Annotated in this window: 109 protein-coding genes, 6 tRNA genes and 1 other RNA gene (1 of these 116 running past the window's edge); 62 read left to right on the top strand and 54 right to left on the bottom strand. The window is 71.7% G+C overall.

Annotation, left to right across the window (positions count from 1 at the left end):
* The 4 genes from wzt to ACFQRI_RS13460 all read right to left on the bottom strand — a co-directional run.
* Window positions 1-757 carry the 5' portion of a galactan export ABC transporter ATP-binding subunit Wzt/RfbE gene (wzt, locus tag ACFQRI_RS13475; protein WP_380668277.1) on the bottom strand. Its footprint begins 62 nt before the window's first position, so only the first 757 of its 819 coding nucleotides appear in the window; the start codon lies at window positions 755-757; its stop codon lies off the left edge, out of view.
* A 17-nt stretch (window positions 758-774) separates the two neighbouring features.
* Window positions 775-1,635: a galactan export ABC transporter permease subunit Wzm/RfbD gene (wzm, locus tag ACFQRI_RS13470; protein WP_380668276.1), complete on the bottom strand. Its 861-nt coding sequence runs from the start codon at window positions 1,633-1,635 to the stop codon at window positions 775-777.
* Window positions 1,636-1,727: 92 nt separating this feature from the next.
* On the bottom strand, window positions 1,728-2,270 hold the full coding sequence (locus ACFQRI_RS13465; protein WP_380668275.1) for a bacterial proteasome activator family protein: 543 nt from the start codon (window positions 2,268-2,270) through the stop codon (window positions 1,728-1,730).
* 121 nt (window positions 2,271-2,391) lie between these two features.
* Entirely contained in the window at window positions 2,392-3,369 is a 978-nt protein-coding gene (locus ACFQRI_RS13460; RefSeq protein WP_380668274.1) for an NAD(P)H-quinone oxidoreductase, read from the bottom strand.
* A 170-nt stretch (window positions 3,370-3,539) separates the two neighbouring features.
* On the opposite strand from ACFQRI_RS13460, the gene ACFQRI_RS13455 reads away from it, so the two are divergent.
* Window positions 3,540-5,042: a M28 family metallopeptidase gene (locus ACFQRI_RS13455; protein ID WP_380668272.1), complete on the top strand. Its 1,503-nt coding sequence runs from the start codon at window positions 3,540-3,542 to the stop codon at window positions 5,040-5,042.
* A gap of 63 nt (window positions 5,043-5,105) precedes the next feature.
* Here the strand turns inward: ACFQRI_RS13455 and ACFQRI_RS13450 are convergent, their stop codons facing one another.
* Window positions 5,106-5,291: a hypothetical protein gene (locus ACFQRI_RS13450; RefSeq protein WP_380668270.1), complete on the bottom strand. Its 186-nt coding sequence runs from the start codon at window positions 5,289-5,291 to the stop codon at window positions 5,106-5,108.
* A 146-nt stretch (window positions 5,292-5,437) separates the two neighbouring features.
* Between ACFQRI_RS13450 and ACFQRI_RS13445 the strand changes: the two genes are divergently transcribed.
* Complete coding sequence (locus ACFQRI_RS13445) at window positions 5,438-6,082, top strand: dihydrofolate reductase family protein (RefSeq protein ID WP_380668268.1); 645 nt, start codon at window positions 5,438-5,440, stop codon at window positions 6,080-6,082.
* 39 nt (window positions 6,083-6,121) lie between these two features.
* Here the strand turns inward: ACFQRI_RS13445 and ACFQRI_RS13440 are convergent, their stop codons facing one another.
* The 5 genes from ACFQRI_RS13440 to ACFQRI_RS13420 form a co-directional block, all read right to left on the bottom strand.
* Window positions 6,122-6,529, bottom strand: coding sequence for a VOC family protein (locus tag ACFQRI_RS13440; protein WP_380668266.1), 408 nt, complete (start codon window positions 6,527-6,529; stop codon window positions 6,122-6,124).
* Window positions 6,530-6,566: 37 nt separating this feature from the next.
* Entirely contained in the window at window positions 6,567-7,280 is a 714-nt protein-coding gene (locus tag ACFQRI_RS13435; protein ID WP_380668264.1) for a hypothetical protein, read from the bottom strand.
* On the bottom strand, window positions 7,277-7,537 hold the full coding sequence (locus ACFQRI_RS13430) for a hypothetical protein (RefSeq protein ID WP_380668262.1): 261 nt from the start codon (window positions 7,535-7,537) through the stop codon (window positions 7,277-7,279). The genes ACFQRI_RS13435 and ACFQRI_RS13430 overlap by 4 nt, the downstream gene beginning before the upstream one ends.
* Window positions 7,538-7,702: 165 nt before the next feature.
* A tRNA-Ser gene (locus ACFQRI_RS13425) sits at window positions 7,703-7,787 on the bottom strand.
* Between the two features lie 52 nt (window positions 7,788-7,839).
* The gene (locus ACFQRI_RS13420; RefSeq protein ID WP_380668260.1) at window positions 7,840-8,313 is read right to left on the bottom strand and encodes a MarR family winged helix-turn-helix transcriptional regulator; all 474 of its coding nucleotides are present in this window, start codon (window positions 8,311-8,313) and stop codon (window positions 7,840-7,842) included.
* A gap of 137 nt (window positions 8,314-8,450) precedes the next feature.
* Here ACFQRI_RS13420 and ACFQRI_RS13415 point away from each other — a divergent pair, with 137 nt between their 5' ends.
* The 4 genes from ACFQRI_RS13415 to ACFQRI_RS13400 all read left to right on the top strand — a co-directional run bounded on the left by ACFQRI_RS13415 (window position 8,451) and on the right by ACFQRI_RS13400 (window position 11,848).
* Complete coding sequence (locus ACFQRI_RS13415; RefSeq protein ID WP_380668258.1) at window positions 8,451-9,434, top strand: ABC transporter ATP-binding protein; 984 nt, start codon at window positions 8,451-8,453, stop codon at window positions 9,432-9,434.
* On the top strand, window positions 9,431-10,201 hold the full coding sequence (locus ACFQRI_RS13410; protein ID WP_380668256.1) for an ABC transporter permease: 771 nt from the start codon (window positions 9,431-9,433) through the stop codon (window positions 10,199-10,201). The genes ACFQRI_RS13415 and ACFQRI_RS13410 overlap by 4 nt, the downstream gene beginning before the upstream one ends.
* Before the next feature lie 364 nt (window positions 10,202-10,565).
* Complete coding sequence (locus ACFQRI_RS13405; RefSeq protein ID WP_380668254.1) at window positions 10,566-11,369, top strand: L,D-transpeptidase family protein; 804 nt, start codon at window positions 10,566-10,568, stop codon at window positions 11,367-11,369.
* A gap of 47 nt (window positions 11,370-11,416) precedes the next feature.
* Entirely contained in the window at window positions 11,417-11,848 is a 432-nt protein-coding gene (locus ACFQRI_RS13400; RefSeq protein WP_380668252.1) for a hypothetical protein, read from the top strand.
* Window positions 11,849-12,081: 233 nt separating this feature from the next.
* On the opposite strand, the gene hisC is transcribed toward ACFQRI_RS13400, so the two are convergent.
* Window positions 12,082-13,134 carry a histidinol-phosphate transaminase gene (gene hisC / locus ACFQRI_RS13395; RefSeq protein WP_380668250.1) on the bottom strand — a complete coding sequence of 351 codons (1,053 nt, stop codon included), beginning with the start codon at window positions 13,132-13,134 and terminating at the stop codon, window positions 12,082-12,084.
* 269 nt (window positions 13,135-13,403) lie between these two features.
* On the opposite strand from hisC, the gene ACFQRI_RS13390 reads away from it, so the two are divergent.
* From ACFQRI_RS13390 to ACFQRI_RS13375, 4 genes are all read left to right on the top strand, one after another.
* Complete coding sequence (locus tag ACFQRI_RS13390; RefSeq protein ID WP_380668248.1) at window positions 13,404-14,090, top strand: dienelactone hydrolase family protein; 687 nt, start codon at window positions 13,404-13,406, stop codon at window positions 14,088-14,090.
* Window positions 14,091-14,144: 54 nt separating this feature from the next.
* Window positions 14,145-16,109, top strand: coding sequence for an acetoacetate--CoA ligase (locus tag ACFQRI_RS13385; RefSeq protein WP_380668246.1), 1,965 nt, complete (start codon window positions 14,145-14,147; stop codon window positions 16,107-16,109).
* A 91-nt stretch (window positions 16,110-16,200) separates the two neighbouring features.
* Window positions 16,201-16,290 (top strand) — tRNA-Ser (locus ACFQRI_RS13380).
* Between the two features lie 41 nt (window positions 16,291-16,331).
* A tRNA-Arg gene (locus ACFQRI_RS13375) sits at window positions 16,332-16,404 on the top strand.
* A 273-nt stretch (window positions 16,405-16,677) separates the two neighbouring features.
* Here the strand turns inward: ACFQRI_RS13375 and ACFQRI_RS13370 are convergent.
* Window positions 16,678-17,616 carry an LCP family protein gene (locus tag ACFQRI_RS13370; RefSeq protein ID WP_380668244.1) on the bottom strand — a complete coding sequence of 313 codons (939 nt, stop codon included), beginning with the start codon at window positions 17,614-17,616 and terminating at the stop codon, window positions 16,678-16,680.
* A 402-nt stretch (window positions 17,617-18,018) separates the two neighbouring features.
* Between ACFQRI_RS13370 and ACFQRI_RS13365 the strand changes: the two genes are divergently transcribed.
* Entirely contained in the window at window positions 18,019-18,459 is a 441-nt protein-coding gene (locus tag ACFQRI_RS13365) for a hypothetical protein (RefSeq protein ID WP_380668242.1), read from the top strand.
* A gap of 303 nt (window positions 18,460-18,762) precedes the next feature.
* Window positions 18,763-19,143: a hypothetical protein gene (locus ACFQRI_RS13360; RefSeq protein ID WP_380668240.1), complete on the top strand. Its 381-nt coding sequence runs from the start codon at window positions 18,763-18,765 to the stop codon at window positions 19,141-19,143.
* Window positions 19,144-19,149: 6 nt separating this feature from the next.
* On the opposite strand, the gene ACFQRI_RS13355 is transcribed toward ACFQRI_RS13360, so the two are convergent.
* From ACFQRI_RS13355 to ACFQRI_RS13345, 3 genes are all read right to left on the bottom strand, one after another.
* A complete protein-coding gene (locus ACFQRI_RS13355) occupies window positions 19,150-20,661 on the bottom strand; it encodes a serine/threonine-protein kinase (protein ID WP_380668238.1) in 1,512 nt (503 codons plus the stop codon).
* A 75-nt stretch (window positions 20,662-20,736) separates the two neighbouring features.
* Complete coding sequence (locus ACFQRI_RS13350; RefSeq protein ID WP_380668236.1) at window positions 20,737-21,069, bottom strand: hypothetical protein; 333 nt, start codon at window positions 21,067-21,069, stop codon at window positions 20,737-20,739.
* A gap of 180 nt (window positions 21,070-21,249) precedes the next feature.
* Window positions 21,250-22,488: an MFS transporter gene (locus tag ACFQRI_RS13345; protein WP_380668729.1), complete on the bottom strand. Its 1,239-nt coding sequence runs from the start codon at window positions 22,486-22,488 to the stop codon at window positions 21,250-21,252.
* A 44-nt stretch (window positions 22,489-22,532) separates the two neighbouring features.
* On the opposite strand from ACFQRI_RS13345, the gene ACFQRI_RS13340 reads away from it, so the two are divergent.
* Window positions 22,533-23,516 carry a GlxA family transcriptional regulator gene (locus tag ACFQRI_RS13340; RefSeq protein WP_380668234.1) on the top strand — a complete coding sequence of 328 codons (984 nt, stop codon included), beginning with the start codon at window positions 22,533-22,535 and terminating at the stop codon, window positions 23,514-23,516.
* A 208-nt stretch (window positions 23,517-23,724) separates the two neighbouring features.
* Here ACFQRI_RS13340 and ACFQRI_RS13335 read toward each other — a convergent pair whose 3' ends face one another.
* From ACFQRI_RS13335 to ACFQRI_RS13320, 4 genes are all read right to left on the bottom strand, one after another.
* The gene (locus ACFQRI_RS13335; RefSeq protein ID WP_380668232.1) at window positions 23,725-23,925 is read right to left on the bottom strand and encodes a hypothetical protein; all 201 of its coding nucleotides are present in this window, start codon (window positions 23,923-23,925) and stop codon (window positions 23,725-23,727) included.
* Between the two features lie 325 nt (window positions 23,926-24,250).
* Window positions 24,251-24,718, bottom strand: a complete 468-nt coding sequence (locus ACFQRI_RS13330) for a YbaK/EbsC family protein (RefSeq protein WP_380668230.1) — start codon at window positions 24,716-24,718, stop codon at window positions 24,251-24,253.
* A 45-nt stretch (window positions 24,719-24,763) separates the two neighbouring features.
* Window positions 24,764-25,945 (bottom strand): cytochrome P450, encoded by a 1,182-nt coding sequence (locus ACFQRI_RS13325; RefSeq protein WP_380668228.1) that lies wholly within the window; start codon window positions 25,943-25,945, stop codon window positions 24,764-24,766.
* A gap of 9 nt (window positions 25,946-25,954) precedes the next feature.
* Entirely contained in the window at window positions 25,955-26,632 is a 678-nt protein-coding gene (locus ACFQRI_RS13320) for a TetR/AcrR family transcriptional regulator (protein ID WP_380668226.1), read from the bottom strand.
* A 225-nt stretch (window positions 26,633-26,857) separates the two neighbouring features.
* On the opposite strand from ACFQRI_RS13320, the gene ACFQRI_RS13315 reads away from it, so the two are divergent.
* On the top strand, window positions 26,858-27,049 hold the full coding sequence (locus ACFQRI_RS13315; protein ID WP_380668224.1) for an antitoxin: 192 nt from the start codon (window positions 26,858-26,860) through the stop codon (window positions 27,047-27,049).
* Between the two features lie 127 nt (window positions 27,050-27,176).
* Here the strand turns inward: ACFQRI_RS13315 and ACFQRI_RS13310 are convergent, their stop codons facing one another.
* Window positions 27,177-28,145: a prephenate dehydrogenase gene (locus ACFQRI_RS13310; protein ID WP_380668222.1), complete on the bottom strand. Its 969-nt coding sequence runs from the start codon at window positions 28,143-28,145 to the stop codon at window positions 27,177-27,179.
* Between the two features lie 123 nt (window positions 28,146-28,268).
* Here ACFQRI_RS13310 and ACFQRI_RS13305 point away from each other — a divergent pair, with 123 nt between their 5' ends.
* The 4 genes from ACFQRI_RS13305 (at window position 28,269) to ACFQRI_RS13290 (ending at window position 30,271) form a co-directional block, all read left to right on the top strand.
* Window positions 28,269-28,757: a tRNA adenosine deaminase-associated protein gene (locus tag ACFQRI_RS13305; protein WP_380668220.1), complete on the top strand. Its 489-nt coding sequence runs from the start codon at window positions 28,269-28,271 to the stop codon at window positions 28,755-28,757.
* A complete protein-coding gene (locus ACFQRI_RS13300) occupies window positions 28,754-29,236 on the top strand; it encodes a nucleoside deaminase (RefSeq protein ID WP_380668218.1) in 483 nt (160 codons plus the stop codon). The genes ACFQRI_RS13305 and ACFQRI_RS13300 overlap by 4 nt, the downstream gene beginning before the upstream one ends.
* A gap of 69 nt (window positions 29,237-29,305) precedes the next feature.
* Window positions 29,306-29,390 (top strand) — tRNA-Ser (locus tag ACFQRI_RS13295).
* A 191-nt stretch (window positions 29,391-29,581) separates the two neighbouring features.
* Window positions 29,582-30,271 carry a hypothetical protein gene (locus tag ACFQRI_RS13290; RefSeq protein WP_380668216.1) on the top strand — a complete coding sequence of 230 codons (690 nt, stop codon included), beginning with the start codon at window positions 29,582-29,584 and terminating at the stop codon, window positions 30,269-30,271.
* A gap of 49 nt (window positions 30,272-30,320) precedes the next feature.
* Here the strand turns inward: ACFQRI_RS13290 and ACFQRI_RS13285 are convergent.
* Both ACFQRI_RS13285 and ACFQRI_RS13280 read right to left on the bottom strand, forming a co-directional pair.
* Window positions 30,321-30,406 (bottom strand) — tRNA-Ser (locus ACFQRI_RS13285).
* 48 nt (window positions 30,407-30,454) lie between these two features.
* On the bottom strand, window positions 30,455-31,870 hold the full coding sequence (locus ACFQRI_RS13280; protein WP_380668214.1) for an APC family permease: 1,416 nt from the start codon (window positions 31,868-31,870) through the stop codon (window positions 30,455-30,457).
* A gap of 200 nt (window positions 31,871-32,070) precedes the next feature.
* Between ACFQRI_RS13280 and ffs the strand changes: the two genes are divergently transcribed.
* Together ffs and ACFQRI_RS13270 are read left to right on the top strand one after the other, a co-directional pair.
* Window positions 32,071-32,165, top strand: an RNA gene (ffs, locus tag ACFQRI_RS13275) — signal recognition particle sRNA small type.
* 60 nt (window positions 32,166-32,225) lie between these two features.
* On the top strand, window positions 32,226-34,529 hold the full coding sequence (locus ACFQRI_RS13270) for a DNA polymerase III subunit gamma and tau (RefSeq protein ID WP_380668212.1): 2,304 nt from the start codon (window positions 32,226-32,228) through the stop codon (window positions 34,527-34,529).
* A gap of 82 nt (window positions 34,530-34,611) precedes the next feature.
* Here the strand turns inward: ACFQRI_RS13270 and ACFQRI_RS13265 are convergent, their stop codons facing one another.
* Window positions 34,612-36,417 carry a S9 family peptidase gene (locus tag ACFQRI_RS13265; RefSeq protein WP_380668210.1) on the bottom strand — a complete coding sequence of 602 codons (1,806 nt, stop codon included), beginning with the start codon at window positions 36,415-36,417 and terminating at the stop codon, window positions 34,612-34,614.
* Window positions 36,418-36,569: 152 nt separating this feature from the next.
* Between ACFQRI_RS13265 and ACFQRI_RS13260 the strand changes: the two genes are divergently transcribed.
* The 7 genes from ACFQRI_RS13260 (at window position 36,570) to ACFQRI_RS13230 (ending at window position 43,619) form a co-directional block, all read left to right on the top strand.
* Window positions 36,570-36,890, top strand: coding sequence for a YbaB/EbfC family nucleoid-associated protein (locus ACFQRI_RS13260; protein ID WP_380668727.1), 321 nt, complete (start codon window positions 36,570-36,572; stop codon window positions 36,888-36,890).
* 7 nt (window positions 36,891-36,897) lie between these two features.
* Entirely contained in the window at window positions 36,898-37,494 is a 597-nt protein-coding gene (recR, locus tag ACFQRI_RS13255) for a recombination mediator RecR (RefSeq protein ID WP_380668208.1), read from the top strand.
* Window positions 37,495-37,841: 347 nt separating this feature from the next.
* Window positions 37,842-39,536, top strand: a complete 1,695-nt coding sequence (locus ACFQRI_RS13250; protein ID WP_380668206.1) for an ABC transporter substrate-binding protein — start codon at window positions 37,842-37,844, stop codon at window positions 39,534-39,536.
* Window positions 39,537-39,605: 69 nt separating this feature from the next.
* A complete protein-coding gene (locus tag ACFQRI_RS13245) occupies window positions 39,606-40,616 on the top strand; it encodes an ABC transporter permease (RefSeq protein ID WP_380668204.1) in 1,011 nt (336 codons plus the stop codon).
* A gap of 5 nt (window positions 40,617-40,621) precedes the next feature.
* Window positions 40,622-41,554: an ABC transporter permease gene (locus ACFQRI_RS13240; RefSeq protein WP_380668201.1), complete on the top strand. Its 933-nt coding sequence runs from the start codon at window positions 40,622-40,624 to the stop codon at window positions 41,552-41,554.
* A gap of 14 nt (window positions 41,555-41,568) precedes the next feature.
* The gene (locus ACFQRI_RS13235) at window positions 41,569-42,567 is read left to right on the top strand and encodes an ABC transporter ATP-binding protein (RefSeq protein ID WP_380668199.1); all 999 of its coding nucleotides are present in this window, start codon (window positions 41,569-41,571) and stop codon (window positions 42,565-42,567) included.
* On the top strand, window positions 42,564-43,619 hold the full coding sequence (locus ACFQRI_RS13230; protein WP_380668197.1) for an ABC transporter ATP-binding protein: 1,056 nt from the start codon (window positions 42,564-42,566) through the stop codon (window positions 43,617-43,619). Before ACFQRI_RS13235 ends, ACFQRI_RS13230 begins: the two co-directional genes overlap by 4 nt.
* A gap of 365 nt (window positions 43,620-43,984) precedes the next feature.
* Here the strand turns inward: ACFQRI_RS13230 and ACFQRI_RS13225 are convergent, their stop codons facing one another.
* Entirely contained in the window at window positions 43,985-44,896 is a 912-nt protein-coding gene (locus ACFQRI_RS13225; RefSeq protein WP_380668195.1) for an EamA family transporter, read from the bottom strand.
* Window positions 44,897-44,969: 73 nt separating this feature from the next.
* Here ACFQRI_RS13225 and ACFQRI_RS13220 point away from each other — a divergent pair, with 73 nt between their 5' ends.
* Window positions 44,970-45,875, top strand: a complete 906-nt coding sequence (locus tag ACFQRI_RS13220) for a LysR family transcriptional regulator (RefSeq protein ID WP_380668193.1) — start codon at window positions 44,970-44,972, stop codon at window positions 45,873-45,875.
* Here ACFQRI_RS13220 and ACFQRI_RS13215 read toward each other — a convergent pair.
* A complete protein-coding gene (locus tag ACFQRI_RS13215) occupies window positions 45,867-46,073 on the bottom strand; it encodes a hypothetical protein (RefSeq protein ID WP_380668190.1) in 207 nt (68 codons plus the stop codon). The genes ACFQRI_RS13220 and ACFQRI_RS13215 overlap by 9 nt on opposite strands.
* Before the next feature lie 537 nt (window positions 46,074-46,610).
* Between ACFQRI_RS13215 and ACFQRI_RS13210 the strand changes: the two genes are divergently transcribed.
* Window positions 46,611-47,246, top strand: a complete 636-nt coding sequence (locus ACFQRI_RS13210; RefSeq protein WP_380668188.1) for a DedA family protein — start codon at window positions 46,611-46,613, stop codon at window positions 47,244-47,246.
* A 229-nt stretch (window positions 47,247-47,475) separates the two neighbouring features.
* Here ACFQRI_RS13210 and leuA read toward each other — a convergent pair whose 3' ends face one another.
* Window positions 47,476-49,269, bottom strand: coding sequence for a 2-isopropylmalate synthase (leuA, locus tag ACFQRI_RS13205; protein ID WP_380668186.1), 1,794 nt, complete (start codon window positions 49,267-49,269; stop codon window positions 47,476-47,478).
* Window positions 49,270-49,516: 247 nt separating this feature from the next.
* Here leuA and ACFQRI_RS13200 point away from each other — a divergent pair, with 247 nt between their 5' ends.
* Both ACFQRI_RS13200 and ACFQRI_RS13195 read left to right on the top strand, forming a co-directional pair.
* On the top strand, window positions 49,517-49,867 hold the full coding sequence (locus tag ACFQRI_RS13200; protein ID WP_380668184.1) for a hypothetical protein: 351 nt from the start codon (window positions 49,517-49,519) through the stop codon (window positions 49,865-49,867).
* A gap of 144 nt (window positions 49,868-50,011) precedes the next feature.
* Entirely contained in the window at window positions 50,012-51,811 is a 1,800-nt protein-coding gene (locus tag ACFQRI_RS13195; RefSeq protein WP_380668182.1) for an FUSC family protein, read from the top strand.
* Window positions 51,812-51,818: 7 nt separating this feature from the next.
* On the opposite strand, the gene ACFQRI_RS13190 is transcribed toward ACFQRI_RS13195, so the two are convergent.
* The 4 genes from ACFQRI_RS13190 to ACFQRI_RS13175 form a co-directional block, all read right to left on the bottom strand.
* Window positions 51,819-52,955, bottom strand: coding sequence for an aminotransferase class V-fold PLP-dependent enzyme (locus tag ACFQRI_RS13190; RefSeq protein ID WP_380668180.1), 1,137 nt, complete (start codon window positions 52,953-52,955; stop codon window positions 51,819-51,821).
* Window positions 52,956-53,103: 148 nt separating this feature from the next.
* Complete coding sequence (locus ACFQRI_RS13185) at window positions 53,104-53,721, bottom strand: permease prefix domain 1-containing protein (protein ID WP_380668178.1); 618 nt, start codon at window positions 53,719-53,721, stop codon at window positions 53,104-53,106.
* Window positions 53,722-53,791: 70 nt separating this feature from the next.
* Window positions 53,792-54,409: a nitroreductase family protein gene (locus ACFQRI_RS13180; RefSeq protein WP_380668176.1), complete on the bottom strand. Its 618-nt coding sequence runs from the start codon at window positions 54,407-54,409 to the stop codon at window positions 53,792-53,794.
* 8 nt (window positions 54,410-54,417) lie between these two features.
* Entirely contained in the window at window positions 54,418-55,506 is a 1,089-nt protein-coding gene (locus ACFQRI_RS13175; protein WP_380668174.1) for a hypothetical protein, read from the bottom strand.
* Between the two features lie 434 nt (window positions 55,507-55,940).
* Here ACFQRI_RS13175 and ACFQRI_RS13170 point away from each other — a divergent pair, with 434 nt between their 5' ends.
* The 5 genes from ACFQRI_RS13170 (at window position 55,941) to ACFQRI_RS13150 (ending at window position 60,517) form a co-directional block, all read left to right on the top strand.
* Entirely contained in the window at window positions 55,941-57,206 is a 1,266-nt protein-coding gene (locus ACFQRI_RS13170) for an aspartate kinase (protein WP_380668172.1), read from the top strand.
* Window positions 57,206-58,258: an aspartate-semialdehyde dehydrogenase gene (locus ACFQRI_RS13165; protein WP_380668170.1), complete on the top strand. Its 1,053-nt coding sequence runs from the start codon at window positions 57,206-57,208 to the stop codon at window positions 58,256-58,258. Before ACFQRI_RS13170 ends, ACFQRI_RS13165 begins: the two co-directional genes overlap by 1 nt.
* Window positions 58,259-58,616: 358 nt before the next feature.
* On the top strand, window positions 58,617-58,817 hold the full coding sequence (locus ACFQRI_RS13160; RefSeq protein WP_380668168.1) for a Uma2 family endonuclease: 201 nt from the start codon (window positions 58,617-58,619) through the stop codon (window positions 58,815-58,817).
* A 42-nt stretch (window positions 58,818-58,859) separates the two neighbouring features.
* A complete protein-coding gene (locus tag ACFQRI_RS13155) occupies window positions 58,860-58,985 on the top strand; it encodes a hypothetical protein (RefSeq protein ID WP_380668166.1) in 126 nt (41 codons plus the stop codon).
* Between the two features lie 56 nt (window positions 58,986-59,041).
* Window positions 59,042-60,517 carry a gluconokinase gene (locus ACFQRI_RS13150; protein WP_380668164.1) on the top strand — a complete coding sequence of 492 codons (1,476 nt, stop codon included), beginning with the start codon at window positions 59,042-59,044 and terminating at the stop codon, window positions 60,515-60,517.
* Between the two features lie 167 nt (window positions 60,518-60,684).
* On the opposite strand, the gene ACFQRI_RS13145 is transcribed toward ACFQRI_RS13150, so the two are convergent.
* Both ACFQRI_RS13145 and ACFQRI_RS13140 read right to left on the bottom strand, forming a co-directional pair.
* Entirely contained in the window at window positions 60,685-63,144 is a 2,460-nt protein-coding gene (locus ACFQRI_RS13145) for a helix-turn-helix transcriptional regulator (protein ID WP_380668162.1), read from the bottom strand.
* Between the two features lie 93 nt (window positions 63,145-63,237).
* The gene (locus ACFQRI_RS13140) at window positions 63,238-64,626 is read right to left on the bottom strand and encodes an Hsp70 family protein (protein WP_380668160.1); all 1,389 of its coding nucleotides are present in this window, start codon (window positions 64,624-64,626) and stop codon (window positions 63,238-63,240) included.
* Window positions 64,627-64,912: 286 nt separating this feature from the next.
* Here ACFQRI_RS13140 and ACFQRI_RS13135 point away from each other — a divergent pair, with 286 nt between their 5' ends.
* The 3 genes from ACFQRI_RS13135 (at window position 64,913) to ACFQRI_RS13125 (ending at window position 70,849) form a co-directional block, all read left to right on the top strand.
* Entirely contained in the window at window positions 64,913-66,829 is a 1,917-nt protein-coding gene (locus ACFQRI_RS13135) for an IniB N-terminal domain-containing protein (protein ID WP_380668158.1), read from the top strand.
* Between the two features lie 184 nt (window positions 66,830-67,013).
* Window positions 67,014-68,822, top strand: a complete 1,809-nt coding sequence (locus tag ACFQRI_RS13130) for a dynamin family protein (protein WP_380668156.1) — start codon at window positions 67,014-67,016, stop codon at window positions 68,820-68,822.
* Complete coding sequence (locus ACFQRI_RS13125; protein ID WP_380668154.1) at window positions 68,819-70,849, top strand: dynamin family protein; 2,031 nt, start codon at window positions 68,819-68,821, stop codon at window positions 70,847-70,849. Before ACFQRI_RS13130 ends, ACFQRI_RS13125 begins: the two co-directional genes overlap by 4 nt.
* 46 nt (window positions 70,850-70,895) lie before the next feature.
* Here ACFQRI_RS13125 and ACFQRI_RS13120 read toward each other — a convergent pair whose 3' ends face one another.
* Window positions 70,896-71,951, bottom strand: coding sequence for an alpha/beta hydrolase (locus ACFQRI_RS13120; RefSeq protein WP_380668152.1), 1,056 nt, complete (start codon window positions 71,949-71,951; stop codon window positions 70,896-70,898).
* A 142-nt stretch (window positions 71,952-72,093) separates the two neighbouring features.
* Here ACFQRI_RS13120 and ACFQRI_RS13115 point away from each other — a divergent pair, with 142 nt between their 5' ends.
* Complete coding sequence (locus tag ACFQRI_RS13115; RefSeq protein ID WP_380668150.1) at window positions 72,094-72,648, top strand: NADPH-dependent FMN reductase; 555 nt, start codon at window positions 72,094-72,096, stop codon at window positions 72,646-72,648.
* A gap of 96 nt (window positions 72,649-72,744) precedes the next feature.
* A complete protein-coding gene (locus tag ACFQRI_RS13110) occupies window positions 72,745-73,299 on the top strand; it encodes a Dps family protein (RefSeq protein ID WP_380668148.1) in 555 nt (184 codons plus the stop codon).
* A 104-nt stretch (window positions 73,300-73,403) separates the two neighbouring features.
* On the opposite strand, the gene ACFQRI_RS13105 is transcribed toward ACFQRI_RS13110, so the two are convergent.
* From ACFQRI_RS13105 to ACFQRI_RS13095, 3 genes are all read right to left on the bottom strand, one after another.
* Window positions 73,404-74,465: an NADH:flavin oxidoreductase/NADH oxidase gene (locus ACFQRI_RS13105; protein ID WP_380668146.1), complete on the bottom strand. Its 1,062-nt coding sequence runs from the start codon at window positions 74,463-74,465 to the stop codon at window positions 73,404-73,406.
* A gap of 191 nt (window positions 74,466-74,656) precedes the next feature.
* Entirely contained in the window at window positions 74,657-76,489 is a 1,833-nt protein-coding gene (locus ACFQRI_RS13100; RefSeq protein WP_380668144.1) for a S9 family peptidase, read from the bottom strand.
* 64 nt (window positions 76,490-76,553) lie between these two features.
* The gene (locus ACFQRI_RS13095) at window positions 76,554-77,090 is read right to left on the bottom strand and encodes a CGNR zinc finger domain-containing protein (RefSeq protein ID WP_380668142.1); all 537 of its coding nucleotides are present in this window, start codon (window positions 77,088-77,090) and stop codon (window positions 76,554-76,556) included.
* Window positions 77,091-77,128: 38 nt separating this feature from the next.
* Between ACFQRI_RS13095 and ACFQRI_RS13090 the strand changes: the two genes are divergently transcribed.
* Complete coding sequence (locus ACFQRI_RS13090) at window positions 77,129-78,082, top strand: EamA family transporter (RefSeq protein ID WP_380668140.1); 954 nt, start codon at window positions 77,129-77,131, stop codon at window positions 78,080-78,082.
* Between the two features lie 59 nt (window positions 78,083-78,141).
* On the opposite strand, the gene ACFQRI_RS13085 is transcribed toward ACFQRI_RS13090, so the two are convergent.
* Window positions 78,142-78,747 carry a glycoside hydrolase family 25 protein gene (locus ACFQRI_RS13085; protein ID WP_380668138.1) on the bottom strand — a complete coding sequence of 202 codons (606 nt, stop codon included), beginning with the start codon at window positions 78,745-78,747 and terminating at the stop codon, window positions 78,142-78,144.
* 174 nt (window positions 78,748-78,921) lie between these two features.
* Here ACFQRI_RS13085 and ACFQRI_RS13080 point away from each other — a divergent pair, with 174 nt between their 5' ends.
* Window positions 78,922-79,497 (top strand): dihydrofolate reductase family protein, encoded by a 576-nt coding sequence (locus ACFQRI_RS13080; protein WP_380668136.1) that lies wholly within the window; start codon window positions 78,922-78,924, stop codon window positions 79,495-79,497.
* Window positions 79,498-79,516: 19 nt separating this feature from the next.
* On the opposite strand, the gene ACFQRI_RS13075 is transcribed toward ACFQRI_RS13080, so the two are convergent.
* Both ACFQRI_RS13075 and ACFQRI_RS13070 read right to left on the bottom strand, forming a co-directional pair.
* On the bottom strand, window positions 79,517-79,906 hold the full coding sequence (locus tag ACFQRI_RS13075; protein WP_380668134.1) for a DoxX family protein: 390 nt from the start codon (window positions 79,904-79,906) through the stop codon (window positions 79,517-79,519).
* Between the two features lie 97 nt (window positions 79,907-80,003).
* A complete protein-coding gene (locus ACFQRI_RS13070) occupies window positions 80,004-80,816 on the bottom strand; it encodes an esterase/lipase family protein (RefSeq protein WP_380668132.1) in 813 nt (270 codons plus the stop codon).
* A gap of 262 nt (window positions 80,817-81,078) precedes the next feature.
* Between ACFQRI_RS13070 and ACFQRI_RS13065 the strand changes: the two genes are divergently transcribed.
* The 3 genes from ACFQRI_RS13065 to ACFQRI_RS13055 are packed head-to-tail and all read left to right on the top strand — an operon-like array spanning window position 81,079 to window position 83,349.
* On the top strand, window positions 81,079-81,723 hold the full coding sequence (locus ACFQRI_RS13065) for a TetR/AcrR family transcriptional regulator (protein ID WP_380668130.1): 645 nt from the start codon (window positions 81,079-81,081) through the stop codon (window positions 81,721-81,723).
* A gap of 42 nt (window positions 81,724-81,765) precedes the next feature.
* Complete coding sequence (locus tag ACFQRI_RS13060) at window positions 81,766-82,440, top strand: enoyl-CoA hydratase-related protein (protein ID WP_380668128.1); 675 nt, start codon at window positions 81,766-81,768, stop codon at window positions 82,438-82,440.
* A 54-nt stretch (window positions 82,441-82,494) separates the two neighbouring features.
* Window positions 82,495-83,349 (top strand): GNAT family N-acetyltransferase, encoded by an 855-nt coding sequence (locus ACFQRI_RS13055; protein ID WP_380668126.1) that lies wholly within the window; start codon window positions 82,495-82,497, stop codon window positions 83,347-83,349.
* A 101-nt stretch (window positions 83,350-83,450) separates the two neighbouring features.
* On the opposite strand, the gene ACFQRI_RS13050 is transcribed toward ACFQRI_RS13055, so the two are convergent.
* The gene (locus tag ACFQRI_RS13050) at window positions 83,451-84,395 is read right to left on the bottom strand and encodes a DMT family transporter (RefSeq protein WP_380668124.1); all 945 of its coding nucleotides are present in this window, start codon (window positions 84,393-84,395) and stop codon (window positions 83,451-83,453) included.
* Window positions 84,392-84,862: a DUF2000 domain-containing protein gene (locus ACFQRI_RS13045; protein WP_380668122.1), complete on the bottom strand. Its 471-nt coding sequence runs from the start codon at window positions 84,860-84,862 to the stop codon at window positions 84,392-84,394. Before ACFQRI_RS13045 ends, ACFQRI_RS13050 begins: the two co-directional genes overlap by 4 nt.
* Window positions 84,863-84,970: 108 nt before the next feature.
* On the opposite strand from ACFQRI_RS13045, the gene ACFQRI_RS13040 reads away from it, so the two are divergent.
* Window positions 84,971-85,447 (top strand): Lrp/AsnC family transcriptional regulator, encoded by a 477-nt coding sequence (locus ACFQRI_RS13040; protein ID WP_380668120.1) that lies wholly within the window; start codon window positions 84,971-84,973, stop codon window positions 85,445-85,447.
* 204 nt (window positions 85,448-85,651) lie between these two features.
* Here ACFQRI_RS13040 and ACFQRI_RS13035 read toward each other — a convergent pair whose 3' ends face one another.
* Window positions 85,652-85,780: a hypothetical protein gene (locus tag ACFQRI_RS13035; protein ID WP_380668768.1), complete on the bottom strand. Its 129-nt coding sequence runs from the start codon at window positions 85,778-85,780 to the stop codon at window positions 85,652-85,654.
* Between ACFQRI_RS13035 and ACFQRI_RS13030 the strand changes: the two genes are divergently transcribed.
* From ACFQRI_RS13030 to ACFQRI_RS13020, 3 genes are all read left to right on the top strand, one after another.
* The gene (locus tag ACFQRI_RS13030; RefSeq protein WP_380668118.1) at window positions 85,748-86,578 is read left to right on the top strand and encodes a LacI family DNA-binding transcriptional regulator; all 831 of its coding nucleotides are present in this window, start codon (window positions 85,748-85,750) and stop codon (window positions 86,576-86,578) included. The two genes, ACFQRI_RS13035 and ACFQRI_RS13030, sit on opposite strands and share 33 nt — an antisense overlap.
* A 205-nt stretch (window positions 86,579-86,783) precedes the next feature.
* Window positions 86,784-88,166, top strand: a complete 1,383-nt coding sequence (locus ACFQRI_RS13025; protein WP_417750621.1) for a TrkH family potassium uptake protein — start codon at window positions 86,784-86,786, stop codon at window positions 88,164-88,166.
* Between the two features lie 43 nt (window positions 88,167-88,209).
* Window positions 88,210-88,845, top strand: coding sequence for a potassium channel family protein (locus ACFQRI_RS13020; RefSeq protein WP_380668116.1), 636 nt, complete (start codon window positions 88,210-88,212; stop codon window positions 88,843-88,845).
* A 199-nt stretch (window positions 88,846-89,044) separates the two neighbouring features.
* Here ACFQRI_RS13020 and ACFQRI_RS13015 read toward each other — a convergent pair.
* Together ACFQRI_RS13015 and ACFQRI_RS13010 are read right to left on the bottom strand one after the other, a co-directional pair.
* A tRNA-Pro gene (locus ACFQRI_RS13015) sits at window positions 89,045-89,118 on the bottom strand.
* A 49-nt stretch (window positions 89,119-89,167) separates the two neighbouring features.
* Complete coding sequence (locus ACFQRI_RS13010; RefSeq protein WP_380668114.1) at window positions 89,168-90,130, bottom strand: metallophosphoesterase; 963 nt, start codon at window positions 90,128-90,130, stop codon at window positions 89,168-89,170.
* A 69-nt stretch (window positions 90,131-90,199) separates the two neighbouring features.
* On the opposite strand from ACFQRI_RS13010, the gene ACFQRI_RS13005 reads away from it, so the two are divergent.
* A complete protein-coding gene (locus ACFQRI_RS13005) occupies window positions 90,200-90,670 on the top strand; it encodes a GatB/YqeY domain-containing protein (protein ID WP_380668112.1) in 471 nt (156 codons plus the stop codon).
* An 82-nt stretch (window positions 90,671-90,752) separates the two neighbouring features.
* Here ACFQRI_RS13005 and ACFQRI_RS13000 read toward each other — a convergent pair whose 3' ends face one another.
* Together ACFQRI_RS13000 and ACFQRI_RS12995 are read right to left on the bottom strand one after the other, a co-directional pair.
* Window positions 90,753-91,535: a siderophore-interacting protein gene (locus ACFQRI_RS13000; protein ID WP_380668110.1), complete on the bottom strand. Its 783-nt coding sequence runs from the start codon at window positions 91,533-91,535 to the stop codon at window positions 90,753-90,755.
* 35 nt (window positions 91,536-91,570) lie between these two features.
* Complete coding sequence (locus ACFQRI_RS12995; RefSeq protein ID WP_380668108.1) at window positions 91,571-93,976, bottom strand: penicillin-binding protein; 2,406 nt, start codon at window positions 93,974-93,976, stop codon at window positions 91,571-91,573.
* 325 nt (window positions 93,977-94,301) lie between these two features.
* Between ACFQRI_RS12995 and ACFQRI_RS12990 the strand changes: the two genes are divergently transcribed.
* Window positions 94,302-94,601 carry a WhiB family transcriptional regulator gene (locus ACFQRI_RS12990; RefSeq protein ID WP_380668106.1) on the top strand — a complete coding sequence of 100 codons (300 nt, stop codon included), beginning with the start codon at window positions 94,302-94,304 and terminating at the stop codon, window positions 94,599-94,601.
* Window positions 94,602-94,656: 55 nt separating this feature from the next.
* Here ACFQRI_RS12990 and bagB read toward each other — a convergent pair whose 3' ends face one another.
* Both bagB and bagA read right to left on the bottom strand, forming a co-directional pair.
* A complete protein-coding gene (gene bagB, locus ACFQRI_RS12985; protein WP_380668104.1) occupies window positions 94,657-95,796 on the bottom strand; it encodes an ATPase BagB in 1,140 nt (379 codons plus the stop codon).
* Window positions 95,793-96,794, bottom strand: coding sequence for an ATPase BagA (gene bagA, locus ACFQRI_RS12980; protein ID WP_380668102.1), 1,002 nt, complete (start codon window positions 96,792-96,794; stop codon window positions 95,793-95,795). Before bagA ends, bagB begins: the two co-directional genes overlap by 4 nt.
* Window positions 96,795-96,907: 113 nt before the next feature.
* Between bagA and ACFQRI_RS12975 the strand changes: the two genes are divergently transcribed.
* The 6 genes from ACFQRI_RS12975 to ACFQRI_RS12950 all read left to right on the top strand — a co-directional run bounded on the left by ACFQRI_RS12975 (window position 96,908) and on the right by ACFQRI_RS12950 (window position 101,320).
* Window positions 96,908-97,066, top strand: a complete 159-nt coding sequence (locus ACFQRI_RS12975; protein ID WP_380668100.1) for a DUF4177 domain-containing protein — start codon at window positions 96,908-96,910, stop codon at window positions 97,064-97,066.
* A 2-nt stretch (window positions 97,067-97,068) separates the two neighbouring features.
* On the top strand, window positions 97,069-97,527 hold the full coding sequence (locus ACFQRI_RS12970; protein ID WP_380668098.1) for a RidA family protein: 459 nt from the start codon (window positions 97,069-97,071) through the stop codon (window positions 97,525-97,527).
* Window positions 97,528-97,893: 366 nt separating this feature from the next.
* Window positions 97,894-98,508 carry a hypothetical protein gene (locus ACFQRI_RS12965; protein WP_380668096.1) on the top strand — a complete coding sequence of 205 codons (615 nt, stop codon included), beginning with the start codon at window positions 97,894-97,896 and terminating at the stop codon, window positions 98,506-98,508.
* A 25-nt stretch (window positions 98,509-98,533) separates the two neighbouring features.
* The gene (locus ACFQRI_RS12960) at window positions 98,534-99,634 is read left to right on the top strand and encodes a hypothetical protein (protein WP_380668095.1); all 1,101 of its coding nucleotides are present in this window, start codon (window positions 98,534-98,536) and stop codon (window positions 99,632-99,634) included.
* A gap of 67 nt (window positions 99,635-99,701) precedes the next feature.
* A complete protein-coding gene (locus ACFQRI_RS12955) occupies window positions 99,702-100,520 on the top strand; it encodes an NUDIX hydrolase (protein ID WP_380668723.1) in 819 nt (272 codons plus the stop codon).
* Window positions 100,517-101,320: an MBL fold metallo-hydrolase gene (locus ACFQRI_RS12950; RefSeq protein WP_380668093.1), complete on the top strand. Its 804-nt coding sequence runs from the start codon at window positions 100,517-100,519 to the stop codon at window positions 101,318-101,320. The genes ACFQRI_RS12955 and ACFQRI_RS12950 overlap by 4 nt, the downstream gene beginning before the upstream one ends.
* 6 nt (window positions 101,321-101,326) lie before the next feature.
* Here the strand turns inward: ACFQRI_RS12950 and ACFQRI_RS12945 are convergent, their stop codons facing one another.
* From ACFQRI_RS12945 to ACFQRI_RS12930, 4 genes are all read right to left on the bottom strand, one after another.
* The gene (locus ACFQRI_RS12945; protein ID WP_380668721.1) at window positions 101,327-102,550 is read right to left on the bottom strand and encodes an MFS transporter; all 1,224 of its coding nucleotides are present in this window, start codon (window positions 102,548-102,550) and stop codon (window positions 101,327-101,329) included.
* Window positions 102,551-102,926: 376 nt separating this feature from the next.
* Window positions 102,927-103,157, bottom strand: a complete 231-nt coding sequence (locus tag ACFQRI_RS12940) for a hypothetical protein (protein ID WP_380668091.1) — start codon at window positions 103,155-103,157, stop codon at window positions 102,927-102,929.
* Window positions 103,158-103,337: 180 nt separating this feature from the next.
* Window positions 103,338-104,012, bottom strand: a complete 675-nt coding sequence (locus ACFQRI_RS12935) for a Crp/Fnr family transcriptional regulator (RefSeq protein ID WP_010307868.1) — start codon at window positions 104,010-104,012, stop codon at window positions 103,338-103,340.
* Window positions 104,013-104,105: 93 nt separating this feature from the next.
* Complete coding sequence (locus ACFQRI_RS12930; RefSeq protein WP_380668719.1) at window positions 104,106-104,360, bottom strand: hypothetical protein; 255 nt, start codon at window positions 104,358-104,360, stop codon at window positions 104,106-104,108.
* A 278-nt stretch (window positions 104,361-104,638) separates the two neighbouring features.
* On the opposite strand from ACFQRI_RS12930, the gene nth reads away from it, so the two are divergent.
* From nth to ACFQRI_RS12910, 4 genes are all read left to right on the top strand, one after another.
* A complete protein-coding gene (gene nth, locus ACFQRI_RS12925; protein WP_380668088.1) occupies window positions 104,639-105,376 on the top strand; it encodes an endonuclease III in 738 nt (245 codons plus the stop codon).
* Window positions 105,373-106,008: a TlpA family protein disulfide reductase gene (locus ACFQRI_RS12920; RefSeq protein ID WP_380668086.1), complete on the top strand. Its 636-nt coding sequence runs from the start codon at window positions 105,373-105,375 to the stop codon at window positions 106,006-106,008. The genes nth and ACFQRI_RS12920 overlap by 4 nt, the downstream gene beginning before the upstream one ends.
* Window positions 106,005-106,709, top strand: a complete 705-nt coding sequence (locus tag ACFQRI_RS12915; protein ID WP_380668084.1) for an NUDIX hydrolase — start codon at window positions 106,005-106,007, stop codon at window positions 106,707-106,709. Before ACFQRI_RS12920 ends, ACFQRI_RS12915 begins: the two co-directional genes overlap by 4 nt.
* Before the next feature lie 83 nt (window positions 106,710-106,792).
* Entirely contained in the window at window positions 106,793-107,974 is a 1,182-nt protein-coding gene (locus tag ACFQRI_RS12910; RefSeq protein ID WP_380668082.1) for a MarP family serine protease, read from the top strand.
* A 60-nt stretch (window positions 107,975-108,034) separates the two neighbouring features.
* Here the strand turns inward: ACFQRI_RS12910 and ACFQRI_RS12905 are convergent, their stop codons facing one another.
* Both ACFQRI_RS12905 and nhaA read right to left on the bottom strand, forming a co-directional pair.
* On the bottom strand, window positions 108,035-108,544 hold the full coding sequence (locus ACFQRI_RS12905) for a phage holin family protein (RefSeq protein ID WP_380668080.1): 510 nt from the start codon (window positions 108,542-108,544) through the stop codon (window positions 108,035-108,037).
* A 60-nt stretch (window positions 108,545-108,604) separates the two neighbouring features.
* Window positions 108,605-109,852 (bottom strand): Na+/H+ antiporter NhaA, encoded by a 1,248-nt coding sequence (gene nhaA, locus ACFQRI_RS12900; RefSeq protein WP_380668078.1) that lies wholly within the window; start codon window positions 109,850-109,852, stop codon window positions 108,605-108,607.
* Between the last annotated feature and the right edge of the window lie 358 nt (window positions 109,853-110,210).

The following is a 110,210-nucleotide window of genomic DNA, read 5'->3' as shown; positions in this document are numbered from 1 at the left end:
CACTCAAGTTCTTGAACGGGTCGTAGCCCTTGTAGTTCGTCAGGACCTCGCGCAGCGAACCCCGCTCGCGGATTCCGCCCTTGTCCATCCAGATGGCGGTGCTGCACAGCTCGACGAGGAACTCGTCGGAGTGCGAGGCGAAGACCAGGATGCCCGACCGCTTCACGAGGCTGTTGAGCCGGTCCCGCGCCTTCTCCAGGAAGTCCGCGTCGACCGCGCCGATGCCCTCGTCCAGGATCAGGATCTCCGGGTCGATCGAGGTCACCACGCCCAGGGCCAGGCGCACGCGCATGCCGGTGGAGTAGGTGCGCAGGGGCATCGACAGGTAGTCGCCGAGCTCGGTGAACTCGGCGATCTCGTCGACCCGCTTCTCCATCTGCTTGCGGGTCATGCCGAGGAACAGGCCCCGGATGAGGATGTTCTCGTAGCCCGAGATCTCCGGGTCCATGCCGACGCCGAGGTCGAACACCGGCGCGACCTTGCCGACCACGCGCGCGCTGCCCCGCGTGGGTTCGTAGATCCCGGACAGCAGCCGCAGCAGCGTGGACTTGCCCGCGCCGTTGTGGCCGACCAGGGCGACCCGGTCGCCGTGCTGCAGCGACAGGTCGATGTCGTGCAGGGCCTCGATGATCGGCACGCGGCTCTCGCTGTCGATCTTGCCGCCGGCCTTGCCGAGCACGGCCTTCTTCAGCGAGCGGGACTTCGCGTCGAAGATCGGGAAGTCGACCGCGGCGTTCCAGACGTCGATGCTCACCATTAGTTATCCGCTCCCGATCAGACCCAGTACGTGACGCGAGCGCGGTAGTTGCGCATGACCACCAGCGCGAGCAGCCACCCCACGATCGTGCAGCCGAGGACGATTAGCCAGTGGTAGAGCTGCTGGTCCTGCCCGATGAGCGGATCGCGGATGATCTCGATGTAGTGGTACAGCGGGTTGATGTCGGCCAGGTTGGCCCGCCACCCCAGCTGCGGCGCCTTCTCCTTGAGGATGTCGGCGTTCCACACGATCGGAGTCATGAAGAACACCAGCGTCGTGAGGCTGTTGATCACCGGCGGGATGTCCCGGAACCGGGTCGCGACGATGCCGAACAGCAGCGCCACCCACACGCCGTTGACCATCAGCAGCCCGAATGCCGGGATCGCGTAGATGATCGTCCAGCTGATCGGCATCTGGAATATCGCCAGCACCGCGAAGTAGACGATCATGTTGTGGGCGAAGAACAGCGCCTGCCGCCAGACCAACCGCAGCACGTGCACGCTGATCGGCGCGGGCAGCTGCTTCATCAACCCCTCGTTGGAGATGAAGACCTCGGTGCCCTCGGTCAAGCAGTCCCGGATGAAGTTCCAGACGATGAAGCCGACCGTGAGGTACGGCAGGAACTCCTTGATGTCCTGGTCGAAGAGCTGCGAGTACAGCAGCCCCAGGGCCGTGGCGGTCATGCCCATGCCGATGGTGATCCACAACGGGCCGATGACCGAGCGGCGGTAGCGCTGCTTGATGTCCTGCCAGCCGAGATGGGCCCAAAGCTGCCGCTGCCGGATCCCGTCGCGGAAGTCCTGGTACGCCTTGCGCCAGGTGCGCGACGACAGTTCGGAGGGGTTCGGGTCCCTGTCTAGCGTGCTCGTAGCCTGCACAGTGCGAAAGAGTACCGACTATCCGTGGGCACACTCGGATTGGGCTTCACTCTAATGCGTAGTGCCTGCCTGCGGACTTCTAACACGCAGCGTTACAGGTATTGCCCGCTTCCGCTCGTGCCCGAACTGTCGGAATCGTTGTGCGCGGGGCCCGCGGGAAGGCCGCGTCGCATTTGCTCCAGTTGTGCGCGTGCGGCCATCTGCTGGGCGAAGATCGCGGTCTGCATTCCGTGGAAGAGGCCTTCCAGCCAGCCCACCAGCTGAGCCTGCGCGATCCGCAGCTCCGCGTCCGAGGGCGTGGACTCCTGGGTGAACGGCAGCGTCAGCCGCTCCAGCTCCTCGATGAGCTCCGGCGCCAGGCCCTGCTCCAGCTCCTTGATGGAGCTCTGGTGGATCTCCTTGAGCCTGCTCCGGCTGGCCTCGTCCAGCGGCGCGGTCCGGACCTCCTCGAGCAGCTGCTTGATCATGGTCCCGATCCGCATCACCTTCGCCGGCTGCTCGACCAGGCCGTTGACGTCCTCCTGCTCGTGCTCGCCGGCCTGGGCGCCCGCTTCGGCGCCCGCCGCGGCTCCGACCGGGTTGCCGTCCTCGCCCACGACGAACACCTGGGGTCGCTCCTCCTGCTCGCGCTCCATGCCCCCAGTATGCCCAGCGCCACCACCCCGGGCAGGTCCCGCTCGCCCCCGGTGAGTCGGGCGACTCCGCAGCGGGAGGCCCGGGGGAGCGCGGCGCGTCCCGGGCCTCCCGCGCCGATCCCTACCGGACCAGCAGGATCTTGCCCCGCACGTCGCCGCCCTCCAAGGTCGCGTGCGCGGTCGCGGCCTCGGCCATCGGCACCCGCGCGTGCACCGGCAACCGCACCCGGCCGGACTCGATCAGCGGCCACAGCCGCTCCCGCACGTCGGCCACGATCGCGGCCTTGCCGTTCGGCCCGTCCAGCGGGCGCCCGCGCAGCCCCAGCGCGGACAGGCGCAGCCGCTTCATCAGCATCTTGGCCATGTCCAGCTCGGCCTTCCGGCCGCCCTGCAGGCCGATCACCGCCAGGTGCCCGTCCATCGTCAGCGCGGAGAGGTTCCGGTCCAAGTAGGACGCGCCCATGTTGTCCAGCACGACGTCGGCGCCGCCGAGCTCCTTGACCACCGCGACGAAGTCCTCGTCCCGGTAGCTGATCACCGGGTCGGCCCCCAGCGAGGCGCACAGCTCGCGGCTCCGCTCCGAGCCCGCGGTGGCCGCGACCCTGGCGCCGAGCGCCTTGGCCACCTGGATCGCGCAGGTGCCGATGCCGCCCGCACCGCCGTGCACCAGCAGCAGCTGCCCCTCGCGGAGCCCGGCCTCCATCACCACGTTCGACCACACGGTGCAGCCGACCTCGGGAATCCCCGCGGCCTCGACCAGATCGACCCCGGCCGGCTTGGGCAGCACCTGCGCCGCGGGTACCGCGACCCGCTCGGCGTAGCCGCCGCCGGCCAGCAGGGCGCACACCTCGTCGCCGACCTGCCAACCGGTCACCTCGGCGCCGAGCTCGGCGATGGTGCCGGAGCACTCCAATCCGGGGATTTCGCTCGCGCCCTTCGGCGGCGGGTAGTTCCCTTGACGTTGGTTGAGGTCGGCGCGGTTGACCGCGCTCGCGGCCACGTCGATGACGACTTCACCCGGGCCCGGTCGCGGGTCGGGCTGCTCGACCCACTCCAGGACGTCGGGCTCGCCGGGCTCGCGGATTGAGATCGCATGCATGCCCGCGACGGTAGCCAGCCGCGCGCGGGCCGGAAACCGGTGGCGGCGGCGAACGGGGGAAATATGGGAAATATTCCTGCTTTTTAAAGATCGCCCGATTCGTCTTGACTGGAACGGGTGAAGTCCCAAGCCTGATCGAACGAACCAAATCCACCGATTCGGGGAGCATGATGAGTTCGCGAAGCACCTACAGACGCGCGGCCGCCGCGGTCGCGGTCACCTGCGCTTCGGCGCTGCTGGCGAGCGTTCCGGCGAACGCCGCCCCGCCGACGCTCGGCGACACGATCAACGGCAACGCGGTCCACCGGCACCTGCTGGCGCTGCAGCGCATCGCCGACCAGAACGACGGCAACCGCGCCTCCGGCCTGCCCGGCTACGAGGCCAGCGTCGACTACGTCGCGGGCAAGCTGCGCAACGCCGGGTTCGACGTCTCCACGCCCGAATTCACCTACGACGCCTACTACCTCGACTCCTTCTCGCTCGCGGTCGGCGGCGAGCCGACCGAGGGCGACGCGCTGGAGTACTCCCCGGCCACGCCGCAGGGTGGGCTCACCGCCCCGCTGTCGGTCATCCCGGTCGACGACACCCCCGGCTGCGAGGCCGCCGACTTCGAGGGCGCGGACGTCGCCGGAACGGTGGTGCTGATCTCCCGCGGTGCCTGCACCTTCGCCCAGAAGCAGCAGATCGCCGCCGATCACGGCGCCGCGGCCGCGATCATCTACAACAACGTCGACGGCCCGCTCAACGGCACGCTCGGAGACCCGGACGACGCGGCGATCCCCACCGCCGGCGTGACCAAGCAGGTCGGCGAGGGGCTGGCCGGGCAGGCCGGTGCCGAGGTGCACCTGGACGTCCAGTCCCGGCTGGAGTCGGTGACCACCCGCAACGTCGTCGCGCAGACCCGCACCGGGCGCGCGGACAACGTGGTGATGGCCGGCTCGCACCTGGACAGCGTTCCCGAGGGCGCGGGCATCAACGACAACGGCAGCGGCAGCGCCGCGCTGCTGGAGAGCGCGCTGCGGATGGGCGGCTCCCCGAACGTGCGCAACGCGGTGCGGTTCGCCTGGTGGGGCGCCGAGGAATCCGGCCTGATCGGCTCCACCGAGTACGTGCAGGGCCTGAGCTTCGAGCAGCAGCTCGACATCGCGCTCTACCTGAACTTCGACATGATCGGCTCGCCGAACGCGGGCTACTTCGCCTACGACGGCGACGACTCCGACGGCGTGGGCGCCGGCCCGGGACCGCAGGGATCGGCGCAGATCGAGCAGGACTTCGTCGACGCGATGGCCAAGCAGGGCGTCGAGATCGAGGGCAGCGACTTCACCGGCCGCTCGGACTACGGCGAGTTCATCAACGTCGGAATCCCGGCGGGCGGGCTGTTCACCGGCGCCGAGCAGATCAAGACCGAGGAGCAGGCCGCCAAGTGGGGCGGTCAGGCCGGCGTCGCCTACGACCCGAACTACCACACCGAGCGCGACGACCTGAGCAACATCGACCCGGTCGCGCTGGAGCGCAACGCCAAGGCGCTGGCCGACGTGATCGACGGCTACTCGCAGAGCACCGAGGGCGTCAACGGCATGACCCGCGCCGAGCGCGCGGAGCTGCGCAGCGCCCAGGCGTCCACCTTCGCCGACCGGGGCCGGGCGATCCCGCACGGCCACAACGCGAGCTGATCGACCGGCACGCGGATCGGCCGGGAACCGCACCGCGCGCGTTCCCGGCCGAACCGCCGGAGCTCAGGACCGGACGGTCTCGGGCTCGGCGCGCTCCTCGCCGAGCAGGGCGACGCGGTAGCTCGCCAGCGACTTGTTCAGCCGATCCCTGGCCAGCTTCGCCTGCTCGTCGTCGACCCCGATGCCCAGGTGCGCGCAGACCGCCCCGGCTGCTCGGGGCCGGGTCTGCGCCTCTCGCGTCTCGTCCACGACCCCATCCTCGCAGCCCCCGGGAAGCGCCCCGCCCGTAGCCCGCTTGCGGGCGAACGTCGAACGGGTGAAGTCCGCCGGAACCGATGAGTTCGGCGGCCTCCGCGGGTCAGCACGGGTGAGACCCCGCGACGAGAGGAGCTCCGATGAAGCTCACCGCCACCACGTTCCTGACCCTCGACGGCGTCATGCAGGCCCCCGGCGGGCCGGAGGAGGACACCACCGGCGGTTTCCAGCACGGCGGCTGGGTGGCCCCGCTCTTCGGCGAGGACGACGGCCGGTTCATCGACTCCTGGTTCGCCCGGGCCGGGGCGTTCCTGCTGGGCAGGCGCACCTTCGAGATCTTCGCGGGGTTCTGGCCCCAGGTCACCGACCCGGACAACGAGGTGGCCCGGCTGCTCAACGAGCTCCCCAAGTACGTCGTCTCGACCGGCAGCCCGGACCTGAGCTGGCACAACTCCGAGCAGATCAGCGGCGACGTCGCCGGGCGGGTGGCCGAGCTCAAGCGCGCCCAGGGCGACGAGCTGCAGGTCCACGGCAGCGGACGGCTGCTGGGCACGCTCCTGGAGCACGACCTGGTCGACGAGCTCCGCCTGATCACCTTCCCGGTCACCCTGGGCAGCGGCCGCCGCCTCTTCCCCGACGGCTTCACGAAGGCCTTCACGCTGGTCAGCGCGGACACCACCGCCGCGGGAGCCCTGGTCACCACCTACCGGCCGGCGGGCGAACCCCGGTACGGCACAGCAGGCCTCACCGAGGAGGAAGGCGTCGTCCGGGAAACCATGAGCTAGCAGTTCGGCCTAGAACTGCACGCCCGTCGGCGTGCAGTTCTAGGCCGAACTGCGACCGCCGGGCCCGAGGAGGTCCCACCGGTTCCCGGCCACGTCCACGAACACGGCGACCCGGCCGTACGGCTCGTCGCGGGGCTCGGTCGCGAACTCGACGCCCGCGGCCCGCATCCGCGCGTACTGCTCGTCGAAGTCGTCGACGCGGAGGAACAGGCCGACCCGCCCGGCGAACTGCGAGCCCACGGTGGCGGCTTGCCGGTCCCCGTCTGCCTGCGCGAGCAGCAGCCCGGTCGCGGCACCCGGCGGTCGCACCACGACCCACCGCTTCGGACGACCGTCGTTGGTCGTCGAGGGGGAGTCCTCCACCAGCTCGAACCCGAGCGCTCCGACGAAGAACTCGATCGCCCGGTCGTAGTCGTCGACCACGACCGCCACCTGCTCGATCCACATCACGCGACCGCACGGCGCGCGGGGACCGCGCGGCCGGTCACGCGAAACCGGGTTCTTCGGCGGCCGCGTCGAGCACGTGCGAAACCGCGGCGAGGAAGTCGGGCCGCTCGTCGGGACTGGTCGTGAGCGCCTGGTCGAGCACGGCGGCCAACGCGCTCGCGGTGATCGGGGAGCGCGCGCTCGCCTTCGCCGGCCGGTAGCTCTCCGCTGCGACGAGCTGCGCCGCGGAGCCTCCTCGCGGGCTCGCCTGCCCCCGTTCGACGGATCCGGTTCGCCCGGCCTCCCACTCGTTCAACGCGTGCTGGACGAACTGCGCCGCGACGGTGATCTGCGGGTGGGAGACCTCCACGCGCGGTCGCTCGGCCTCGGCGATCTGCGCGATCCGCTGGTGCGAGAGGTTCGTCGCGTCCGCGATCGCGCGCAGGCTCAAGCCCGCGGCCCGCATGTCGTCGATGGCGATCCGGCGCGCTTCGTCGCGCTTGGCGGTGGCGAACCTGCTCCACTTCTCCCATTCCAGGTAGTTCGCCAGGGCCTCGGTGAGATCGCGCCCACCGTGCTCGTACCGCCACTCCACCGCGAAGTCGGCGGGATCGCTGTCGGTCAGCGAGGCGATCAGGTCCGGTACGAACACCTCGAGGTCCGCGAAGTTCGGGGTGTCCGTCGCGCCACCCGGGAGCCCGTCGACGACCGCCACCCACATGTTGCCCTCGCGCGAGATGGCCGCGGTGTAGACGGGGCGCTCGTCGTTCATCTCTCCTCCATCCACCGATCGCCGAGCTGCGGGGCCAGCTGCGCTTCCACGCAGCGCAGCACCGTCCACGTCAGTTCCCTCCGGTGATCGGGCAGCGTGATCCGGCTCGCTTCCTCGCCGTCCGCGTCGACCAGCGCGTAGATGCGATGCGACCCCTTCCCGCGTCCCGGCAGCTCCGCGACGCCGAGATCGTGCTCGCGCGCCCGGCGCCGGAGGAGCGCGAGCAGGGCCCGCGTTCGCAGCCGCTCGTCGAGCACGAGGATGTCTACCGAACTAGACGCGCAGCCGTCAAACCGACTAGACGGCCAATCGCCCCGGCGGGCCAGCGGAGATGCGAGGGGGAAGATCCGAACCGCGTTCGTGAACAAGGAGGCCCGGCGGGAAGATTCCCTGCCGGGCCCTGTTTCTGCTGGTCGCAGGAGCGGAAGCGGGGGGATTCGAACCCCCGGAGCCTTTCGGCTCGCTCGCTTTCAAGGCGAGTGCATTCGGCCGCTCTGCCACGCTTCCCCGGAGCGCAGCCTAGCTAATCCGGCGAGATCGGTCTGCGGCCGGGCGGGGGTCAGTCCAGGCTGCGGAGGCGGCTGGTGAGGCGGGTGAAGATCCTGGCCATCGCCTCCTGCTCATCGGGTTCGAGCAGGTCGATCATGTGCTCGCGCACGCCCGCGACGTGGGTGGGGGCGGCGTCGCGGAGCTTGGCCATGCCCTGGTCGGTGAGCACGGCGAGGACGCCGCGGCCGTCCTCGGGGCACTCCCGCCGGTAGACCAGGCCTTCCTTCTCCAACCTGCGGATCTGGTGCGAGATGCGGCTCTTGGAGTGCGCGATCTCGCTGGCCAGCTCGCTCATCCGCAGCTGCTGGCCCTCGGCCTCGGAGAGCCGGACCATGATCTCGTAGTCGGCGATGGACAAGCCGTAGCTGAACTGCAGCTCGCGGTTGAGCCGGTGCTCCAGCAGCGCGCTGCCGACGATGTAGGCGCGCCACGCCGACATCTCCTTCTCATCCAGCCACTGGGCCTGATCCGTCGCCTTGTTCACCCGGTCAGGTTACCGAGCAGCGGGCTGACCTGGGGACTGGTTGTGCGGAAAAGCGCTGTCCGGATATCGGTGACGCTCGCTACCATCGGGCCCGCTGCGGGCCTGGGGGCCGCCGCGCCGACCGAGAGAAGGCTGATGTGACCGTCGCGGTGGAAGTGACCGACCTGGTCAAGCGCTACCCCAAGAGCGGGAGCAAGGCGGTCGACGGGATCAGCTTCGACGTCGCCGCCGGCGAGGTGTTCGGCCTGCTCGGGCCCAACGGTGCGGGCAAGACCACCACCGTCGGGATCCTCACCACGCGGGTGCTGCCCACCGGAGGCCGGGCGCTCGTGGGCGGGGTGGACGTGGCCGCCGATCCCGTCGCGACGCGGCGCAAGGTCGCCGTGGTGCCGCAGCGGGTGAACCTGGACCGCTCGCTCAACGCCCGGCAGAACCTGCTGTGGCACGCGGCCTACCACGGCGTTCCGCGCGCCGAGCGCAACCGGCTCGCCGACGAGCTGCTGGATCGGATGGGGCTGTCGGACAAGCGCAAGGCGCTCGTCGACGATCTCTCGGGCGGCCAGGCCCAGCGGCTGATGATCGCCCGCGCGCTGATCCACCGCCCCGAGGTGCTCTTCCTGGACGAGCCCTCCACCGGCCTGGACCCGCAGGCGCGGCTGTTCGTCCACGACCGGATCGACGACCTGCGCGCGCAGGGCGTCACGGTGGTGCTGACCACGCACGACATGGACGAGGCGGAGAAGCTCGCCGACCGGGTCGGGGTGGTCGACCACGGCAAGCTGCTGACCCTGGACACCCCGGAGGCGCTGATCAAGGCGCTGCCGGGCAGCGGCACCCTGGACGCCACATTGCGGCCGAACGGCTTCGCGCCCGCCGATCTCGTCCCGCTGCTGGCCTCGGTCGACGGCGTGGAGCGGGTCGAGCAGATCGGGGAGCGCGAGCCGGCCGGAGCGGAGCCAGAGCTGCGGTTGCGGCTCTACGTCGGCGGGGAACCGGCCGCGCTGCTCGGCCCGGTCGCGCAGACCCTGCACGAGCAGCGGGTCCCGGTCAGCGGCCTGGCGCTGGGCCAGGCGACGCTGGAGGACGTCTTCATCGAGCTGACCGGTAGGGAACTGCGTTGAGCCCGGTGCTGGTGTTCTTCTCGGTGCTGCGCCGCGACGTGTTCGTCACCGGTCGCGAGCTGCCCAGCTTCCTGGCGCAGGTGCTCGTGCAACCGGTGGCGCTGCTGTTCATCTTCGGCAAGGTGCTCGGCGAGCTCGGCTACGCCCAGCCGGGCTACGCGCAGATCCTGCTGCCCGGCATGATCGCGCTCAACGCGTTCCTGGTCTCGCTGCAGAACACGTCGTTCCCCCTGGTCCTGGACTTCTCCTACTCCCGCGAGATCGAGGACCGGTTGCTCGCGCCGATGCCGGTGGCCTGGGTGGCGGTGGAGAAGATGCTCTTCGGCGCGCTGCGCGGGATCTTCGCCGCGGTGCTGATGGTGCCGATGGGCGTGTGGATGCTCGGGCGCATCGAGTGGCACCTCCCCGGGCTGCCGTTCGCGCTGCTGTGCATGGTGCTGGGCGCGTTCGCGGGCGCCGCGGTGGGGATGACCGTCGGCGCGGCCGTCCCGCCGCGCCGGATCAACATCATGTTCTCGGTGATCCTGGCGCCGCTGATGTTCACCGGCGCGACCCAGTTCCCGTGGGCGGAGCTGGATCACCTGCGCTGGTTCCAGGTGATCTGCGCGGCGAACCCGCTGACCTACGTGAGCGAGGGGATGCGGGGTGCGCTGCTGCCGGGCATCCCGCACATGCCCGCCTGGGTGTGCCTGCTGGCCCTGCTCGCCGCCACCGGCGTGTTCGGGCTGCTGGGCGTCCGGTTCTTCCTGCGCCGCGCGCTGGACTGACATCGGGTCGTGGGTCACCTGACCGGCTGGCGGACCCGGATCATTGGTTCCGAATGTCCCGTTAGTCGAAGGGAACTCGTCGAATGGCTTGGATTTTTTAGCTCGTACGAGGGAATTAGAGCCACACGATCGTGTGGCGATCTTGGTTAACGGTCCGGGCCGCGCACCCCAGTGGATCACGTTTTTCCTGATCAGACCCGGTTCCGATGTCGATTCGCAGTTTCCGGTCTAAGTGGTCGGTGATCTGGGGTCGGGATAGCTTTCCGGTCGGCGCGTGATCTTCTGCAGGTCAGCGTCGTCGCGGGGGCCTTCCGTGGTGGTGCGAATCGGAACCCCTGCGAGTCGTACGACAGGGGAGCCGATCATGAGCAATCGCCGGAAGGGTAGCGCAGCGACCAGAAGAACCACGCGGTCGCTCTCGGCCGTCGTGCTGGCCTGCCTGGTCCTCTCCGGTTGCGGTGCGGCGGCCGAACCGGTCGCCCGGCCACCGCAGGTCATGGCCAAGGCCGATCTCGGGATGCAGCCGGACATCACCACGTTCGGCGACTTCCCCACAGCGCCGAAGGACCCCGCGCCCGACGCGGGCACCGACGGCGTGGTGCTGCACGTGCTCGAGGACTTGGCGGTGCACCAGAAGCCCGGAGGCCCGATCTTCGGCAAGTTGCCCGCCAAGCAGCTGGAAAACCCGACCTGGGTGCCGATCATCGCCGAACGCGGCAAGTGGGCGCAGGTGCTGTTGCCGTCCCGCCCGAACGGTGCCACCGGATGGGTGCGCACCGACGGGAAGGTCGAACGCGCCCGCACCCCCTACGTCGTGGACGTCGACGTCGATGCTCGGCACCTCGAGGTGCGCAAGGACGGGAAGGTGATCGGCCAGTGGGCGGCCGGCGTCGGTGCGGAGGCTTCGCCGACGCCGCGCGGCAGGACCTACATCATGGCCGCCATCGAGGAGACGGTGACCCGGTTCAGCCCGATCATCCTGCCGATGGGCATCCATTCCAACACCTACAGCACCTACGGCGGCGGTCCTGGAACGGTCGCGCTGCACACCTGGCCGGATCCCTCGGTTTTCGGCAAGGCCGCCAGCGACGGCTGCGTGCGGGTTCCCGCCGACGCCCTGCGGTTGTTGACCTCGTTGCCCCTCGGCACGTTGGTGCGCCTGCGGTGACCCCGCCGCGGGTTTGTCCCGGAAGAACTAGGAAAAGGATGCGATCTATGCGCAAGACTGCTTGCACCCTCGGTGCATTCATCGTCGGGGCCGGAGTCCTTACGGGCGGAACCGCGTTCGCCGACAGCACCGACAACGACGGCGTCAACATCGGCAACGACAACAACGCCAGCGTGCTGCCGATCCAGCTGTGCGGCAACAACATCGCGGTGCTCGGCGCGGTCGTCCCGATCGCCTCGCCGCAGAACGCGGTGTGCACCAACGCGCCGATCGTGGACCACCCGCAGCAGCCCCCGGCCGAGGAGCCTCCGACCGAGGAGCCGCCCACGGAGGAGCCGCCGACCGAGGAGCCCCCGGCCGAGGAGCCGCCCGCCGAAGAGCCGCCCGCCGAAGAGCCCCCGACGGACACCAGCCCGGAGGATCTGCCCGAGGCCCCGAGCCCGGTCGCCGTGGAAGGGCACCACGCGGTCACCGGTTGATTTCCGCGCCGCCCGGCGGCCCGGCCACCTGAACGAGTGGAACACCTCGGCATCGGTGGCGGGTCGCCGGGAACGGCACTACATTCCGGGGCTGCGTAGATCACTACGCGCTCAGTAGGAAGGTCGTTTCGGCTCAAACGACCGCCTCGCGACGGTGGCGGTCGGCGAAGTACTCCCCCTCTCTTCGCCGACCACCACCGTCGCTTCTTGCGTCCGGGCGGTTCGCCCGCCGGTCACCCGCGGAAGGACTCCGCAGCGGCCAGGAACCGGTCGTTCTCCTCGGCGGTGCCGATGGTCACCCGGGCGCCTTCCTCGCCGAAGGCGCGGACCACGACCTTGTTCTCCAGGCAATGCTCGTTGAACGCCGGAGTGCGCGAACCCAGCGGCAGCCAGACGAAGTTGGACTGCGTCTCCGGCACCCGGTAGCCCAGCTCGACCAGCTTCGCGCGCACCCGAGCGCGCTCGGAGATGACGTCGGCGCAGCGGCGGCGCAGCTCCTCGGGCGAGTGCAGGGAGGCGATCGCGGCGGTCTGGGCGAGCGCGTTGACGCTGAACGGGATCGAGACCTTGCGCAGCGCCTCGGCGACCTTCGGCGGCGCGATCGCGTAGCCGACGCGCAGCCCGGCCAGGCCGTAGGCCTTGGAGAAGGTGCGCATCGAGACCACGTTCTCCCGGGCCTTGGCGATCTCCACGCCGTCCGGGGCATCGGGGTCGTCCACGAACTCGAAGTAGGCCTCGTCGAGCACCACGAGCACCTCGGGCGGAACCCGGTCCAGGAAGGCGTTCAGCTCCGCGGCGCGCAGCAGCGTCCCGGTCGGGTTGTTCGGCGTGCACACGAACATCAGGCGGGTCGCCGGGGTGATCGCCGCGAGCATCGCCTCCAGGTCGAGCGCGTGCGCCTCGGTCAGCGGCACGCGGACCTGCTGCGCGCCGACGACCTGGGTGATGATCGGGTAGGCCTCGAACGAGCGCCACGGGAAGACGACCTCGTCGGAGGCGGAGCAGGTGGCCTGCACCAGCTGCTCGCACAGCGCGACCGAGCCGCAGCCGACGGCGATCCGCTCCGGCGCGACGCCGTAGTGCTCGGCGAGGGCGTCGGTCAGCGCCGAGACGCCCATGTCCGGGTAGCGGTGCACCTGCCCCGCGGCTTCGTTGATCGCCGCCACCGCGGTGGGCAGCGGTCCCTCGGAGACCTCGTTGCTGGCCAGCTTGATCGAACCCGGCACGGTCCGACCGGCCACGTAGGGCGGCAGCTGCTCCAGGTCGGCACGGGTACGCACGCTCATCGACGACTCCTACTCCCTCGAACGTCACCCAGGACGTTAACCCCAACCCGCGCCCGCTCACCCCGCACCTGCCGAGCTCGCCCGCGAACGAGCTGCCCGGAACCCCTCCCGCCGGACTTCGAGGTGGTTCGGCGGGGCCGGAGTTCGCGGGTTCGGTGGCGGGTGGGGGATGGGAGATTGGTCCGGTTCGGTGATCGTGCGACGGATCGTTGCCCCGTTCGGAGGAAGTGGTTGTCCCCGGTTCACCTGCCCATGGTTCGCTGCTGCGCATGACCCGAACCCGCACCGAGACGATCGCGCTCACCGACGGCACCGGCCTGCGGCTGACCGTGGCCGAACCCGACAACGTGGTCCGGGGCGGCCTGGTGTTCCTGCACGAGGCGCGGGGCGTGACGGCGCGGGTGCGCGCCATCGCGACCGCGCTGGCCGAGGAGGGCTGGCTGACCGCCGTGCCGCACCTCTACCACCGCGACGGCACCGACGAGATCGCCGCGAGCAGGCACGAGGGCGAGCTGCTGGGCAGGCTGTCCGGGGAATCGCTGCTGGCCGATTCCGACGCGACCTTCCTGTGGCTGTCCGACCGGGGCGTGCCCGCCGACCGGCAGGGCGTGATCGGCTTCGACGTCGGCGGTTCGGCGGCCCTGGTGGTCGCCGCCAGCCGAGCGCTCGGCGCCGCGGTCAGCGTCGGCGGCAGCGGCATCCTGGACCCGCTGTCGGCGGAGCTGCCGCCGCTGGTGGACGTCGCGGGCGAGCTCGCCTGCCCCTGGCTGGGGCTCTACGGCCACGACGTCGAGGCCGGCGAGGTCGACAAGCTCCGCGAGGTCACCGACGCCGCCGAGGTGGCCACCGACGTGGTCCGCTTCCCCGACGCCGGTCACCGCTTCGACCTGGACGTCGACGCCGCCCGCGAGGCCTGGCAGCGCGCCAGGAACTGGTTCGATCTCCACCTGCGCTGACCGCCGGGTTCCGATCTCTGGCCCAACCGCGGCGACGTGGGTTAGGAAGTTCACATGGAACCCGAGTTGCTGTGGCGTCCGAGCCCCGAGCGCGTGGCCGCCAGCCGGATGGCGGCCTTCCGCGACTGGCTGCGCAGCGAGCGCGATCTCGACCTGCCCGACTACCGATCCCTGTGGCAGTGGTCGGTCGACGACCTGCCCGCCTTCTGGCAGGCGATCGCGGACTTCTTCGACGTGCGCTTCCACGACCAGCCCGAGCAGGTGCTCACCGGCGAGGAGATGCCGGGCGCGCGCTGGTTCCCCGGAGCGACGCTGAACTACGCCGAGCACGCCCTGCGCGAGGGCGAGGGGCGCGCCGACGACGATCTCGCGGTGGTGTTCGCCCGGGAGGACGGGCGTAGCGAGGAGATCACCTTCGGCGAGCTGCGCGACCGGGTGGCGGCGGCGCGCGCCGCGCTGGCCGAGCTGGGCGTGGGGGCCGGCGATCGGGTCGCCGCCCTGGTGCCGAACTGCCCGGACGCGCTGGTGGCGTTCCTGGCCGCGGCGAGCCTCGGCGCGACCTGGTCGTCCTGCTCGCCGGACTTCGGCGCTCGCGCGGTCGCCGACCGCTTCGTGCAGATCGAGCCGAAGGTGCTGATCGCCGTCGACGGCTACTGCTACGGCGGCCGCCGCTTCGACGTCCGGTCCACGGTGGACGAGCTGCGGGCCGAGATGCCGGGCACCACCGCGGTCCTCGTCGACTACCTGGGCGAAGGGCCGCTGGAGGGCGCGCTGGACTGGCGGGAGCTGCTGGCGCGCAACCGCGGCGCGGCGCTGGAGTTCACCCCGGTGCCGTTCGAGCACCCGCTGTGGATCTTGTACTCCTCGGGCACCACGGGCCTGCCCAAGGGCATCGTGCACGGGCACGGAGGCATGGTCCTGGAACACCTCAAGGTCATCGGGCTGCACTGCGACCTGGGTCCCGGCGAGCGGTTCTTCTGGTTCACCACGACCGGCTGGATGATGTGGAACTTCCTGGTCGGCGGTCTGCTGACCGGGACGACGCTGGTGCTCTTCGACGGCAGTCCCGGGCACCCGTCGCTGTCGGCGCTGTGGGAGCTTGCCGCCCGCTACCGGGTGAGCTTCTTCGGGACCTCCGCGCCGTTCATCCAGAGCTGCCTCAAGCGGGAGCTGCGCCCGAAGGACGACGTCGACCTCTCCGCCCTGCGCGCCGTGGGGTCGACCGGGGCCCCGCTGACCACCGACGGCTTCCGCTGGGTGGCCGACGCGGTGGGGGAGGACGTGCAGATCGCCAGCGTCTCCGGCGGAACGGACCTGTGCACGGCGTTCGTCGGCGCCTCCCCGGACGTGCCGGTGTGGCTGGGCGAGATCTCCTGCCCGCTGCTGGGGGCGGCGGTCGCCTCCTTCGACGAGCGCGGTGAGCCGCTGCAGGAGGAGGTCGGCGAGCTGGTGCTGACCAAGCCGATGCCGACGATGCCGGTGCACTTCTGGAACGACCCGGACGGGCAGCGGCTGCGCGACGCCTACTTCGACACCTTCCCGGGGATCTGGCGGCACGGCGACTGGGTGCGGATCACCGACCGCGGCTCGCTGGTGATCTACGGGCGCAGCGACTCGACGCTCAACCGCGGCGGCGTCCGCATGGGCACGGCCGAGTTCTACCGGGTGGTGGAGCGCTTCGAGCAGATCGCCGACTCGCTGGTGATCGACACCTCGGGCGCGGGCGAAACCGACGGCGAGCTCCTCTGCTTCCTGGTCCTGGCCGAGGGTGCCGAGCTCGCCGATGTCGAGGGCGAGCTCAGGGCCGCGCTGCGCAGCGAGCTGTCCCCGCGGCACGTGCCGAACCGGTTCATCGTGGTCGACGAGGTGCCGCGGACGCTGAACGGCAAGAAGCTGGAGGTTCCGGTGAAGAAGATCCTCGCGGGCACCCCGCCGGAGCGGGCGGTCAGCCGGGACGCCCTGCAGAACCCGGCGGCCCTCGAACCGTTCGTGCAGCTCAGCGGCGACCGGCAGGCATGATCGAGGTCTCCCGGCGACCAAGGGGGACCCCCCTGTTTCAGGCCTCGGAGAGGGTGTGTAAAGTTCTCTCCGGTGGCCGCGAAGGACGCCGGGAGGCTTCGCCTAGTCTGGTCTATGGCGCCGCACTGCTAATGCGGTTGGGGGTTACGCCCCCTCCCGGGTTCAAATCCCGGAGCCTCCGCAGCGGTTCCCTCCGCGAGGTGGGAGCCGACAATTGAACAAGCGCCCGTAGCTCAACGGATAGAGCATCTGACTACGGATCAGAAGGTTTGGGGTTCGAATCCCTACGGGCGCGCGTCTGGTCGAGACAGCAGAGACCCCCTCTCCGGAGGGGGTCTCTTGCTGCTGGGAGGCGCGCGGCCGGGTCGATTCCGGTCGTCGAGCCGGTGCTGCCTGGGTGCGGCGCTCCCGTCGAGCCGGGGTGCCGACGCCCGCTGCCAGAGATGGGTGTGACCGCCATCCGCTGCGGGCGTCGGCCCGGCCGATCGTATGCGCCCCGATCCGATTCGTGAAGTTGGTTCGGGAGGGCGCTGCGTCACCGGCTCATCCGGTTGATCCGGTTCCGCGGTCAGCCGCCCGCGGATTCGGCCGTGGTGATGACCTCCGGCGGGACGGGCCGGTCCTCGGCCAGCGCGCCGAAGAGCACCTCGGCGTTCTCCTCGTCCCACTCGACCACCGAGGCGCCGGAATCGGACTCGCCGAAGCCGCCGAACGGGACCGTGGTGGTGACGCCGTTGCCGGACGCGATGCCCTTCATGGCGAACGCCAGGTGGGCGAGGTGCCACACGTGGTCGTCGCGGTCGACCAGGAACGTGCTGGAGGTGTTGAGGATCAGCGGGAACAGCCGCAGCGGGTTGAGGAAGACCTCGGGGCTGGAGGCCTTCTCCGAGAGCGCGGCCAGGAACTCCCGCTGGCGCTCGACGCGGTCGAGGTCGCCGCGGGCCGTGGCGCGGGTGCGCACGTAGCCCAGGGCCTGCGGCCCGGCGAGCGTCTGGCAGCCCGGCTGGAGGTCCAGGTTCGCCTTGGGGTCCTGCATCGGTTCCTTGACGCACAGGTCGACACCGCCGACGGCGTCGGTCATGTCCGCGAACCCGCCGAGGCCGACCTCGGCGTAGTGGTCGATGCGCAGCCCGGTGTTGGCCTCCACGGTCTGCACCAGCAGCTGCGAGCCGCCGTAGGCGAACGCGGAGTTGAGCTTGTCCTCGCCCTGGCCCGGGATCGACACGTACGAGTCGCGGGGCAGGCTCACCATCGTCGGCTTCCCGCCGCCTGCCGGGATGTGCACCAGCATCATCGTGTCGGTGCGGCGGCCCGCCGTGTCACCGGTGCCGAGCTCGGCCTGCCGCTCGGCGTCCAGGCCCTCGCGGGAGTCCGAGCCCACCAGCAGCCAGTTGGTGCCCGGCCCGTCCGCCGGGCGGTCGCCGCCGGCCGGGATGGCGTCCTCGCGCTTGAGCGAGAAGTCCACGTAGACCAGGAAGCCCACCAGAGCGAGCAGCAGAACGAGCAAAACCGACAGAACGGTGCGTCCCGGACGCCGACGTGGTCGGTAATTCCGCGGCGGCCCGTAGGGATGTCGCTGTGCGTAGGTCATATCGCCTTCCGAAACTCTCACCGGACACGGGTGCGCCCCCCGACGGCACGGCGCTCAACCATCCCAGAGCGGTACCCACGAAAGTAGGGTGTGGGGCACAAGAGTGACAAACATTGTGAACACAGAGTCATCACTTGTGGGTAAACAGCCATGCTCGCCGCAATTTAGTTGCATCAGATAAACCAATAAACTTCCTGCGCATGGCGATGAGGTGACGCTCGTTCACATTTCTCGCGAGCTCGGGTGATGCGCATCTCGCATCACCTTTTCGGGTGGCGGGTTGTTTCCGCCCGGTAGCGCTGGACACAATCCGCAACCATGAATTACGACCCGCGCCAAGGCCCCCCTCCCCAGCAGGGCTACCCCTACCCGCCTCAGCAGCCCGGCCCCTACCAGCAGCAGCCGGGACCGTACCCGCAGCAGCCCGGGCAGCCTCCTCACCAGGGCGGATACTACGACGAGCCGCCGCGCGGCAGGCGTCGCGAGGAGAGCGCCGAGACCATCGCCAGCATCATCCGCGTCGTCGTCGGCGTGGTCATCGCCGTTTTCGCGCTGCACGTGCTGTTCGTGGTCTTCGACGCCAACCAGGGAAACGGATTCGTGTCGTTCGTCTACACCCTGGCGCAGACGTTCGTGCTCGGGCTCGGCGACGTGTTCACCCCGGACGACGAACTCCTCGGCGTCGTCCTCAACTACGCCCTCGCCGCCCTCGTCTGGGCCGTCGGCGGGAATCTCATCATCAAGGCGCTCCGCCGCTGATCTGCCCCCGTCCGGGAGCTACGCCGAAAGTGGCAGAGCAATTTCCGCTTTCCGCGGCTCCTGGCGCTGAGAATCGCTCGAGGCGAATGCTCCGCACGGCGGGCCGGCCGGTTTCCCCCTCCGCCGGCCCGCCCGCTTCGACCAGAAAATCCCGAAATCGCAATTTGTCGCAGTTCCGGGTTTCGCCGGAAAAGCGGTGAGCGCGTTCTGCGGAATCGGCGAGTCCCGCTCCGATCCTCCCGTTGGTCCGGTCCCCGGCGGGTCGAGTTGTTGACCGTGGTGAGCCCCGACACAATCCGCGGCATGAGCTACCGCCCGCCCCAGGGACCCGACCCGTACGACGCGAACGACCCCCACATGCGCCGGGACGACTACTACGAGCCCCGGCGGCGCGAGCGCCGGCCTTCCGAGGGGCGGGAGACCGCGGCCCGCATCGTGCGGATGGTCGTGGCCCTGGTCGTGCTGATCTTCGCGCTGCACGTGCTGTTCGTGGTGCTGGACGCCAACCAGGGAAACGGGTTCGTCGCGCTGATCTACACCCTGGCGCAGACGTTCGTGCTCGGGCTCGGCGACGTGTTCACGCCGGACGACGCGCTGCTGGGCGTCGTCCTCAACTACGGGCTGGCCGCGCTGATCTGGTTCATCGTCGGCCAGTTCGTGATCAAGCTGCTGCGCCGCGAGTGACCCGGGCTAGCCGTTCTCGCCCTTCTTGTCCTCCTCGCCCTTGCGCTCGCTGTTGCCCTTGCCCTTCTCCTCGTCCTTCTTCTCCTCCGGCTCGTCGTCGCCCTCCCGCTGGGGCGGCGCGGGCGGGGGCGGAGGAGCGGTCGTCTCGCTGCTGAGGACGCCGTCGGTGTTGATCCGCGGGGTGCCGCGGCCGACCAGCATGCCCAGCCGGTGCAGCTCGCGGACGCGGGTTCCGTCCTGCAGGACCAGCTCGACGCCGACCTGGACGGTGTTGCGCCCGGTCGTGGTCGGCTCGCTGTAGATCGAGACGCTCCGGACGGGTTCCCAGGCGCTGTCGTAGCGGGCGCGGCCCTCGGCCTGCAGCTGCGGCCCGAGGTGGTTCCAGGCGTTGCCCGTGTGCTCGGGCAGCAGCGCGTAGTAGTCGGCGACCACGCGCTCCATCTCGGCGGGCGTGGCCGCGACCCGGTTCGGCCGCTGCTCCTGGCCGCCGGTCAGCAGCGAGACCAGCAGGATGCCCGCGATCAGCACGACCGCGGCCGCGACACCGGCGACGACGGCTGGTTTGCGGCGGCGCGCGGGCTGTTCGACGGGCTGGTTGTCCAGCCGGGTGCCCTGCGAGCCGGCTGCTGCGGTGGGCGCGGTCGTCTCGGGCGGGATGGCGGCCATCGGCTGGGTGAGGTCGTCGGCGGGCGGACGTCCGCTCGCGGCCGCCTGCAGCGCCTCCCGCGCCTGCGCCGGCGCGGGCCGCCTCGCCGGATCGGCTTCGAGCATCCGGTTGAGGACCGCGGTGAGGGGCCCGGCGGATCGCGGGCGCCGGATGGTGCCCGCGGCGACCTGGTGCAGCAGCGCGATCGAGTTCTCCGCGTCCGCGCCGAACGGCGGTTCGCCCTCGACCGCGGTGTAGAGGGTCGAGCCCAGCGAGTAGACGTCCGAGCTGGGCGTGGGCGCCTGGCCGCGGGCGATCTCGGGCGCGAGGAAGGCGGGGGTGCCGGAGAGCACGCCGGTCTTGGTCACGGAGATGTCGTCGGCGGCGTGCGAGATCCCGAAGTCGGTGATCTTGACGGTGCCGTCCTCGCCGATGAGCACGTTGGCCGGTTTGATGTCCCGGTGCACGACCCCGGCCTCGTGCGCTGCGGCGAGCGCGGCCGCGGCCTGCGCGCCGATGCGCGCGACCACCTCGGGCGCCATCGGGCCCTGCTCGTTGAGGACGTCGGCCAGGCTGCGGGAGGGCAGGTACTCCATGACCAGCACCGGCAGCCCGTCCTGCTCGGTGACGTCGTGCACCGCGATCGCGTTCGGGTGGTTGAGCCTGCCCGCGATGCGACCCTCGCGCATGGCGCGCTGCCGAGCCTCCTCGGCCGCGGCGGGGTCCGCGCCGAGCACCGCGTGCAGCTCCTTGACCGCGACCTGGCGCTGCAGGCGCTCGTCGGTGGCCAGCCACACCACGCCCATCCCGCCGCTGCCGAGCCGTCGTTCCAGCCGGTACCGGCCGGCCAGCAGGGTTCCTACTTCGCTCACGTGCACCCCTCCGCGCGGTCTGCGTTCCTCCCATCGTGCAGGAAGGCGGGACCGCGGAGACCGGGGCGTCCGGGCTCAGTCCTTGCGGGAGAGGCGTTCGCCGACCTCGACGAGGCGTTCGCTGAGGCTGTCGGCGCAGTGCACGGTCAGCCGTGAGATCTTGCCGGAGGCTTCGCGGGTGCACCGCCCGGCGCGCTCGGCGCCGTTCTCCCCGGCCTCGGCGGTCTTGGCCGCGGCCTGCTCGGCGAACTCGGCGGCCGCGGCGCCCGCCTGGTCCACCCAGCTCGCCGCCCGGCCGGAGAACCGCGCGATCTGGTCGGAGGCCTGGTCGCGAGCCTGACCGGCCAGCTCGCTGGTCTGCGTGACGGCAGTGCCCACCAACTTGGCGAACGCTTCCGGGACCGGCATGGCGGAACTCCCTCGACGCAAAGTATCTGTTACTCGACGTAACACCATAGCCCGCACCGAACTGCCCGGCAATGACCCGAGCGGCGGAAGCCCGAGCGCTCCGCGCGGGCCCGTTGCGCGGCATCGGCAGGGTCCCAGCGGGACCGCCGCAGCGCTCGCCGCGGGCGGTTCGACTCGCCGTCAGTCGACCTGCGCCGCCGAGCTCGGCGTTCGACCACCCGTTCGGGTCAGCGATCCGGAGCGGAGCAGGACGGCCGTGCCCGCTGCCGCGCCGCAGAGGACTGCCGCGGTGGGCCACAGCGCCGCGTAGTCACCGGTGAGCTCGCGCAGGGCGCCGCCGACCCAGGCGAGCCCGCCCGCGCCGAGCTGGTGGCCGGTGCTGATCCAGCCGAAGGCGATCGCGCCGTCCGCGCCCCACGCGCGCCGGCACAGGGCCATGGTCGGCGGCACCGTGGCGACGTCGAGCAGTCCGAAGACGACGGCGAACGCGATCACGCCCGGCCGCACCTCCGGTCCCAGCAGCTGCGGCAGCGCGAGCAGCGACAGGCCGCGCAGCAGGTAGTAGCTGGCGAGCAGCAGGTGCGGGCGAACGCGGTCGGTGAGCCAGCCGGATCCGACGGTTCCGGCGATGTTGACCACGCCGACGAGCGCCAGCAGGGACGCGGCGGCGCTCACCGGCATGCCGTGCTCGTGCGCCGCCGGGGTGAAGTGCGTCCACATGAGGCCGTTGGTCGTCGCGCCGCAGACCGCGAACGTGCTGGTCAACAGCCAGAACCGGGGCCGTCGCGCCGCGTCCCGCAGCACGCCGGCCGCGCGGGCGATCGAGGCCGGTGCTGGCGCGGGCCGGGTCGGGCCCGCGGCGGGCCGATCGCGCAGCACCGCCCACGCAGCCGGCAGCGCCGCCAGGGCCAGCGCGGCCAGCGTCGCGGTGGCCGCCCGCCATTGCACGTCGACCACCAGCCGGGAGAGCACCGGCAGCAGCGCGAACTGGCCGAACACGGACGCGGCGGTCAGCATCCCGGTGACCAGGCCGCGCCGGGCGGCGAACCAGCGCTCCGCGACCGCGGCCGCGAAGGGCGTGGTCAACGCCCCGGTCCCGGTGCCGACCAGCAGGCCCCAGCCGACCGCGAACTGCCAGGCGTGGCACATCGAGCTGGTCAAGCCGGCACCCGCCGCGATCAGCAGCAGCGCCGCGGCGACCACGCCGCGCACGCCGAACCGGTCCGTCGCGGCGGCGGCGAACGGAGCGGTCAGCCCGTAGAGCACCAGGTTCAGCGCGGCCGCCGCGCTGATCGTCGCGTGCGACCAGCCGAACTCCCGGTGCAGCGGGGCGACCAGCAGGCCCGCGATCGTGGCGCAGGCGCCTGCCGAGACGATCACCAGCGCGGCGACCGCGACGATCAACCAGCGGGAACGCATGGCTCTCACCGTGCGATCGTCCGCGGACGAGCGACAGTGGCCTGATGGACAACATGTGTCAGAATCGGGCCATGCGGATCGCGGTGCTCGTCCGGCACGGGGTCATGCCGATGGAGCTGGGCCTGGTGCACCAGCTGTTCTGGCGCGCGCGGAACGGGGACGGCGCGCTGTACGAGGTGGTGACCTGCGCTCCCGAGCCCGGCCTGCTGCGCACCAACGCCGATTTCCCGATCCAGGTCGAGCACGGCCCGGAGGCGCTGGAGACGGCGGGCACGGTGATCATCCCGGCCACCCACGAGCTCGACGAGACCGAGACCGAGGGGCGCCTGGGCCCGGAGCTGGCCGCGGCGCTGGACCGCATCCCGCCTGGCGTCCGGATCGCCTCGATCTGCACCGGGGCGTTCGTGCTGGCCGCGGCGGGCCTGCTCGACGGCAGGCGCGCGACCACGCACTGGAAGTCCTGCGACGAGTTCCGCCGGCTGTTCCCGCTGGTCGAGCTGGACCCGGACGTGCTCTACACCGACGAGGGGGATGTGCTGACCTCGGCGGGCGAGGCCAGCGGCATCGACCTGGTGCTGCACCTGATCCGCAGCGACCACGGGTCCGGGGTGGCCAACGAGGTCGCCAGGGCCAGCGTGGTGCCGCCGTTCCGCGACGGCGGGCAGGCGCAGTACATCCGTCGCCCGGTGCCCGAGCCCCGGGTCTCCTCGACCGCGCGGGCGCGGGCGTGGGCGCAGTCGAGGCTCGACCGGCCGCTGACGCTGCGCGAGCTCGCCGCGCGGGAGTCGATGAGCGTGCGGACCTTCACCCGGCGCTTCCGCGACGAGGTGGGCATGTCCCCGCTGCGGTGGTTGACCCGCCAGCGCCTGGAGCGCGCTCGCCACCTGCTGGAGGACACCGATCTGCCGGTCGACCGGGTCGCCGCCGACGCGGGTTTCGGCACCGCGGCTTCGTTGCGCCAGCACCTGCAGGCCGAGCTCGGTGTTTCGCCGAGCGCCTATCGGGCCACCTTCCGCGGTGCCGCCTGATAGCGCAGCGGAATTCGGGTTTCCGATTCTCCCGGGGGCGGGACGGAAAGGGGTGGTTCGGCGAGATCTGGATCCGCGGAATTCCGGAACGTCGCGGGTCCCGGGAGCTGTCGGCGCGCAAAAACCAGCGCGGAGTGCGATGCGGTCGCACTCCGCGCCGGTGCCCCCGGGGCCCGCCGCCCGTCAGGCCGGCGGACCGATGCGCCGGTCAGCCGTTGATGATGCCGGCGTTGATGACGTCCTGGTCGTTCACGCTGACGTTCTGCTGCCACCAGGAGTTGCAGGAGTAGTAGACGCAGTGCTCGTGGCCGCCGCCCTTCTCGCCGCCTGCGGATGCCAGCCCGGCACCGGCGAAGGCGAGGGGCAGGGCGAGAGCGCTGACAACGATGGCTCGCGAAATCGAACGCATGAGTTGGGTTCCCTTTCCAATTCGACTTCCATCGGTAAGCCGGATCTGGCTGACCCGGAACTTGTTGCGAGCCAAGATTTACCGGTCGCCGGGGCGCGTCGCACCGCGAGCCGGGGAGCGTTCATCACAAAGTGTTCTGATCGATTCGTCGGCAATTCTCGGCAGTGCGCGAGGTTTTGCCGATGAAGCAATTTCACGCAATGTGGTGCGCGTCCGGCTCCGGGCCGGAACGGGTGGTTTGAGGCCGCCATCCGGTGCGGGCGCCCCCGCGAGAACCCGCGCCGGAGCTACGAATCGTGCACGCCGAAAACGTCGTCCGGGGCATTCAGCCCGCGACGTCGACCGCCTCGCCGCCGGTCATGCGCACCAGCTCGGCGAAGCTCGTCGGGAACATCGCGTGCTTGCTGCCCGCGCCGGCCCAGACGACCTCGAAGCCGGCCAGCGAGCGGTCCACGGCCGTCCGGATCGGGTGCGGATGCCCCACCGGCCCGACTCCGCCGACCGGCTGGCCGGTCGCGGTCAGCACCAGCTCCGGGTCGGCGCGCCGGATCTTGCCGGTGCCGAGCCTGCGCGCCACCGCGCGGGTGTCCACCCGGTGCGCGCCGCTGGCGATGATCAGCAGCGGCGCGCCGTCGGCGGTGAAGACCAGGCTGTTGGCGATCGCGCCGACCGGGCAGCCCAGCTGCTCGGCGGCCGCGGCGGCGGTGGGGACCTCGGTGGTGAACTCGACGACCTCGCCGGGGACGCCGAGCTCCCGGAGCCGGGCGGTGAAGGTATCCGTGGCGTTGCCCATGCGGCGCAGGGTATGGCACCGCCCCGGTGCGACCGCCACGCGTTTTCACAGCAGCAGGGGGAGCCTGCGCACTCCGGTCATGCTCGGGTTCGGCATGAACTCCGGCGGGGAGTCGGGGTCGGTGCGCAGCTCCGGGAACCGGTCCATGATCAGGTTCAGCGCGATGCGGCCCTCCAGCCGCGCCAGCGGCGCGCCGACGCAGAAGTGGATGCCGCGCCCGAAGGCCAGGTGCGGGTTCGGGTCGCGGGTGACGTCGAAGACCTCCGGGCGGTCGAACTGCCGCGGATCTCGGTTGGCCGCGGCCACCCACAGAAGCACCAGCTGATCCGCGCCGATGGTCTCGCCGCCCAGCTCCACCTCGCGGGTGGTGGCGCGCGCGGTCGCCGCGAACGGGCTCAGGAAGCGCAGCGACTCCTCGATCGCCCGCGGGACGAGCGAGCGGTCGGCCCGCACCCGCGCGAACTGCTCGGGGTGCGCGTCCAGGCACAGCAGGGTGTTGCCGAGCAGCATCGTGGTGGTGATGTGGCCCGCGACCAGCAGCACCAGCCCGAAGTTGGCGACCTCGGCGTCGCTGAGCCGCTGCCCGTCCACCTCGGCGAGCACCAGCTTGGACAGCAGGTCCTCGCGGGGGTGCTCGCGGCGCTCCCGGACGTGCTGGTGCAGGTAGTCGGTGAGCTTGCCGACCTCGGCCATGGCCTTGGCGAGGTACTCCTCCTGCTCCGGGCTGGTCTCGGTCAGCGAGAAGCGGTTGTTGGTGGTGAACATCGAGTCCACCCACTGCTTGAACAGGTCGCGGTCGCCGGCCGGGACGCCCAGCAGCTCGGCGATCACGATCACCGGCAGCGGGTAGGCCAGCTCGTCGACCAGCTCGGCTCGGCCGGACATGCCGTCGAGCAGCTCGGTGGTCAGCTCGCTGATGCGCGGCTCCAGGTCGGCCACCACCTTGGGGGTGAACGCGTGGCTGACCAGCTTGCGCAGCTTCTGGTGCTCGGGCGGGTCGAGCTGGGTGAGCATCCCCTCCGTGGAGGTCTGGTCGGCGACCGGGCTCAGCCGGCGCGTGTCGGAGGAGAAGGCCTTCGGGTCGGTGATGGCCTGCTGGATCTCCGGGTACCCGAACACGTCCCAGGTCCCGGTGCTCTCCTCGTAGCGGACCTTGCGCTCCGGCAGGTCCTGGCGCAGCCAGAACTGCGCTTCGTTGATTCCCCAGTGGTCGGCGAGCGCGGTCATGCGTGCCCCCTATCGGTGCGGTGGGTAGATCCACTCCCGGAAACGCGCGGTGAGGTCGTCGTAGAGCTCGGCGAGGCGGTTCACCGCGGCGGTCAGCTCCTCGTGGTCCGGGTCCACGTCCGGTTCGAACGCCCGCCGGATCGTGTCGGCCAGGGCGTCGGCCTTGGCCTCGTCGTCGAGCCCGGCGTACTCCGGGTTGATCTGGTCGGCCAGGAAGAACCCGGTGGTGGTGGCGGTCAGCGCGGCGAACGCGTGCGGCACGTCGTCGCGGAGCAGGTCGTGGTCGAGCAGCAGGCGCTGGTAGGCCTCGGCCACGTGCGCGGTCTCGGTGGCGCGCGCCGAGCGCTTGATGTTGCCCAGCAGCTCGGTGTCGTCGGTGACCAGGGCGTGCAGCAGCGGACTGCGCCGGGTGGCCAGGAAGACCATCCGGTAGAACCGGTGCGGCCGGATGACCTGCGGGTCGGCGCGCAGCGCCGCGGTCAGCTCGGCGACCAGCTGCAGCGACTCGCGCAGCACCAGCGCCTCGAAGAGCTGTTCCTTGTTGGGCCAGTGCAGGTAGACGGTGCCCTTGCCGACCTCGGCCCGGCGGGCCACGTCCTCGATGGTGACCTTGCGGTGGCCCAGCTTGATCATGAGCTCGCCCGCGGCGTCCAAGATGCGGTCGGCTCGTGCGTTCGGCCGGGTCATGCCGCCTCCGTGACTACTTGACCAAAATTGCAAAATCAGTCATCTGGTCAGGACCACCGTAGCGCCCGGACGTTTCGGGCAGAAGGGGGCTCACCTGGACGGGCTAAATGGGTCCGGCGACCGTGTTCCACCGGGCGATTCCGGGCGGCACCCCGCGAGCGGCGGGCTTAGGTTTTGGCTGCCGCTGACCGCAGGGCCTTCCCGCAAGGCCCGGAGAGGAGCACCATGGGTCTCGAGAACTTCAAGGACAAGCTGTCCGAGCACGGCGACAAGGTCGAGCAGGGCGTGGACTCCGCGGCCGAGAAGGCCAAGGAGAAGTTCGGCCACGAGGACAAGATCGACCAGGCCGCTGACAAGGGCAAGGAGTTCCTCGGCGGTGGTCAGGACGACCAGCAGGAGCCCGGTCAGCAGCAGTAGCGATCGAACATCGCCGCTCCGGCCCACGCTGGCACCCGGGACCAGGTGAGGGCTGTCCCGACCAGTGGCCGGAGCGGGCCATGAAGGGGCCGCCGCAACGCACACGGCGGCCCCTTTTCGCGCGCGGTCAGGACGCGGGGACCTCGATGGTGGCGGCCTCGTCGGTCAGGGCGGTGACCCGCCCGCCGAGCTCGCCCAGCTCGCGCAGGCGGGAGAGCGCGTTCTCGCCCAGGGCGATCGTCGAGGTCTCCCTGGGTTCGGCGTCCAGCTCCTCCAGCGAGATCCGGGACTGGTGCCCGGAATCCACTGTGGATTTCAAGCCGCCGGTGGAGGCCAGCGACCCGCGGGCCGCGCCCAGCCTGCCGAGGGCGTCGTCCAGGGCGTCCAGCAGCGCGGGCTTGTTGCCCTCGGTCATGGCCTGGACCAGCTCGGGCGGGCTCGCCGAGACCCGGGTGCCGTCCCGGAACGAGCCCGCGGCCAGCGACAGCGCCAGCGGGCCGCCGTCGGCGCCCACCGCGGCGAGCACGGCGGCGAACAGGTGCGGCAGGTGCGAGATGCGGGCCACCGCGTCGTCGTGCGCGGCCGCCGAGGTCGGCACCACGTGCGCTCCGCAGTCCAGCGCGAGCCGGGCGCTCTCCAGCCACGCGCGCAGCGAGGTGCGCTCCTCGATGGTCACCGCCCAGGCGGCGCCGGAGAACAGCTCGGCGGAACCGGCCAGGAACCCGGAGTCGGACAGGCCCGCCATCGGGTGACCGCCCGCGTAGTGCGCGGTGGGGACCTGCTTGCGGACTTCCTGGTCGACCGGGTCCTTGACGCTGACCACGTCGGTCAACCAGGAGTGCGGGGCGTTCGCGGCGACCTTGCGCAGCACGCCCTGCACGGCGGTCAGCGGCGTGGCGAGCACGATCAGCGCGTCCTCGCTCGCGGCCCTGCGCAGCGCCGCCTCGGTCTCCAGCACCTCGAAACCGGCCTGCTCGGCGGCCGCGGCGTCCTCCTCCGAAATCGTCGCGCCCCAAGCGGGGCGTCCGGCGGCGGCAGCGGCGCGCAGCACCGAGCCGCCGATGAGTCCCAGTCCGATCACGCACACGGCACGCATTCGTCCATCGTGCCCGACGGAGCCCGCTCGCACGCACCCGGTGGAGACCCGAAACGCCCCCGGTCGGTTATGACCGGCGCAATAGTGCTTTCGGGTGGGGTTCTTACGCTCTACGGTGTCGTTATGACGGTGCAGGAGCCGGTCGCTGGCTTCGCCGTCGCCGTGGTCCGGGAGGACGGGCGGTGGCGGTGCAGCGCAATGGACAACGCGGTGCTGACCGGTCTGGACGCCGCCATCACCGCATTGCGCGAGCTGCGTTCCACCGGTGCGGTATTCGGCATGTGCAATGTGGACGACGAGTTCTTCGTCCTGATCCGCCCGGTGCCGGGCGGGGTGGACCTGCTGCTCTCGGACGCGGCGGCGGCGCTGGACTACGACATCGCCGCTGACGTGCTCGACCTGCTGCGGGTGGATCCGCCGGACGAGGACGACGAGGAGGTCTGGCCGGAGGGCAACCTGGCGGTGCTGTCCGACCTGGGGCTCCCGGAGGGCGAGCTGCTGGTCATCATCGAGGAGGTGGACCTCTACCCGGACGAGCAGCTGGAGATGATCGCTCAGCGCTGCGGGTTCGGGGACGACTTCGCGCAGATGATGGAGAAGCTCTACCGGTGAACAGCTCACTGGCCCGCGCCGGCGACGAAGCGCTGGTGCGGACCGCGTTGCGCGCCGCCGAGGCGGCACCGTCCACAGGGGATGTCCCGATCGGCGCGGTCGTGGTCGACGCCGGCGGCCGGGTGCTGGCCGAGGCGCGCAACCGCCGCGAGGACCTGGCCGACCCGACCGCGCACGCCGAGATCCTGGCGCTGCGCGAGGCGGCCCGGCGGCACGGCGACGGCTGGCGGCTGGAGGGCTGCACCCTGGCGGTCACCGTCGAGCCCTGCACCATGTGCGCGGGGGCGCTGGTGCTCGCCCGGGTCGCGCGGGTCGTCTTCGGCGTCTGGGAGCCGCGCACCGGCGCGGTCGGCTCGTTGTGGGACGTGGTCCGGGACCGCCGCACCAACCACCGCCCGGAGGTCGTGGGCGGCGTGCTGGCCGACGAGTGCGCCGCGGTGCTGGAGGCGTTCTTCGACGGGCACCGGGAGCCCGGCTGACCAGGGGTGAAGCCGCAGGTGGGACCCCCCTTCGACGGGCCGCGCGGGGGGATGTGTAGCCTATTCGGCGGTAGCGTGTCCGAGCGGCCTAAGGAGCGCGCCTCGAAAGCGCGTGAGGTGAGAGCCTCCGTGGGTTCGAATCCCACCGCTACCGCTCGCAAGGGCCGGCCCCAGCTGGGGCCGGCCCTTTTTGCTGCTCAGGAGGGGTCGGCGCTCGTCCCGCGGCCACGAAAAAGGCGCCGCCCGGGTGGGCGGCGCCTCTTCAGGTCGAAATCCGCAGCGGTGTGGCCTGCCGACGGCTACCAGGGACCGTTCTGGGATCTTCGTGCACTAGGCTACCGCCCGATGCGCTCCGCGGACAAGCCGAACGGTGCTGCCGAGCTCACGCCGCGCACCGCCTCCCGCCTGTTCGGGGTGCCCCGGATGCGGGGCTACCTGGACGCCGTCGGCGGTGATCCGGCGGCAGCTCTCGAGCTGTACCGGTGGAACACCGCGGTCGGCGGCGCGTTCTGGGAGACCCTCGGCCACGTCGAGGTGGTGCTGCGCAACGCCCTCGCCGACCGGCTGGCCGCCCGCCACGCCGCGGCGGGCCGACCGGGATCGTGGCTCGACGACGCCGCCCGCGAGCTCGACGGCCGTGCCCGGCGGGACATCGCCAAGGCGCGCAGGCGGGCCGGGGCCAAGAGCGGGGACGCCGGCGACGCGCAGACCCTCACCGAGCTGTCCTTCGGGTTCTGGCGGTTCCTGCTGGCCAAGCGCTACGCGACCACGCTGTGGCCGGGCCTCGCCCGCGGGTTCCCCCGGGCGCCCGATCGGGCGCGCGCCACCGTCGAGCAGCCGGTGAAGCGGCTGCACGAGTTCCGCAACCGGCTCGCGCACCACGAGCGGATCTGGAACCAGCCGCTGAAGAGCCACCACGACGACATCGTGACGGTGCTCGGGTTCGTCGACGAGGCGCTGGTCGGCTGGGTTTCGGCGGGCTGCCGGATCTCCGAGGTGCTGGCCCGCTGCCCGATCGAGCGCCCCCACCCCTGAACCGACGAGAAGAGCCCCGGACCGACCGGTCCGGGGCTCTTCGTCCGAGCGGAGGATACGGGATTCGAACCCGTGAGGGCTGTTAACCCAACACGATTTCCAATCGTGCGCCTTAGGCCGCTCGGCCAATCCTCCGCGCAGAAGCGTAGCAGGACGGGCGTCCCGCCCCGCGAGGGGGGACGCTCAGGTGTCGGCCCCGGTGGCGGCGCGCAGCTCGCGCTCGGCGTCCGGCCCGCCCGGCACTCCCGGCAGCCGCAGCAGGAACACGAGACCGAGCAGCGCCCAGCCGCCGACCAGGATCCACTCGTAGGGCCAGCTCAGCCCGCTGGGCATGCCCGGCAGGAACAGCACCCCCAGCCCGAGGCTGAGCAGCAGCGCGAGCGCGCCGACGACCCGCCCGGCGGGGACCGCGAACGGCCGGGGCATCTCCGGCTCCCGCTTGCGCAGCACCAGGAACGCGGCGGTGACCACGAGGTAGGCCACGATGACCGCGAAGCCGCCCGCGTTGACCAGCCAGGTCAGCATCTGCTCGCCGAACAGCGGGGCCAGCACCGACAGCCCGCCGATGAACAGGATCGCGTTGACCGGGGTGTTGAACCGCGGGTGCAGCTTGCCGAACCAGCGCGGCAGCATCCCGGAGGACGACATCGCGTAGAGCAGCCGGCTGGATCCGACGAGGAAGCCGTTCCAGCTGGTAAGGATGCCCGCGATGCCGCCGAGCACGAGCAGGTTGCCCATCAGCCTGCTGTCCCACAGCGCCGCCATGCCCGCGCCGGTGGGCAGCGCCGATTCGCTCAGCGCGTCGACCGGCATCGCCGAGCCCACGGTGAGCATGATCAGCACGTACCAGGCGGTGGCCAGCGCCACCGAGACCACCAGCAGCTTGCCGATCTGCCGGAACGGCAGCTTGATCTCCTCGGCCGACTGCGGGATCACGTCGAAGCCGACGAACAGGAACGGCACCGCGACCAGCACCGAGAGCAGCCCCACCGGTCCGGCGTCGGAGAAGAAGGGCCGCATGTTCGAACTGTCGCCGCCGCTGAACGCGCCGGTCAGCAGGGCCGCGCCGACCAGGAGCAGGAAGATCACCGCGACGGTCTGGAACACCGCGGCCGGCCGGATCCCGATGATGTTCAGCGCGGTCATCAGCACCGCGCCGCCGACCCCGACGGCGACCCAGGCGCCGTAGACGTCGGAGCCCGCGATCGACCAGAGCTCCCCGGAGGCGAGCTCGGGAACGATGTACTGCAGGCTCTGCGGCAGCGCCACCGCCTCGAAGGCGACCACCGAGACGTAGCCGAGCGTCAGCATCCAGGACGTCACGAACGCCGCGCGGCTGCCGAAGCCGCGCAGCACGTAGTTGTGCTCGCCGCCCGCGTGCGGCATCGCGGAGACCAGCTCCGCGTAGGTGAGCCCGACCAGGCACATCACGATCCCGCCGAGCACGAACGCCGCCGCGGCCCCGATCGGTCCCGCGTCGGCCAGGAAGGTCCCGGTCTGGGTGACCCAGCCGAAGCCGATCATGGCGCCGAAGGCCACCGCGAGCACGTCCCACCGGCCGAGCGTGCGGACGAAGGTCTGCTCCTCGCCCCGTTGCATCGCGCCTCCCCTGCGTTGGGCGTCACCTGGTCGGGCAAGCTTGCGAGAGCGGATGGGCGAAGGCCAGAGCGGGACCGCAGATTTTTCCGACTCGCAACCGCCGGGTTCGCCGGTCCGCGCCCGGGTTCCGGCGCGTGCGCAGCGGCGGGAGCTCGCGCGGGGGGACGTGTTCGCGGCCGTCCGCGTTGGGATACACTGTCCGTGGACCTCGTGCGGCGTCCATCCTGTGAACTCCCCCAGGGCCGGAAGGCAGCAAGGGTAAGCGGGCTCTGACGGGTGCACGGGGTCCCCTTTATCTTCCGGGGCCGTCGCACCCAGGTCCGAGTTGTCAGTCCAACCGCGTAGGGTTTCGACCGTGGCGCTCGCCCTCTACCGCAAGTACCGGCCGGCGACCTTCGGTGAGGTCGCCGGGCAGGACCACGTCACCGAACCGCTGCGAACCGCGCTGGGTGCCGGGCGGATCAACCACGCCTACCTGTTCTCCGGCCCGCGCGGCTGCGGCAAGACCTCCAGCGCGCGCATCCTGGCGCGCTCGCTGAACTGCGCGCAGGGCCCGACCCCGGACCCGTGCGGCGAGTGCGACTCCTGCGTCGCGCTCGCGCCGGAAGGCGGCGGCAGCGTCGACGTCGTGGAGCTGGACGCGGCCAGCCACGGCGGTGTCGACGACACCCGCGAGCTGCGCGACCGGGCCTTCTTCGCGCCCGCGCAGAGTCGCTACCGGATCTTCATCATCGACGAGGCCCACATGGTCACCACGCAGGGCTTCAACGCCCTGCTGAAGATCGTCGAGGAGCCGCCGGAACACCTGATCTTCGTCTTCGCCACCACCGAGCCGGACAAGGTCCTCACGACGATCAAGTCCCGGACGCACCACTACCCGTTCCGGCTGATGCCGCCGGGCGTGATGCGCGAGCTGGTGGAGCGCATCTGCACCGACGAGGGCGTGCAGGTCGAGCCCGCGGTGTACCCGCTGGTCATCCGGGCCGGCGGGGGGTCGGCGCGGGACACCCTCAGCGTGCTGGACCAGCTGCTGGCCGGTGCCGACGACCGGGGCGTGACCTACGAGCGCGCGGTGGCGCTGCTCGGCGTCACCGACGTCGCGCTGATCGACGACATGGTCGACGCGCTCGCCGCCGGGGACGCCGCCGCCGTGTACGGCACGGTGGAGCGCCTCGTGGAGGCCGGGCACGATCCGCGCCGCTTCGCCTCCGACCTGCTCGACCGGCTGCGCGACCTGGTGCTGCTCAACTCGGTGCCGGACGCGGCCGACCGCGGTCTGATCGACGTTGCCGGCGACGAGCTGACCCGGATGCAGCAGCAGGCCGAGCAGCTCGGCGCGGCCGCGCTGTCCCGGTTCGCCGAGATCGTGCACACCGGGCTGTCCGAGATGCGCGGCGCCACCGCGCCCCGGCTGCTGCTGGAGCTGCTGTGCGCGCGGATGTTGCTGCCGACGGTCGCGGAGTCCGAGGCCGCGCTGCTGCAGCGCTTGGAGCGCGTGGAGCGGCGGATGACCATCGCGCCCGGCGCGGACGCGCCCGCGGAGGGGGCGCCCGCCGAACCGGCCGGGCAGCCGTCCGGTTCGGACAAGCCGAAGCGGGTCTTCCAGCGCCCGCACGAGCGCGCCGCGGCCGAGGCCGAGCAGGCCGAAGCCCCGCAGCCGCAGGCGGAACCGGCCCAGCCGCAGCCCGCGGCGCAGCCGGCCGAGCCGCAGCAGCCCGCCCAGCAACCGCAGGCCCGGCAACGACCGGCCCAGCCGCAGCCCGAGCAGCCCGCCGAGCAGGAGGAGCGACCCGCGGCCGCGGAAGCCCCTGCCGCGCGGGCGAAACCGGAGCAGCCGGCGCCGCAGCGGCAGCCCGCTCCCGAACCGGCCGCCCCGGCGACCACCGCGCCGAGCGGTTTCGACGCCGCCGCGGTGCGCCGGGTGTGGACCGACGTGCTGCAGGGGGTCGCCAAGCGCAACCGCCCGACGCAGGCGCTGCTGCTCAACGCGACCGTGCAGGACCTCAACGACGGCGTGCTGGTGCTGTCCATGCCGACCACCGGGCTGGTCAAGCAGCTCGCCCAGCAGCGCAGGCTGGACTTCGTCAAGGAGGCGCTGCGCGAGGTCGTCGGCGGCGAGTGGGACATCCAGTGCGTGGAGGCGGGCGCGGCGCCCGCGGCCCGGCCCGCGGCGCCGAAGCAGCCGGCCCAGCCGCCGACCCGGCCCTCCCAGCAGCAACAACCGGCTCAGCAGCCGGCCGCTCAGCAGCAACGACCCGCGCAGCCGCCGGAGTCCGGCGGGCGGCCCTCCGGCAACGGCCAGGCCTCCAGCGGTCCCTCCGGCAACGGCCAGGTCCGGGACGCCGCGCCGCAGCGCGGTCCGGGCGCCTCGGGCTCGGTGCCGCGCCCGCCGGAGCCCGACGACATCCCGCCGCCGCCGGAACCGCCGGACGAGGAGCCCCCGCCGGACGACGTCCCGCCGCCGGAGCCCACCCGCCCGGTCCCCCCGCCCGAGCCGGAGAAGCCGAGCGAGCCAGCGGATTCCGAGGACGAGGACCCGGAGGAGATGCTCGCGCACTCCTCCCCGATGGACGCGGTCACCCGCGTGGGCCCGGACCCCGAGCGCGCCGCGGTCGAGCTCTTCGAGCGCGAGCTGGGCGCCCGCCGCCTGGAGAGCTGACTCCCGGGCGCGAGCTCGCCCTTCTGATGAAGAAAGTCCCGGGCCGAGCGGCCCGGGACCTTCTTCATCAGAAGGGGCGACCTCAGGTGGCGAGGTGTCGGGCCAGGAAGTCCAGGGCCTTCGGGTAGGCGTGCAGGCGGTTCTGGCGCTTGGCCAGGCCGTGCCCCTCGTCCGGGTAGACGTGGAGCTCGCACTCCAGGCCCTTCTCGCGCACGGCGGCGACCACCTGCTCGGCCTCGCTGAGCGGGACCCGCGGGTCGTTGGCGCCGTGGATGACGAACAGCGGCGCCGAGATCGCCGAAACCCGGTTCAGCGGCGAGGCCTCGCGCAGGAAATCGATGTCGGCGCTGAGGCTGCCGTACTCGCGCTCCCGGTGCGCGCGGCGGTAGTCGGCGGTGTTGCGCAGGAAGCTCTCCAGCGAGGAGATGCCCACGATGTCCACGCCCGCGGCCCACAGCTCGGGCTGGAAGGCCAGTCCGGCCAGCACCATGTAGCCGCCGTAGGAACCGCCCCACAGCGCCACCCGGCCCGGGTCCACCCCGATGCTCGGCAGCCAGGCGTGCAGGTCGGCGAGGTCGGCCACCGACTCCAACCGGTCGCGGGTGTCGTCGGCGGAGTACCAGCGCTTGCCGTAACCGGTCGAGCCGCGGACGTTGGGCACCAGCACGGTGTGCCCGCGGCCCACCAGGGCCTGCACGATCGGGTTGAACGCGCGCACCGATTGGCTCTCCGGCCCGCCGTGGATGATCACCACCGCCGAGCCGTCCGGGTCCTGCGGGGCGTAGCGGAAGCACGGGATCGCCGCGCCGTCGCGCGCCGGGATCGCGTGCGAGCTCGGTTCGACTGCGTTCTCCCCGGCGAGTTGTGCGGCGGAGAAGGTCAGCGGGCGGCAGCGGCCGGTCGCGGCCTCCACCAGCAGCACGTCCCCGGGCGAGGTGGGGGAGGAGAAGGACAGCGCCGCGAACCGCGAGTCCGGCGACCACGCGGGCGCGGGCAGCGGGCTCGCGCACCAACCCGCGCCGGGCAGCTCCACGTCGCAGCGGTGCGCGCCGGTGCGCGCGTCGTGCAGCGCGAGCTTCCCGGCGCCGTCGTCGTTGGTGTGCACGAGCAGGGTGGTGCCGTCCGGGGACGGGCTCGCGGACAGGTCGTGCTCCTCGGAGGTCACCAGCGGGCGCCGTTCGCCGGTGCGCGGGTCGAGCAGCGCGACCGCGGTGCGGTCGCGCTCGTGATCGCTGGTCACCACCAGCCCGGAGGCTCCGGGCAGCCAGTCCAGGTGCAGGTTGCGGGCGCGTTCGCGCCTGCCGGTGAGCTCGCGCAGCGCGTCGGCCTCGGTCTCGGGCATGGTGTCGGCCAGCAGCACCTGGTCGGACAGCGCCGGTTCCGCGGGCACGGTCAGCGCCGCGTAGCGGCTGTCCGGGGAGACCGCGACCTCGCCGACCATCCCGCCGCCGTCGTAGAGCACGTGCTCCTCGGGGCTGGTGGCGCTGCGCAGCACGACGTCGAAGTCGACGCCGTTGCGCCGGTTGGTCGCGTACACGATCCGGCCGGGCAGCACGTCGAGCAGCCGGTGCACGTGGTCGGGGTCGTCGACCAGAGGTTCCAGGTCGGCCAGCGCGGCGGGGCCGGTGCGGTCCAGGCGCAGCAGGGACAGCTGGGTGCGCTCGTTGCCGTCGCTGTCGTGCTGCACCACCACGGCGCGCTCGCCGGGCAGGTAGCGGCCGGCCACCGCCCCGGGCAGGGCGGTCAGCTCGGTGCGCTCGCCGCCGGCGAGCTCGACCAGCTGCACCGAGCCGGACTCGTCGGAACCGGCCAGCACCCTGCCGTGGTCGTCGACGTCGAACGCCCGCCACCCGGTGAGCTCCAGCAACCGCACGATGTCCAGCGCCATGTGATCACCTTTTCACGGCGCGCGGCGCGACCCAAGGGCGCGCGGGCCGGTGGTGCACGCACCGCGAACGCGCCAGGTCCGCGAGCTAGGCTGGAGTGGTACGTCCCCCCGGCCGAGGAGGAACAGCGGTGCAGCCAGGTGGCCAGCCGAACATGCAGGAGATCATGAAGCAGGCGCAGGAGATGCAGCAGCAGCTGCAGACCGCGCAGCAGGAGCTCGCCGCCGCCGAGGTCAGCGGGACCGCGGGTGGTGGGCTGGTCACCGCGACGGTGACCGGCTCCGGTGAGCTCAAGGGTCTGGTGATCGACCCGAAGGCGGTCGATCCCGAGGACACCGAGACCCTGGCCGATCTGGTCGTCGCGGCGGTTCGCGACGCCAACGACTCGGCTCAGCAGTTGATGGCGGAGAAGATGGGGCCGCTCGCGGGCGGTCTCGGCGGCGGCATGGGCGACCTCGGCCTGCCGGGTATGTGAGCGACGAGTGTACGAGGGTCCGGTACAGGATTTGATCGATGAGCTGGGCAGGCTGCCCGGCATCGGTCCGAAGAGCGCGCAGCGCATCGCCTTTCACCTGCTGGCCGCCGAGCCCGCCGACGTGACCCGGCTGCAGGAGGTCCTGCAGCAGGTCAAGGAGGGCGTGGTGTTCTGCGGGGTCTGCGGCAACGTCTCCGAGCAGGAGACCTGCCGCATCTGCGCCGACGAGCGCCGGGACAAGACCCTGGTGTGCGTGGTGGAGGAGCCCAAGGACGTGCTCGCGGTGGAGCGCACCCGCGAGTTCAAGGGTCGCTACCACGTGCTGGGCGGTGCGCTGGACCCGCTGTCCGGCGTCGGCCCGGACCAGCTGCGGGTGCGCGAGCTGCTGGCGCGGATCGGGGCCGACGACATCACCGAGGTGATCATCGCGACCGATCCGAACACCGAGGGCGAGGCGACCGCGACCTACCTGGTGCGGATCCTGCGCGACTTCCCGGGCCTGAACGTCACCCGGCTTGCCTCCGGGCTGCCGATGGGTGGCGATCTCGAGTTCGCCGACGAGCTGACGCTCGGCCGCGCCCTCTCCGGCCGTCGCGCGCTGTAGTCGCGACACCGCTCGGAAGCGCGAACGGCGCAGCCGCGTCACAACAGGGGCATCTTCCCGGTCCGCCGGGGAGGTGCCCCTTTTTCGCGCACGCATGGAAAAGATCTTGGTCCTGTCGGGCGCCGAACGGAGCAATTTTTCCCGTACTTCCCAGTCGCGGGTGGCGATCTTGCCAGTTGATGTCGTGCATCACACCTGTTCGCGCGGGATTCGCCCTGTCCGAAAGGCCCAATTCATAAGGCTCTCCTAAGTAGCCGAATCGTAACATTGCGTGTTCCACCGACATCCGGTCGAGGGTTACTCTCACCTCGCTCTGCTGCCTCCTGACACAATGGGTGGTACATCCAATGAGACATGCTCGATCGGGGCCGCGGCGCGCACCTCGCGCGTTGCGCCGAGTCCTGACCGCAGGAATCGCCCTGGCCACGGCCGCTTCGCTGGCCGGCTGCGCCGAGTCGCAGCGCGGGGCCGGGGGCGGCGAGGGCGGCACGCTCACCTTCGGCGCGGCCGGCGCTCCTGACCTCTTCGACCCCTTCTACGCCTCGGACGGCGAGACCTTCCGGGTCAGCAGGCAGATCTTCGAGGGCCTGGTCGGCTTCAAGCCCGGGACCGCCGAGGTCGAGCCCGAGCTGGCGACCAGCTGGGAGGAGACGCCGGACGGCAAGTCGTGGACCTTCCACCTGCGCGAAGGCGTGAAGTTCCACGACGGCACCGAGTTCAACGCCGACGCGGTCTGCAAGAACTTCGAGCGCTGGTACCACCAGACCGGTGCGGGGCAGAACAACGCCCTGGCCTACTACTGGGTGGAGAACTTCGGCGGTTTCGCCGATGGCAAGGAGCCCTCGCTGTACGAGAGCTGCGAGGCCAAGGACCCGGCGACCGCGGTGATCCACCTGACCCGCGCGACCTCGAAGTTCCCCGACGCGCTGGGACTCCCGTCGTTCTCCATGCAGTCGCCCGCGGCGATGGAGAAGTACCACGCCGACGACGTCAAGGCGCAGGGCGACAGCTTCGTGTACCCGGAGTACGCCAGGTCGCACCCGACGGGCACCGGCCCGTTCGAGTTCGACTCCTACGACCAGTCCAACGGCAGCATCAAGCTGGTCCGCAACGAGGACTACTGGCGGGAGAAGACCAAGCTCAACGAGCTGATCTTCCGGATCATCCCGGACGAGACGGTCCGCAAGCAGGAGCTGGAGTCGGGCTCGATCGACGGCTACGACCTGCCGAACCCGGCCGACCTCGAATCGCTGCGCGAGTCGGGCAACAACGTCCAGGTCCGCGATCCGTTCAACATCATGTACCTGGGCATCACGCAGAAGAACAACCCGGCGCTGACCGACCTGCGGGTGCGCAAGGCGCTGGCCTACGCGGTCGACCAGGAGACCCTGGTCGAGGCGAACCTGCCGGAAGGCGCCGAGCCCGCGACGCAGTTCTACCCGAAGTCGGTGGACGGCTACGCCGACGACGTCCAGGACTACCCGCACGACCCGGCCAAGGCCAAGCAGCTGCTGGCCGAGGCGGGGCAGCAGAACCTGACGGTCGACTTCTACTGGCCGACCCAGGTCACCCGGCCCTACATGCCGGACCCGCGGGGCATCTTCAACGCCCTGGCCGAGGACCTCCGGGAGGCCGGCATCAAGGTCAACCCGGTGAGCAAGCCGTGGAACGGCGGCTACATCGACGACGTGGACAACGCCAAGGCCGACCTGTTCCTGCTCGGCTGGACCGGTGACTACAACACGCCGGACAACTTCATCGGCACGTTCTTCGGCACCACGACGAACCGCTTCCACACCCAGGGATCCCCGTGGGGCGAGCAGCTGGCCGAGCGGCTCCGGGCCGCCGACAGCGAGCCGAACGAGGAGAAGCGCAACGGCATGTACTCCGACATCAACCGGGACCTGATGTCGGAGTACCTGCCCGCGATCCCGCTGTCGCACTCGCCGCCGGCGATCGTGACCAGCCCGCGGGTGCGAGGCCTGGTGCCCTCGCCGCTGACCGCCGAGGAGTTCGCCTCGGTGAGCGTCTCGGAGCAGTGAGTCCTGGCGGGTCCGCGCGCGGGGCGACCGCGCGCGGACCCGCGCTGACCGTCGACGGGGGTTTCAAGCGTGCTCCGCTACACCATCCGGCGGCTGGGACAACTCGTCCTGGTCGTCTTCGTGCTGTCGATACTGCTGTTCGCCTGGTTGCGCATGCTGCCCGGCGGTCCGGTCTCGGCCCTGCTGGGCGACCGCGCCACACCGCAGGCGCGCGCCGCGCTGGAGGAGGCGCTCGGTCTCGACCAGCCGCTCCACCTGCAGTACTTCAAGTTCCTGGGCCGCGCGATCACCGGCGACTTCGGCACCTCCACCGGGGTGCAGCGCGGTGACCCGGCGCTGGAGGTCTTCCTGACCCGCTTCCCGGCCACCCTGGAGCTGTCCATCTTCGCGCTGCTGCTCGCGGTGCTGGTCGGGATCCCGGTCGGCTACCTCGCGGCGCGGCGGCGCGGCGGCTGGCTGGACAACATCAGCATCAGCTGGTCGCTGGTCGGCGTCGCGGTGCCGGTGTTCTTCCTGGCCTTCCTGCTGAAGTACGTCTTCGCCGTGCAGCTGGGCGTGCTGCCCGCCTCCGGGCGGCAGGACGTGGCCATCAACGCCACCCGGGTCACCGGCTTCTACGTCCTCGACGGGTTGCTCACCCGCGAGTGGGACGCGTCCTGGAACGCTCTGGTGCACCTGGTGCTCCCCGCGATCGCGCTGTCCACCATCCCGTTCGCGGTGATCTTCCGGATCACCCGCGCGGCGGTGCTCGACGTGATGGACGAGGACTACGTGCGCACCGCGCGCGCGAAAGGCCTGGCGGGGATGGTGATCCGGCGCAGGCACATCCTGCACAACGCGATGCTGCCGGTGGTCACCACGATCGGACTGCAGACCGGAGCGCTGCTGGCCGGCGCGGTGCTGACCGAGCGGGTGTTCAACATCCCCGGCGTCGGGGAGGCCGTCGCGCTCGGCTTCGAGCGCAAGGACTTCCCGGTGCTGCAGGTGGTCATCCTGGCCTCGGCCATGGTGTACGTGCTGGTCAACCTGGTCGTCGACCTCTCGTACGCCTTGATCGACCCACGACTGCGGACCAGGTGAGGCTGATGGTGCTCAACACCGCGCGCAAGGAGAAGGTCGACGACCTGGCCGCGACCGCGTCCGACGCCGGGGTCAGCCTGGCCGCTTCGGCCTGGCGGAGGCTGCGCCGCAACCCGGTGTTCATCGTCGGGGCGACGATCATCGTGCTGTTCGTGCTGCTGGCGCTGTCGGCGCCGCTGCTGGCCCCGCACGACCCGGGCCTGCGGCTGCTGGAGGACCAGGTTTCCCGCGCGGACAACGAGATCCCGCCCGGCCAGCCCGGGTTCCCGCTCGGCGGCGACCAGTACGGGCGCGACCTGCTGTCCCGCCTGCTGCTCGGTTCGCAGCAGACGCTGCTGGTGGCCGTGCTGGCCACGATCATCGGCCTCGGCGGCGGGCTGGTGCTGGGCGTGCTCGCCGGTGCGTTCGGCGGCTGGGTGGACGCGCTGGTGATGCGGATCGCCGACGTGATGCTGTCGGTTCCCTCGCTGCTGCTGGCGGTTTCGATCGGTGCGCTGTTCGTCCAGCAGACCCAGTTCACCGTGATCCTGGCGGTGGCGATCGTGCAGGTGCCCATCTTCGGGCGGCTGCTGCGCGGCACGATGTTGGCGCAGCGGGCCAGCGACCACGTGCTGGCCGCGCGTGCGCTGGGCGTCAAGGAGCGGTCGATCGTGTTCCGGCACATGCTGCCCAACGCGCTCGGTCCGGTGATCGTGCAGGCCACGCTGGTGCTCGCGGTGGCCATCATCGACGCCGCCGCGCTGTCCTTCCTGGGCCTGGGGTCGGCCGACGACTCGGTCCCGGAGTGGGGCCAGATGCTCGGCCGGGCGCAGGACGTCATCGACTCGCACCCGCAGCTGGCCTTCTGGCCCGCGAGCTGCATCATCCTGGTCGCGTTCGGGTTCACGCTGGTCGGCGAGTCGCTGCGCGACGCGCTGGATCCGAAGCGCCGGCGCTGAGGGGGAGGAACCCAATGGCACTGCTGGAAGTTCGCGACCTCTCGGTGGTCTTCGCCCGCAAGGGCGAGCCGCCGACGACCGCGGTGGACGGCATCTCCTTCGACGTCGAGCCGGGGCGCACCGTCGGCCTGGTCGGCGAGTCCGGTTGCGGCAAGTCGGTGACCTCGTTGGCGATCATGGGGCTGCTGCCCGCGCGCGGCGCCGAGGTCTCCGGCGCGGTGAACTTCGAGGGCACCGACCTGCTGGGGTTGTCGACCAAGGAGCTCGACGCTCGCCGGGGCAAGGACCTGGGCATGGTGTTCCAGGATCCGCTGACCTCGCTCAACCCGGTGATCCCGATCGGGCTCCAGGTCTCCGAGGTCATCGAGCGGCACCGCGGGTTGAGCCGCAAGGAAGCGATGCCCGAAGCCGAGCACCTGCTGCGACGGGTGGGCATCCCGGACCCGAACCGGCGGCTCCGGGAGTACCCGCACCAGCTCTCCGGCGGGATGCGGCAGCGCGCGCTGATCGCCACGGCCCTGGCCTGCGAGCCGCGGCTGCTCATCGCCGACGAGCCGACGACCGCGCTGGACGTGACGATCCAGGCGCAGATCCTCAAGCTGCTCTCGGACCTGGTCGCCGAGACCGGCACCGCGCTGATCATGATCACGCACGACCTCGGCGTGGTCGCCGGGCTCTGCGACGAGGTCAACGTGCTCTACGCGGGGCGCGTGGTCGAGCGCGCGCAGCGGCACGAGCTCTTCGAGCGGCCGAAGCACCCCTACACCGCGGGCCTGCTGGCCTCGGTGCCGCGGCTGGACTCCTCGCGCGGCGAACCGCTCACGCCGATCGACGGGTCGGTGGCCGACAACATCCCGTGGGACGCGGGCTGCGCGTTCTGCCCGCGTTGCCCGAACGCGCTGGAGATCTGCGAGAAGCAACCCCCCGAGGCCAGCATCGACGTGAGCAACCGGTTGCTGCGCTGCCACAACCCCGTCCGCGAGCCGATGACGAACACGATGGAGGCGTCATGAGCGAGGTGACCGACGCCGGTTCCGACGAGGTGCTGGTCGAACTCGACGACGTCGAGGTGCACTTCCCGATCAAGCGGGGAGTGGTGCTGGACCGCACCGTGGGCCACGTCTACGCCGTCGACGGGGTCTCGCTGCGCATCGCTCGGGGCGAGACCTACGGGCTGGTCGGCGAATCCGGTTGCGGGAAGTCGACTCTCGGTCGCGCGGTGCTGCGGCTGGAGAAGCCCACCGCGGGCAAGGTCGTGTTCGACGGCACCGACCTGTCCGGAATGCGGGGCGAGAAGCTGCGGCAGATGCGGCAGCGGATGCAGATGGTCTTCCAGGACCCGCTGTCCTCGCTCGACCCGCGGCAGTCGGTGGAGGCGCTGCTCGTCGAGGGCATGCGCGCGCACGGGATGGCCAGGGACAAGGAGCACACCGACAAGCGGTTGCGCGAGCTGCTCTCCGCGGTGGGGCTGCCCTCCACCTCGCTGCGCAAGTACCCGCACGAGTTCTCCGGCGGGCAGCGGCAGCGGATCGGCATCGCCCGCGCGCTGTCGGTGGGCCCGGACCTGGTGGTGGCCGACGAGCCGGTGTCCGCGCTGGACGTCTCGGTGCAGGCGCAGGTGCTCAACCTGCTCGAAGAGCTGCAGTCCCAGTTCGGGCTGACCTACCTGGTCATCGCGCACGACCTGGCGGTGGTGCGGCACATAGCCGACCGGGTCGGGGTGATGTACCTGGGCGGCATCGTGGAGGAGTCCACTTCGGACAACTTGTACGCCGAGCCGATGCACCCGTACTCGAAGGCGCTGCTCTCGGCGGTCCCGGTGCCGGACCCGGTGGTGGAGGACGAGCGCGAGCAGATCCTGCTCTCCGGGGACCTGCCGTCGCCCGCGAACCCGCCCGCCGGGTGCCGGTTCCACACGCGCTGCCCGTGGGCCCAGCGGACCCGGTGCGGCTCCGAGCGCCCCGAGCTGCGGGAGATCGCGCCCGGGCACCGGGTGGCCTGCCACTTCGCCGAGGACATCCGGGACGGGAAGCTGCAGCCCGGTGGTGCGGCGGCGGTCGTCTAGCGCTTCTCCGAAACCGCCGACCTCCCAGGGGTGCGCGGTTTCGGCCGAATCGCCCGCGCGACCGCTTGACGTCCACTTAGGATGCGGGTGTGCGGTACAGCGGTGCTTTGCGGTGTTCGGCGTGCGAGCACCGGGCGATTCTCGAGCGCGCGACGGTCGATCGGCTGGTGGCCGAGGCCGGTCACGCCCTGGTCGGCTACGAATGCCCCGAGGGCAACGGTTTCCACGTGGCCAACCCGGACTTCGAACGAGGCCAGGAGCAGCGGGCCGACTAGACCGGCCCGGCGCGCCGACCCCGCCTTCGTCGAAAGTCCCGACGCGGTGCGGGGACATCCGGTGAGGAGGGGGCCGGCACGCCGAGCGGGTCACGCCGCGACGGGATCGGGTTCGGGTTCCGGGCGCGCCGAGCGCCGGACCTTCCCGATGCTGCCCAGCAGCACGCCGGTGACCACCACCGCGCCCGCGGCGAGCTCCAGCCAGTGCGGCGTCTCGCCGAGCACCACCCAGGCGAGGGTGAACCCGGTGACCGGCACCAGCAGCGAGAACGGCGCGACCGTGCTGGCCGGGTAGCGGCCCAGCAGCGTGGTCCACACCCCCGAGCCCACCACGGTCGCCAGCAGCACCGTGTAGGCCAGCCCGATCAGCGCGACCAACCCGCTGCTGGTGCTGAACGCGGTGCTCAGCGAGTGCCAGCCGGCGGCGGGCCCCTCGAAGACCGCGGACATCGCGAACATCGGCAGCGGCGGCACGATCGAGATCCACAGCGTCAGGTGCAGCGGGTTCGGCGCCTCGGCCTTGCGGCTGCACAGGTTGCCCAGCGCCCAGGAGAACGCGCCCGCCAGCGTCAGCAGCAGCGGCAGCAGGGTCGCGGTCTGCGCGCGGTGCCAGCCGATGACGACCATGCCCAGCACCGCGATGCAGATGCCCAGGACCTGGATCCCGGAGAGCCGCTCGCGCAGCAGCACCGCGCCGAGCAGCACGGTGAACGGCGCGGAGCTCTGCAGCACCAGCGAGGCCAGCCCGGTCGGCATCCCGGTGCGCAGCGCGATGAACAGGAAGGCGAACTGCAGGGTCGCGAAGCCCAGCCCGTAGCCGAGCAGCCAGCGCCACTCGACCTGCGGGCGCGGGACGAACAGCAGCACCGGGAGCAGCACGGCGAAGCGCAGCCCGGCGAAGAAGAACGGCGGGAAGTGCGCCAGGCCGCCGTCGAGAGCGATGAAGTTCGCTCCCCAGAGCACGGCCACGAACACGGCGAGCAGGCGATCGGTCTTCGTCACGCCTCAAACCCTGCCGCGCGGGTTTTGTGAAGCACAAGCGATATTATCTGCACGTACTGTGTAGTATTCCTGCATGGACGTTCGCAGGCTGAGGCTGCTGCGCGAACTCGCCGACCGGGGCACGGTCACCGCGGTCGCCGAGGCGCTGTCCTACACGCCCTCGGCGGTCTCCCAGCAGCTGCGCGCGCTGCAGGCCCAGGTGGGCGTGCCGCTGACCGAACCGGCCGGTCGCGGGCTGCGGCTCACCGACGCCGGTTGGTCGCTGGCGGCCCGCGCGGACGAGATCCTGGCCGCCCTGGACCGGGCCGAGGCCGAGCTGGACACCTACCGCTCGACGCCGCGCGGCGTGGTGCGGGTGGCCTCGTTCCCCTCGGCCGCGGTGCTGCTGCTGCCGGGGCTGCTCCGCCGGGTGGCCGAGCACCGGAAGGTGCGGCTGGAGTGCCGGGACGTCGACATGACCCCGGCCGAGGTGCCGCGGCTGACCGCGGACTTCGACCTGGTCGTCACGCACCGGGACGACCACGCGGCGCCGTTCGACGACCGGCGGCTGGCGGTCGCCCCGCTGCTGCGCGAGCCGCTGGACGTGGCGCTGCCGCTGGGGCACCCGCTGGCCGATCGGGAGAAGCTCGAGCTCACCGAGCTGGCGCGCGAGCCCTGGCTGAGCGTGGACGTGGGGTTCCCGGTCGACGACGTGCTGCGCTCGCTGGCGGTGCGCACCGGGGTGCGCCCGCGGGTGGTCCAGCGGATCAACGACTTCCGGGTGATCGAGGCGCTGGTCGCCGACGGGCACGGCCTCGCGCTGCTGCCCAGGCACTCCACCGAGCACGAGCGGCTGGTGCTGCGGCCCCTGGCCGGCGTGCGGGCCGGGCGCAACATCGAGGTGGTCTCCCGGAAGGGCGCCGGCGAGCACCCGGCGGTGCGGGTCGCGCTCGACGCGCTCAGCGCGGAGGCCGCGGCGGTCGTCGAGGCGTCAGGCTGAGGCGGCGTGGCCGGCGGCCCGGTCGACCAGCTCGGCGAGGTTCTCGGCCTCCTCGGCGGTGAACACCAGGGTGTCGCCGGGTGGGAGGACGACCGCGACCCGGTCGCCGACGACCAGCACGGTCACGTCGGCCTCCGCCGGAGCCGCGCACCTGATGCGCCAGCGGAGCATTTCCGTCGGGTCCTCGGTCGGCCACATGTTCACCTCGGCACTGCTGCGTTCCGCAGTGACTGAACAGGGCCCGCCGCGCGGGATCAAGCACCGTCGCTCGTTCGTGTGGCAAGTTTCGGAAGGCGAAACGAGGGGGCGGAGCGGGAAAGCGGCGCGGTCCCCGACTGTGATCCCCTACGTCCGGCCGCTTCCCCGCATCCAGTTATCCCCAGGGGTCGCGTACTACCCCGACGCGCCCATCATGCCCGCTCGGCGTTCCGCGCAATACCGACTTTGGTCGAGTCGATTGCCCGGACCGGGCGCCCGTCCCGACCTCCGGGACGACTCGGGTGCCGCCCCGGGATGTCCCGGAAGCGGTGACCGAAACCACACGGCATGGTCGAGGCCGCGGTGGTCCTCCCGTCCGTGGGTGGGCGATCGCCGCGTTCGCCGAAGACCCGCGGAACTTCGGGCGTTTCGCCCAGTTCGCGGTGGTGGTCGCGGGGGCCGGGCCGGTTTCGGGTCCGTACCCTGGCGGTGGCCGCGTGCGAGGCGTGCGACGTTCCCCGACCCGAACGGACCTTCATGATCGAATGGCTGGACACGATCCCATCAGGCGTGATCTACCTGGTGGTCGCGCTGATCATCGGCTTGGAGAGCGTCGGCATCCCGCTTCCCGGTGAGATCCTGCTGGTCAGCTCGGGGGTCGCGGCCTCGCACGGCGTCGTCGACCCGGTCCTGCTCGGCGTCGTCGCGGCCACCGGCGCGATCATCGGCGACTCCGTCGGCTACGCGGTCGGCAAGCGCTGGGGCCGTCGCCTGCTGCGCTGGCTGGGCCGCAAGATGCCCAAGCACTTCGGCCCCAAGCCGGTGGCCCAGGCCGAGCGGTTGTTCGAGCGCTGGGGCGCCTGGGCGGTCTTCGGGGGCCGCTTCGTGGCGCTGCTGCGCATCCTGGCGGGGCCGCTGGCCGGCACCCTCGGCATGCCCTACCGGAAGTTCCTGCTGGCCAACGCCACCGGCGGGATCGCGTGGGCGGGCTCGGTGACCGCGCTGGCCTACGCGTTCGGCCTGGTCGCGGGGCAGTGGTTCCACCGCTTCTCGTGGGTGGCGCTGCTGTTCGCCATCGCCTTCGCCTGGCTGGCCGCCCGGGTCATCCAGAAGCGGGTCGAGCGGGCCGACGCCGAGGACCACGCCACCGGAGAAACCGCCCCCACCCACTGAACCCACCCCACCCGAACCCCCTTCGCACCCCCCCGCAACACCCCGATTCACCTCCCGATCGGGGCACCGATTCACCTCCCATTCCGGGGGTGGAATTGCCTCGTTTTCCGCCGGTCGAGTTCGAGGGTTTTCGGAGGATCAGCCGGTCGGGGGTATCAAGGGTGGGAGCACGAAAGCGGGGCGTCCCGGGAGGCCGGGACGCCCCGCTTCGGGGTGATCGTCGGGAGGGTCAGCGGTTGGCGCGGTTGACCGCCGACACGACCGCCTCCAGCATCGCGGCGATGGTGGAGGTGTCCACGCCGACGCCCCAGAAGACCTCGTCGCCGACCGCGCACTCCAGGTAGGCCGCGGCGCGCGCGTCGTCACCGGCGGTCAGCGCGTGCTGGTGGTAGTCCAGCACCCGCACGTCGTAGCCGACGGTGGTCAGCGCGTCGACGAACGCCGACACCGGACCGTTGCCGCGCCCGGTGATCTCCCGCTCCTGGCCGTCGACCAGCACGCTGGCGTGGATCGTCTCGTCGCCCGCCTCGCCGGCCGAGCGCTGCCGCAGCAGCTTCAGCGGGGCCTCGTTCTCCAGGTACTCGGTGGAGAACGCCTCCCACATCACCGCGGGGGCGACCTCGCCGCCCTCCGAGTCGGTGCGCTGCTGCACCACCTTGGAGAACTCGATCTGCAGCTTGCGCGGCATGTCCAGCTGGTGCTCGGTCTTCATCACGTAGGCCACGCCGCCCTTGCCGGACTGCGAGTTGACCCGGATGACCGCCTCGTAGGTGCGGCCCACGTCCTTCGGGTCGATCGGCAGGTAGGGCACCTCCCACGGGTGCTGCTCCACCGGCGTCCCCGCCCGCTCGGCCTCGGTGCGCAGCGCGTCCAGGCCCTTGTTGATCGCGTCCTGGTGGCTGCCGGAGAAGGCCGTGTAGACCAGCTCGCCGCCCCACGGGTGGCGCTCGGGCACGGCCAGCTGGTTGCAGTGCTCGACGGTGCGCTTGACGTAGTCCAGGTCGGAGAAGTCGATCTGCGGGTCGATGCCCTGGCTGAACAGGTTCATGCCCAGCGCCACCAGGTCGACGTTGCCGGTGCGCTCGCCGTTGCCGAACAGGCAGCCCTCGATCCGGTCGGCTCCGGCCTGGAAGCCCAGCTCGGCGGCGGCGATGCCGGTCCCGCGGTCGTTGTGCGGGTGCAGCGACAGGATCACCGAGTCCCGGCGCGCCAGGTTGCGGTGCATCCACTCGATCGAGTCGGCGTAGACGTTCGGCGTGGCCATCTCGACGGTGGCCGGCAGGTTCAGGATCACCGGCTCCTCGGGAGTGGGCTGCAGGATCTCGGTGACCGCGTCGCAGATCTCCACCGCGTAGGACAGCTCGGTGCCGGTGTAGGACTCCGGCGAGTACTGGAACCGGAAGTCGGTGTCCGGGTACTTGGAGGCCAGCTCCTTGACCATCTCGGCGCCCGTGGTGGCGATCTTCTTGATCCCCTCGCGCTCCTCGCGGAAGACCACGCGGCGCTGCAGGATCGAGGTCGAGTTGTAGAAGTGCACGACCGCCTTCGGCGCGCCCTCCAGCGCCTGGAAGGTCCGCTCGATCAGCTCGGGGCGGCACTGGGTGAGCACCTGGATGCGCACGTCGGAGGGGATCGCCCCGTCCTCGATGATCTCCCGGACGAAGTCGAAGTCGGTCTGGCTGGCCGCCGGGAACCCGACTTCGATCTCCTTGAAGCCCATCTGCACCAGCAGCTCGAACATGCGGCGCTTGCGGGCGGGTGACATCGGGTCGATCAGCGCCTGGTTGCCGTCGCGCAGGTCGACCGCGCACCACAGCGGGGCCCGGGTGATCCGGGCGTCCGGCCAGGTGCGGTCGGGCAGGGATACGTCCTCGACCAGCTCGTGGAACGGGCGGTAGCGGTGGAAGGGCATCGAGCTGCCGCGCTGCGGGTTCCACGGCGCCTGGTCGGAGGGCGCGGGTTTGGACGGCTTGACCACGCGGCCGCTGAACGGGGCCTGGGCGTCGGGGGTGTTGCTGCTCATCAGAGAGGTTCTCCTGGTCGCTTGCCGGTTCTGGACTCAAGACCGGCGCGTTCGAACCCCGCGACGAGGGGCCGGTCTAGGAGACCCCGTCGCGGCGGCGAAGCAGGAGAACGCGAGCCACGAGCACAACAGTAACCGCACCACGGGCCCGAGATGCAAGCACCTGGTCCAGATCGTGGGAAAGATCCTGGTCACGAGCCGATTCCGACGCTGGGGCGATCGGGCCCGCTCGTGCCACACTGTGATCGTGGCCGAAGATGTTCGAAGCGACGCGCGCGAGGGCGGCTTGAACCGCGCCGACGCGCGCCGGATGTGGGGACGGTTCGTCGACGTGCTGACCCGCGTCGTGCGCTTGGCGGGCACGGTCTGCGCCGCCCTGCTGGCGCTCCACGTGGTGCTCGTGCTCGGCGGCGCGAACCCGGACAACGGCATCACGCAGTTCGTGGCGAGCGCGGCCGACACCCTCGCGCTGGGCTTCCAGGACCTGTTCATGCCGGCCGACCCGCAGCTCGAGGTCCTGGTGAACTACGGCGCGGCCGCCCTGTTCTGGCTCCTCATCACCGGCATCGCGACCAAGATCCTGGTCTCCGTGCGCTGAGCGAGCCGCCCGAACGGGTGTGACGCATCCCGTGGTGTGACGCGGGCGGCGATCGCTCCTGGGGAGATCGGCGCGCCGGGAGAATCGGGGACGTTCCGGCCGCTCGCCGTGGAGCGCGCACGCCCGCAGCGGAAGGGATGGCGGTTGACCACCGGCGCGCTCCCCAGAATCGAAGTCCCCGGCTGGCTGCTGCGCATGCTGCGCCCCGTCGCGATCCCCACCGACTGGACGCGGGTGACCGCGGCCGCGATCGGCATCGGCGCGCCGCAGGTGCTGGGGGTGCTGCTCGGCCGCGGCGACATCGCGATGCTGGTCTCCATCGGCGCGCTGTGCGCGTCGTTCTCCGACGTCACCGGCTCCTACCGGTATCGGGTGCGCAGGCTCGCGGTGGCCGCGGTGCTGGGCGCGGCCGGCTTCGCCGCCGGGGCGGGCGCGCCGGGCCCCTGGTGGGCGGCGGCGGTCGTGCTGCTGGTGGCGGTGCCCTCGGCGCTGTCCAGCAAGCTGGGGGAGCTGTGGTCCTCCGGCGGCGCGCACATGCTGACCTTCTGCATCGTCGGCACGGGCGATCACTCGACGCTGCCGGTCGCCGAGCAGGTCGGCTGGTTCCTCGGCGGTGAGCTGCTGCTGCTCGCGCTCGCCGCGGCGACCTGGCCGATGCGCCGCACCGCTCCGGCGCGCGGAGCGGTGGCCGACGTCTTCGACGCGATCCGCGCCATGTTCGACGCGGATTCCACCGTCGCCGCCCGCCAGCGGCTCACCGGGGTCCTCGACACCGCGCACGACGTGCTGCTCGGCGGCACCTCGATGTCGCGCAGCCGGGTGCGCGACCGGCTCTACCTGATCTACCAGCAGTCGAACTCGGTGGTGGAGGCCGCGGTCTCGCTGGCGCACGCGGGCATCGATCCGCCGCAGCGCACCCGGGACGCGCTGGCCGCGCTCGCGCACGCCACCCGCACCGGCGAGGCGCTGCCGCCCTACGAGCCCGACCGGTCCGGTTCGCCGCTGCTGCGGGCGCTGGACGACAGCATCGCCGAGCTCACCGAGAGCGTCAGCCGGGGCCGCCGGGCGCAGGTGCGCGCCCAGCGGGCCCGACCCGGCCTGAGCTTCGGCGCCACCGCCTGGTGGCAGACGCTGCGGATGGTGCTGTGCCTGGCCGCGGCCGAGGGGATCGGCCTGCTGCTCGGCCTGGACCAGGCCTACTGGATCGCGATGACCACCGCGCTGGTGCTGCGGCCAAACTCCGGATCGGTGTTCGCCCGCACCGTGCTGCGCGCGCTGGGCACCGTCATCGGCGTGGTGCTCGCCGTCGCGCTGCTGGCGCTGGTGCCGGCGGGCTGGTGGATGGTTCCCTTCATCGTGCTGCTCGCCGGCAAGCTGCCGATCGCGCTGAGCAGGCACTACGGTCTGTTCAGCGCGGTGATCACGGCGCTGGTGCTGCTGCTGATGAGCCAGCAGCGGCTGTTCTTCCCGCAGGCCAGGTTGGTCGACACGCTGATCGGCTGCGCGATCGTGCTGGTGGTGGGCTCCCTGCTCCGCCAGGTGCACGAGGGGCCCTCGCTGCGCAGCGGTTTCGCCGAGGCCGTCGAGTCGGTCACCGATTACGTCTCGCGCTCGCTCGGCGGGGTGCGGCACGGGCGCTCGGCGCTGCGCCGCCGCACCTACCGGCAGCTCGCCGAACTGCGCTCGCGGTTGCAGCAGCGGCTGATGAGCCCGCACGGCGCGGCCGAGGCGGAGGCCTGGTGGCCCGCGGTCGTGCTGCTGGAGCGCGTGGTCGACGCGGCGACCGAGCAGGCGGTGCGCGGGGACGCCGACGACCTGCAGCACGCCCAGCTGCTGGTGTCCACCATGCGCACGATCAACCGCAGGTTGCGCACCGACCCCGAGGTCGGCCCGGGCGACCTGCGCGACGAGCTGGACGGGATCTACCGCCAGATCGCGGCGTGAGCGGCGGTCATCCCACCTCGTGCAGCGCGGAGTGCAGCTGCTCGGCCGCCTGCCAGACCTCGACGTGGGAGAGCCAGGCCGGCGGGAAGTGGAAGCGCAGCAGGTCGGGCTCGGCGCACTCGGCCAGCACGCCCCGGTCGGACAGCGCGTCGGCGAGCCGCTGCGCGGCGGGATGGGTCAGGCACACCTGCGCCCCGCGCGTCGCCGATGCCGGCGGACCGGCCACCTCGACCGCGATGTCGGCGCAGAACTCCTCGATCTGCTCCAGGAACAGACCCACCAGGCCGCGCGCCTTCTCCGCCAGCGCGCCCGCGGGCACTCCGTCGAGGATGGACAGCACCGTGCGCAGCTCGCTGACCGCGAGCGCGGCGGCCGGGCCCGCGAAGTGCTCGATCAGCGGGTGGTGCGCCTCCTCGGCCAGCAGCCGGTCGGCCAGGAAGCTGTAGGACGGGGCGGTCGCGCTGCCGCCGAGGTACTTGTAACCGCAGCCGATCGCGAAGTCGGCGTCCCAGCCGTGCAGGTCCACGTCCAGCGCGCCCGCCGAGTGCGTCAGGTCCCACAGCGCCAGCGCGCCGTGCCGGTGGATCTGCGCGGTCAGCGCGGCGGCGTCGCGCACCGCGCCGGTGCGCAGGTCGGCGTGCGACAGGGCCACGACCGCGACCCGGTCCATCGGCAGCCCGTCGAGCCGGTCGGCGTCGTCGACGAGGACCAGCTCGCCGCCGATGTGCTCGGCGGCCGAGCGGGCCAGGCAGTGATCGGTGGGGAAGCAGTCGTGCCCGACGGCCAGCACCGGTCGGTCGGCGCGCAGCCGCGCCGCGGTCACCATCGCCTTGAACAGGTTGATCGAGGTCGACTCCGCGATGGTGATCTCACCGGCGTCGGCGCCGAGCAGCGGCGCCAGCGCGACGGCCGCGAGCCGGGTCTCCCGCCGCCAGTCGGATTCGCCCGGCGGACGTCCGCTCCGCGGTTCCCAGCGGTGCTGGACGAACCGGCGCAGGCGCGCGGGCGAGGTGCGCGGCAGCGGGCCGCCGCTGCAGCCGTCCAGGCGGATCAGGCCCGGGGGCAGGTCGTGGCGCAGGCGCAGTCCAGCGAGCGCGTCCGCGTCATCCAGCGCTTCCGCGGTCGATCTGATACTCGTCCACACGAGTGAAGTCATACCGCATGGAAGAACGCCTCGTAACAGGACCAGCGATCAATGGTCGAAAATTCGCGCTGAGCGTCCCGCCCCCGGAGGAAGATCGTCATCCGAACAGCGGCAACGCGCGAGTAGGTGCGGCGGTTCGGCCGCCGCCTCAGGGCATCAGCGAGGCGCACTGGCGGCAGGTGCGGGCCGACAGCATCAGCGCGCCGTGCGCGACGGCCGTGCTGCCCGCGATGACCAGCACCAGCGGCCAGGGCGCCGGCAGTTCGGAGACCAGCGCGACCGTGGTCACGGGCATCGCCAGCCCGGCGACCGTGGCGCTCCAGGCCAGCACCGCGGGCAGCCGGTCCGGTACCGACAGCCGCTGGGTGAGCAGCACCGCCGCGATGCCCATCAGCACCGTGGAGATCCCTATCCCGACCAGCAGCTGCACGGTCTCAGGCGGGGTGACGTAGCCGTCGTGCCCGAGCGTCCAGGCCAGCCGCCACCCGCCCAGCAGCGCGGGCATGGTCAGCAGCAGCCAGAACGCGGTGCGCCTGGTCTGGGCGACGGTGAGCTCGCGCTGGCAGCCCGGGGCGAGCTCGGCGGGCGTGCCGAACTCGCGCAGCGCCTCGGCCACCGCCTCGGACCGCGGCTTGCCGTCCTCCAGGTGCGCGGCGATGCAGTCGTCGAGACCGTCCCGGATGTCCTCCAGCAGGCGCGCCTTGGTGCGGCGGGGTCCGCGCAGCTCGGCGGCGAGCTGCGCGACGTAGCGGTCGACGGCGGTCACAGTCCGCTCCCCGCTCCGTCGCGCTGCACTGCGTCCGCCTCCATGACCCGGGAGCTTAGGCCAGATCGGCTCAGAACGCGCTGGTTGACCAGGATCCCGTGAAGACAATCTCGTCCAGCGGCTTGCGCGACCGCGGGCGCAGCTCCTTGTCCCGCAGCCCGTCGTCGGCATCGGCGAGGTCGCCGAGCGCGCCCACGGCGATCGCCACCTTCGGCTCGAAGTCGTCCGGCACGCCGAACTCGGCGCGAGCGGCCTCGGCGTCGAATCCGGCCATCTGGTGCCCGTGCAGGCCCTCCGCCTCGGCCTGCAGCACCAGGTTCTCCGCGGCCAGGCCCAGCCCGTACTCGCCGTAGGGCATCGGCTCGCCGTCCTCGTTCAGCTTCCGCGCCACGCCGATGACCAGCATCGCGGCGTTGCCAGCCCAACCGCGGTTGCCCCGGGAGAGCACGCGGTGGATGCGCTCGAAGGTCCCCTCGCCGCGACGACCCGCGATGAACCGGGCGGGCTGGGTGTTGCCCCAGGAGGGGGCCCAGCGGGCGGCCTCGAACAGCGCGGTGAAGGTGCGGTCGTCGATCGTGACCGCCGGGTCCAGCACCCGCGGGCTCCACCGCTGCGCCAGCAGCGGGTGCAGCGCCGCGGCCGTCTCGGCGGTCTTGTCCGGCCGCGTCAACTCGTCCTCAGCGGTCACGGGACCTCCTAGATCGCGTATTGCCAGGCGGTCAGCGAGTACGCGCCCAGCCAGGAGCCGAAGAACACCAGCAGCACCGCGGTCGTCACCGCCGTCGGCCGCCGCCGCTTGGCGAGCCCGATGGCGACCGGGATCAGCAGCGGGAACGCCGGCAACATCAACCGCACCTTCGAGTACATCAGCCCGTCCGACCCGAGGTCCAGCACCAGCACGGCCGCCGCGAACAGCACGAGCGGCCACGGCATCCGCTGGCGCACGCACACCACCAGCAGGACCAGCGCGGCCAGCACCACCCAGACCGTGAAGGTCTCGAACACCGAACGTTCCCGGGTCAGCGTCTCCAGCACGAACTTCCCGGTGGTCGCGCCGCCGTCGAAGGCCGAGGACCAGCCGCGCTGCTGCAGCTCGAAGTAGCCGTTGAGCTCGCCGGTCTGCAGCCCGACCCAGCCGACGTAGAGCAGCATCCCGGTCGGCGCCAGCAGGATGGCCAGCCACGGGCGCCAGGAGTCGCGGTGCTGGACCAGCGCCACGATCGCGGCCAGCCCGACCACGCCGATCAGCGCCGCGGCGGTGGGTCGCACCAGTCCCGCACCCGCGCAGCACAGCCCGGCCAGCGTCCAGTTGCGCTCCACCACCCCGATCAGCGACCAGATGGCCAGCGCGCAGAACAGCGCCTCGGAGTAGGCCATGGACAGCACGACCGACATCGGGGCGGCGGCGAAGAGCACCACCAGCAGCAGCCCGGCCGCGCGGGAACCGCCGATGCGCTCGCCGAGCCGGGTGAGCCCGTAGGCGGCGAACACGCCGCAGGCCAGGCTCACGACGACCGCCGCGCCGGTGGTGGTGATCCCCGGCAGCACCTGCACGGCCATGATCAGCAGCGGGTACCCGGGGAAGAACGCCAGCGGGGTCTCGGGATACCGGTGGCCGAACCCGTCGACCATGCTCGGGTCGACGCCGCCGTAGCCGTTCGCGGCGATCTCGGTGTACCACTGGCCGTCCCAGGCCCGCAGGTTCTCCACGACGGTCTCGTCGTTGGCCGCCGACAACCACGCGAGCACCAGCAGTCCGACCAGCCGCACTGCGAGGTACACCACAGCCGGAGCGAGCGCGGTGATCGTCCGGCGCTGCCCCGGCGTGCCGAAACCGGCCACGGGCAGTAGCGATGAGCTGTATCGTTTCCGCTGCGTAGCAGTGACGTTTCCGGCACCGTCGCGGGGTGGCTCCAGCGCTCCCGGCGTGGTGGACAACCCGACGCTCCACTCTTGTCGACAATCGCGTCCCACAGGGTAGACGCGCATCCGGAGGTTGGGGTTCGACCCCACGTGTTCGGTAGGCTAGTCCGGCAGCGGAGCGACCTGGTGTAGGCCGTTTCGGCTGGCCCGGGCGACCCCGGTACCCGCCGACGCTGCCGACCGCCGAGTCGCGGGGCGTCCGGTCCGCGAGGGCCGGTGCCCTTTCGTCAACCCGGTGTCAGCGCGGGGACAACCCGCGCCCGGGAGACCGCAGCGGTCGAGGAGGTTTGTTTCACGTGGCGCTCGTCGTCCAGAAGTACGGCGGTTCCTCACTCGAGAGTGCTGATCGCATCAAACGGGTCGCCGAACGCATCGTCGAGACCCGCAAGGCGGGCAACGACGTTGTGGTCGTGTGCTCCGCGATGGGTGACACCACTGACGAGCTGCTCGACCTCGCCAAACAGGTCAACCCGTCCCCGCCCGAGCGGGAACTCGACATGCTGCTGACCGCGGGGGAGCGGATCTCCAACGCGCTGGTCGCGATGGCGGTCGAGTCCTTCGGGGTGGAGGCGTGCTCGTTCTCCGGTTCGCAGGCCGGGGTGATCACCACCTCGGCGCACCAGGACGCGCGCATCGTCGACGTCACCCCCGGCCGGATCCAGGAGGCCCTGGCCGAGGGTCAGGTCGTGCTGGTGGCCGGTTTCCAGGGGGTCGCGCTCGACACCAAGAACATCACCACGCTGGGCCGGGGCGGCTCGGACACCACCGCGGTCGCGGTGGCCGCCGCGCTGCAGGCCGACGTGTGTGAGATCTACACCGACGTGGACGGGGTCTACACCGCCGATCCGCGCATCGTGCCGAACGCCAAGCACCTCGACCGCATCACCTCCGAGGAGATGCTGGAGCTGGCGGCCACCGGCGCGAAGGTGCTGCACCTGCGCGCGGTGGAGTACGCCCGCCGCTACGGCGTGCCGCTGCACGTCCGCTCGTCTTACTCGCCCAAGCCCGGCACTACCGTGTCCGGTTCAGTGGAGGACCTTTCCGTGGAACAGGCGATGATCACCGGCGTCTCGCACGACCGGTCGGAGGCAAAGGTCACCGTGCGCGGTGTGCCGGACAACCCGGGCGTCGCGGGGCGGATCTTCCGCGCCGTCGCCGACGCCGAGATCGACATCGACATGGTGCTGCAGAACATCTCCGGCACCGAGTCCGGCCGCACCGACATCACCTTCACGGTGGCGCGCAGCAACGGCGAGGTCGCCGTGGCCGAGCTGGAGAAGATCCAGGGCGAGGTCGGCTTCACCGAGGTCGTCTACGACGACAGCGTGGGCAAGGTCTCGCTGGTCGGCGCGGGCATGCGCTCGCACCCGGGCGTGACCGCCACCTTCTGCGAGGCGCTGTCGAACGCGGGCGTGAACATCGACATCATCAACACCTCGGAGATCCGTATCTCGGTGCTGATCGACGACACCCAGCTCGACACCGCGGTGCAGGCGCTGCACTCGGCCTTCGAGCTCGGTGGCGACGAGGAGGCCGTCGTCTACGCGGGGAGTGGTCGCTGATGGCTCCGACCCTGGCGATCGTCGGTGCCACCGGAGCGGTGGGCACCGTGATGATCGACATCATCAACAACCGCGACTCCGTGCCGTGGGGCGAGGTCCGGCTGATCGCCTCGCCGCGGTCGGCGGGCAAGAAGATCACCGTGCGCGGCGAGGAGAAGTCCGTGGTCGCGCTGGCCCCGGAGGCCTTCGACGGCGTGGACATCGCGCTGTTCGACGTGCCCGACGAGGTCTCCGCGCAGTGGGCCCCGGTGGCCGCCGAGCGCGGCGCGATCGCGGTGGACAACTCCGGCGCGTTCCGGATGGACCCCGAGGTCCCGCTGGTGGTGCCCGAGGTCAACCCGGAGAAGGTGCACGAGCGGCCCAAGGGCATCATCGCCAACCCGAACTGCACCACGCTGTCGATGATGGCGGCGCTGGGCTCACTGCACCACGAGTTCGGCCTGCGCGAGCTGGTCGTGTCCTCCTACCAGGCGGCCTCCGGCGCCGGTCAGGACGGCATCGACCGGCTCTACGCCGAGATCGCCGCGGTCGCGGGCAAGGAGCTGGGCGTCGAGGCGGGCGACGTCGCCGGGGCGCTGGCCGCGGCCGGCCTGTCCGCCGAGACCCCGTTCAAGGCCCCGCTGGCGCTCAACGTGGTGCCGTGGGCCGGTTCGCGCAAGGACGACGGCTGGACCTCCGAGGAGCTCAAGGTCCGCAACGAGTCCCGCAAGATCCTGGGCATCCCGGAGCTGAAGGTCTCGGCCACCTGCGTCCGCGTGCCGGTGCAGACCACGCACTCGCTGGCGGTGCACGCCACCTTCGAGCGCGAGGTCACCGTCGAGCAGGCGCACAAGGTCTTCACCGACCAGCCCACCATCGTGCTGCAGGACGACCACGACAACGAGGTGTTCCCGACCCCGGCCGCCGTGGTCGGCGAGGACCCGACCTACGTCGGTCGCGTCCGCCAGGCGCTGGACTTCCCGAACACCCTGGAGTTCTTCGTCTGCGGCGACAACCTCCGCAAGGGCGCGGCCCTCAACACCTACGAGATCGCCGAAACCCTCGCGAAGTGACCTGATCAGGTGCTCGAGGGCGCCCATCTCCTGACCGCAGGAGGTGGGCGCCCTTATCGGTTGCAGGGGGTGGATACCACTCGAGGGGGTGTTTGGCCGAACGGCCGATGTGGGCGCGCGACGGGCGACGCTATCAATGGAGGCATGTCCGTGATGACCTGGCCCGATCACCTGTTGACCTTGGCGGAGTTCGACGAGCTCCCGAGGACAGCTCGCGGCGCTACGGGCTCCAGGAAGGCGTCCTCCACGTGACCCCGAAAGCAGCCGGTTTCCACCAGTTCGTCCTCACCCGGTTGTCCGCCGCGCTCTCGATCGTTCGCTACCGGTTGGCTGGGCCGCGATCGGCGAACCGGAGGTCGTGATCGCCGGGACGTTCCCGCCGACGGTTCGGACCCCGGATGTGATCGTGGTGAGCCTCGACCGCGTCCTGGAACGGCCGACGAAGTTCCACGCTCAGGACGTGGTCCTCGCGGTCGAGGTTCTCTCGCCCGGCTCGCAGCGAGCGGACAACATCGTGAAGCGGGCTGAGCGCGCAGAGGCGGGAGTACCCGCGTACTGAATCCTCGACATCCGCGAACGGCCGACTCTCGCCGCCCAGCGCGTGGTCGACGGCGTCTACAAGACGGATTCGGACGGCACGGGAGTGTTCACGACCGAGCACCCGTTCGACCTGCGCATCGACCTGGACGCCCTGGGCACTCGCGTCGTGCCGCCGGCGCGGGAGTGATTCCGGGCACGGTGCCTGCGCTGAGCTGCGGCCGTCGCGCCGGATAGGTTGGGGGCATGAGTTCTGTCCCGGTCGTGCTGGGTGTCGACCTCGGCACCACTGCCACCAAGGTCGTCGCCGCGGGCACCGATGCGCGCGTGCTGCACCAGACCGAGCGCGGGTACCCGCTGCGCACCGACGAGTCCGGGGAGGCCACCCAGGACGCGGAGCAGGTGCTGGCCGCGGCGGTCGAGGCGTTGGCCGAGTGCGCCGGCTGGGCGCGGGAGAACGGGCACGAGGTCGCGGGGCTGTCGTTCAGCTCCGCGATGCACACCCTGGTCGGGTTGGACTCCTCCGGCCGACCCGCCACCCTCGCGTTCAACTGGGCCGACACCCGAGCCGCCGACGTGGCCGCCGGGCTGCGCGCGGACTGGGACACCGCTTCCGCGCTGCACCGCGCGACCGGAACTCCGGTGCACACCCAGTCAGTCATGGTGAAGCTGTCCTGGTTGCACGGGGACGGCCGCGAGCTGATCGGCGACGCGGTGCGCTGGTCGGCGCTCAAGGACTACGTGGTCGCCGAGTTCACCGGCGAGTTCGTCACCGAGCACTCGCTGAGCTCCGGCAGCGGTCTGCAGGACATGGCCTCGCTGCGCTGGCACGGCCCCGCTCTGGAGGTCGCCGGGATCCGCGCGGAGCAGCTGCCCGAGCTGCGCACGCCGACCGATGCGTTGCCGCTGGTGAAGGAGGTCGCCGAGGCCACCGGTCTTCCGGCCGGGCTGCCGGTCGTGCTCGGGGGCGGGGACGGACCGCTGGCCAACCTCGGCGTCGGCGCGGTCGCGCCGGGCGTCGCGGCGCTGTCGCTGGGCACCAGCGGGGCGCTGCGGGTCACCAGGGACAAGCCGGGCGTGGACGAGCGGTGCCGGACCTTCAGCTACGCGCTGGCCGACGGCCTGTGGGTGATCGGCGGGGCGGTGAGCAACGGCGCGGTGGTCGGCGCGTGGGCCAGCGAGTCCTTCGGCGTCGACGTGGCCGAGCTGCTCGACGAGGCCGCCGCGGTCCCGGCGGGCGCGGACGGGCTGATCGCCCTGCCCTACCTGCTCGGCGAGCGGGCCCCGTGGTGGGTGCCGGGCATGACCGGCGCGTTCCTCGGCCTGCGCCGCTCGCACGGGCGCGCCGAGATGACCCGAGCGGTCGTGGAGGGCGTGGCGCAGCAGCTGGCGCTGGTGCGCGAAGCGGTGATCGACTCCGGCGCGGAGGTCCGCGCGGTGCGCGCGACCGGCGGCGGGTTCCGCAGCCGGGTGTGGGCGGACGCGATCGCTTCGGCGCTGAACATGCGGATCTCGCTGGCCGAGGGCAGCGGCGGGTCCGGACTCGGCGCGGTGCTGCTGGGCTGGCGCGCCCTCGGCGAGCACGACTCGCTGGAGCGCGCCGCGGAGCTGGTCGCGATGGACGGCGAAGCCGACCCGGACCCGGCGGCCGCCGACCTCCTCGCGGCTCGACGCCCCTTCATCGACCGCTTCCACGAAATCCTCAACGACCTCCCGAACTAGGAGCCGTTCGGGAGGTGCGCCGCTCCGGTGGCCGCGCGCCGGGGCGCACCTGATGCGCGGCGTCCTCGCCACGAGCGGCTGCCGGACCTGCGCGTCAGCCCCGCTCCTGATGCAGCGGCACCGCCGCGTTCTCGCCCGGCCACCAGGTCGCGGTCCGGACCGGGCGGTCAGCCGGGCGGGGTGCCGACCAGCTCGCGGAGCCTGGTGAGGAGTTCCTCGCGGTTGGCGCAGCCGAGGCGCTGCTTGATCCGGCTGATGTGGTGCTCGACCGTCTTGGCCGAGATGAACAGGCGCTTGCCGACCTGCTTGTAGGTCAGGCCGGCGACCACCAGCTCGGCGACCTCCTTCTCGCGGGCGCTGAGCAGCTCCGCGTCCGTGCCGGAGGTCTGCACGGCCCTGGGGCGCTGCGGTTTTCCCTGCAGCGAGCGGGCGCACTCCAGCAGCGCGAGCATGGCCCTGCGGTCGGTGGTGCGCAGCGCGGCCTGTCCGGCCAGTCGCGCGCCGTCCCAGGCCAGCCCGGCGACGTGCAGCGCGCGCGAGGCGTTCTCGGTGCGCTCGTGGTCGACCTCCCCGCTGAGCACCTGCAGCCACACCTCGGCGGCCTCGGCCATCGCCGAGGCCAGCTGGTTGTGCTCGGCGAACTCCGCGAGTCCGCCGGCGAGCAGGTGCATCTCGCGCGGGTCCTCCAGCACGATGGCCGCCTGCAAGCGCTTCCAGCGCAGCATCGCCGTCCACAGCGGCGGGTTGCCCAACCGCTCCAGCAGCGCCTCGGCCTCGGCCAGGTAGGGCTCGATCCACTCCTGGTCGCGCAGCCGCGCCGCGGCGACCACGAGCTCGCCCAGCGGCAGCAGGCTGAACAGGTCCACGGTGTGCTCGGCGACGACCTGGCGGGCCAGGGTGCGGGCGTTGGCCAGCATCGTCATGTCGTTGTCGCGGCTGGCGATGCCCGCGGCGATGGCCACCGCCGTCAACCGGTCCCGCACCGCGTTCTCGGCCACCGCCGGGACCTTCGCGCGCGCGGTGATGGTGTCGCCGCGCAGCAGCGGCAACCAGGCCGCGAGCAGCCGGTGCCGGTTCTGCAGCAGCGCGCCACCGGCCCCGGACTCCAGCACCTTGTCCAGGGTGGACTCGGCGACGTCGAGCTCGCCGCAGTGCAGCGCGACCAGCGCGGCCAGCGACGCGGGGCTGTCCGGAACCGGCGCGGAGCTGCGGGGTTCGACCAGCGAGGCCGCGCGGACCAGGCTGGAGAGCGCGCCGGCCGCGGTGCCCACCACGGATTCGCGCACGCCCGAGGCCAGCTGCGCGGCGGCGCCGGTCGACGAGGTCGGCGGGCCCGCGTCGTCGGCGGTGGCGAGCACCTCCTCCGCGTCGGCGAGGCGCCCGGATCCGATCAGGCCCACCGCCGCGTACGAACGGTCGCCCGGCCAGCGCAGCTTCTCGGTCGACCAGCGGCACATCTCAGCGGAGCGCTCCAGCAGCCCCCGGTGCGCCAGCACGCCCGCCGCGACCTGCGCGCCCAGCTCCCGCTGCGGCGCGAGCTCGTCGACGATCACCTGGTCGGACAGCCGCAGCGCCTCGTCGAGATCACCGGCCACCGCGGCCGCGCGCGCCTGCCGCGCCCGCAGCGCGGAGGCCGACGAGCCCGCGGAGGCCGCCGCCGCCAGCAGTTTCGGCGCGAGCCGCGGCGCGACCTGCAGGGCCTCGTCCCCGGCTCGTTCGAAGGCCGAGGCCAGGGTGGCCTCGGGCAGCAGCGCCATCGGCGCGTCCAGCAGCGGTGCGACCAGCGGCAGCACCGGGCCGCCACGGCTCATCTGCAGCTCCACCAGCCGCCGCGTGATGCGCAGCCGCCGGTCCCAGTTGCCCAGCCGCAGCACCGCCGCCCGCACGATCGGCAGCAGCGCGTCCTCGGCGTTGACCATGCCGGCCAGCCGCATCGCGCTCAGCGCGGCGCCGACCTGGTCGGCCCGCAGGTCCAGCACGGCGGCCAGCAGGTCGGGATGCGGCATGGCGCCCACGGCCATCGCGGTCGCGCACTCCCAGCCCTGCTCGCCGAGCTGGTCCAGGTCGTGCCCGAAGAGGTCGAGCGCGCGGGCCGGCAGCCGGGTCTCGCCCGGTGCGGCCGCGCTCAGCAGGCGGGCCACGTAGCGCGGGACGCCGCCGGTCTGGGTCTGCACCCAGCCGATCCAGTCCAGCGGCGCGCCGTCGGTCCGCTCGGCGATCTCGTCCACCCCGAGCGGGGCGAGCTGCACGGGCGTGCCGAGCTCGTCGATCAGCTCGCCGAGCGCCCGGCCGCGCGGTCCCGGGCGGTAGCCGACCAGCAGGCGCGCACCGGGTTTCGCGGCGATCTCGCGCAGCCGGATCAGCACCTCGTCGTCGAGCCGGTGCGCGTCGTCGACCAGCACCGCGCCCTGCTCGGCCCGGTCCAGCGCGTGCACCCCGAGCACGGGCACCCCGGCGGCTTCGTAGGTCTTGGCGAGCTGGGTCAGCAGGGTGGTCTTGCCGAATCCGCCCGCACCTTGGATGCCCGCCACGATCGGGGCGGCCGGGTCGGCGGCCACCGCCGAGCGCAGTCCGGCCGCGCGCCCTTCCGGGAGCAGGGCGGGGCGGGTGGTGGAGGGGTGGTTCACGCCTGCCTTCCTCGTGGTCCGGTCGTCGTGCCGGCTGTGGTCAGTTGGCTGACGGGGGCTGGTCCGGTTCCGGTTGCTCGCTTTGCCGATCTGTTAGCCGGGCCGGTTCGCCCCGGTGTGCAGGATCGCCTGGAACAGGCTCAACACGCCCTTGAACGAGGCGTCCTCGACGAAGAACGTGATGAGCACGCCGATGATCACCAGGGCCGCGGCGGCGGACAGCTTGAGGATCTTCATCCGCTTGGCCCTGGACTCGTCCGGCGGTTCGATCGGCATCGGTTCGACCTCGATCGGCGGTCGCTCCACGGGCTCCGGCTCGTCCTCGTGGGGCTCGGAGTCGTCCAAGCCCTCGACGGCCATCAGCACGCTCGTCTCGGCCACCGAACCCTGATCGGTGCCGGTGGTCAACACCTTCGAAGCGGCCAGCGCGGCACCGCTGGCCGCGGCCAGCTCGGGGGAGACGTCGACCAGCGGCGGGTGCTGCAGCCGCTCGCCGACCAGGTTCTGCAGCAGCGGGATCCGCGCGACGCCGCCGGCCAGGATCACCGTGTCGACGTCCTCAGGACGCAGCGAGACCGACTGCACCGCCTGCGAGATCAGCTCCGGAACCCGTTCCAGGTGCGGCCGGGCGAGCTGCTCCAAGCGGGTGCGGGAGATCGCGAACTCGGTGGGCCCGCCGGGCAGGTCCAGGCGCATGGTCACCCCGCTCTGCCGGGACAGCGCCTCCTTGGCCCGCACGCACTCGTTGCGCACCGCGGCCAGCGCCGCGCGCTGCGCCGGGTCGGTGGCGTCCAGCGAGTCCAGCTGCGCACCGTGCTGCTCGCGCAGCAGCTCGAAGACCTCGTCGTCGAGGTCCTGCCCGGAGGGGTGGTCGGACCGCAGCGGCGATCCGACGAACTCGAAGGCGGGGGCCCGCCTGCGCAGCACGGCGACGTCGGTGCTGCTGCCGCCCACGCTGGCGACCACCAGCGGGTGGTGCTCCTCGACCCGCTGCTTGGCCGCGTAGTCCACGGCCACCGCCATCGGCTCGGGCACCATGGTCACCTCGGAGTGCCCCAGCTGCGCCAGGGCCTGCTGCACCAGGCGGATCCGGTGCGGGCCCCACGCGGAGCTGTGCGCGACGGCGATGTGCTCGGGCGGGTGCCCCTGGCGGTGCGCGACGGTGTCGGCGACCCACTCGATCATGGCCGCGACCAGGCGCTGCGCGGGCACGAACTCGCTCCCCACGACCAGGGGCAGGTCGTCGCCGAGCCGGGCGGTGAAGCCCCTGGCGACCCACTCGTGGTGGTTGATCTCCTGCCGGGCCGCTGCCTCGCCGGCGACGAAGGAACCGTCCTGCACCTTGCACAGCACCGTGGGGACCACGGGCCCGGTGCCGGCCAGCGGAACCGGCGTGGCAGCGGCCCACTGGCCGCCGTCGCGCCGCGCCGTGGCTGCGGTCGTCACCGTCGAGCCGAGGTGAACGCCCAGGACGTAAGGCATGCAATCCCTTCGTGTGCGGTGTGGTGCGCAGCCGTTGGACGGGGTCGCGGCAGCTGCGGTGCCACACAATTTAGCGGTACCCGATTACGGAGAGGCTTCAGAGCCCCCCAACAACCCCCTAACGGGCCACTAAAGGTACCCCCTAATAGAGATCGAGATGACTAGGAGTCGTACCCGATGGCTAGGGGGGCCTGCGCTCCTAACGTGATCAACACGGGAGTGAGGGACGGCAAGACCTCACTCGGTCCAACCAGCCGAGTACCGCTGAGCATCGGGAGGTCCGACGATGGCGAACACTCAGCACCCCTCCGGTCCTGCCGAGTCCCCCATCTCCGACCCCGGGACGCACTCCACCTCCGGTCCGGCCGCGGAGCCGACGTTGCACGAGTTCCTCACGCGCCTCGTCAGCGATCCGTCCGCCCGGTCGGCCTTCGACGCTGATCCGCGATCCGCGCTGGATCAGTTCGGACTCGGGGACATGAGCGCGACGGACGTGCTGCAAGCCACGTCCCTGGCCCTCGACTACGCGCCGGTCGAGGTCGTCAACGCGTACGAGCGCTCGCTTTCGAGCAGCGTGGAGAAGTTCGCCGCGAGCAGCCAGTACGTCGCGATCAATGAACTGCATCCCGCACATCCACACGAGCAGGAAGAACTCAGCATGCTGCAGAACACCCCCCTCCCCGACTTCGGCAAGGACGGCGACCAGGACGCCAACATGCCGCAGGGCGGGAACACCGACGTCGACATCGAGCACACCGACGTCGACTCCCACAACGTCGTCAACGTGCACGACGTGCTCAGCGGCAACACCGTCCTGAGCGGCAACGACATCAGCATCGGTGACGAGCTGAACCTCTCGGCCGTCTCCGAGTCGGTCGGTTCGGTCACCAGCACCGCCACCAACGTGGTCGACCAGTCCGTGAACCTGGTCGGCGGCGCCGGCAGCGTGCTGCACGGCGACGTGACCGGCGTGGTGGGCGACGTCACCTCGGGCGACGTGACCAACGTGGTCAACAACGTGGCCCAGAACGCCCCGCTCGTGGGCGACCTGGACGTCGACAACGTGGTCGGCAACGTCACCTCGGGCAACGTGACCGACGTCGTCTCCAGCGCCCCGGTCGTGGGCGACGTGGCCGCCAACGTGACCTCCACCGTCTCCGGCGCCCCGGTCGTGGGCGACGTGGTCGGCGACGTGACCTCCGGCGACGTCACCGGCATCGCCGGCGACCTGACCTCCAAGGTCTCCGACGCCCCGGTCGTGGGCGACGTGGTCGGCGACGTGACCTCCGGCGACGTGACCGGCGTTGTGGGCGACCTGCCGGTCGCCGGCGACGTTGCCGCCACCGCCACCGGCGTGGCCGGCGGCCTGCCGGTCGTCGGTGACGTGGCCGCGACCGCCACCAACGTGGTCGGCGACGCCGCTTCCCTGAACGTCTCCGGCGCCGTGGGCGACGTGACGGGTGCCGTGGCCGGCGCCCCGGTCGTCGGCGACGTCGTGGGCGACGTGACCTCCGGCGACGTGACCGGCGTTGTGGGCGACCTGCCGGTCGCCGGCGACGTTGCCGCCACCGCCACCGGCGTGGCCGGCGGCCTGCCGGTCGCCGGTGACCTGGTCGGCGGCGCCGCCTCGGGCGACGTGGTCGGCACCGCCACCGGCGTGGTGGGCGACCTGCCGGTCGCCGGCGATGTCGCGAGCACCGCCACCGGCGTGGTCGGTGACCTGCCGATCGCCGGCGACGTGGCCGCCAGCGCCTCCGGTGCCGTCAGCGGCTCCGTGGCCACCGGCGACGTGGTCGGCAACGTGTCCGGCGCCGCCGCGGGCGTTGCGGGCGACCTGCCGGTCGCCGGCGACGTCGCGAGCACCGCCACCGGCGTGGTGGGCGACCTGCCGGTCGCCGGTGACCTGGCCAGCAACGTGACCGACACGGTCGCGGGCGGCGACGTCACCGCGCTGCCGGTGGACGACCTGGCCGGCGCCGCCGAGTCCGTCCCGGCCGTGGACGACCTGGCCGGCACCGCCACCGAGGCGCTGCCGACCGACGCCCACGCGGGCACCGACGCCCCGCTGGCCCCGGTCGGCGACGCGGTCTCGCACCTGCCGGAGCCGAGCGACCTGCCGGTCGCCGGCCCGGTCGCCGGTGACGCGGTCGAGGGTGTCGTGGGCACCGCCACCGACGCCCTGCCGCTGGACGGCCTGCTCTGATCGGAGCAGTCGACGGCTGACTGCAGCGAGCGACTGAGTGCCGGGGTCCGCTTTCGGGCGGGCCCCGGCATTTCGCCTATCGGGGGATGAGTTCCACACTGAACAACACGCCGAGTGCTCGATAACGATGTGAGTTCAACCGATTGGGTTTCTCTTATCGCCGAGGCAAGACACAATGGCCGCCGTGATCGAGACGGCGTTGGTGGAACTGATCGACCGCGCTACTGCCGAATGCGTCGAGCAGGAGCGCGCCGATCTGCACGGCCGCCTGCGCCAGATCCGGACGCGGGTGCTCGATCCGACGCAGCTCGTGCTGGTCGTGGGCGAGTCCAAGCAGGGCAAGAGCGCCCTGGTCAACGCCTTGGTGAACGCTCCGGTCTGCCAGTCCGGGGATGACGTCGTCACCGCCGTGCCGACCCTGGTGCGCTATTCGGACGAGCCGAGCGCGCAGCTGATCGAGCAGGAACCGGCCAGCGGGCCGGCCGTGCTGGACCGCCACCCCGTGCCGATCGAGGCCGTCGGCGAGCACATGGAACGTGCTCTTGCTCACGGTCGTCCGGTCACGCGCAGTGAGATCGGTGTCCCCCGAGCCGTGCTGCAGAACGGTCTGGCGCTGATGGACACCCCCGGGGTGGGCAGCGTCTCGTCGTTCCTGACCTCGACCACGCTGTCGGTGGTCGCCGAAGCCGACGCGCTGCTGATGGTCTCCGACGCCACCCAGGAGCTGACCACCAACGAGCTGACCTTCCTCAAGCAGGCCACCTCGCTGTGCCCGAACATCGCGCTGGTGATGCCCAAGATCGACCGCACGCCCCACTGGCGCAAGGTCATGGAGGTCAACAAGAAGCACCTCGGCAACGCGGGCGTGTCGGCCAAGATCTTCCCGGTCTCGGCGGACATCCGGAACCGCGCGATGCAGTCGCGCAACACCAACCTCAACGCCGAGTCCGGTTTCCCGCCGCTGCTGGAGTTCCTGCAGACCGAGCTGGCGGGCAAGCACGAGCAGTTCACCCGCAGGCTGGTGGCGCACAACGTCTCCGAGGCGCTGACCCAGATCAACGACGGGCTGCGCGCCGAGCTCGCCGCGCACAACCCGCGCACCGCGGCCGAGACGCTGGTCGAGCTGGAGACCGCGCAGCGGCGCGCCGAGGAGCTGCGCCGCATCCAGTCGCACTGGCAGAAGACGCTCAACGACGGCATCAGCGAGCTGATGACCGACATCGAGTTCGACTTCCGCGAGCGGACCTGGGCCGTGCTGCACGAGGTCAACGAGATCTTCGAGGTCGCCGACCCGCAGCTGATCTGGGACGACTTCACCCGCTGGCTCAACGCGCGGCTCACCGACGCGATCGCCGAGACCTACGGATGGCTGGAGCAGCGCCAGGCGCGGCTGGCCGAGACGGTGGCCGACCAGATGCCGCAGCGCGACGCCGACCTGCCGGCGCTGGAGCCGATCGAGCCGCCGGAACCGCTGGGCAACGTGCCCCACCCGAAGCTGCCGACCGGCGCCGACTACAAGAAGTTCGACCAGGTGCTGACCGGGCTGCGCGGTTCCTACGGCGGCGTGCTGATGTTCGGCCTGATCACCACGATGGCCAACCTGCCGCTGATGAACGTGGTGTCGATCTCCGCCGGCGTGCTGCTGGGCTCCAAGAGCCTCAAGGAGGAGAAGGACTCCCGGCTGCGCCGCAGGCAGGCCGAGGCCAAGGGCAACGTGCAGCGCTACGTCGAGCAGGTGATCTTCCAGGTCAACAAGGACGGCAAGGACACCGTCCGCGCCGTGCACAAGGCGCTGCACCGGCACTTCACCCGCATCACCGAGCAGGCGCAGCTGGAGGTCGGCCAGTCCATCCAGGCGATCAAGCGCTCCGCCGAGCGCAGCGCGGTCGACCGGGACCAGCGGGTTCGCGACATCAAGCAGAAGCTGGAGGAGATCACCGTGCTGCGCCGCCAGGTGACCCAGCTGACCCAGAACCGGATCACCGCCGCATGAGCAACGAGGCACTGCTCGAGCGCGCCCGCGCGCTCCTGCTGCGCACCATGACGTTCTACCGCGACGACCCGCGCACCTCGACCTGGCTGCGCGAGCGCTCGGAACGGCTCGACCAGCCGCTGCGGATCGCGGTCAGCGGGCGGGTGAAGTCCGGCAAGTCGACGCTGATCAACGCGCTGATCGGCACCGAGCTGGCGCCCACCGACGCCGAGGAGCGCACCCAGGTCCCGACCGTCTACCAGTACGGGCCGGAACCGAAGATCATGGTGCACACCCCGCACGGCGCGGTGCAGAACGTGCCGACGTCCACGTTGGACGCCACGACGATCCGGGACCTGCAGCACTGGCGGCCGGACGAGGTCGCCCGGCTGGTCATCGAGTCGCCGACGCCGGGGTTGCAGGCGATCACGCTGATCGAGACCCCCGGCGTGGCCTCGGCCGCGGTGCAGGAGAACGGGCGCGCGGCGCTGGCGCAGATCCTCTCCGAGTCCGACGCGGTGCTGTACCTGACCCGCTACCCGCGCCAGGCCGACCTGCAGTTCCTGCAGTCGGTCAACGAGCTGCAGACCGCGCGCAGCGTGCCGATCAGCACGATCGTGGCCTTCTCCCGCGCCGACGAGACCGGTTCCGGCGGTCCCGAGGCGCTGACCGCGGCGGAGAAGACCGCCGAGAAGTTCCGCGGCGACCCGACGCTGCGCTCCTTCGCGCAGCACTTCATCCCGGTGGTCGGGCTGCTGGGGCAGGCCGCGTCCGAGATGACCGAGGACGACTTCAAGGTCCTGGTCTTCCTGTCCCGGCTGTCCGACAACGACCGCGAGACGCTGCTGCTGTCCGCCGAGCGGTTCGTCAAGGCCGGGCTGGAGGCGGTGCCCTCGCCGGTGCGGCAGAAGCTGCTGGAGAAGTTCGGGCACTTCGGGATCTCCCGCTGCCTGGAGCTGCTGCGCGGCGGCGTGCAGAGCATGTCCGACCTGCAGCAGGCGCTGGTCGACGAGAGCGGGATGCAGCTGCTCCGGCAGACCCTGCACGAGCAGTTCGTGGAGCGGCAGGACGCGCTGCGCGCCCGCTCCGCCCTGCTGGCGGTGGACATGGTGCTGCGCGCCAACGCGCGCCCCGGCGTGCACGTGCTGCACGCGGAGTTCGAGCGGCTGCTGACCAACGCGCACGAGTGGAACGAGCTGCGGCTGCTCTCGGCGCTGGACTCCGGCCAGGTCCGGTTCTCCCGGCCGCTGCAGGCCGAGGCCAAGCGGCTGCTCGGCGGTTCCGGGCAGGACCCGCGCGCCCGCCTCGGGCTGGCCGAGGACGCGCTCACCACCGATCTCGCCGACGGGGCCGCGGCCGCGCTCAACCGCTGGCGGCAGCAGGCGGTCAACCCCGCGCTCGATCGCGTCCAGCGCGACGCGGTGCGCACGGTGGTGCGCAGCTGCGAACGGCTCATCCTGCACCAGGCGCAGGGCGGTCAGCAGCAGCCGCAGCCCGCGCAGCCGGGCCGCTCGAACCAGGCCGCGCAGCAGCCGCGGTCCGCGCAGCAGCCGCACCCGGTTCAGCCGAACCCGCAGCCGGCCCAGGGCGATCCGGCGCCCCGGCGGCAGGCCGCCGCGCAGCGGTCGGCCCAGCCGCTGGAGGGCCAGTGGAGCAGTCCGGCCGAGCGCACCCAGCAGGCGGAACCGGCTCGCCCGGCGGAACGGCCGACGAGCACCGGCGGTCGCCGCCGCGTCGACGACGGGGACGCGGGAACCGGCAGGCGGCGACGCGCCGACCACGAGGTCGGCACCGGTCGGCCGGGCGTCGAGGAGGAAGCCGGTTCGGGCCGCCGCGCGGCGACCGACGGCGACACCGGGACCGGCCGCCGGCGGCGCGCCGACGACGGCGACACCGGCACCGGCCGCAGGCGCCGCTCGGTCAGCCCGGACACCGGTCGCCGCAGGTTGCAGACCGGCCAGTCCACCGGGAGCCACGCGAAGCCGGACCCCGACGAAGCCCGCCACTTCGTCGACCCGACCCCGTCCGGCCGCCACTACCGGGACTGACGCCCGGCGCCGTTCCGCGCAGCGGCGCGGAACGGCGCGCTGCGGATCAGGGCTTCTTGGTGAGCTCCAGCGCCGCCCGGGTGGTGCCGACGATCTCGAAGAGCGCCTCCTCGAAGCGCTGGCTGACCGGCCGGAGGTTGGCGAAGCCGTGGATCAGGTCGGAGAAGCGGCGCGCGATCACCGGGACGCCCGCGTCGGCCAGCACCCGCGCGTAGGCCTCGCCCTCGTCGCGCAGCGGGTCGAAACCGCAGGTGACCACGTAGGCCGTCGGCAGGTCGCCGTGGTCCTCGGCGAGCAGCGGGGACAGCCGCGGGTCCGCGCGCTTGTCCACGTCCGGCTCGTAGTGGTCCATGAACCAGGTCATGTCGTGATCGGTGAGCAGGAAACCGCCGTTGCCGAACAGGTCCCGGGACCGGCGCCGCGCGGTCGCGTCCGTGGCCGGGTACAGCAGCAGCTGGAACACCGGCTTCTGCGCGCCCTCGCGGGTCGCGTGCAGCGCGACCGAGGCCGCCAGGTTGCCGCCCGCGCTGTCGCCGCCGATCGCGATCGCGTCCGCGCTCGATCCCAGCTCGGCCGCGTTGTCCACGGCCCACCGGTAGGCCGCCAGCGAGTCCTCGAAGGCCGCGGGGAAGCGGTGCTCGGGGGCCAGCCGGTAGTCCACCGACAGCACTCGGATCCCGGCGTGCTTGGCCAGGAACCGGCACAGGTCGTCGTGGGTGTCGACGTCCCCGATGACCCAGCCGCCGCCGTGCAGGAAGACCAGCAGCGGGCCGGTCTCGGTCAGCTCCCTGGGCCGGTAGATCCGGGCGGGCAGCGAGCCGTGCTCGGCGGGGATCGTCCGCTCGGCGACGACCACGCCGGGCATCGAGCCGTTGCGCACCGGAGCGTTGGACATCGCGATCCGCGCGGCCTCGGGAGTCGTGGCGGACAGGCCTTCCTGACCCGCCAGCTTCTGCAGCTTGAGCAGCAGCTGGGCGTCCAGCGCGAGCTCCTGGTCGTCGAGGCGTATCGGCTTGCCCGCGAGCAGCCGCCGCACCGGCGAGGGCAGCGCGAAGACGCCGCTCACCACGGCTGCCTGCAGCTTCTGTTCGATCTTGGCCATGTGGGCGAGAACCTTCCCCGGAAGGCGACAAGTTCGGTGTGAGATTACCCGCTAGTAGCGAAGATCTCCGCGATTGACCTCCAGCGAGCTCGAAGTCCTAGCGTGGCCTGGCGGAACGTCCGGGAGATGAAAGGATCGCCGCATGAGCGTGACGGTGGTGGGTATCGGCGGGTCGGTGCGACCCGATTCGCAGTCCGAGCGGGCGCTGCACGTGGCGCTCGACGGCGCCCGGGGAGCCGGGGCGAAGGTGCAGGCCATCACCGGTTCCGCGCTCGCGCTGCCGTTCTACGACCCGCAAGTGCCCGAGCGCACCGGTGCCGCGCGCGAGCTGGTCGAGGCGCTGCGCACCGCCGACGGCGTCGTGCTCGCCTCCCCGGGGTACCACGGCACGATCTCCGGGCTGATCAAGAACGCGCTGGACTACGTCGAGGACCTGCGCTCCGACGAGCGCCCCTACCTGGACGGCCGGGCGGTGGGCTGCATCGGCATCGCCTACGGCTGGCAGGCCACCGTCACCACGCTGCAGGGCCTGCGCTCGGTGGTGCACGCGCTGCGCGGCTGGCCGACGCCGCTCGGCGGGGCGGTGAACTCCGCCGAGACCCGGTTCGAGCCCGGTGTCGAGACCGACCCCAAGGTCGCCGAGACGCTACGCACGATCGGACGACAGGTGGTCGACTTCGCCGCCCAGCGCGCTTGACCGATCGGCGTTGGCGTGGACCGTTCGGAATGCGGGAGTGCTCGCGGAGCTGCACTCTCGACTGCGTCTGCTCGCGTTCGAGGAGGTCGCGCACCGATGGCGGAGAAGTCCACGACGAAGTCCAAGTCCACCGCGAAGAAGGACACCGCGAAGAAGTCCGGGAAGTCCGCGAAGAAGGCGGATTCCCCGATCACCAGTCCGCTCAGCGCCTCCGAGCGGGACATCACCGGCGGGGTGCTGCAGGACACCCTGGTCGACCTGATCGACCTGCACCTGGTGGCCAAGCAGGCGCACTGGAACGTGGTCGGCCGGTTCTTCCGCGACGTGCACCTGCAGCTCGACGAGCTGGTCGCCTCCGCGCGCGGGTACGCCGACGACGTGGCCGAGCGGGCCGTGGCGATCGGGGTCTCGCCGGATGGCCGCGCCGCGACCGTCGCGAAGGGGTCCGACGTGCCGGCCTTCGAGCCGGACTGGCACGGCGATCAGCAGGTCGTCGAGGCGATCGTGACGGCCCTCGGCGAGGTCATCGCGGGCCTGCGCAAGCGCATCGACGAGACCGACAAGACCGACCTGGTCACCCAGGACCTGCTCATCGCGATCGCCGCGGACCTGGAGAAGTCCCACTGGATGTGGCAAGCCCAGCTCGCGTGATCCGCTGCGCGCTCGGCGGCGGATCGCGCCGCGAGCCGGGTGCTCGGGCGGAGTCGTGAGCGGGGAACCTCGTGCCCGGTGCGGCGAGGTTCCCCGCTCGCGCGTCAGCGCCTGGCGCGGACGTACTGCTTGGGCCAGAGCACGTCGGCGCGGAGCTTGTCCGCGGCGTGCATCGGCCAGCTCGGGTCGCGCAGCAGCTCGCGGGCCAGCAGCACCGCGTCGGCCGAGCCCGCCGCGATGATCTCCTCGGCCTGCTCCGGGGCGGTGATCAGACCGACCGCGCCGGTGGGCACCTCGGCCTCCAGCTTGATCTGGCGCGCGAAGGGGACCTGGTAGCCGGAGCGCACCGGGATGTCGGCGTGCGGGATCGCGCCCCCGGTGGAGGAGTCGATCAGGTCGACGCCGCGCTGGGCCAGCAGGCGGGACAGGCGGACCGAGTCGTCGCCGGTCCAGCCGCCCTCGGCCCAGTCGGTGGCCGACAGGCGGGCGAACAGCGGCTTGCCCTCCGGCCAGACCGCGCGCACCGCGTCGGTGATCTCCAGCAGGATCCGCACCCGGTTCTCGAAGGAACCGCCGTAGGCGTCGGTGCGGGTGTTGACCAGCGGCGAGTAGAACTGGTGCGCCAGGTAGCCGTGCGCGAAGTGCAGCTCGACGACGTCGAAGCCGGCCTCGTCCGCGCGGCGAGCGGAGGCGGCGAACTTCTCCGGCAGCTCGGCGACCTCCTCGGCGGTCAGCGCCAGCGGCGTCGCGAGCTGGCCGAAGGCCTCGTCGGTCGGGCCGACCGGCTGCCAGCCGCCCTCGGACTCCGGCACCGCGTACTCGCCCTCCCACGGCTGGGCGGTGGAGGCCTTGCGGCCCGCGTGCGCCAGCTGCACGCCGGTGGCCGCGCCCTGGGCGTGGATGAAGTCGTTGATCCGGCGCCAGGCGGCGACCTGCTCGTCGTTGTACAGCCCGGTGTCCTGCGGGCTGATCCGGCCCTCCGGCACGACGGCGCTGGCCTCGGCGATGACGAGACCGGCGCCGCCGGTGGCGAAGCGCCCGAGGTGCACGAAGTGCCAATCGTTGGGCACGCCGTCGGTGGCCGAGTACTGGCACATCGGCGAGACCCACGCGCGGTTGCGGATGGTCAGGTCACGCAGCTTGATCGGTTCGAAGAGATGGCTCACGCCAGCTCAGACCGTTAGCCGCGGCAACTTATTCCGCGCCCCCGGGCGCCCGTCGCGTTCCTCACAACCCCTCCCGGCTCGCCCGCGACCGACAGGCCCGACCGAATTCCCTCGGATTCCCGACCCGGATCGGGAGGTGATCCCGCACCCGGGTCGGGAGGTGAATCGGGGTGGTGGGGTCGGGTCGGTCGCTACGCCCCGACCGCTCGCCGCGCGAAGTGGATCTCCGCGGAGACCTGGCGCAGGGTCTCCGAGATCACCAGCGAGCCGTGGCCCGCGTCGTAGCGGTAGAACTCGAACGGGATCTGCCGTTCTCCCAGCGCATCCAGGTAGTTCAGGATCTGCTGGATCGGGCAGCGCGGGTCGTTGTCCCCGGCCAGCACCAGCACCGGCGCGCGCACCTGATCGACGTAGGTGATCGGGGAGGCCTTCCGGTAGACGTCCGGGATCTCCTCCGGCGAGCCGCCGAACAGCGCGCGGTCGTAGGCGCGCAGCGGCTCCATCTCGTCGGCGAACGCCGAGACGTAGTCGGCCACCGGCACTCCCGCGACCCCGCCGGCCCAGCGCTCCGGCTGGGTGCCCAGCGCCAGCAGCGTCAGGTAGCCGCCCCAGGAAGCTCCCGCGACGACGCTGAGCGCGGGCGTGGTCAGCCCGGCCTCGATCGCCCAGTCGTGCACCCGGGCGACGTCCTCCAGCTCGGTGGTGCCCGGGCGGCCCTCGATGGCGTCCCGCCAGGCCGAGCCGTAGCCGGTCGAACCCCGGTAGTTGACCTCGACCACGGCGAACCCGGCGTCCAGCCAGGCCGCGCGGTAGGCGGAGAACCGGTCCTCGTCGGCCGCGTGCGGCCCGCCGTGCAGGCTGAACACCGTCGGCAGCGGACCCTCCTCGGCATCTGCCGGGCGCGCGACCAGCGCGTGCACGGCGTCGTTCGGGCCGTAGGGGACCTCGACGAACACGTCGGTGACCGCTTCCGATCCCGGCGCGCGGTCCCCGGGCGGGGTCAGCAGCACCCGGTCCTCGCCGTCGCGGGAGATCGTGCGCACCAGCGACGGGGTGGCCGCCGAGGACCACACGTACTCCACCGAGCTGTCCGGCCGCACCGAGGCGCCGACCACGGTGCCCGCCGGGGTGGGGAGGTCGGTGAGCTCGCCGCTGTCGAGGTCGTAGCGGTGCGCGGTGGTGCGCGCGCGGTGGGTGTGCGCGATCAGCAGCGAGCGGCCGTCCGGGTACCAGTCGGCGGAGACCTCGCCGGGCAGGTCCAGGGTGATCTCGGTTTCGGCGTCGGCTTCGACGTCCCAGACCAGCAGCTCCTCCTTGCCGCGCCGCTCGTGCAGCACCAGCAGGCGGGGATCGCCGGTGACGGGCGCGAAGGCCAGCGCGTCCAGGCCCTTGCCGGGTCCGTCCCACTTCTCGGCGACCTCGGAGCCGTCGGCGCGCAGCACCCGCAGCGCCGGGTGTCGGCTGTCGCCGTGCTCGGAGTGCGAGATCGCCAGCATCGACTCGTCCCAGGACAGCGCGGACAGCCCGCCGTCCTGCTCGTGCTGGTAGAGCACCTCCGGGCGGCCGCCGTCGCGCGCGACCCACACGGTCACGCCGTCATCGGTGGACATCCCGAGCCCGGTCAGCGAACGCCCGAGCTCCAGGCCCGCCGGGTAGCCGGGATGCGTTCCGGGAACGGCCTCCTCGGGCTCGCCGCCGTCGAACGGCTCGACCTTCCAGCTGCCGAACTCGTCGCCGTCGGTGTCGTCGAACCACCAGATCCGCTCGCCGTCGACCGACAGCGTCCCGTGGAAGGTGCCCTGCGGGCGGTCGGTGATCTGGCGGTGCTTGTCGGACTCCCGATCCCAGGCGTAGAGCTCCCAGGTCCCGCTGAAGTTCGACACGTACAGACTGCGATGCGGTGCGTCCCGCGCCCAATCGGGCAACGACACGCGCGGTGCGCTGAACCGCGCCCGCCACCGACCCTCCGCCTCGGGGTCCTCGAACAACGCACTGGGGATCTTCGCCTCGGGATAACTGCTCACACCCCGATCCTGCCCGATCGGGCCACCGACCACGAACCGCCCACGCGGACCGGCGGCGGCGAGATCACCGCTGCCTCGCCCTCGCCCGGTAGGCGGCGACCGCGTTGCGGTTCGCGCAGGCGGTGGTGCAGAAGCGCCGGGAGCGGTTCCGGGTCAGGTCGATCAGCACGCCCTGGCAGGTCTCGTCGGCGCACAGCGACAGGCGGGACATCTCGTCGAGGCGGATGACGTCGACCATCGCCATCGCGGTCTCCACCACGACCCGGCGGGCCAGCGGGGCGTCCGCGTCGATCGCGTGCAGGTGCCAGTCCTCGTCGCCGTGGCGCACCAGCTGGGGCAGCGCTGCCGCCTCGGCGAGCATCTCGTTGACCAGGTCCGCCGCGCGGTCGCGGTCGGCGGACAGCAGGTCGCGCAGGACGGGTCGCAGCGCGCGGAGCTCTTCGAGCTCGGCCTCGTCGCCGTCGCGGCGCCCGGTGTAGCGGTGCTCGGCGTACCAGGCGTCGACCGCCTGCACGGTCATCAGGGCGTCCGGCTCCCCGGCGGTGTTGATGAGCGCGACGGCCGCTTGCAGCGACGCCTCGGTGTCATGCCCAAAAATCATGTTGACATCTTACATCGGCGTCCATAGCGTCATTTGCCATGACGCGTTTGGAAGATGACAGCGCAGGTGTGCGTGTTGCTCCGCGGTTCAGCGGCGGCTTGGCGCTCGCAGTCCTCTCAGCGGCTTCGTTCGGGATGTCCGGGGCGCTGGCGCGCGGTCTGCTGGAAGCGGGCTGGAGCCCCGGCGCGGTGGTGCTGGCGCGGCTGAGCATCGGGGCCGCCGCGCTGGCGCCGTTCGCGATCGCCGCCCTGCGCGGCCGGTGGAGGTCGCTGCGCGCGCAGCTCCGACCGCTCCTGGTCTACGGCGCGCTGGGCTTGGCGGGCACGCAGTTCTGCTACTTCTCGGCCGTGCGCACGATGGACGTCGCGCCCGCGCTGCTCATCGAGTTCACCGCGCCGATCGCGATCGTGCTGTGGCTGTGGGTCCGGCGCGGTCAGCGACCGCGGCCGCTGACCGCGCTCGGGGCCGGGACGGCGGTGCTGGGCCTGGTGTTCGCGCTGGACCTCGCCTCGGGGGCGGAGGTCGCGTGGACCGGCGCGCTGTGGGCGTTCGCGGCGATGATCGGCAACGCGGCGTACTTCCTGATCTCGGGCGAGACCGAGGACGTGCTGCCGCCGATCGCCCTGGCCGGCACCGGGCTGGCCATCGCCGCCGCCGTCCTCGCGGCCCTGGGCGCGATCGGCGTGCTGCCGATGCGCGCGAACGTCGCCTCCGCCGGTTACGCCATCGGCACCGGCCCCTGGTGGGCGCCGCTGCTGGCACTCGGCCTGATCTCCGCCGCCCTGGCCTACGCGAGCGGGACCGCGGCGATCCGCCGCCTCGGCTCCCGCGTCGGGTCCTTCGTCGCGCTCCTCGAAGTGGTCGCCGCGGCGTTGTTCGCCTGGCTGCTGCTCGACCAGCGCCCCGGGTTCTCGGTGCTGCTCGGCGGCCTGCTCATCATCGCCGGCGTCGTCCTCGTCCGCCGCGCCGAACCAGCGCGCCAACCCGCGTGAGACCGCACCGATCCGCGCCGAGGAGCCCTCCCCGCAGGGCTCCTCGGTCGCTCCTGAGATCAGGTGGTGAAGGCCGCGCGCGTCCAGGCGCCCACGGTCGCGTTGCGGTCGACCTCGCCGGGGATGCCGGGCACCGAACCGGCCGAGGTGTGCTGGTGGAGGGCGAGGCGGGGGTGCTCCCAGCCCGGGTTGCCGGGGTCGCCGTTGTAGCGGGCGATCCACAGCAGCACGTCCTCGCCCGCCCACAGGTCCGGGTCCACGACGTTCTGGAACCAGTTCAGGTTCGCGTAGACCAGCACGCCGGGCACACCGGTCGCCGCGCGCAGCTGGCGGATGAACTCGGGGATGAACGCGTTCGGGTCGGCGATGTCCGGGTCCTCCATGTCCAGCATCGGCCACATGTTCCCCGGCTCCTTCAAGCCGTGCTGACCCAGCCACCACGCGAAGTGGCCCACCTGCGGTTCGATCGCGCCGGGCCGGGCGAAGTGGTAGCCGCCGGTGACGACGCCCGCGCCGCGCGCCCCCGCCACGTGCGCGCCGGCCCGGTCGTCGACGAAGGTCTCGCCCTCGGTCAGCTTCGCGCTGGCGAAGGTGATGTTGTTGCCCCGCACCGCCTGCCAGTCGTCGACCTGGTTGTGGTGGCTGATGTCGATCCCGTAGTCCACGAGGCCCCCTAGCCGATCGAGGCGACGGACGGCGAGCCCGATCGCCTGCTGCAGAGTCGCCCCCGATCATGACGTCCCGCACCGGGCTCGTGGGCCGGCTCGGGAGATCGGGCGGCGATGAGTTCTCGCGGCGCCGCGGGTCCGCACTGAGGACCGCGCTACGAGGAGCACACCATGAGCGCCACCTACACCTTCGACGTCTTCTCCAGCCTCGACGGCTACGGCGCCGCCGGGGGTGACTGGAGCGGTTACTGGGGCAAGCAGGGGCCCGAGCTGCTCGCGCACCGCCTCGCGCTCTACGAGACCGAGCAGCGGATGGTCTTCGGGGCCAACACCTACCGGGCGTTCGCGCAGATGCTGGCGTCGAGCACCGAGGACTCCGACGTCCGCGACCCGTGGGTCACCCGGATGCGGAACCTGCCGGCGACGGTGGTCTCGACGACGCTGGAGGGGCCGCTCGACTGGCCGGACGCCGCCCTGGCCCGCGGGGACGCGGTCGACGTCGTCGCCCGGCTCAAGGAGGAGTCCGAGGTGCCGCTGCGCTCGCACGGCAGCCTGTCGATGAACCGCGCGCTGCTGGCCGCCGGGCTGGTCGACCGCCTGCAGGTGACGCTGTTCCCCGTGATCACCGGCCGCAACGGACTGGACCCGATCTTCCGGGGAGCCGACGACTTCGACCTGGAGCTCCTCGGGAACCGCACGCTCGACGGCCGCATCCAGGAGCTCCTCTACCGGCCGACCCGGCACTGACCCCTGCGGCCGCTTCGGGTCAGCCGCCGAAGGGCGCGGGACCGAAGCGGCCCCAGGCCACGAAGACGGCCATCGCGAGGTAGATCAGGTCGCCCGCGATCGTCGCGCGCTCGCCCCGGCGCAGGCGCGTGATCACCGCGCCGATCATCACCAGCCCGGCGCCGGTCGCGGCCAGCGGGACCAGGACCGGTGCGATCCCGACCGCCGCGGGCAGGACCAGCCCCGCCGCGATCAGCAGTTCGAGCGCGCCGATGGCGCGGAGGGAGGCGGGGCTGAAGTCCTCGACCCAGCGCGAGCTGGCCGACATCCCGGCCATCTTCTCCTTGGGCACGACCATCTTGCTGCTGGCGATCAGGAACACGGCCGCCAGCAGCCCGGCAACGATCCACAGCGCGAGGTTCATCGTCATCAGCTCCGATCGAGAGTCGTCCCTGCTGCCTAGGACGTGCTGGGCCCCTCGTTCGTGACAACCCCGGGCGACCTCGTTCGTGGACCGCCGCGTCGGGTCACGGCAAGCAGTTCGGCTGGAAGCCGGGGTCCGCGGGGCCCTCGCGGTCGAGGGCGTGCAGCACCCACTGCGCGACCACCGGGTCGTTGGGGCTCTGGTCGTGCTCGACGACGTCGTTCGGGCACTCGTCCTGCACGGTGATGTTGGTCAGGTCCTCGGCGGGGCCGTCGTGCAGGAACGCGTTGGTGTAGGGGGTGACGACCTCGTCGTAGCGGGTGGTGATGACCGTGTAGTCGGGGCCGTCCGGGGTGTCGTCGTCGGCGTTGAGCTCGGTCAGGAACGGCGATCCCTGCGCCTGCTGGGCGCAGGCCTCGCAGACGACCCCGGAGGGGCTGGTCAGCGGCGTTGTGGTGCCGTAGTTGGACGGCACGATCCCGATCAGCTCCCCGGTCTCCTCGGTGCCGCCGAGGAACTTCAGGTAGTGGCGGGGCATCATCCCGCCCTGGCTGTGCCCGACCAGGTCGACCTCGCGCGCGCCCGTAGCCGCGAGGACCTGGTCGACGAAGGAGGCCAGCTCCTGCGCCGAGTCCTCGACGGGGCCGGTGGCGTTGTTGCCGTAGTCCAGCGCGAACACGCAGTAGCCCGCCTGAGCGATCTGCGGGGACAGCACCGACCAGTTCTTGGCCATGTTCTCGAACGTGCCGTGCACGAGCACGACCGGCCGCGGGTGCTCGGCGCTGGGCTCGCAGGACCAGTCGTTGGCGCCCGGCGGTGAGACGGCGGGCGGGGCGGCCTGCGCGGTGCCCGATCCGAGCCCGACCGCACCGGCGATCGCGAGGGCGAGCAGGGCCGACAGCGCGCGGTGTCGCATGCGGTTGTCCTTCCAGGAGCCGTGGCTGCCGACCCGAGCGGATCGCAGTGCCGTAGTCCTAGCCCGCCCGGACCCCGGTGTCAACCCGACGCAGGTGATCTGACCTGCCCAAACGCCGATCCGGGTGACGGCCGTCGACGCACCGGAGCGGTGCCGCCCGACCGGCGAGCGCCGGTCCTCGCGCGCCGATCCCAGGCGCTGAGCGGGCCCGGCGACGCCGCGATCCCTTGTTGTGGAGCGCGTGCTCCATTATCGTGCGAGCGTGCCCAGACCACGAGTGCACGACCTCGACCAGGTGTTGGACGTCGCCGAACGGCTCGTCGCCGACGCCGGGCCGGAGCGGCTCACCGTGCGCGAGCTCTCGGCGGCGAGCGGCGTGCCCAACGGGGCGATCTACCACGCCTTCGGCTCGCTGGCGGCGCTGCGCGGGCGGATGTGGCTGCGAGCCGCGGTCGAGTTCTTGGACCTGCAGACCGAGCTCATCGGTGACGCCCTGGGCGAGGCGCCGACCCGGGGAGATGCGGTGCGCGCGGTAGTCGCCGCTGCCGATGCGCCGGCCGCGTTGGCCGACCGGCGCCCCGCCGCGGCTCGGATGCTGATGACGGTGCGCCGGGAGCAGCTCCTCGGACCCGAGCTCCCCCAGGAGCTCGCCGACTCGCTGCTCGGCTTGGACCGGCGGCTGGTGTCCGAGGTGCTCTGCCGTCTGGCGACGGCGATGTGGGACCGGCGGGACGGTCCGAGCGTCGAGGTGATCACCACCTGCGTGGTCGACCTGCCGACGGCCCTGCTGCGTCGAGCGCTCGGCCAGGTCACCGCCGACGGCTCGGTGCAGATCCCGGCCGATGTGCGAGCCCGTCTCGCAGCGGCCGTGCGCGCGGTCCTCGATCCCGAGCCACCGCGGCGCTGAGCCGGCGACGAGCACCCGCACCCATACCGGGGAGGAACGACCATGCCCGCGTTGCACGAGGACGACGGCGTCTTCGTGCTGGACCTCGGCGATGGCGAGAACCGGTTCTCGCCGGACTGGCTCGAGGAGATCAACAAGTTCTTGGACGCCATCGCCGGTCATCCCGGCCCCAGCGCGCTCGTCACGACCGGGCGGGGCAAGTTCTACTCCAACGGCCTCGACCTGGAGTGGGTCGTGGAGCACGCCGACCGGCTGGCCTCCTACCGCGCCGACGTGCAGGAGCTGCTGGCCCGCGTGCTGACTCTGCCGGTCCCCGCGGTCGCGGCGGTGAACGGTCACGCGTTCGGCGCCGGGGCGATGCTGGCCCTGGCCCACGACTTCCGGGTCATGCGCGCCGACCGCGGGTACTTCTGCTTCCCCGAGGTCGACATCGACGTGCCGTTCACGCCGGGCATGGCCGCGTTGATCCAGGGGAAGCTCACCCCCGCAGCGGCCGTCGAGGCGATGACGACGGGGCGGCGCTTCGGCGGGGTGCGGGCCCGCGACCGCGGCCTCGTCGACGAGGTCGCCGACGAAGGAGAAGTGGTGCGCGCGGCGGTGGAGCTGGTGCGTCCGCTCGCCGGCAAGAGCCGCGACGCGCTCGGGGCGATCAAGTCGACGATGTTCGCCTCGGCGGTCACCGCGCTCCGCACCCCCGAAGCGGTCGCGCAGCCCTGACCGCCGGTCCGCAGCAGCACGAGCACGAAACCCGCACGAACCCGGAAGACGGAGATGACCACCACCGACCCGATGCCCTCGCGCTTCCCGCCCGAACTCCTCGACGGAGCCGAGAAGGTCTCCGTCGGGCACGGCCTGACCGGACTGCTCTGGACCTCGGTGCGAACCCGGCTCCCCGGCCCGGCCCGGCAGCACCTGCGCGACACGTTTCCCGCCGTCGCGGTGCAGGCGTTCACCGCGACCACCGAGCGGTACTGGCTGAACTGGCTCTCCGACGAGAACCTGGACCGGTTGTCGGGCCTCGTCGTCGTGCTCGACTCCGCCGGCCTGCCGGTGGCGTGGGTGGCCAGCAACGACCGGCGATTCGGCGGACGCAGGTGCTTCTACGCCAACTCCGCTGGCGTGCGACCGGACTACCAGGGCGCAGGGCTCTCCAGCGCGATCTGGCGCGCGCTGCTGCGCTCGGCGATCGCCAAGGCCGCACCGCGCAGCCTGTACGCCGTGATGCGCACGGGGAACCCGCTGGTCTACGGGGCGTGGTCGTCGGCAGCGGGCCGAACCGACGCCGCCTGGCCCGCCCCGGACCGCGGGGTTCCGAAGCACGTGCAGCGCATCGCGGCCGACGCGGCGACCGAGCTCGGGCAGGTCGACCGGCTCGACCGCGAGACCCTGGTCATCAGCGACGCCTACGACGACACCGAAACCGGGTTGTGGACGCGACGCCCCACGTCCGACCGCACCGACGTCGACGAGTGGTTCGCCGGGCTCCTCGGCCCGCGCGACGCCATCGTGCTCGTCGTGGCGTTCAACCCCGCTCGGATCCTGGTCGACGAGGTGCGGCGCGCGGTGCGCCGCACCCCGGGACTTCGCGGCAGCCCGTCCTCCCGCAGCTCACGAGCGCGAAGCTGACCGCGCCGGAGCCCGATCGGCCCCGGGGCTTCCCGCAGCGCTGGCGCGCAGGGGCGTGTTGACGGTGCCGTCGAGCCAGCACCCGAGATCGCGGGGGCGGCTCAAGTCGCTTCTCGCGCAGGCGGCTTCGCGTCGCGGGGTCGCCGGGCGCCGACGAGCGCGACCGCGGCGAGACCGGTCAAGAGGATGAGGCACCCGAGGGCGGCGGCAGGCGAGAGCCGTTCGTGCAGCACGAGCACGCCGAGGGCGGCGGACACGAGCGGTTCCGCGAGGCTCAGGGTTCCTGCGGTGGGCGCGGTGGTGCGGTGCAGGCCGTGGACGAAGGCCGCGTAGGCGGCGCTGGTGCCCGCGAGCGCGATCCAGGCGATGAGGAGCCAGGAGTTGGGATCGCCCAGGTGGTCGTGGTGCAGCCACAGCAGCGGGGACAGCGCGACACCGGCGATCAGCAGCGTGATGGTGGTGGCGGGGAGGGCGGGCGCGCCCGCTCGGAGGAATCGCTTGGCCGCGACGGCGTAGGCGCCGTAGCAGCTCCCGGAGATCAGGGCGATCCCGACGCCGGTGGCGCTGATCTGCTCGGCCCCCCGAGGGTTGAGCAGGATGACGCACCCGGCCACCGCAGCCACGGTGCCGAGGGACCAGCCGAGGGTGAGGCGCTCGCCGGTCCACCAGCGCGCGCACAGGCCGGTGGCGATCGGCGCGACGCCGAGCGCGATGGCCGTGCCGAGAGCTGCCCCGAGGTGTTCGACGGCGTGCATGAACGTGACCTGGTACACGCCGGTGGCCAGCGCCGCGAGGAACACCCAGCCGATCACGTGGCGCCGTGCCACGGCCCGCCAGTCGGCGAGCCGTCGGCAGAACAGCGCTAGCGCGAGTCCGCCCAGGAGCACTCGCGCGACGCCCAGCGCGCCGGGGTCGGCGGCGGAAGCGGCCAGGACCTGGGCAGGACCGACCGTGCCCCACAGCGCTGCGGCCGTCAGCACGGAGGCGGCACCGATCGTCTTGTCGGCCGCTGGCGCACCTGGCGCCGATTCGCCGACGACGGTCACGGCAGCAACCCCAGCCCGCCGACGATCCTGTCCACCTTCTTGCGCGGGCCGACCAAGCTCACCGCGGCGTAGGCGACCTCCTCGGCGGAGAGGTCGGCCAGGCGCGCGAGGTAGTCGTCGTACACCCGCACCTCCTGCGCGGCGGTGGGCATGTCGGTGACGAGAACGCCCTCCTGAGCCGCGGCTTCGGCGCGGGCCGCGCGCAGCGTCTCGGCATCGGCGGCGAGAACCGAGCATCCCGCCCACGGCAGACCGGAGTGGGGTGAGCCGTCGCCATCGGCGCCGCCGGGGCCGAGGAGGCCGGTGACCGCGGGGGCCGTGGCCGCGGCCACGCAGGCCGCCGCGTTCACGATCCGCCCCGCGGGAATGTCGCGATCGACGACGACGACCCACTTCAATCGCGCCGACCGCGTCGAAACCCTCGTGCGGACCTCGTCGGGCTCGAACCCGACCGACTGATCGCTCATACCTGAATTTCCTCTCAGGGTGCGCTGAATACGGGAGACGATAAAAAGTCTAGCGATACATACGCATCAGAGATAGAATTCCGTATTAAATTCGAATAGAGTCGTCGCATGGCTGATCTGGATGAACTTGATACGGCGATCCTGCGGGAGCTCCAGCACGACGCACGGCGCACCAACCGCGATGTGGCCGCTGTGGTCGGCGTCGCGCCGACCACATCCCTCGATCGCACGAGGGCGCTGCGCGAGCGCGGAGTCATCACCGGTGCCCGCCTGGACGTCGACCTGGCCAAGATCGGACGTCCCGTCCAAGCGCTCGTCGCGGTGCGGGTGCGCCCGCCGACGCGCGCCAACATCGAGGGGTTCCGGGAGTGGGCCGCCGACCTGCCCGAGGTGCTGGGAGTGTTCGTGACCAGCGGCAGCGAGGACTTCCTCATCCACGTCGCCGTCCCGGACAACGATCACCTCTACGCCTTCGTCATCGACCGGCTGACGGGGAAGCCCGAGGTCGCCGACGTGCGCACCTCGATCGTCTACGAGCACATCCGCAGCACCACGGTCCTTCCCGCCGGCCGCGGTGGGAGCTGAGCGGCCCGGCGCGCGGGCGCGATTGGGGCGTGAAGGGAAGGGCCTGGCCGGAACTCCTAGCGGAGCCCCGGCCAGGCCCTTCACCTTCCGGGACGAGAGGCCTGCGGGTGGAGCGGTACGTCGCAACGGCAGCGAGGTCCGCGGGTGTTCCGGGCTGCGTTGCCGAGGCCGCGAGCGGCAGCTCCGCGCACGACTGGGACGGGGTCAGCTCCCCGGTGCGGCCCGGTAGACGAGCAGCTCGGTCCCCGCGATCTCGTCATCGTCGTCAGGAGCGGCCCACAAGCGCAGCGTTCCGCCTTCGTGCTCCAGGTGAACGGGGTTCCGAGTGGCCACGTGCCCGGCCGACGACCTCGGCTGCACCGGGACTTCGTGGCGGATCCGGTCGTCGCGGTCGACCTGCCCCGCTGGTTGTCAGCGCTGCTGTCGGATCACATCGCTCGGAATGCGCTTCGACCGTGTTCTTGCCACGCCCGGACCTACGTCTTTCGTGGTCTGGGGACGGCAAAGGGGGAGGCCGGACCAGGGCCGCGCTTGGTTGACGTCGCGCGGCGTGCGCAGGTTTCGACGGGCACCGTGTCGAACGTGCTCAACCGCTCGGCAGCGGTTGCGGACGACACGCGGAGCCGAGTGGAGAAGGCCATTGCCGATCTCGGGTACGTGCGGGGAGTGGCGCAATCGGCACCGGTTGAGCACTGGCGACGGAACGGCTTCGCGACGTGGCTGTTCCAACCCGCGGCATCTGGCTGGTACCCCAAGAAAGACCCGCGACCGGCGCGACCGGTTCCGGTCCTTGCTGAACCTTGGCCGGGCGTCCCTGCGCGCGGGCGAGGCGCGCGTGGGCGAGCGGAGTGCTGCTGGGTTCCGATCGCCAAGGGGCTCACTCCCCACGGCCTGCGCCACACGCATCGGACGCTCTTGGAGGAGCTGGGCACTCCTGCCGTTCTGGCGGATGAACGCATCGGTCACACGGACACGTCCGTCCAGCGCCGCTACACGCACGTGACTACAGAGATGCGGAGTCGGCTGGATGCCGAGCTGACTCGTTGTTGGGAGGCAGCATTGGACGCTCGCCGTGCCATGTCGCCGGGGTCTCCCGTCGCGGTTCTGGACGCGTTGTTGCGGGCCCGATAGTGGGAGGTGGGGCATTTACAGGCGAGGTCAACAACCTCGGTTGGGGTGAAAAGGCCTGGCCAGTACTCTTCGCGAAGTGCTGGCCAGGCTCAGATCGCCGCGTACTCGATGATATGGGTCACCGTGTTGAGCCGCGGGACGGAGTGGGGGGTAGGTTTCCGGCTCGGTCTTCTGACGGGCATCTGGCGAGGGTGGAGGAGCCGGGGTGCAGGGACGCGCGGCGCTGGGCCGCATATCGCCGACGCGGGCGGTTCTCCGCTGGGTTGGCGGCAAGCCCGCCCGGGTGGTGGCCTTCGGGTTCGCCCTGGCGATCATTGTCGGCACGGTGTTGCTGATGTTGCCGGTCGCCAGCGAGGACGGAACCGTCACCGATTGGGTGACCGCGCTGTTCACCTCGACCTCGTCGATCTGCGTCACGGGGCTGATCGTGGTCGACACCCCGGGGCACTGGTCGACGTTCGGCGAGCTGGTGATCCTCGGGCTCATCCAGGTCGGCGGGTTCGGCATCATGACGTTCGCCTCCCTGCTGGGGGTGTTGGTCACCCGCCGGTTGGGGATGCGGATGCAGCGCAGCGCGGCCACCGAAACCAAGACCTCCGTGCTCGGCGACGTGCGCCGCGTTGTGCTCGGCGTCATCGCGGTCAGCCTGATCATGGAGACGCTCACCGCCCTGGCGCTGACCGCCCGCCTGGCCGCGGGGTACGAGATACCGCTAGGCCAGGCCACCTACCTAGGTGTGTTCCACGCGGTCTCGGCGTTCAACAACGCCGGCTTCGCGCTGTACTCCGACAGCCTGATCGGGTTCGCGACCGACCCGTGGATCTGCGTGCCGATCGTGGTCGCCTTCGTGCTCGGCGGGCTGGGGTTCCCGGTGCTGTTCGAACTCGCCCGGCACGCTCGCCGACAGCAGCGCCGCTGGTCGCTGCACATCCGCATCACCCTCGGCGCCTACGCCGCGCTCGCGGTCGTCGGCGTGATCGCGGTCATCGGGATCGAGTGGACCAACCCCGCTACGCTCGGCCAGTACGATCCGATCGGCAAACTCGTGGCCGGCGCCTTCCAAGGCCTCACGCCCCGCACGGCGGGGTTCAACACCCTCGATGTCGGCGCCATGCAACCGGCGAGCCTGCTGGTCACCGACGTGCTCATGTTCATCGGCGGCGGCAGCGCCGGCACCGCGGGCGGCATCAAGGTCACCACCTTCGCCCTGCTGGCCTTCGTGATGCTCGCCGAAGTGCGCGGCGAACCGAACGTGCACGTGCTGGGCCGCAAGCTGCCGCGCGAGGTCTACCGGCAGGCGTTGACCGTGGTGCTGTCCGGGGTGGGCTTGGTGTGGCTGGCGACCATGACGCTGCTGCTCATCACACCGTTCAAGCTGGACGATGTCTTGTTCGAGGCGACTTCGGCGTTCGGCACCGTCGGGCTCTCCACCGGCATCACCGGCGATCTGTCGCAGGCGGGCCAGCTCATCTTGGTCGTGCTGATGTTCGTCGGCCGCCTGGGACCCATTACGTTCGCCTCCGCGCTGGCCTTGCGCGAACGCGGCAAACGTTACGACCTTCCCGAGGAGCGACCCATTGTCGGCTAAAACTCATCGTCAAGCGCGCCCGGCCGGAACACCCTCGCGGGTCGTGGTGATCGGCCTGGGCCGGTTCGGCAGCTCGCTGGCGCTCGAGCTCATGGAACGGGGTTCGGAAGTGCTCGCGCTGGACACCCGGCCGCAGATCGTCCAGCAGTTCGCCGATTCGGTCACCCACGCCGCGGTGGCCGATACCACCGACCCGGCGGCGCTGCGCCAGCTCAACGTGCCCGACTTCCGCCGTGCCGTGGTGGCCATCGGCGACGACCTGGAAGCCAGCATCCTGACCACCTCGCTGCTGGCCGAATTCGAGATCCCCCACATCTGGTGCAAAGCCATCAACCGCCAGCACGGCCGCATCCTCGAACGCGTCGGCGCCACCCGCGTCGTGCTCCCCGAGCACGACATGGGCGAACGCGTCGCCCACCTGGTTACCGGGCGCATGCTCGACTACATCGAGTTCGAGGACGACTACGCCATGGTCAAAACCCGCGCCCCCGCCATGGCCGTCGGCAATCCCCTCGGTGACAGCAAGATCCGCAGCAAGTACGGCGTCACCGTGGTCGCCATCAAACGCCCCAACCAAGGCTTCGCCTACGCCACCCAAGACACCGTCGTCGAGCAGGGCGACATCCTCATCGCCTCCGGCCTGACCAACGACGTCGAACGCTTCGCCGACCTCACCTGAGCGCCAAGCACGGGCCATCATCTCGGCGGGTTGCGCCGTCTTGGCCACGTGAGCCTGCTGCGTATCAGCAGGGAAGCAGAGGGCGCTGGGCAAGATCAACTCAGATTTTTCTCCCCATTTTCTCCCCCTCAGGGGGCTGGAGCGCGAAAAAGGGCCTGGTCGGAACTCCTCGCGGAGTCCTGACCAGGCCCTTCACCTGTCGGGGTGGCGGGATTTGAACCCACGACCTCTTCGACCCGAACGAAGCGCGCTCCCAAGCTGCGCCACACCCCGATCTCAGCTCTGAGGCATCTCGGGTGCTCGCCTCAGCGCTGGATATAGCTTAGCGGATGCCCTCGCTCGCTCCGTAAGGGGCCCTGGTTTTTGCGTTTTCGCTGGTCGAGGGGGTGTTCGTCGACCTGGGCAGCAAGGTCAGCAGGGTGGCCTCCGGCGGGCAGGCGAAGCGGACCGGGGCGTAGGGCGAGGTTCCCAGGCCGGCCGAGACGTGCAGGCCCATCCGCTCGCCCCAGCTGGAGGCGCCGCGGGCGCGGTGGCGGTCTAGCTCGCAGTTGGTGGTCAGCGCGCCGTAGCCGGGCACGCGCAGCTGGCCGCCGTGGGTGTGGCCGGCCATCACCAGGTCGTAGCCGTCCTCGGCGAAGCAGTCCAGCACGCGGGGCTCCGGGGAGTGCGTCACGCCGAGCTTGAGCTGCGCGTCGGCCGGGGGCGCGCCCGCGATCAGCTCGTAGCGGTCCAGGTGCAGGTGCGGGTCGTCCAGGCCGGCGACGTGGATCTTCACGCCCGAGATCTCGAGGTCGTGGTGCCGGTGCGTGGCGTCCAGCCAGCCGCGCTCGGTCATCGCCGCGCGCAGGTCCCGCCACGGCAGCGGTTCGCCGTGGATGCGCTTGGTCTTGGCCGACGGCAGCAGGTAGCGGGCCGGGTTCTTCGGCTTCGGTCCGTAGTAGTCGTTGCTGCCGAAGATGAACACGCCCGGGCGGTCCAGCAGCGGGCCCATCGCGCGCAGCGCGGCGGGCACGGCCTGCGGGTGGGCCAGGTTGTCGCCGGTGTTGACCACCAGGTCCGGGTCGAGCTCCGCCAGCTCGGAGACCCAGCGCTGCTTCGAATGCTGGTTCGGGGTCATGTGCAGGTCCGAGACGTGCAGCACGCGCAGCGGCGGCGCGTCCTCGGCGAGCACCGGCATCGTGGCCTGGCGCAGTGTCCAGTGGCGCCGCTCGATCGCCGCCGAGTAGGTGATCCCCGCGGCGCCGACGGCGCCCGTGCTGAGCAGAATCCGGCCGAACTTGTTCACGCCCGTCACCCTACGGCTCCGGTGGGGTCGGTGGCCGGGTGGTGGCCTCGGCCACGGGATAATCGGCGCATGGCCGAGATCAAGGACAAGCTGCGGGCGGACCTCTCCGCGGCGATGAAGGAACGGGACACCGCCACCACCGGCGTGCTGCGCATGGCGCTGGCCGCCGTCGGCAAGGAGGAGGTGGCCGGCAAGCAGGCGCGGGAGCTCTCCGACGAGGAAGTGCTCAAGGTGCTCAGCAAGGAGGTCAAGAAGCGCGACGAGTCCGCCGAGGCCTTCCGCGGCGCCGGCCGCGAGGAGCAGGCGGCCGCCGAGGAGGCCGAGGCGGAGGTGCTGCGCCGCTACCTCCCGCAGCCGTTGACCGACGACGAGCTGTCCCGACTGGTCGCCGAGGCCATCGCCGAGGTCGAGGCCGAGCTGGGGGAGAAGCCGGGGATGAAGCAGATGGGCCAGGTCATGAAGCTGGCCAACGCCAAGGCCGCGGGCCGCGCGGAGGGCGGCCAGGTCGCGGGCCTGGTGAAGGCGAAGCTGCAGGGCTAGGAACTGCTCGGGAGTCGCTTCGCGCGGCGGTGGGGTGGACGAGGACGCGGGTCCGCCGCATCCCCGAGCAGCTCTCAGCGACTCAGCCCTCGGTGCCCCGGCGCCAGTAGTTGAGGGCGTAGAGGCGGCGGCGGTCCAGGCCCAGCTCGCGCTGGCAGTGCTCGCGCAGGGCGTGGACCGCGTCCGCCTCGGCGCCGATCCACAGGTGCGGGTCCGGGCCCAGGTCGGCCTCGCGGATCGCGGTGAGCAGCAGGTCGCTCTCGCCGGCGGGCGTGCCGTCGCGGTGCAGCCAGTGCCAGGTCACCTCGGCGGCCGAGGTGACCTGCTGCCGCTCGGCGGCGGCGGCGATCTCGGCGAACACCTCGACCCGGGTGCCCGCCGGGAGCTCTTCGAGGATCGAGCTCATCGCGGGCAGCGCGGTCTCGTCGCCGACCAGCACCAGCGGGTCGGCGTCCGGCTGCGGTTCGTAGGCCATGCTCGGGCCGACCGTCACGATCTGATCGCCCGGCTGGGTCTCGGTGGCCCAGCGGCCGCCGGGCCCCTCGTGATCGTGCACCACGAAGTCGATGGCCAGTTCGAGGCGCTGCCCGTCGAACCAGCGGACGGTGTAGGTGCGCTGCCGGGGCTGCTGCTCGCGGGGCAGCGCGAACACCTCGGCGCGGGTGCGGCCCAGCGGCATCGGCTGGCCGGGTTGGGCGAGGCAGAGCTTGATGCGCTGATCGCTGCCGTTGCTGACGAAGTCGGCCAGCTCCTCGCCGCCGAGGACCACCCGCACCATCCGCGGGGTGATCCACTCGGTCCTGCGGACCTCCAACAGCCGGTACCGGGACCGGGCGCGTCGCTGTCTCGCCTGCGCGTTCGTCACGCGGTCGAGTCTACGAAGCGCCCGGCCCCGGCCGGTCAGGGCGGGCTGATGGAGGGCCGTTCCGGCCGCCCGGGCTGGACCTGGGACTCCTCGGGCTCCTCGGTCGGCTGCGGCTCGGCCGGGGCTTGGCCGGGCGCCTGCTCCGGTGGCGGCCCGTTCTCGGGCGGCCGCTCCTGCTCGGGCGAGCTCGGCGGCGGCTCCTGCGAGGTCGTCTCCGGCGGTGGGACGTACCCGGTGCTGACCGAGATCGACACCGTTTCGCCGGGGAGCGCGAAGCCGCGCGGCGTCTGGCTGGTCACGGTGCCCTGCGAGCGCTGGCTGTTCACCGACTTCGCGTCGACCTTGTAGCCGGCCTCGATCAGCCGGTCGCGGGCCTTGGCCTCCTCCAGCCCGACCACGTTGGGCACCCGGTGCTCGGACCCACCGCTCTCGTAGCGGTTGGTGGTCGGTGGCAGGGGCGCCGTCGGCAGGCCGTCGTGGATCTTGGTCATCGCCTCGAACCAGGTGCGCGCGGGCACCTTGCCGCCGTAGATGTTGCCGCCGCTGCCGCACAGCTGGGGTGGCGTCGTGTCGCAGATGCCCTGTGGCCGGTTGCCGTCGGTGAAGGTCAGCACCGACCCGGCGAACTGCGGCGTGGCGCCGAGGAACCCGGCCGACTGGTAGACCTCGGTGGTACCGGTCTTGGCCGCCACCGGGCGGGTCCAGCCCGCGCTGGAGGCCGCCTGCGCCGCCGTGCCGCCCGATGCGTCGTCCTTGCTCATGCCGACGGCCAGGGCGTTGGCGAGCTCCTCGTCGACGGCCTGCTCGCAGGGCTCCTCGGTGATCGACACCGGGTTGCCGTTGCGGTCCTGGATCTGCTCGACCGGGGTCGGCGGGCACCAGGTCCCGCCGCTCATGATCGTCGCGCCGACGTTGCTGAGCTCCAGCGGGCTGGTCGGGGAGAAGCCGAGGGTGAACGCGCCGATGTTGCGGCTCTTGATGAACTCCGCCTGGCTCTGGCCGCTGGAGTCGTTCGCGCCCACCGGCTGACCGCCGAAGCTGTGGTGCAGCAGGGTCTGCCGCATGCCCAGCCGCGCGGCCATGTCCACCGTCTCGTTGAGGCCCACGCGTTCCTGCAGGGCCACGAACGCGGTGTTCGGCGAGGTCGCCAACGCCATCTGCAGGGTTCGCGGCCCCGGCGCCACGCCGTCGGCGTTGCCGACGGTGTAGGGCGCGGTCCCGTTGCGGTAGACCTGCGAGCTGTAGGAGCCGGGGGCCTGGATGACGTTGTAGATCCCCATGCCCTTCTCCAGCGCCGCGGCCGCGGTGAAGACCTTGTAGACCGATCCGGCGCCGAACTTCACGATCCCGCTGGGCAGCGCGTAGGCCGTCTGGCCCTTCGAGGCGTCGACCCCGAAGTCGCGGTTGGCCACCAGCGCTCGCACCCGGTGCTTGTCCTTGCCGGGCTCCACCACGCTCATCACGTTGGCGATGCCCTCGGTGGTCTTGGGCACCTGGCTCTCCGCGGCGGCCTTGGCCGCGTCGGTGGCGTGCTGGTCCAGCGAGGTGCGGATGGTGTAGCCGCCGGTGTTGAGCTGGTCCTCGGTGAACCCGGCGCGCTGCAGGTAGTCCAGCACGTACTTGCAGAAGAACCCGTCGGCCGGGCCGGCGCCCATGCAGCCGTTGGGCGGCTGCTCGATGGGCGTGGCCAGGTCCAGGCCGGAGTTGCGGGCCTCCTCGGCGGCTTCCGGGGTGATCCGGTGCTGGTCCTCCATCGCCTGGATGACGAGGTTGCGCCGCTCGATGGCCTCGCGCGGGTTGGACTCGGGGTCCAGCGCGCTCGGGCTGTTGACCATGCCGGCCAGCAGCGCGGCCTGGGCGATGGTCAGCTTGTCCGGCGTGGTGTTGAAGTAGGCGTGCGAAGCGGCCGCGATGCCGTAGGTCTGGTGGCCGTAGGGCACCACGTTGAGGTAGCGGGTGAGGATCTCCTCCTTGCTCAGGTGCTTCTCGATCTGCAGCGCGATCCGGATCTCCCGCAGCTTGCGCGCCGGGGTCTGCTCGACGGCCTTGGCCTGCTTGACCGGATCGCCGGCCGCGGAGACGTGCATCAGGTAGTTCTTCACGTACTGCTGGGTCAGCGTGGAACCGCCCTGGCTGATCTCGCCGGCCATCTGGTTGGTGGCCGCGGCGCGCATGGTCCCGGCCCAGTCCACGCCCTGGTGGTCGAAGAAGCGCCGGTCCTCGATGGCCACGATCGCCGCTTTCATGGTGTCGGCGATCTGGTCCGACGCGGCGGGCCTGCGGTTCTGCTCGTAGAGGTGCGCTATCGGCCGACCGTCCCGGTCTGTGACCGTAGTCACAAGTGGTGGTTCCTTGGTGACGATGTCCGCCGAAATGCTGTCGACGGCGTCGCCGGCGCGGTTGGAGACCACTCCGAGTGATCCCGCGATCGGGAACAGCATTCCCGCCACCAACACGCCGGCCAGCACACACAGGCCAAAGAGCTTCAACAGGCTGTCCCGGGCACGCACCGGGCCAGCCTAAAACGTACACCCCTCGTGACGTTCTGTTACAGCCAAAGTTGGCCCGATGTAGTGAGTGGGAAAGATAACGGAGCGACAACCGTCGGTTGGTTGTGGAACCGCAGGGCCTTACAGTCCGTCTACGTCCAGCGACAGCACTGTTGCGTTCGGGGCCCCGACATCACCCGTTCGCGACATCCGGTGCCGGGGGGCTCCGGACGAAATACGGTCGCCGACGATCCAGTGAAGGAGCTGGGGGAAATCTATGTTCGAGCAGGGGGACTGGCGGGTTAGCGCCGCATGTCGAGATCAGAACCCGGATCAATTGTTCGTCCGGGGTGCCGAGCAGCGCAAAGCACGCATGGTCTGCTTCAGCTGCCCGGTGCGGACCGAGTGCCTCGGCGAGGCCCTCGACAACAAGATCGAATTCGGCGTGTGGGGCGGAATGACGGAACGGGAGCGGCGCGCGTTGCTGCGCCGCCGCCCGGATGTTCGTAATTGGCGCGAATTGCTGGAAGCTGCGCGCGCCGATTACGCCGACCTCGCCGAGGTCCAGGTGAGTTGATCAAACTGAGGGGCCGGGCGATCGCAATTGCGGTTGCCCGGCCCGTTTTTTGCGCTCATTCCCCGGCGAGCCTGCGGCCGATCTCCCGCAACCCGTCCAGGTCGTGCACGTCCGAGGGCAGCGCGGGCACCCCGACCAGCGGGACGTCCGGGTGCGCGCGGGTGAACCGGGCCAGCAGCCGCTTCTCCCGCTCGGCCACCGCGACCCGGTCGGCGTGCACCCGCATCACCGCCGCGGCGAGCGGCGCGGTGCCCTCGGCGTCGAGCTCGTCGGCCACCGCGGTCGCCCGGTTGCCGGGCACCTCGGCCACCACCGGGTGGGTCCGGTTGGCCACCATCCCGGACAGCGGCATCGACTCGCCCGCCAGCCGCTCCACGAAGTACGAGGCCTCCCGCAGCGCGTCCGGCTCCGGAGCCGCCACCACGAGGAACGAGGTGCCGGGCGAGCGCAGCAGCCGGTAGGTGTGCTCGGCGCGCTCGCGGAACCCGCCGAAGGTCGAGTCGAAGGCCTGCACGAAGCGGGCCGCATCGGCCAGCAGCTGGCCGCCGATGATCGTGGACACCGCCTTGGCGAACATGCCGAACCCGGCGCCGACGATCTTGCGCAGGCCGCGCCCGCCCGCTCGCGCCGGGCTGGACAGCATCTTGATCAGTCGGCCGTCCAGCACCGTGGACAGCCGCTGCGGCGCGTCCAGGAAGTCCAGCGCGGAACGGCTCGGCGGGGTGTCGACCACGATCAGGTCCCACTCGCCGGAGGCCGACAGCTGCCCCAGCTTCTCCATGGCCATGTACTCCTGCGTTCCGGAGAACGAGGTCGAGATGGTCTGGTAGAAGGGGTTGCTCAGGATCTGCTCGGCGCGCTCCTCGCCCGCGTGGGTGAGCACCATGTCGTCGAAGGTGCGCCGCATGTCCAGCATCATCGCGTTGAGCTCGCCCGCGGGCTCGAAGCCCTCCGGGGCGACCCGCTTGGGCGTGTTGCCCAGCTCCCGCAGTCCCAGCGCCTGGGCGAGCCTGCGCGCCGGGTCGATGGTGAGCACCACCGCCCTGCGGCCGCGCTCGGCCGCGCGCACCGCGAGCGCGGCGGCCGTGGTGGTCTTGCCGACGCCCCCGGAGCCGCAGCACACCAGCACGTGCGTGTCCGGGTCGTCGAGCAGCGCGTCGACGTCGACCTGCGCGGGTCGCAGCGGTTCGCTCAACGTGTGCTCCCGATGCCGTTCTCGGTGAGGATCTCGGCCAGCTCGTAGAGCTCGGCCACGTCGATGCCCGCGGTCAGGTCGGGCAGCGAGACGATCGGCAGGTCGGTCCCGGCGAGCTGCTCGCGCGCGTCGTCCTCCGCCCTGGTGCGGATGGCGTGCTCCGCGGTCTCGTGGGCCAGCGCGCGCAGGGTCGGCTCGTCGACGTCCAGTCCCGCGGCCGACAGCCCCGAGCGCACGGCCTCGCTGTCCAGCTCGCCGGCGGCCGCGCCCTCGACGCTCCCGGCGGGCAGCCGGCAGGGGCGGACCCGGTTGAACACCACGCCGCCGGGCCGCAGGTCGGCCGCGTCCAGCTCGGCGACGGCCTCCAGGGTCTCGCGCACCGGCAGCTCCTCCAGCAGCGTCACCAGGTGCACCACGGTCGCGCTGGAGTGCACCAGCCGGATCACCCCGTCGCTGTGCTCGCGGATCGGGCCGACCTTGGCCAGGTCGGCCATCGCCCGCGTGACGTCGAGGAACTTGACCACCCGGCCGGTCGGCGGCGCGTCGACCACGACCGCGTCGTAGTAGTACCGGCCGTGCTCGTCGGTGCGCCCGACGCACTCCTTGATCTTGCCGGTGAACAGCACGTCGCGGAGCCCCGGCGCGAGGGTGGTGGCGAACTCGATCGCCCCCATCTTGCGCAGCGTGCGGCCGGCGAAGCCGAGGTTGTAGAACATCGACAGGTACTCCAGCAGCGCCGGTTCGGCGTCGATGGCCAGCGCCCGCAGCTCGCCGCCGCCGGGGGCCGCGGCGATCCACTCCTCGGAGTAGGGCAGCGGAGCGGTGTCGAAGAGCTGCGCGATGCCCTGCCTGCCCTCGACCTCCACGAGCAGCACCCGCTTGCCCCCGGTGGCGAGCGCGAGCGCCAGCGCCGCCGCCACGGTGGTCTTGCCGGTGCCGCCCTTGCCGCTGACCACGTGCAGCCGGGCCTGATCGAGCTCGCCGTCCCACTGCGTCACGCGATCAGCCTAGGTCCCGACGGCCGGGGATGTCTCGACCGCGCCGCGAGCCGTGAGGCAGGGCGCACCTGCCAGGCAGGACGCCGTGTGCGGCACGCACTAAGCTGCGCGGCATGCAGAAGTGGGAGTACGCGACCGTGCCGTTGTTGAGCCATGCGACCAAGCAGATCCTCGACCAGTGGGGCGAGGACGGCTGGGAGCTGGTCTCCGTGCTGCCCGGCCCGACCGGTGAGCAGATGGTGGCCTACATGAAGCGGCCGAAGGAGGCCTGATCATGGGTCGGTGGACGGACCGGCTCGCCGAGCTGGGCATTCCGCTCCCGGAGGTGGTCACCCCGGTTGCCGACTACGTGCCCGCGGTGCGCACCGGCAACCTGGTCTACACGGCCGGGCAGGTTCCGATGGTGTCCGGCGAACCGGCCGGTACCGGCAAGGTCGGCTCCGGGGTCAGCGCCGAGGAGGCCAAGCAGCACGCCCGGATCTGCGCGCTCAACGCGCTGGCGGCGGTGGACTCGCTGGTCGGCCTGGACTCGATCGTCCGGGTGGTCAAGGTGGTCGGCTTCGTGGCTTCCGCGGAGGGCTTCCACGGTCAGCCCGGCGTGATCAACGGGGCCTCCGAGCTCCTCGGCGAGATCTTCGGCGAGGCGGGCAAGCACGCCCGCTCCGCGGTCGGCGTCGCCGAGCTGCCGCTCGGCGTCCCGGTCGAGGTCGAGCTGATCGTCGAGGTGGCCTGAGCGCCCGGCGAGGCGGACAACCAGGACTTTCGTTCGATAGCAGACGCGGCGTCCCCGATCTTCGGGTACGCCGCGTTTGTCGTCGCTGACGCTGCGTGGTCGCGTTTCGCGCGCCGCGAGATTTTCGACCACCCGCCCCCGAAGATCGGCTCGGACAAGTACGCTGCGATCATCCCGCGTCGGTGTTCACCTGCTCTGGTGTCACGCAGACGGAGGATGTTGATTCCAACGCGTTGCGAATGGATCGATCGAGGGCTTGATTGATCCGGTCAGCACGACCAGAGTTCACCTAGAAGGGTGTAGCCGCGCCGGGGGACGAGCAGGCCGGCCGCACCCGAACGGGAGCACGAGGCATGGAGGGGCGCCGTGGCAGTGCGTGAAACCGATCTGCTGTGCCACGAACTGTTGCTTCGACTCGCTGGCAGGTTGCCCGACCGGCACCTGTGGCGGTTCCGCGACTGGCTGGCGGGCGATGCCGCGGAGGTCGTCGCGCGGGTGCTGCCGGGCACCCTGGTCCGCGAGCGGATAGCGCTGGGCGACGAGGAGCACCGGCTGCTGTCGGACGCGCTGCTGCCGCTCGGCGCCGACCCGGCGGTGGTCAACGCGGTGCTGCCCGCCGTCGTCGACACCACCCCGCACTACTCCTTCAGCACCGAGCGCCCCGCGGAGAACGTCGCCGACTCCGCGGCCCTGGTGCTCGGCGCGACCCTGCGCGGCCGCTCCGGCGTCCGCGAGGTGCGCAGCACGTGGCGCAGGCGGGACGCGGAAGCGCCGAAGCAGGTCGTGCTGGTGACCGCGTCCGGCGATCACATCGACCTGGCCGGCGAGATCCAGCGGGTGCTGCGCGCGCTCGGGGACACCGCGCCCAGCGTCGAGGTGCTGCCCAACGACCTGGAACCGACCCCGTACCACCGGATGGCGCTGGACGAGTCGGCGCTGGTGTGCGCGGGAGCCGAAGAACTCGCCGGTCGCCGCGGCTGAGCGGTCGGCAGCTAAGGAGGCATTCGTGGTGGACGTGGCAGAGGGCGCCGGTCCGGTGGACCGGTTGCACGACCTCGTGCTGGCCATGACCGGGCGGATCGACGACGACGGCGTCGACGCGGTGCGCGAGCTGCTCGGGATCGGGCAGCCCGACGCCGCGGCGGAGTACCTCGTCGGCTGCCTGCTGGCCGGCGAGATCGAGGTGACCCCCGCCGAGCAGCACCAGCTGCGGCGGATCTTCGACGAGACCCGCACCCCGCGCCAGCTGGTCGACCGGCTGGAGGTGGCCGAATCGCTGCACGGCGAGGTGCACCGGTTCAGCGCCCCCGACACCGACGACACCGATCTCGAGCTCGCGCTCAAGGCGGCCTCCTCCCGGCTGCCCGGGCTGCGCGGGCTGTGGGCGACCAGCCGGACCACGCCCGCGGGCGCCAGCTACGGCGCGGTGCCGCAGAGCGTGCTGCTGGCCGAGGTCGGCCCGGAGGGCGCGAGTTCGGCCGTGGCCTACCAGCTGATCAACGCGCTGCGCCGCGCCGGGCTGCGCTACTCGGTCGAGGTCTTCGACTCCGGGTCCGAGCTGCCCGAGTACCACCGCGAGGCGCTGGCCAACGCGCGGCGGGTGCGGCTGGAGGTGGCGGCCGCGGAGCGGAGCGCTCCGCCGGTGTCGGCCCCGCGGGAGCGCGCCGCCGAGCGCAGGCAGCCCGAGGAGACCCCTCCACCACCGGTGCCGCCGGTGGCGGAGGAGACCCGGCCGGAGGGGGTGCAGCACGCTGTGGCCGAGCCGCAGCACGAGTTTCTGGCCGAGCACGCCACCCAGCCGTCCCAGCCCGCGGGCAAGCACGAACCAGCCCACCCCGCAGAACCAGCCGAGCCCGAGCGCGCAGCCGAACCCGAACAACCCGGCGAACCCGCTGCCGAAGCGGAGGCCGAGCAGACCGGGGTGATGATGAAGGTCCCGGCCGCGGTCGACGAGAAGCTCACCGACCGCGAGCGCAACCTTCTGCGCAAGCTGCACGAGGAGCTCGCGCACCGGGAGACCGAGGAGCCCGAGCCGGTCGGCGAGGACGGCCTGCGCACCTCCATGCCGGGCGGCACCGGCGGGTTCCCGCCGATCGCCCAGCACTGACGCCCCGCGCCTCGAACAGCGGCACCGCCGCGGTCGACGACCGCCTAAGGTGGTCGACATGGTGTCGATGCGTGGGCGGGTGCTGCCTGCCGGGTTCGTGCCGGAGGAGGCGCCGGAGGTCCCCGCGGCGCCGCGGGACGCCGCGACCGTGGTGCTGGTGCGCGAAGGCGACCCGGGTCTCGAGGTCTTCCTGCAGCGCAGGGTGCGCGACATGGCCTTCGCCGGCGGCATGACCGTCTTCCCCGGCGGCGGCGTCGACTCGCGGGACGCGGACGCCTCGATCGGCTGGGCCGGGCCCGACGCCGCCTGGTGGGCGCAGCGCTTCGGCTGCTCGGCGGAGACCGCGCGGGCGCTGGTGTGCGCGGCCGTGCGGGAGACCTTCGAGGAATCCGGCGTGCTGCTGGCCGGCCCGGAAGCGGGCAGCGTCGTCGGCGAGACCGGGCGCTACGCCGCGGCCCGCGCCCAGCTGGAGACCCGCGAGCGCTCGTTGGCCGAGTTCCTCGCCGAGGAGGGCTTGGTGCTGCGCGCCGACCTGCTGCGGCCCTGGTCGAACTGGGTCACCCCGGAGCGCGAACCGCGCCGCTACGACACCCGGTTCTTCCTCGCCGCGCTTCCCGAGGGGCAGCTCGCCGACGCGGGCACCTCCGAGGCCGCCGAGGCCTACTGGTCCACCCCGGCCCGCGCCCTCGACGAGTTCCGCGCCGGCCGCTGCCAGCTGCTGCCGCCCACCGAGTTCACCCTGGCCGAGCTGGCCGAGCACCGGGCGCTCAGCGGACTGCTGGACGCCGAGCGCGGGCTGCGGCCGATCATGCCCAAGCTGGTCCACCGGGACGGTCGCTGGCAGGCCGTGCTGCCCGGCGAACCGGGATACGAGGAGGCCCGGTGAGCGAGCACCCCGCGTACGGCGAACTCCGCCAGGTCACCGGGTACGCCTCGGTGCTGCTGGCCGACAACCCCTCGCCGATGACCCTCGACGGCACCAACACCTGGGTGCTGCGCGAGCCGGGAAGCGCCGAGGCCGTGGTCATCGACCCCGGGCCCGGCGACGCCGACCACCTGCGCCGGGTGGCCGACCGCGGACCGGTCCCGCTGGTGCTGCTGACGCACCACCACGGCGACCACACCGACGGCGTGGCCGAGTTCGTCGGGCTCACGGGGGCGAAGGTGCGCGCCCTGGACCCGGCCCTGTGCCGGGACGCCGAACCGCTGGCCGACGGGGAGCTGATCCGGGCGGGCGGCCTCGAACTGCGGGTGCTGGAGACAGCGGGGCACACGGCCGACTCGGTGTCGTTCGCGGTCGAGCACGACGAGCCCGCGGTGTTCACCGGGGACAGCGTGCTCGGCAGGGGAACCACGGTGGTGGCGCACCCCGACGGGCACCTGGGCTCGTACCTGGACTCGCTGCGGCGGCTGGCCGAGTTCCCGGAGGGCGTGCGAGCGCTGCCCGGGCACGGTCCGGAGCTGCCGGACGTGCGCGCGGCGGCCGAGTTCTACCTGCAGCACCGGCGGGAGCGGCTGGAGCAGGTGCGCGCGGCGGTCGCCGAGCTGGGCGCGGACGCCTCGCCCCGGCAGGTCGTGGAGATCGTCTACGCCGACGTGGACCGGGCGGTCTGGCCCGCCGCGGACCTCACCGTCCAGGCCCAGCTCACCTACCTGGCCGAACGCGGCGAGCTCGCGGTGAGCTGACGCGCCTCATTCGGCGGCGAGCACGAGCTCCGAGCGCTCCCTGGCGGGCAGCAGGGTGGCCCGGCGCCGCCAGAGCAGCGCGGTGATCAGCAGGCCGACCACCGCGGCGACCAGGAAGGTCGACTTGGGGCCGCCGATCTCGACGAGCTGGCCGCTGGTCGAGTGGCCGATCGCGGAGCCCAGCGTGACCGAGGTGACCACCCAGCCGAAGGCCTCGGCGGCCTTGCCGCGCGGCGCGGCGACCTCGATGGCCACCGAGTGCGCGGTCGACTGCGGGGTGATCAGGCAGCCCGCCGCCAGCAGCGCGACGCACAGGCCCCACAGCGAGCTCGGCGCCGCCAGCAGCGCGATGAGCAGGGCGAACCCGGCCAGCAGCGCGGGCAGTCGCAGGTGCATCGGCCGCGGCCACGGGCGCACGCCGTAGACCAGGCCGACCAGCACCGAGCTCACCGACATCAGGCTGATCAGCAGGCCGCCGGCGGTCGGGACGCCTGCGTCGACCGCGGCGGCGGGCACCGCCACCTCGATGTAGCCGATCAGCAGGCCGAAGCCGCCCGCCGCCAGCGCGACGGTGCGCATCCCCGGAGCGGCGAGCGCTCCGAGCACGTCGCCGGAGTGCTGCCCGGGTTCCGGGCGCCGGGTGCGGGAGGCGCGGGTCGAGGCGAACCAGACCCCGCCCACCACCATGCAGGAGGCGGCCACCAGCAGGCCGAGCCCGGGCCAGGGCGTGGCGACCAGCAGCGCGGCCACGCCCGGGCCGAGGATGAAGAAGACCTCCAGGCTGATCGCCTCGTAGGACACCGCGGCCTCGCGGACCCGGCCGGGCGGCAGCAGGTGCTCCCACATCGCCCGGGACGCCGAGCTGACGTTGGGCTGCGTCATGCCCAGCAGGAACGACAGCCCGACCGAGATCGCCGCGGGCGCGTGCGCCTCGATGGAGGTGATCGTGGCCGCCACGGCGACGACGAACAGCGCCGAGGCGACGTAGAGCGGCAGCGACGGCCCGACCCGGTCCATGATCCTGCCCTGCACGACCGACCCGGCGGCGACGCCGATCAGCGCGCCCGCCGACATCATGCCGGCGATCGCGAACGACGAGCTCACCCGCTGCACGTACAGCAGTAGCGCCATCGCGAACATGGCGATCGGCCAGCGGCCGAGCAGCGAGGCCAGGACGGGCACGCGCGCTCCTGGCGTGCTCAGGGCACGGCGGTAGTCCGCCAAGGACATGGATTGGGACACGCGTACCAGTATGCCGACGGTGGTACGGCAGTACCAACCGGCTTTCGGGTGGGCCGCGGACGTGAGCTTCCTTACCCAGAACGGGTGACGCCTGCAACCAGCGTGGGCGCTGATGCGTCTCTGAAGGTGAGAAGGGGTTGCCCGGACGGGCAGCTCTCGCGCACATTCGAAATAGGACTTTCCTCCGGAGCCGAGGATTCGGGGCCGAAGCTCCGGGGGATCGGGGGAGCGTGGTTAGTCGTCGGGGGACCAACCACGCGATGTGAAGGGGCCGGAACACCGCGTCGGGGGCGGTGTCCGGCCCCTTCACTCGTGCCTGCCCCGGGCCGCGCGGCCCGGGGCACCCGTCGTCCTCACCGGTGGGTCAGCAGCCACCACCGCCGCCGCCGTCACCACCACCGGCGCTCCCGCCGCCGTCGCCTCCCGGGCCGCAGTCGCCGCTCCCGGGCGAGTCGACGACGCCGCTGGAGCCGATCGCGGTGTTGCCGCGGTGTCGCCCGGACTTCGGCGCGCCCGCGCCCGCCCGCGCGATCATGACGAGCATCCCGATCAGCACCAGGACGAAGAGGCCGCCGCCGAGCACGGTCGAAGACATCTCCGACCTCCTCTCGCATTCGCGTTCGACGTCCCTTGGACGCGCGCGGGCGGCGGGGGTTGCGCGGGCGGCGGGAGGAGATCGTCCGGACACGCCGAAGCGCGCGTCGACGGGAGGATCCGGGGCGGGCCCGGACCCTTCCGCCGACGCGCGTGGCGTCGCTTCAGTTGTCGTCGCCGGTCAGCGTGCGCGGCGGGCGAGGCGCTCGGGGTCGAGGATGAGCACGCTCTTGCCCTCCAGCCGGAGCCAGCCGCGGTGCGCGAAGTCGGCGAGCGCCTTGTTCACGGTCTCCCGCGAGGCGCCGACGTACTGCGCGATCTCCTCCTGCGTGAGGTCGTGGGTGACCCGCAGCAGGCCCGCTTCCTGGCTGCCGAAGCGCTGCGCGAGCTGCAGCAGCGCCTTGGCGACACGTCCCGGCACGTCGGTGAAGATCAGATCGGCGAGCATGCCGTTGGTGCGGCGCAGTCGACGCGCCACGACGCGCAGCAGCTGCTCGGCGATCTCCGGGCGCGTCGCGATCCACTGGCGCAGCGCGCTGCGGTCCATGCTCAGCGCGCGCACCTCGGTGACCGTGGTCGCCGTCGACGTCCGCGGACCCGGGTCGAAGATGGAGAGCTCGCCGAACATGTCCGACGGCCCCATGATCGCCAGCAGGTTCTCCCTGCCGTCCGGGGATTTGCGCCCGAGCTTCACCTTGCCGGACTGAATGATGTAGAGCCGGTCACCCGGCTCGCCCTCGGCGAAGATCACGTGTCCTCGCGGGAACTCGACAGGTTCCAGCGACTGGGCCAGTGCCTCCGCGGCGGCCGGCTCAACGCCTTGGAAGATGCCGGCCCGGGCCAGGGTCTCGTCCACCTCGTCCCTCCATGTTGAGACGCGGCGGCTGTCTGTGGTGCCGGACCCGCGTCAGCGCGTCTGGCGGTGTGCCGCCGATCACTACCAGCAATTCTAAGGCTGGTCGCGCGAACGGCGGGTACGTAGCCTACCGGCGCGTCCCACCCTGCGTAGCTGGAACAGCTCCAGCGCACGTCCAATGCCTTGCCGGAAGAGCGCGCGGACCTCGTCGGGACGCGCGTTCTCCAGCAGTTCTTCCACCTCGTTCTCCTGCACCGCCACATGCCGCAGGCGGGCCTCCACGCGCTCCATGAAGAGGGTGAAGAACATGATCACCAGCGGCACGACGATGACGAACCAGGCTGCCATCATGCTGTGAATCCTCGCTCATACCTTCGAGGCACGTGCAACCGGGGTGGGCTTACCCGTTGAGCTGACCACGTGGCCACGCCCCGTGTCGGTGCGATCCGTACCCTGGTGGGGTGCCGGAACCAGCCAGGAAGTCCCGCGCCGCGTCCGCCGACCCGTCTCCTGCTCAGGGGAAAACCTCCGATCGGGGGAAGCGGGCGACGTCGTCCCGCGGGACGCAGCGTCGCCGGAACAGGTCCGAGGAGACCAGGCTGGGCCTGGTCCGCCGAGCCCGCCGCATGCTGCGCGCCCTCGAAGGAGCCTATCCGGACGCGCACTGCGAGCTGGACTTCAACACACCGCTGGAGCTGGCGGTGGCCACCATCCTGTCCGCCCAGTGCACCGACAAGCGGGTCAACGCGGTCACGCCCGCGCTCTTCCGCCGGTACCCGACCGCGGCCGACTACGCCGGGGCCGAGCGCGCCGAGCTGGAGGAGCTGATCCGCTCCACCGGCTTCTACCGGAACAAGGCCGCCTCGCTGATGGGCCTGGGCGCCGCGCTGGTCGAGCAGCACGGCGGGGAGGTCCCGCGCGACCTCGGCGAGCTGGTCAAGCTGCCCGGCATCGGGCGCAAGACCGCCAACGTGATCCTGGGCAACGCCTTCGACGTCCCGGGCATCACGGTGGACACCCACTTCGGCAGGCTGGTGCGCCGCTGGGGCTGGACGTCCGAGGAGGACCCGGTCAAGGTCGAGCACGCCATCGGCGAGCTGATTCCCCGCAAGGAGTGGACCGTGCTGTCCCACCGGGTGATCTTCCACGGCCGGCGGGTCTGCCACTCCCGCAAGCCGGCCTGCGGCGCGTGCCTGCTGGCCAAGGACTGCCCGTCCTACGGCGCGGGTGAGACCGACCACCTCGCCGCCGCCAAGCTGGTGCGCGGCCCGGAGACGCCGCGGCTGCTGGAGCTGGCCGGGGTTGTCGACGAGGTGCCCGAGGAGACCGTCGAGAAGCAGGCGGCGAAGGAGCCGGTCGCGTGAGCGTTCGCGACTTCCGCAGGGAGATCCAGTGGACCGTCGTCGTGGTCGTGCTCGCGGTGCTGGCCGCGATCGCGCTGTGGCCGCGGGACGGCTCCGGCGGTGGTGATCCCGGCTCCGCGGCGGCCCCGGCGCCCGCGGCGCAGCCGGTCGACCCGCAGCAGCGCGCCGCCGCCGACCTCGAGGCCTGCCCCACCGGCAGCGGCGGGCCCGCCGAGCTCGCCGGGATCACCGCCACCTGCCTGGCCGACGGCGCGCCGGTGCAGCTGGGCGGTGCGCTGGCCGGTGAGCCCACGCTGATCAACTTCTGGGCCACCTGGTGCCCGCCGTGCCGGGCCGAGATGCCCGCGCTGGAGGCCTACAGCAAGCAGCCCGGCGCGATCCGGGTGCTCGGCGTGCAGGTGGAGAGCGGCCAGGCCGACGGCCTGGAGCTGCTCCGCCAGCTCGGCGTTCACTACCCGAACGTGCACGACGGGGACAACCGGGTGCGGGCCGCCGTGCGTGCTCCCAAGACCCTGCCCGTCAGCTACGTGGTGACCGCCTCCGGCGAGGTGCGGCGGATCGACCCGCCGGTGGCCTTCGAGTCCGCGCAGCAGGTCAGGGACGCCGTCGAACGCACCTTGGGGGCCGGATGACCGACACGGGACCCCTGGTCGAGCCGGAGACGGTGCCCGACTGGCTGCAGACGCTGGTCAAGCGCACCGCCGATCTCGATCCGGGGCACTTCGGCTGGCCCGACCACGTGCCGCCGGACTCGGCCCGCCCCGCGGCGGTGCTGATCCTCTTCGGCGACGGCGAGCCCGGGCCCGACGTGCTGCTGCTGCGCCGCGCGGAAAACCTGAACAGCCATCCGGGTCAGGTTGCCTTCCCGGGTGGATCGCTCGACGATGTTGATCGCGGACCGGTCGACGCCGCGCTGCGCGAGGCCGTCGAGGAGGTGGGGCTGCGGCCCGAGGGCGTGCGACCGGTGGCCCGGTTGCCGGAGCTGCACGTCCCGCACAGCGGATTCCGGGTGACCCCGGTCGTGGCGCACTGGACCGAGCCGTCGCCGGTGGCCCCGATGGACCCCGGCGAGACGGCTTCGGTGGCCCGGGTGCCGCTGTCCTCGCTGACCGACCCGGAGAACCGGGTGCGGGTCCGCCTGTCCAGCGGCATGGCCGGTCCGGCATTCCTGATCCCGGGGATGCTCGTCTGGGGCTTCACCGGCGGCCTGCTGGCCGGGCTGCTCGAACTGGGCGGCTGGGCGCGGCCGTGGAACCGCGCCGATGTGCGGGAGCTGGACGCCGCCTGGCGAACGGTCGAGGAGGCCGACGACATCGGCCTCGGGCGCACCTGAGGCGTTGCCGACCGGCGACCCGGATCGTTTCTCGACCATGAGACCGTGTCCCGGACTGATCGACCGTCGCGAGGGGTGAGTGGGTGAACTGGGTCGACCTGCTGGTGGTGTTGCTGGCCCTGCTCGCGGCGGTGTCCGGAGCGCGCAGCGGTCTGGTGACCGCCCTGCTGTCCTTCCTGGGCGTGTTCCTGGGCGCGGTCGTCGGCCTCAAGGTCGCCCCGATGCTGCTGGACCAGATCCACAGCCCGGTCGCCCGGCTCGCGCTGGGCGTCGGCGTGGTGGTGCTGCTGGTCGCGCTGGGCGAGACCTTCGGCATGTGGGCCGGCCGCGAGCTCCGGGACCGGATCACCTCGCCGAAGCTGACCGGCGTGGACAACGCGCTGGGCTCGGTGCTGCAGTTCTTCGCCGTGCTGGTGGTGGCCTGGCTGGTGGCGCTGCCGTTCACCTCGGCCTCCGCGCTGCCCGGGCTGGCCTCGGCGATCAGCGGTTCCCAGGTGCTCGGGACGGTCAACCGGATGATGCCGGACCAGGCCAGGGCGCTGCCCAACGATCTGCGCGAGATGCTCGGCGTCTCCGGGTTCCCGGAGGCCCTGGAGCCGTTCACCGAGACCCCGGTCGCGCGCACCGCCCCGCCGGACTCCGCGCTGGCCGCCAGCGAGGTGGTGCGCGACGCCCACCCGAGCGTGGTCAAGGTGCGCGGCCGCGCGACCTCCTGCTCGCGCGCGCTGGAGGGCACCGGGTTCGTGGTCGCGCCGCACAAGGTGATGACCAACGCGCACGTGGTGGCCGGCACCGATCAGGTGGCCATCGAGATCGGCAGCGGGTCCTTCGACGCCGAGGTGGTCCTCTACCGCCCGGACGTGGACCTCGCGGTGCTCTCGGTGCCGGACCTCGACGCCCGGGCCCTGACGCTGACCGGGGGCGCGAACTCCGGCGACGACGTGATCGCGCTCGGCTACCCGCTGGACGGCCCGTACACGGCGTCCCCGGGCCGCGTCCGCGAGCGCATCAGGTTGCGCGGGCCGGACATCTACGACTCGCAGACCGTGGTGCGCGACGTCTACACGGTTCGCGGCAAGGTGCAGAGCGGCAACTCCGGCGGACCGCTGGTCGATCCGCAGGGCAACGTGGTCGGCGTGGTCTTCGGCGCGGCGGTCGACGACCCGGAGACCGGCTTCGCCCTCACCGCCGACGAGGTCCGCGACGAGGTGGCCGCGGCACCGACCCTGGACAGCCCGGTCGACACCGGGGCCTGCACGAAGTAGGCCCCGGGCCGGGCGCGCTCGCGCCCGCGGGGGCCTGCGGCCCGAGCGGGCGCGAACGCCTCAGGCGGTGGCTTCGGCGCTCTCGGCGTCCTGGTGCTTCCGCTTGGTGATCTTCTTGGTGTCCTTGAGCGTGGCGATGGTCCGCTTCGGGGCCTTGAGCTTGCGCACGCGGCGGTAGCCCAGCAGTGCCAGCAGGCCCGCGACCAGGAGCATCACCAGGAACACGATTCCGAAGGAGGCCCAGCGCCAGATGCCCAGCGCGGCCAGCCCCTCGGCGGCGGTGAAGAACAAGAAGAACATGCTGAACGCGAGCACGGTCAGCGCCAGGATGAAGTAGACGCTGCCCTTGACCGCCTTCTTGGCCTCACCGGTGATCTCGGTCTTGGCCAGCTCCACTTCGGAGCGGAGCAGGGTCGAAAGGTGGGTCGTGGCGTCGCGGACCAGCGACCCGATCGACTCGTTGCGATCGGCCGCGCCCTCTTCGGACAGCGGGATGGACGTCACCGCGGTCCACCCCGCACCCTCACCGCTGCCGTTGGTGGTCTTGTCGGCGCTGTTCACGCGCCCCATCGTGCCACGAGTGATCAGGGATCCGCCCAGCGACTCGCGACACGTTACTCGCAGGTGACCTCACCCGGTGGTCTCGTCACCGGGCGTCGGGCTGGGGTTCGGGAACGCGTTGTCGTCGCCGTTGGCCAGCTTGCGGCCGCGCCGGATCAGGATGGCGGCGGCCACCAGCGAGGCGATGAACGAGGCGATCAGCACCGCGGCCTTGGCCCGCTCGGCGGCTTCCCCGGTCAGCGACAGCTCGGCGATCAGCAGGCTCACCGTGAAGCCGACGCCGCCGAGCAGCGCCAGCGCGGTCATGTCCCGCCAGGACACCGATTCCGGTTTGGTCCCGATGCCCAGCTTCACGGCCACCCAGGAGACGCCGAAGATGCCGAAGAACTTGCCCGCCAGCAGGCCGACGATCACACCGATGGCGACGCGGTCCTCGAAGATCGCCACCAGCGCGTCCGGGTTGACCGGCACGCCCGCGGCGAAGAAGGCGAACACGGGCACCACCAGGCCCGCCGACCAGGGCTGCAGCCGGTGCTCCAGGCGCATCGACGGCGAGGCGTGCTCGCCCGGGTCCTGCTTGACGCGGGTGAGCAGGCCCAGCGCCACGCCGGCGATGGTGGCGTGCACGCCGCTGGAGTGCACCGCGACCCAGACGGCCACGGCCAGCGGGATGTAGAGCCAGCTGGCGGTCACCCGCTTGTGCTGCAGGAACCAGTAGACGACGCACAGCACGACCGCGGTGGCCAGCCACAGCAGGCTCATGTGCTTGGTGAACAGCACCGCGATCACCACGATCGCGCCCAGGTCGTCGACGACCGCGAGGCTGAGCAGGAAAACCCTGGCCGCGGTGGGCATCCAGGAGCCGGTCAGCGAGAGCACGCCCAGCGCGAAGGCGATGTCGGTGGCCATCGGGATCGCCCAGGCGTCGTGCGCGCCGGGCGTGCCGTGGCCGACGGCGAAGGCGAGCGCGGCGGGCAGGATCATCCCGCCCGCCGCGGCGATGATCGGCAGCAGGGCGGTGCGGAGGTCGGACAGCTCGCCGATGACCATCTCGCGCTTGAGCTCGAGTCCGGCGACGAAGAAGAAGATCGCCAGCAGCCCGTCCTTGGCCCACTCGCCGACGCCGAGGTGCAGGTGCAGCAGGTGCGGGCCGATCTCGAAGTCGCGGACCGCGGTGTAGATCCCGGAGACGGGGGTGTTGGCCAGCAGCAGCGCCAGGACCGTTGCCGCCAGCAGGATCATCCCGCCGACGGTCTCGGTGCGCAGGTACTCGCCGAAGTCGAAGCTCTTGGCGGCTCGGGAGTTGTTTTCGGACACGAAGGCTCCGTTCGTGTGGGCAGCACGTCTGGTCGCCGACCAGACTTCCCGGCACACCTGAAGTGAACCCTAACATCGATCAGGTCGCGCGTTTGCGAATGCAATGCGCCCGATTTGTCTTCGTCGCAGGTCAGCGCCTCGCGCAAGGGGCGCCGGCGGTGGCATTGCTGACAATAAGGGGCGCCCCGAGCGGGGCGCCCCTTGTTCAACCGGATCGGTCCGCCGGTCGGGTCAGTCGTCGCTGGAGGTGCTCAGGCCCTTCGAGATGAGGTCCATGACCGAGGAGTCGGCCAGCGTGCTCACGTCGCCGACCTCGCGGTTCTCGGCGACGTCGCGCAGCAGGCGGCGCATGATCTTG

The sequence above is a fragment of the Saccharopolyspora griseoalba genome, from assembly GCF_042665275.1.
GTDB classification, from domain to species: domain Bacteria; phylum Actinomycetota; class Actinomycetes; order Mycobacteriales; family Pseudonocardiaceae; genus Saccharopolyspora; species Saccharopolyspora griseoalba.
The sequence above is the reverse complement of the archived record's forward strand: the minus strand, read 5'-3'. Positions and strand labels throughout refer to the sequence as shown.

Bases quoted from the DNA above. Each gene is read 5' to 3' on its own strand.
- ACFQRI_RS13465 (WP_380668275.1), bottom strand. From the start codon at position 2,270: ATGGAGCGCGAGCAGGAGGAGCGACCCCAGGTGTTCGTCGTGGGCGAG.
- ACFQRI_RS13460 (WP_380668274.1), bottom strand. From the start codon at position 3,369: ATGCATGCGATCTCAATCCGCGAGCCCGGCGAGCCCGACGTCCTGGAG.
- ACFQRI_RS13455 (WP_380668272.1), top strand. From the start codon at position 3,540: ATGAGTTCGCGAAGCACCTACAGACGCGCGGCCGCCGCGGTCGCGGTC.
- ACFQRI_RS13445 (WP_380668268.1), top strand. From the start codon at position 5,438: ATGAAGCTCACCGCCACCACGTTCCTGACCCTCGACGGCGTCATGCAG.
- ACFQRI_RS13440 (WP_380668266.1), bottom strand. From the start codon at position 6,529: ATGTGGATCGAGCAGGTGGCGGTCGTGGTCGACGACTACGACCGGGCG.
- ACFQRI_RS13435 (WP_380668264.1), bottom strand. From the start codon at position 7,280: ATGAACGACGAGCGCCCCGTCTACACCGCGGCCATCTCGCGCGAGGGC.
- ACFQRI_RS13405 (WP_380668254.1), top strand. From the start codon at position 10,566: ATGAGCAATCGCCGGAAGGGTAGCGCAGCGACCAGAAGAACCACGCGG.
- ACFQRI_RS13400 (WP_380668252.1), top strand. From the start codon at position 11,417: ATGCGCAAGACTGCTTGCACCCTCGGTGCATTCATCGTCGGGGCCGGA.
- hisC (WP_380668250.1), bottom strand. From the start codon at position 13,134: ATGAGCGTGCGTACCCGTGCCGACCTGGAGCAGCTGCCGCCCTACGTG.
- ACFQRI_RS13390 (WP_380668248.1), top strand. From the start codon at position 13,404: ATGACCCGAACCCGCACCGAGACGATCGCGCTCACCGACGGCACCGGC.
- ACFQRI_RS13385 (WP_380668246.1), top strand. From the start codon at position 14,145: ATGGAACCCGAGTTGCTGTGGCGTCCGAGCCCCGAGCGCGTGGCCGCC.
- ACFQRI_RS13365 (WP_380668242.1), top strand. From the start codon at position 18,019: ATGAATTACGACCCGCGCCAAGGCCCCCCTCCCCAGCAGGGCTACCCC.
- ACFQRI_RS13360 (WP_380668240.1), top strand. From the start codon at position 18,763: ATGAGCTACCGCCCGCCCCAGGGACCCGACCCGTACGACGCGAACGAC.
- ACFQRI_RS13350 (WP_380668236.1), bottom strand. From the start codon at position 21,069: ATGCCGGTCCCGGAAGCGTTCGCCAAGTTGGTGGGCACTGCCGTCACG.
- ACFQRI_RS13345 (WP_380668729.1), bottom strand. From the start codon at position 22,488: ATGCGTTCCCGCTGGTTGATCGTCGCGGTCGCCGCGCTGGTGATCGTC.
- ACFQRI_RS13340 (WP_380668234.1), top strand. From the start codon at position 22,533: ATGGACAACATGTGTCAGAATCGGGCCATGCGGATCGCGGTGCTCGTC.
- ACFQRI_RS13335 (WP_380668232.1), bottom strand. From the start codon at position 23,925: ATGCGTTCGATTTCGCGAGCCATCGTTGTCAGCGCTCTCGCCCTGCCC.
- ACFQRI_RS13330 (WP_380668230.1), bottom strand. From the start codon at position 24,718: ATGGGCAACGCCACGGATACCTTCACCGCCCGGCTCCGGGAGCTCGGC.
- ACFQRI_RS13325 (WP_380668228.1), bottom strand. From the start codon at position 25,945: ATGACCGCGCTCGCCGACCACTGGGGAATCAACGAAGCGCAGTTCTGG.
- ACFQRI_RS13320 (WP_380668226.1), bottom strand. From the start codon at position 26,632: ATGACCCGGCCGAACGCACGAGCCGACCGCATCTTGGACGCCGCGGGC.
- ACFQRI_RS13315 (WP_380668224.1), top strand. From the start codon at position 26,858: ATGGGTCTCGAGAACTTCAAGGACAAGCTGTCCGAGCACGGCGACAAG.
- ACFQRI_RS13310 (WP_380668222.1), bottom strand. From the start codon at position 28,145: ATGCGTGCCGTGTGCGTGATCGGACTGGGACTCATCGGCGGCTCGGTG.
- ACFQRI_RS13305 (WP_380668220.1), top strand. From the start codon at position 28,269: ATGACGGTGCAGGAGCCGGTCGCTGGCTTCGCCGTCGCCGTGGTCCGG.
- ACFQRI_RS13290 (WP_380668216.1), top strand. From the start codon at position 29,582: ATGCGCTCCGCGGACAAGCCGAACGGTGCTGCCGAGCTCACGCCGCGC.
- ACFQRI_RS13280 (WP_380668214.1), bottom strand. From the start codon at position 31,870: ATGCAACGGGGCGAGGAGCAGACCTTCGTCCGCACGCTCGGCCGGTGG.
- ACFQRI_RS13265 (WP_380668210.1), bottom strand. From the start codon at position 36,417: ATGGCGCTGGACATCGTGCGGTTGCTGGAGCTCACCGGGTGGCGGGCG.
- ACFQRI_RS13260 (WP_380668727.1), top strand. From the start codon at position 36,570: ATGCAGGAGATCATGAAGCAGGCGCAGGAGATGCAGCAGCAGCTGCAG.
- ACFQRI_RS13250 (WP_380668206.1), top strand. From the start codon at position 37,842: ATGAGACATGCTCGATCGGGGCCGCGGCGCGCACCTCGCGCGTTGCGC.
- ACFQRI_RS13240 (WP_380668201.1), top strand. From the start codon at position 40,622: ATGGTGCTCAACACCGCGCGCAAGGAGAAGGTCGACGACCTGGCCGCG.
- ACFQRI_RS13235 (WP_380668199.1), top strand. From the start codon at position 41,569: ATGGCACTGCTGGAAGTTCGCGACCTCTCGGTGGTCTTCGCCCGCAAG.
- ACFQRI_RS13230 (WP_380668197.1), top strand. From the start codon at position 42,564: ATGAGCGAGGTGACCGACGCCGGTTCCGACGAGGTGCTGGTCGAACTC.
- ACFQRI_RS13220 (WP_380668193.1), top strand. From the start codon at position 44,970: ATGGACGTTCGCAGGCTGAGGCTGCTGCGCGAACTCGCCGACCGGGGC.
- ACFQRI_RS13215 (WP_380668190.1), bottom strand. From the start codon at position 46,073: ATGTGGCCGACCGAGGACCCGACGGAAATGCTCCGCTGGCGCATCAGG.
- ACFQRI_RS13210 (WP_380668188.1), top strand. From the start codon at position 46,611: ATGATCGAATGGCTGGACACGATCCCATCAGGCGTGATCTACCTGGTG.
- leuA (WP_380668186.1), bottom strand. From the start codon at position 49,269: ATGAGCAGCAACACCCCCGACGCCCAGGCCCCGTTCAGCGGCCGCGTG.
- ACFQRI_RS13165 (WP_380668170.1), top strand. From the start codon at position 57,206: ATGGCTCCGACCCTGGCGATCGTCGGTGCCACCGGAGCGGTGGGCACC.
- ACFQRI_RS13150 (WP_380668164.1), top strand. From the start codon at position 59,042: ATGAGTTCTGTCCCGGTCGTGCTGGGTGTCGACCTCGGCACCACTGCC.
- ACFQRI_RS13140 (WP_380668160.1), bottom strand. From the start codon at position 64,626: ATGCCTTACGTCCTGGGCGTTCACCTCGGCTCGACGGTGACGACCGCA.
- ACFQRI_RS13135 (WP_380668158.1), top strand. From the start codon at position 64,913: ATGGCGAACACTCAGCACCCCTCCGGTCCTGCCGAGTCCCCCATCTCC.
- ACFQRI_RS13125 (WP_380668154.1), top strand. From the start codon at position 68,819: ATGAGCAACGAGGCACTGCTCGAGCGCGCCCGCGCGCTCCTGCTGCGC.
- ACFQRI_RS13120 (WP_380668152.1), bottom strand. From the start codon at position 71,951: ATGGCCAAGATCGAACAGAAGCTGCAGGCAGCCGTGGTGAGCGGCGTC.
- ACFQRI_RS13115 (WP_380668150.1), top strand. From the start codon at position 72,094: ATGAGCGTGACGGTGGTGGGTATCGGCGGGTCGGTGCGACCCGATTCG.
- ACFQRI_RS13110 (WP_380668148.1), top strand. From the start codon at position 72,745: ATGGCGGAGAAGTCCACGACGAAGTCCAAGTCCACCGCGAAGAAGGAC.
- ACFQRI_RS13095 (WP_380668142.1), bottom strand. From the start codon at position 77,090: ATGATTTTTGGGCATGACACCGAGGCGTCGCTGCAAGCGGCCGTCGCG.
- ACFQRI_RS13090 (WP_380668140.1), top strand. From the start codon at position 77,129: ATGACGCGTTTGGAAGATGACAGCGCAGGTGTGCGTGTTGCTCCGCGG.
- ACFQRI_RS13080 (WP_380668136.1), top strand. From the start codon at position 78,922: ATGAGCGCCACCTACACCTTCGACGTCTTCTCCAGCCTCGACGGCTAC.
- ACFQRI_RS13075 (WP_380668134.1), bottom strand. From the start codon at position 79,906: ATGACGATGAACCTCGCGCTGTGGATCGTTGCCGGGCTGCTGGCGGCC.
- ACFQRI_RS13070 (WP_380668132.1), bottom strand. From the start codon at position 80,816: ATGCGACACCGCGCGCTGTCGGCCCTGCTCGCCCTCGCGATCGCCGGT.
- ACFQRI_RS13060 (WP_380668128.1), top strand. From the start codon at position 81,766: ATGCCCGCGTTGCACGAGGACGACGGCGTCTTCGTGCTGGACCTCGGC.
- ACFQRI_RS13055 (WP_380668126.1), top strand. From the start codon at position 82,495: ATGACCACCACCGACCCGATGCCCTCGCGCTTCCCGCCCGAACTCCTC.
- ACFQRI_RS13045 (WP_380668122.1), bottom strand. From the start codon at position 84,862: ATGAGCGATCAGTCGGTCGGGTTCGAGCCCGACGAGGTCCGCACGAGG.
- ACFQRI_RS13040 (WP_380668120.1), top strand. From the start codon at position 84,971: ATGGCTGATCTGGATGAACTTGATACGGCGATCCTGCGGGAGCTCCAG.
- ACFQRI_RS13005 (WP_380668112.1), top strand. From the start codon at position 90,200: ATGGCCGAGATCAAGGACAAGCTGCGGGCGGACCTCTCCGCGGCGATG.
- ACFQRI_RS12995 (WP_380668108.1), bottom strand. From the start codon at position 93,976: ATGCTGTTCCCGATCGCGGGATCACTCGGAGTGGTCTCCAACCGCGCC.
- ACFQRI_RS12990 (WP_380668106.1), top strand. From the start codon at position 94,302: ATGTTCGAGCAGGGGGACTGGCGGGTTAGCGCCGCATGTCGAGATCAG.
- ACFQRI_RS12975 (WP_380668100.1), top strand. From the start codon at position 96,908: ATGCAGAAGTGGGAGTACGCGACCGTGCCGTTGTTGAGCCATGCGACC.
- ACFQRI_RS12970 (WP_380668098.1), top strand. From the start codon at position 97,069: ATGGGTCGGTGGACGGACCGGCTCGCCGAGCTGGGCATTCCGCTCCCG.
- ACFQRI_RS12955 (WP_380668723.1), top strand. From the start codon at position 99,702: ATGCGTGGGCGGGTGCTGCCTGCCGGGTTCGTGCCGGAGGAGGCGCCG.
- ACFQRI_RS12945 (WP_380668721.1), bottom strand. From the start codon at position 102,550: ATGTCCTTGGCGGACTACCGCCGTGCCCTGAGCACGCCAGGAGCGCGC.
- ACFQRI_RS12940 (WP_380668091.1), bottom strand. From the start codon at position 103,157: ATGTCTTCGACCGTGCTCGGCGGCGGCCTCTTCGTCCTGGTGCTGATC.
- ACFQRI_RS12930 (WP_380668719.1), bottom strand. From the start codon at position 104,360: ATGGCAGCCTGGTTCGTCATCGTCGTGCCGCTGGTGATCATGTTCTTC.
- nth (WP_380668088.1), top strand. From the start codon at position 104,639: ATGCTGCGCGCCCTCGAAGGAGCCTATCCGGACGCGCACTGCGAGCTG.
- ACFQRI_RS12915 (WP_380668084.1), top strand. From the start codon at position 106,005: ATGACCGACACGGGACCCCTGGTCGAGCCGGAGACGGTGCCCGACTGG.
- ACFQRI_RS12905 (WP_380668080.1), bottom strand. From the start codon at position 108,544: ATGGGGCGCGTGAACAGCGCCGACAAGACCACCAACGGCAGCGGTGAG.